At 69.7% G+C, this 85,798-nt stretch carries 80 protein-coding genes (1 of these 80 running past the window's edge); 42 read left to right on the top strand and 38 right to left on the bottom strand.

Annotated features, from left to right (window positions below; all coding sequences use genetic code 11):
* Window positions 1-228 precede the first annotated feature (228 nt).
* From C8263_RS03660 to lepA, 3 genes are all read right to left on the bottom strand, one after another.
* On the bottom strand, window positions 229-1,365 hold the full coding sequence (locus C8263_RS03660; RefSeq protein ID WP_107136731.1) for a coiled-coil domain-containing protein: 1,137 nt from the start codon (window positions 1,363-1,365) through the stop codon (window positions 229-231).
* Complete coding sequence (locus tag C8263_RS19440; RefSeq protein WP_199188295.1) at window positions 1,362-2,327, bottom strand: coiled-coil domain-containing protein; 966 nt, start codon at window positions 2,325-2,327, stop codon at window positions 1,362-1,364. The genes C8263_RS03660 and C8263_RS19440 overlap by 4 nt, the downstream gene beginning before the upstream one ends.
* Window positions 2,328-2,598: 271 nt before the next feature.
* Window positions 2,599-4,404, bottom strand: coding sequence for a translation elongation factor 4 (gene lepA, locus C8263_RS03650; RefSeq protein WP_199188294.1), 1,806 nt, complete (start codon window positions 4,402-4,404; stop codon window positions 2,599-2,601).
* A gap of 123 nt (window positions 4,405-4,527) precedes the next feature.
* Between lepA and C8263_RS03645 the strand changes: the two genes are divergently transcribed.
* The 3 genes from C8263_RS03645 to C8263_RS19210 all read left to right on the top strand — a co-directional run bounded on the left by C8263_RS03645 (window position 4,528) and on the right by C8263_RS19210 (window position 8,015).
* A complete protein-coding gene (locus tag C8263_RS03645) occupies window positions 4,528-5,862 on the top strand; it encodes a M28 family metallopeptidase (RefSeq protein ID WP_158263737.1) in 1,335 nt (444 codons plus the stop codon).
* A gap of 609 nt (window positions 5,863-6,471) precedes the next feature.
* The gene (locus C8263_RS19215; RefSeq protein ID WP_158263736.1) at window positions 6,472-7,152 is read left to right on the top strand and encodes a hypothetical protein; all 681 of its coding nucleotides are present in this window, start codon (window positions 6,472-6,474) and stop codon (window positions 7,150-7,152) included.
* A gap of 56 nt (window positions 7,153-7,208) precedes the next feature.
* Complete coding sequence (locus tag C8263_RS19210; protein WP_158263735.1) at window positions 7,209-8,015, top strand: GNAT family N-acetyltransferase; 807 nt, start codon at window positions 7,209-7,211, stop codon at window positions 8,013-8,015.
* Between the two features lie 142 nt (window positions 8,016-8,157).
* Here C8263_RS19210 and C8263_RS03635 read toward each other — a convergent pair whose 3' ends face one another.
* The 4 genes from C8263_RS03635 to C8263_RS03620 all read right to left on the bottom strand — a co-directional run bounded on the left by C8263_RS03635 (window position 8,158) and on the right by C8263_RS03620 (window position 12,408).
* Window positions 8,158-8,700 (bottom strand): MOSC domain-containing protein, encoded by a 543-nt coding sequence (locus tag C8263_RS03635; RefSeq protein WP_107136730.1) that lies wholly within the window; start codon window positions 8,698-8,700, stop codon window positions 8,158-8,160.
* A gap of 4 nt (window positions 8,701-8,704) precedes the next feature.
* A complete protein-coding gene (gene rnhB / locus C8263_RS03630; protein WP_107136729.1) occupies window positions 8,705-9,349 on the bottom strand; it encodes a ribonuclease HII in 645 nt (214 codons plus the stop codon).
* Window positions 9,350-9,465: 116 nt separating this feature from the next.
* Window positions 9,466-10,539, bottom strand: coding sequence for a hypothetical protein (locus C8263_RS03625; RefSeq protein ID WP_107136728.1), 1,074 nt, complete (start codon window positions 10,537-10,539; stop codon window positions 9,466-9,468).
* Window positions 10,540-10,602: 63 nt separating this feature from the next.
* Window positions 10,603-12,408: an HSP90 family protein gene (locus C8263_RS03620; RefSeq protein ID WP_158263734.1), complete on the bottom strand. Its 1,806-nt coding sequence runs from the start codon at window positions 12,406-12,408 to the stop codon at window positions 10,603-10,605.
* A 204-nt stretch (window positions 12,409-12,612) separates the two neighbouring features.
* Here C8263_RS03620 and C8263_RS03615 point away from each other — a divergent pair, with 204 nt between their 5' ends.
* Both C8263_RS03615 and C8263_RS03610 read left to right on the top strand, forming a co-directional pair.
* Complete coding sequence (locus C8263_RS03615; RefSeq protein ID WP_233218624.1) at window positions 12,613-13,722, top strand: methyltransferase; 1,110 nt, start codon at window positions 12,613-12,615, stop codon at window positions 13,720-13,722.
* 77 nt (window positions 13,723-13,799) lie between these two features.
* Entirely contained in the window at window positions 13,800-15,140 is a 1,341-nt protein-coding gene (locus tag C8263_RS03610) for an MATE family efflux transporter (protein ID WP_233218623.1), read from the top strand.
* Window positions 15,141-15,182: 42 nt separating this feature from the next.
* Here the strand turns inward: C8263_RS03610 and xth are convergent, their stop codons facing one another.
* Genes xth through C8263_RS03585 form a run of 5 tightly spaced genes read right to left on the bottom strand, consistent with a single transcriptional unit; the run spans window position 15,183 to window position 20,536 of the window.
* Window positions 15,183-15,956: an exodeoxyribonuclease III gene (xth, locus tag C8263_RS03605; RefSeq protein WP_107136726.1), complete on the bottom strand. Its 774-nt coding sequence runs from the start codon at window positions 15,954-15,956 to the stop codon at window positions 15,183-15,185.
* 3 nt (window positions 15,957-15,959) lie between these two features.
* Entirely contained in the window at window positions 15,960-17,456 is a 1,497-nt protein-coding gene (locus C8263_RS03600) for a hypothetical protein (RefSeq protein WP_233218622.1), read from the bottom strand.
* Window positions 17,453-18,139: a VWA domain-containing protein gene (locus C8263_RS03595; RefSeq protein WP_107136725.1), complete on the bottom strand. Its 687-nt coding sequence runs from the start codon at window positions 18,137-18,139 to the stop codon at window positions 17,453-17,455. Before C8263_RS03595 ends, C8263_RS03600 begins: the two co-directional genes overlap by 4 nt.
* A 12-nt stretch (window positions 18,140-18,151) precedes the next feature.
* Window positions 18,152-20,260, bottom strand: a complete 2,109-nt coding sequence (locus C8263_RS03590; RefSeq protein ID WP_233218621.1) for a transglycosylase domain-containing protein — start codon at window positions 20,258-20,260, stop codon at window positions 18,152-18,154.
* Window positions 20,261-20,536, bottom strand: coding sequence for a hypothetical protein (locus C8263_RS03585; RefSeq protein WP_107136724.1), 276 nt, complete (start codon window positions 20,534-20,536; stop codon window positions 20,261-20,263).
* A gap of 150 nt (window positions 20,537-20,686) precedes the next feature.
* Between C8263_RS03585 and C8263_RS03580 the strand changes: the two genes are divergently transcribed.
* The 5 genes from C8263_RS03580 (at window position 20,687) to C8263_RS03560 (ending at window position 25,401) form a co-directional block, all read left to right on the top strand.
* Window positions 20,687-21,232 carry a YdeI/OmpD-associated family protein gene (locus C8263_RS03580; RefSeq protein WP_107136723.1) on the top strand — a complete coding sequence of 182 codons (546 nt, stop codon included), beginning with the start codon at window positions 20,687-20,689 and terminating at the stop codon, window positions 21,230-21,232.
* A gap of 54 nt (window positions 21,233-21,286) precedes the next feature.
* Entirely contained in the window at window positions 21,287-22,498 is a 1,212-nt protein-coding gene (locus tag C8263_RS03575; protein ID WP_107136722.1) for a cysteine desulfurase-like protein, read from the top strand.
* Between the two features lie 730 nt (window positions 22,499-23,228).
* Complete coding sequence (locus C8263_RS03570) at window positions 23,229-23,630, top strand: DUF6463 family protein (RefSeq protein WP_146160572.1); 402 nt, start codon at window positions 23,229-23,231, stop codon at window positions 23,628-23,630.
* Window positions 23,627-24,271, top strand: a complete 645-nt coding sequence (locus C8263_RS03565; protein WP_107136720.1) for a TetR/AcrR family transcriptional regulator — start codon at window positions 23,627-23,629, stop codon at window positions 24,269-24,271. The genes C8263_RS03570 and C8263_RS03565 overlap by 4 nt, the downstream gene beginning before the upstream one ends.
* The gene (locus tag C8263_RS03560; protein ID WP_107136719.1) at window positions 24,268-25,401 is read left to right on the top strand and encodes an FAD-dependent monooxygenase; all 1,134 of its coding nucleotides are present in this window, start codon (window positions 24,268-24,270) and stop codon (window positions 25,399-25,401) included. The genes C8263_RS03565 and C8263_RS03560 overlap by 4 nt, the downstream gene beginning before the upstream one ends.
* Window positions 25,402-25,754: 353 nt before the next feature.
* Here C8263_RS03560 and pyrF read toward each other — a convergent pair whose 3' ends face one another.
* Window positions 25,755-26,555: an orotidine-5'-phosphate decarboxylase gene (gene pyrF, locus C8263_RS03555; protein WP_107136718.1), complete on the bottom strand. Its 801-nt coding sequence runs from the start codon at window positions 26,553-26,555 to the stop codon at window positions 25,755-25,757.
* Window positions 26,556-26,702: 147 nt separating this feature from the next.
* Here pyrF and C8263_RS03550 point away from each other — a divergent pair, with 147 nt between their 5' ends.
* The 7 genes from C8263_RS03550 (at window position 26,703) to C8263_RS03520 (ending at window position 33,920) form a co-directional block, all read left to right on the top strand.
* Window positions 26,703-28,883 carry a putative bifunctional diguanylate cyclase/phosphodiesterase gene (locus tag C8263_RS03550; protein ID WP_158263733.1) on the top strand — a complete coding sequence of 727 codons (2,181 nt, stop codon included), beginning with the start codon at window positions 26,703-26,705 and terminating at the stop codon, window positions 28,881-28,883.
* Between the two features lie 88 nt (window positions 28,884-28,971).
* Complete coding sequence (locus C8263_RS03545; protein WP_107136716.1) at window positions 28,972-29,826, top strand: DUF1028 domain-containing protein; 855 nt, start codon at window positions 28,972-28,974, stop codon at window positions 29,824-29,826.
* A gap of 10 nt (window positions 29,827-29,836) precedes the next feature.
* On the top strand, window positions 29,837-30,304 hold the full coding sequence (locus tag C8263_RS03540; RefSeq protein WP_107136715.1) for an Rrf2 family transcriptional regulator: 468 nt from the start codon (window positions 29,837-29,839) through the stop codon (window positions 30,302-30,304).
* A 52-nt stretch (window positions 30,305-30,356) separates the two neighbouring features.
* Complete coding sequence (locus C8263_RS03535; protein ID WP_107136714.1) at window positions 30,357-30,833, top strand: hypothetical protein; 477 nt, start codon at window positions 30,357-30,359, stop codon at window positions 30,831-30,833.
* A 189-nt stretch (window positions 30,834-31,022) separates the two neighbouring features.
* Complete coding sequence (locus tag C8263_RS03530) at window positions 31,023-32,204, top strand: alanine--tRNA ligase-related protein (protein ID WP_107136713.1); 1,182 nt, start codon at window positions 31,023-31,025, stop codon at window positions 32,202-32,204.
* A gap of 102 nt (window positions 32,205-32,306) precedes the next feature.
* Complete coding sequence (gene deoD, locus C8263_RS03525; RefSeq protein ID WP_107136712.1) at window positions 32,307-33,014, top strand: purine-nucleoside phosphorylase; 708 nt, start codon at window positions 32,307-32,309, stop codon at window positions 33,012-33,014.
* Window positions 33,015-33,077: 63 nt separating this feature from the next.
* Entirely contained in the window at window positions 33,078-33,920 is an 843-nt protein-coding gene (locus tag C8263_RS03520; protein ID WP_107136711.1) for a hypothetical protein, read from the top strand.
* Window positions 33,921-33,997: 77 nt separating this feature from the next.
* Here the strand turns inward: C8263_RS03520 and C8263_RS03515 are convergent, their stop codons facing one another.
* The gene (locus C8263_RS03515; protein ID WP_107136710.1) at window positions 33,998-35,275 is read right to left on the bottom strand and encodes an RsmB/NOP family class I SAM-dependent RNA methyltransferase; all 1,278 of its coding nucleotides are present in this window, start codon (window positions 35,273-35,275) and stop codon (window positions 33,998-34,000) included.
* Window positions 35,276-35,708: 433 nt separating this feature from the next.
* Here C8263_RS03515 and C8263_RS03510 point away from each other — a divergent pair, with 433 nt between their 5' ends.
* From C8263_RS03510 to C8263_RS03500, 3 genes are all read left to right on the top strand, one after another.
* Window positions 35,709-36,890, top strand: coding sequence for a sugar ABC transporter substrate-binding protein (locus C8263_RS03510; protein ID WP_107136709.1), 1,182 nt, complete (start codon window positions 35,709-35,711; stop codon window positions 36,888-36,890).
* Between the two features lie 355 nt (window positions 36,891-37,245).
* The gene (locus C8263_RS03505) at window positions 37,246-38,652 is read left to right on the top strand and encodes an ABC transporter permease subunit (protein WP_107136708.1); all 1,407 of its coding nucleotides are present in this window, start codon (window positions 37,246-37,248) and stop codon (window positions 38,650-38,652) included.
* On the top strand, window positions 38,649-40,025 hold the full coding sequence (locus C8263_RS03500; RefSeq protein WP_107136707.1) for a sugar ABC transporter permease: 1,377 nt from the start codon (window positions 38,649-38,651) through the stop codon (window positions 40,023-40,025). The genes C8263_RS03505 and C8263_RS03500 overlap by 4 nt, the downstream gene beginning before the upstream one ends.
* Before the next feature lie 330 nt (window positions 40,026-40,355).
* On the opposite strand, the gene pckA is transcribed toward C8263_RS03500, so the two are convergent.
* Together pckA and C8263_RS03490 are read right to left on the bottom strand one after the other, a co-directional pair.
* Complete coding sequence (pckA, locus tag C8263_RS03495; protein ID WP_107136706.1) at window positions 40,356-41,939, bottom strand: phosphoenolpyruvate carboxykinase (ATP); 1,584 nt, start codon at window positions 41,937-41,939, stop codon at window positions 40,356-40,358.
* Window positions 41,940-42,370: 431 nt separating this feature from the next.
* On the bottom strand, window positions 42,371-43,534 hold the full coding sequence (locus C8263_RS03490; RefSeq protein ID WP_107136705.1) for an alginate biosynthesis protein AlgP: 1,164 nt from the start codon (window positions 43,532-43,534) through the stop codon (window positions 42,371-42,373).
* 216 nt (window positions 43,535-43,750) lie between these two features.
* Between C8263_RS03490 and C8263_RS03485 the strand changes: the two genes are divergently transcribed.
* Complete coding sequence (locus C8263_RS03485) at window positions 43,751-45,403, top strand: DNA repair protein RecN (protein ID WP_233218620.1); 1,653 nt, start codon at window positions 43,751-43,753, stop codon at window positions 45,401-45,403.
* Between the two features lie 84 nt (window positions 45,404-45,487).
* Entirely contained in the window at window positions 45,488-46,555 is a 1,068-nt protein-coding gene (locus C8263_RS03480; protein WP_107136703.1) for a protease complex subunit PrcB family protein, read from the top strand.
* 356 nt (window positions 46,556-46,911) lie between these two features.
* Here the strand turns inward: C8263_RS03480 and C8263_RS03475 are convergent, their stop codons facing one another.
* A complete protein-coding gene (locus C8263_RS03475) occupies window positions 46,912-48,012 on the bottom strand; it encodes a BMP family lipoprotein (RefSeq protein WP_107136702.1) in 1,101 nt (366 codons plus the stop codon).
* Between the two features lie 309 nt (window positions 48,013-48,321).
* Between C8263_RS03475 and ligA the strand changes: the two genes are divergently transcribed.
* The 5 genes from ligA to C8263_RS03450 all read left to right on the top strand — a co-directional run bounded on the left by ligA (window position 48,322) and on the right by C8263_RS03450 (window position 52,699).
* Window positions 48,322-50,361 (top strand): NAD-dependent DNA ligase LigA, encoded by a 2,040-nt coding sequence (ligA, locus tag C8263_RS03470; protein ID WP_107136701.1) that lies wholly within the window; start codon window positions 48,322-48,324, stop codon window positions 50,359-50,361.
* A gap of 137 nt (window positions 50,362-50,498) precedes the next feature.
* Window positions 50,499-50,849: an Asp23/Gls24 family envelope stress response protein gene (locus C8263_RS03465; RefSeq protein WP_107136700.1), complete on the top strand. Its 351-nt coding sequence runs from the start codon at window positions 50,499-50,501 to the stop codon at window positions 50,847-50,849.
* Window positions 50,846-51,367, top strand: coding sequence for a transcription antitermination factor NusB (gene nusB / locus C8263_RS03460; protein WP_107136699.1), 522 nt, complete (start codon window positions 50,846-50,848; stop codon window positions 51,365-51,367). Before C8263_RS03465 ends, nusB begins: the two co-directional genes overlap by 4 nt.
* Window positions 51,364-52,257 (top strand): bifunctional methylenetetrahydrofolate dehydrogenase/methenyltetrahydrofolate cyclohydrolase FolD, encoded by an 894-nt coding sequence (gene folD, locus C8263_RS03455; RefSeq protein WP_233218619.1) that lies wholly within the window; start codon window positions 51,364-51,366, stop codon window positions 52,255-52,257. The genes nusB and folD overlap by 4 nt, the downstream gene beginning before the upstream one ends.
* A complete protein-coding gene (locus C8263_RS03450) occupies window positions 52,241-52,699 on the top strand; it encodes a divergent PAP2 family protein (protein ID WP_107136762.1) in 459 nt (152 codons plus the stop codon). The genes folD and C8263_RS03450 overlap by 17 nt, the downstream gene beginning before the upstream one ends.
* Before the next feature lie 262 nt (window positions 52,700-52,961).
* On the opposite strand, the gene C8263_RS03445 is transcribed toward C8263_RS03450, so the two are convergent.
* The 4 genes from C8263_RS03445 to C8263_RS03430 all read right to left on the bottom strand — a co-directional run bounded on the left by C8263_RS03445 (window position 52,962) and on the right by C8263_RS03430 (window position 58,716).
* Complete coding sequence (locus C8263_RS03445) at window positions 52,962-53,345, bottom strand: NADH-quinone oxidoreductase subunit 15 (RefSeq protein ID WP_107136698.1); 384 nt, start codon at window positions 53,343-53,345, stop codon at window positions 52,962-52,964.
* A 95-nt stretch (window positions 53,346-53,440) separates the two neighbouring features.
* Window positions 53,441-54,508: an aldose epimerase family protein gene (locus C8263_RS03440; protein ID WP_107136697.1), complete on the bottom strand. Its 1,068-nt coding sequence runs from the start codon at window positions 54,506-54,508 to the stop codon at window positions 53,441-53,443.
* A gap of 103 nt (window positions 54,509-54,611) precedes the next feature.
* A complete protein-coding gene (locus tag C8263_RS03435) occupies window positions 54,612-56,423 on the bottom strand; it encodes a glycoside hydrolase family 2 protein (RefSeq protein WP_107136696.1) in 1,812 nt (603 codons plus the stop codon).
* 448 nt (window positions 56,424-56,871) lie between these two features.
* Window positions 56,872-58,716, bottom strand: a complete 1,845-nt coding sequence (locus C8263_RS03430; RefSeq protein ID WP_107136695.1) for an alpha-amylase family glycosyl hydrolase — start codon at window positions 58,714-58,716, stop codon at window positions 56,872-56,874.
* 273 nt (window positions 58,717-58,989) lie between these two features.
* On the opposite strand from C8263_RS03430, the gene ispG reads away from it, so the two are divergent.
* From ispG to C8263_RS03415, 3 genes are read left to right on the top strand one after another with little or no spacing between them, the layout of a single operon-like run.
* Window positions 58,990-60,210, top strand: a complete 1,221-nt coding sequence (gene ispG / locus C8263_RS03425; RefSeq protein WP_107136694.1) for a flavodoxin-dependent (E)-4-hydroxy-3-methylbut-2-enyl-diphosphate synthase — start codon at window positions 58,990-58,992, stop codon at window positions 60,208-60,210.
* Window positions 60,207-60,608, top strand: coding sequence for a DUF4259 domain-containing protein (locus C8263_RS03420; RefSeq protein ID WP_107136693.1), 402 nt, complete (start codon window positions 60,207-60,209; stop codon window positions 60,606-60,608). Before ispG ends, C8263_RS03420 begins: the two co-directional genes overlap by 4 nt.
* Before the next feature lie 3 nt (window positions 60,609-60,611).
* Window positions 60,612-61,088 carry a hypothetical protein gene (locus C8263_RS03415; RefSeq protein ID WP_107136692.1) on the top strand — a complete coding sequence of 159 codons (477 nt, stop codon included), beginning with the start codon at window positions 60,612-60,614 and terminating at the stop codon, window positions 61,086-61,088.
* Here C8263_RS03415 and C8263_RS03410 read toward each other — a convergent pair.
* The 3 genes from C8263_RS03410 to C8263_RS03400 all read right to left on the bottom strand — a co-directional run bounded on the left by C8263_RS03410 (window position 60,978) and on the right by C8263_RS03400 (window position 62,993).
* Window positions 60,978-61,526, bottom strand: coding sequence for a GNAT family N-acetyltransferase (locus C8263_RS03410; RefSeq protein WP_233218618.1), 549 nt, complete (start codon window positions 61,524-61,526; stop codon window positions 60,978-60,980). The two genes, C8263_RS03415 and C8263_RS03410, sit on opposite strands and share 111 nt — an antisense overlap.
* Before the next feature lie 85 nt (window positions 61,527-61,611).
* A complete protein-coding gene (locus C8263_RS03405) occupies window positions 61,612-62,067 on the bottom strand; it encodes a hypothetical protein (protein WP_107136691.1) in 456 nt (151 codons plus the stop codon).
* Window positions 62,068-62,132: 65 nt separating this feature from the next.
* Window positions 62,133-62,993 (bottom strand): M55 family metallopeptidase, encoded by an 861-nt coding sequence (locus C8263_RS03400; protein WP_107136690.1) that lies wholly within the window; start codon window positions 62,991-62,993, stop codon window positions 62,133-62,135.
* Window positions 62,994-63,134: 141 nt separating this feature from the next.
* Here C8263_RS03400 and map point away from each other — a divergent pair, with 141 nt between their 5' ends.
* Both map and C8263_RS03390 read left to right on the top strand, forming a co-directional pair.
* The gene (map, locus tag C8263_RS03395) at window positions 63,135-63,896 is read left to right on the top strand and encodes a type I methionyl aminopeptidase (protein WP_199188292.1); all 762 of its coding nucleotides are present in this window, start codon (window positions 63,135-63,137) and stop codon (window positions 63,894-63,896) included.
* Window positions 63,897-64,033: 137 nt separating this feature from the next.
* Window positions 64,034-64,222, top strand: coding sequence for a pentapeptide repeat-containing protein (locus C8263_RS03390; RefSeq protein WP_107136688.1), 189 nt, complete (start codon window positions 64,034-64,036; stop codon window positions 64,220-64,222).
* Between the two features lie 42 nt (window positions 64,223-64,264).
* On the opposite strand, the gene C8263_RS03385 is transcribed toward C8263_RS03390, so the two are convergent.
* Together C8263_RS03385 and C8263_RS03380 are read right to left on the bottom strand one after the other, a co-directional pair.
* Window positions 64,265-65,182, bottom strand: a complete 918-nt coding sequence (locus C8263_RS03385) for a manganese catalase family protein (protein ID WP_107136687.1) — start codon at window positions 65,180-65,182, stop codon at window positions 64,265-64,267.
* A 92-nt stretch (window positions 65,183-65,274) separates the two neighbouring features.
* Window positions 65,275-65,799, bottom strand: a complete 525-nt coding sequence (locus C8263_RS03380) for a hypothetical protein (protein ID WP_107136686.1) — start codon at window positions 65,797-65,799, stop codon at window positions 65,275-65,277.
* Between the two features lie 88 nt (window positions 65,800-65,887).
* On the opposite strand from C8263_RS03380, the gene C8263_RS03375 reads away from it, so the two are divergent.
* From C8263_RS03375 to C8263_RS03360, 4 genes are all read left to right on the top strand, one after another.
* Window positions 65,888-67,114 (top strand): ABC transporter ATP-binding protein, encoded by a 1,227-nt coding sequence (locus C8263_RS03375; protein ID WP_233218617.1) that lies wholly within the window; start codon window positions 65,888-65,890, stop codon window positions 67,112-67,114.
* A gap of 100 nt (window positions 67,115-67,214) precedes the next feature.
* A complete protein-coding gene (locus C8263_RS03370) occupies window positions 67,215-68,039 on the top strand; it encodes an ABC transporter permease (RefSeq protein ID WP_107136685.1) in 825 nt (274 codons plus the stop codon).
* Between the two features lie 256 nt (window positions 68,040-68,295).
* Window positions 68,296-69,102: an ABC transporter permease gene (locus tag C8263_RS03365; RefSeq protein WP_107136684.1), complete on the top strand. Its 807-nt coding sequence runs from the start codon at window positions 68,296-68,298 to the stop codon at window positions 69,100-69,102.
* A gap of 83 nt (window positions 69,103-69,185) precedes the next feature.
* Window positions 69,186-70,283 carry a polyamine ABC transporter substrate-binding protein gene (locus tag C8263_RS03360; protein WP_233218616.1) on the top strand — a complete coding sequence of 366 codons (1,098 nt, stop codon included), beginning with the start codon at window positions 69,186-69,188 and terminating at the stop codon, window positions 70,281-70,283.
* Window positions 70,284-70,465: 182 nt separating this feature from the next.
* Here C8263_RS03360 and C8263_RS03355 read toward each other — a convergent pair whose 3' ends face one another.
* Both C8263_RS03355 and C8263_RS03350 read right to left on the bottom strand, forming a co-directional pair.
* Window positions 70,466-70,795, bottom strand: coding sequence for a hypothetical protein (locus C8263_RS03355; RefSeq protein ID WP_233218615.1), 330 nt, complete (start codon window positions 70,793-70,795; stop codon window positions 70,466-70,468).
* Window positions 70,792-72,492, bottom strand: coding sequence for a PhoX family protein (locus C8263_RS03350; RefSeq protein ID WP_107136682.1), 1,701 nt, complete (start codon window positions 72,490-72,492; stop codon window positions 70,792-70,794). Before C8263_RS03350 ends, C8263_RS03355 begins: the two co-directional genes overlap by 4 nt.
* 185 nt (window positions 72,493-72,677) lie before the next feature.
* Between C8263_RS03350 and C8263_RS03345 the strand changes: the two genes are divergently transcribed.
* Complete coding sequence (locus C8263_RS03345) at window positions 72,678-72,959, top strand: stage V sporulation protein S (RefSeq protein ID WP_107136681.1); 282 nt, start codon at window positions 72,678-72,680, stop codon at window positions 72,957-72,959.
* 350 nt (window positions 72,960-73,309) lie between these two features.
* Here the strand turns inward: C8263_RS03345 and bshC are convergent, their stop codons facing one another.
* Both bshC and C8263_RS03335 read right to left on the bottom strand, forming a co-directional pair.
* Complete coding sequence (gene bshC / locus C8263_RS03340; protein WP_107136680.1) at window positions 73,310-74,866, bottom strand: bacillithiol biosynthesis cysteine-adding enzyme BshC; 1,557 nt, start codon at window positions 74,864-74,866, stop codon at window positions 73,310-73,312.
* Between the two features lie 156 nt (window positions 74,867-75,022).
* Window positions 75,023-75,697 (bottom strand): Crp/Fnr family transcriptional regulator, encoded by a 675-nt coding sequence (locus C8263_RS03335; protein WP_107136679.1) that lies wholly within the window; start codon window positions 75,695-75,697, stop codon window positions 75,023-75,025.
* Window positions 75,698-75,770: 73 nt separating this feature from the next.
* Between C8263_RS03335 and C8263_RS03330 the strand changes: the two genes are divergently transcribed.
* Window positions 75,771-76,517 carry a WecB/TagA/CpsF family glycosyltransferase gene (locus C8263_RS03330; protein WP_107136678.1) on the top strand — a complete coding sequence of 249 codons (747 nt, stop codon included), beginning with the start codon at window positions 75,771-75,773 and terminating at the stop codon, window positions 76,515-76,517.
* Window positions 76,518-76,773: 256 nt separating this feature from the next.
* Here C8263_RS03330 and C8263_RS03325 read toward each other — a convergent pair whose 3' ends face one another.
* Genes C8263_RS03325 through C8263_RS03315 form a run of 3 tightly spaced genes read right to left on the bottom strand, consistent with a single transcriptional unit; the run spans window position 76,774 to window position 79,453 of the window.
* Window positions 76,774-78,078, bottom strand: coding sequence for an aminotransferase family protein (locus C8263_RS03325; RefSeq protein WP_107136677.1), 1,305 nt, complete (start codon window positions 78,076-78,078; stop codon window positions 76,774-76,776).
* Window positions 78,079-78,101: 23 nt separating this feature from the next.
* A complete protein-coding gene (locus tag C8263_RS03320) occupies window positions 78,102-78,959 on the bottom strand; it encodes a protein kinase family protein (protein WP_107136676.1) in 858 nt (285 codons plus the stop codon).
* Entirely contained in the window at window positions 78,953-79,453 is a 501-nt protein-coding gene (locus C8263_RS03315; protein ID WP_107136675.1) for a DinB family protein, read from the bottom strand. Before C8263_RS03315 ends, C8263_RS03320 begins: the two co-directional genes overlap by 7 nt.
* Window positions 79,454-79,513: 60 nt before the next feature.
* Here C8263_RS03315 and C8263_RS03310 point away from each other — a divergent pair, with 60 nt between their 5' ends.
* Window positions 79,514-79,858 (top strand): DUF4180 domain-containing protein, encoded by a 345-nt coding sequence (locus tag C8263_RS03310; protein WP_107136674.1) that lies wholly within the window; start codon window positions 79,514-79,516, stop codon window positions 79,856-79,858.
* 40 nt (window positions 79,859-79,898) lie between these two features.
* Here C8263_RS03310 and C8263_RS03305 read toward each other — a convergent pair whose 3' ends face one another.
* On the bottom strand, window positions 79,899-81,473 hold the full coding sequence (locus C8263_RS03305; protein ID WP_107136673.1) for an L-glutamate gamma-semialdehyde dehydrogenase: 1,575 nt from the start codon (window positions 81,471-81,473) through the stop codon (window positions 79,899-79,901).
* Window positions 81,474-81,899: 426 nt separating this feature from the next.
* Between C8263_RS03305 and C8263_RS19205 the strand changes: the two genes are divergently transcribed.
* Window positions 81,900-82,127, top strand: a complete 228-nt coding sequence (locus C8263_RS19205) for a hypothetical protein (protein WP_158263732.1) — start codon at window positions 81,900-81,902, stop codon at window positions 82,125-82,127.
* Between the two features lie 427 nt (window positions 82,128-82,554).
* Here the strand turns inward: C8263_RS19205 and C8263_RS03295 are convergent, their stop codons facing one another.
* Together C8263_RS03295 and C8263_RS03290 are read right to left on the bottom strand one after the other, a co-directional pair.
* Entirely contained in the window at window positions 82,555-82,905 is a 351-nt protein-coding gene (locus C8263_RS03295; RefSeq protein WP_107136672.1) for a metal-sulfur cluster assembly factor, read from the bottom strand.
* Window positions 82,905-83,228, bottom strand: coding sequence for a rhodanese-like domain-containing protein (locus C8263_RS03290; protein WP_233218614.1), 324 nt, complete (start codon window positions 83,226-83,228; stop codon window positions 82,905-82,907). The genes C8263_RS03295 and C8263_RS03290 overlap by 1 nt, the downstream gene beginning before the upstream one ends.
* A 57-nt stretch (window positions 83,229-83,285) precedes the next feature.
* On the opposite strand from C8263_RS03290, the gene C8263_RS03285 reads away from it, so the two are divergent.
* Both C8263_RS03285 and C8263_RS03280 read left to right on the top strand, forming a co-directional pair.
* Window positions 83,286-83,564, top strand: a complete 279-nt coding sequence (locus C8263_RS03285; protein WP_107136670.1) for a rhodanese-like domain-containing protein — start codon at window positions 83,286-83,288, stop codon at window positions 83,562-83,564.
* Window positions 83,565-83,599: 35 nt separating this feature from the next.
* The gene (locus tag C8263_RS03280) at window positions 83,600-85,060 is read left to right on the top strand and encodes a class-III pyridoxal-phosphate-dependent aminotransferase (protein ID WP_107136669.1); all 1,461 of its coding nucleotides are present in this window, start codon (window positions 83,600-83,602) and stop codon (window positions 85,058-85,060) included.
* A 69-nt stretch (window positions 85,061-85,129) separates the two neighbouring features.
* On the opposite strand, the gene C8263_RS03275 is transcribed toward C8263_RS03280, so the two are convergent.
* The gene (locus C8263_RS03275) at window positions 85,130-85,648 is read right to left on the bottom strand and encodes a hypothetical protein (RefSeq protein WP_107136668.1); all 519 of its coding nucleotides are present in this window, start codon (window positions 85,646-85,648) and stop codon (window positions 85,130-85,132) included.
* A gap of 91 nt (window positions 85,649-85,739) precedes the next feature.
* Window positions 85,740-85,798 carry the end of a hypothetical protein gene (locus tag C8263_RS03270; protein ID WP_107136667.1) on the bottom strand. 388 nt of this gene lie beyond the right edge of the window, so the window shows 59 of its 447 coding nt (coding positions 389-447); its start codon lies beyond the right edge, outside the window; the stop codon is at window positions 85,740-85,742.

Raw genomic sequence — 85,798 nt, 5'->3', positions numbered from 1 at the left:
CGGGCGCCCGCTGCCGGGCCCCCCCCCCCCCCCCACCCGCCCCCCCCCCCCCCCCCCCCCCCCACGCCCGGGACCCGTGTTTTTCCTACTCGCGCTGCTCGTGTTCGGTCACTCGCTGCCGAGCCCCCGATCAACCGAGCGAAGCGAGTCTCGAAAAAAGGACGTTGCACCGGGCGTAGAGACTTTGCGGTGCTCTTCTGAACAGTCGCAACGTGAGGTGCAACGTCCTTAGTTCTTGCCCTTGCCCTGGGCCTTGGCCTGTTCCATCGCCAGCTCCTTGAAGGCACTCAGGCTGCTGGCATTGGCCTGCCCCTCAATGGCCTTGACCGCGAGGTCCTGCATCTGACGGCTGGCGACGCCCAGTTGCTCAGCCAGCCCCGCCGCGCGGGTGTCCAGCAGGTCCAGCCGGGTCTGCAGGTTCTGGAGGCGCTGCTCGTAGATGCGGCGCTGGCCCTCGATTTCCTTCTCCTGCAGGTCAGTGCGCACGCGCGCCTGTCGGCTGCCAATGCCGGTGCCCTCGGCCTCGGCGCGCTTCAGGGCAGCCTCGCGCTCGGCACCCAGGGCGGCGGCGCGGGCGGTGATCTCGCGGGCACGCTGCTCGCGCTGGGCCAGTTCGGCCTCGTGGGTGTTCCACTCGCGCTCCTGGGTATCCAGACGCTCGGCGCGCGCACGGGTCAGTTCGGCCTGCTCGGCGCGGTAGGTTTCATCGTCCAGGCGGCGGGCAAGGTCGCGGCCATAGCGGTAGTCGGCCTCTTCGCGCTCGCGGGTGGTTGCGGCCGTCAGGTCGCGCTCCTGCACGGCGCGTTCGCGGGCGTCCTGTTCCGCCAGCCACTCGCGCTGCCGGGCGTCCCAGTCCTCGGCCGTCTCGGCCTGACGGGTTTCGTACTCGGTGCGGGCCCCCTCGGCCGCTGCGTCGTACTGCGCCAGCAGCTCGCGCAGCGAGTCCTCGGTCACCTCCAGGCCATAAAGGTCTTTCAGGGCTTCACGCTCGGTCTGGGCCAGCTTCAGCACGCCCTGCAGCCCGGCCGCCTGGGCACTGAGCTGTTCAGACAGTTCCGCCAGCGTGCCCGAGGCCCCGGCCTGCAACTGGGCCAGCAGGCCCAGCGCCACTTCCATCCGCCCCGGCCTGTCCCCGGGCGTGGTGGGCAGTTCGCGGCTGGCCGCGGCCATAGGCCCCTGGGCGGCCGGCTGCGCTTCTTTCTGGGCTTCCTTCTGAGCCTCGCGGACCTCTTTGTCCTTCTGGTTCAGCTGGGCCCTCAGGGCGCTCAGCTGGCCTTCAAGCTGGCCGTACTCGGTGCTCAGGTCATCGAAGGCTTCGAGAATCTTGGCCTTGGTGGCGGTTTCGGCGGGCCGTTTGGGGGTCATGCTTCACCTCGGAAGGCGCGGGCGGCGAGGCCCTGGGTCTGCTCGCTCACGCGCTGCTGCTGGGCCTGCAACTCGGCCACCTGGGCTTCGGCCGCCATGACGGAGGCCTGCAGGGCTTCCAGATGCAGTTCGTAGCTCTGTTTGCTGGCCTCCCACTCTCGCTCCAGCAGGTCCGAGCGCACCTTGGCGTCGGCGGTGGCCTGCCGGATGCCGTCTTCGCGGGCCTTGCGGACGTCCTCTTCCAGCTCCTTCGGAAAGGCGTCAACCCGGGCAAGGTCTGTCGCAAACTGCTCGGCGCCTTTCTCCAGGGCAGCCTCACGCTCGCGCCAGTCGCGTTCCAGGGTCAGGCGGCGCTCGGCCAGCTCGCGCTCCTGGGCGCGGTCAGCGGCGTGCTGGGCGTCGGCGTCGTGCTGGCGCTCGCGCTGGCGGGCGTAGGCATGGTCGGCTTCTTCCTGCTGGCGCTCGCGGGCGGTGTCCTCGCGCTCGCGGCGCTCCTCGGCGGCAAATCCGGCGTCCTCGCGGTCCCAGGCGCGGCGGGCAGCGGCCTGCTCGCGGGCCAGGGTGTCCAGCCGCGCCTGGTGCTCGCCCTGCAGGGCGGCCAGCCGGTCGCGGCTCTCCTGCTGCAGGGCGGCCAGCGCGTCGGCTGCAATGCGCACGCGGCGCAGTTCGGCCAGTTCCTTCTGGGCGACCTCCGTGGCGGTCACCAGTTCACTCAGCTTGGTCGCCTCGCCCGACAGCCGCTCTTCCAGCTGCGCCATCAGTGCGCCTACCGCCAGCTGCACATCCGCCGACTCGCGCACGATCCGGTCCACGGTGTAGTCGGCCGCCTGGGTCAGGATCTCGCGGTTGCGGCGCTGCTGCTGCACCTCGGCCCGGCTCTGAAACCGGCCCTGCGCGGCGGTCTGTTCCTGGCGAAGCTGTCTGAAGGCCCGTTGAAGGCCCTGTGAGTCGTGTTCCGTCATCTTTCCTCCTCAGAAAATGATCTTGTTTTACGTTTAGAGCGTAACATGCCCTGCCCGTTTTGTGCAAGAGATCACACTGGAAGAGGGTAGAGGGCGGCGGCGCCCTGCGCTGCCCAGATTGACCAGCCAGAGCTGGACAGGGCCGCGTGCCCAGGCCACACCCGGCTGAACAGAAGCGGCCAGGGTGCATCGTCCCTGGCCGCTGGCCCCCCCGCTTTGCCCGTTCGCTCGGATTGCATCGCTGTTGGAGGCGCTTCAATCGGCGTTCGTCTTACTCCTCGGTGCTGAGCACCGCCAGGAACGCTTCCTGGGGCACCTCCACGGTGCCGAACTGCTTCATGCGGGCGCGGCCCTTCTTCTGCTTTTCCAGCAACTTCTTCTTGCGGGAAATATCGCCGCCGTAACACTTGGCCAGCACGTCCTTGCGGAACGCCTTGACGGTGGCGCGCGCAATGATCTTTGCGCCAATCACCGCCTGCACGGGCACCGGGAACATCTGGCGCGGAATCACCTCGGCCATCTTGTCCACGATCTTGCGGCCCAGGCTGTAGGTCTTGGTTTCGTGAACAATGACGGCCAGCGCGTCAATGACCTCGTTGTTCACCATGATGTCCACCTTGCGCAGGTCGCCCTCGCGGTAGCCGATCTGCTCGTAGTCCATGCTGGCGTAGCCGCGCGAGATGGATTTGAGGCGGTCGTGGAAGTCATACAGGATTTCCCCGAACGGCACCTCGTACAGCAGCTCCACGCGCTTGCCTACGTAGTTCATGGTGATCATGGAGCCCCGGCGCTCCTGCAGCAGCTGCATTACGGTGCCCACGTAGTCCTCGGGCAGCATGATGGACAGCTTGATGTACGGCTCTTCCACGCTCGTGATGCGGTCGCGGGTGGGAAATTCGGCCGGGTTCTGGGTCTCGAAGATCTCGCCGTTGGTCAGCGTGACGCGGTACACCACGGCGGGGGCGGTGGCGATCAGGTCCAGGTCGTATTCGCGCTCCAATCTCTCCTGAATGATCTCGGCGTGCAGCAGGCCCAGAAAGCCGCAGCGAAAACCAAAGCCCAGCGCCTCGGAGGTTTCGGGCTCAAAGGAAAAGGCCGCGTCGTTGAGCTTGAGTTTGTCCAGGGCGTCGCGCAGCTTGCGGTAGTCCTCGGTGTCGGTGGGGTACAGGCCCGAGAACACCACCGGCTGCGCGGGCTTGAAGCCGGGAAACGGCTCGGCGGTCTGCACGTCCTTGCCGGTCAGGGTGTCGCCCACCTGCGCGTCGTGAATGTCCTTGATGCCGGCGGCCACCCAGCCCACGGCCCCGGCCGCCAGTTCCTGGCCCACGACCAGCCCGGGGCTGAAGGTGCCCACCTTGTCCACCTCAAAGGTCTTGCCCGCGTTCATCAGCAGAATCTGGTCTTTGGGCTTCAGGGTGCCTTCCAGCACCCGCACGAACAGAATCACGCCCTGGTAGGCGTCGTAGAAGGAATCGAAAATCAGGGCCTTCAGCGGGGCCTGGGGGTCGCCACTGGGCGCGGGAATGCGCGCCACGATGGCTTCCAGAATCTCGGGAATGCCAATCCCGGCCTTGCCCGAGGCAAACACGGCGTCCTCGGCGGGAATGCCGATCACGTCTTCAAGTTCCTGCGCGGCGCCCTCGGGGTCGGCGGCGGGCAGGTCAATCTTGTTCACCACCGGCACGATTTCCAGGTTGTTGTCAATGGCCAGGTAGGCGTTCACGATGGTCTGCGCTTCCACGCCCTGCGAGGCGTCCACCAGCAGCAGCACGCCCTCGCAGGCGGCCAGGCTGCGTGAAACCTCGTAGTTGAAATCCACGTGCCCCGGCGTGTCAATGAGGTTGAAGGTGTAGGTCTCGCCGCCCGTGCCGTCCTCCTGCAGGGGGCGGGTGTAGGTCAGGCGCACCGGGGTGGACTTGATGGTGATGCCACGCTCGCGTTCCAGTTCCAGCGTGTCGAGGGTCTGGTCGCGCTTGTCCCGCTCGGACATGGCGCCCAGCCGCTCCAGAATGCGGTCCGCAAGGGTGGATTTCCCGTGGTCCACATGGGCGATAATCGAAAAGTTCCTGACGTTCACACAGGCCAGTCTAGCGGGCGCCGGGCCAGGGCGCAGTGTGCGGGGTCGCGGGGCGGTGTACCCGGGCCGCGACAGCCGCATCTTCGCTCGCCGCAGGCCCAGGCGCACGCCTATGCTGCCCGCATGTACCCCCGCACCCGCGCGCTGCCCACCCGCCCGGCCATTGCGCTCTGGAAACTCCTGCTGCCCGCGCTGCTGGTGCTGGGCCTGGGCGGGTGGGCCTACCGCTGGGTGACCCGGCCGGTCAATCCGCCGCTGCAGCCGGCCGCCCGGCAGGGCACGGTGGCCGGGGACTGGACGACGCTGCAGGTGTTCGGCCCCCGCGCCCCCGGCCAGAGCGGCCACAGGCGCACCCTGGACTGGGCCCAGGCGCACCTGACCGCCCTGGGCTACCGCGTGACCCGCCAGTCCTTTGCGGCCACCGTGCGCGAGGACCTGGGTGCCGAGGTGCGCGCCCCGGGCCTGACCCTGCGGGGCCAGACCCTCGACGGGGCCCAGGGCGGCGAGCAGGAGGGCGAACTGGTGCGCATTGCACCCGGCGCTGGCGCCGAGCAACTGCAAGCCCAGAACCTGCTGGGCCGGCTGGCGGTGACCACCTGTCCTCCCGGCCCCTGGGCCCGGCTGGCCGACGCGGTGGTGGAGGCCGGAGGCCTGGGGCTGGCCATCGTGAACGACTGCGCGCGCCCGCCTCCCCTGAGCCGCATAGACGGCACGGCCCTGCCACTGCTGACGGTGCCCGCCCGGGACGGCGCAGCGCTGCTGGCCCGCGCAGGGCAGCGCGTGACCTTCCGGGCCACCACCCGGGAGCGCCCGGCCACCGCCGCCAACCTGATTGCCGCGCGGGTCGGCAGCACCCCCGACGTACTGTTCGGGGCTCACCTGGACAGCGTGCCGCTCAGCCCCGGGGCCAACGACAACGCCAGTGGCGTGCTAGCGGTGCTGGAACTGGCCCGGCGCGCCGCCGGCACCCCACTGGCCGAGCGCGCGTGGTTCGTGCTGTTCGACGACGAGGAAGCGGGCTTAAACGGCAGCCGCCTGTTTGTGCGTGCGTACAGCTATCCGCTGCGCCACACCCGCGCCATGCTCAACCTAGACATGGTGGGGGTGGCCGCCGAGCCCCTGGGGGTGGCAGCCCACGAGGAACTGCGCGCCCTGGTGCGCCGCGTGAGCCCGGCCACGCGCCTGTTTGAAGAGGCGCCGAGCACCCGGGAAACGTTTGGCCGCACCCTGAACGTGACGGGCCGCAGTGACCACGCCGCCTTCAAGCCGCTGGGGGTGCGCACCCTGTTTCTGCACCGGGGCCTGGACCCGAACTATCACCGCGCCGGCGATACGGTGCTGGACCCCCGGCTGGTGAGTGGCGCCGCCGACCTGGCCGAGGGACTGGCGCGGGCAGTGCTGGCCGCCCCCTGGACCCCCCGTGAACCCTGCGGTATCACCGGGCGCGACTGCCGCTGAGGGCGAGCAGGTGTTTCTGAGAGAGGAGGGCGCCCCTCATCAAGAGTGTGGACAGTTTTCAGGTTTGTAGAGCAGGCGATGACCGCAACGTCGCCTGGGGTGCCGGCCCCGCCCACCCCCTCGGCGCCGCTCTGCGAGTCCCTGCGAGATGAAGGCGCAGAAATGCCGTGCCCATCGCCCCTTGTCATTCCGGACTCTGAAACGGTCTGCACTGTTAAGTAGCTCGCTGTTGATCTTTAGATCAACCGAGCGGGCTGGAACAGCTGCGCCGCAGAGCGAGTATCGAAAAAAGTACGTTGCACCGGGAGTGGAGACTTTGCGGTGCTCTCCTGCAAAGTCGTAACGTGAGGTGCAACGTACTTAAGTCGTTCGCTGTTGATCTTTAGATCAACCGAGCGGGCGGGGACAGCGGCGCCGCAGCGCGAGTAGCGAAGCAAAGTGCCTCGCACCGGGAATGGACACGTTGCTGCGCCCTTCTGAACCGTTGGCCTGGGGGAGGGGCGAGGGACTTAATCAACCTCAGTGCTGGCGCCAGTCTGCATGGGTCACGGCCCCTGGGCGCCCAGGGCCGGGCTGGAAGTGTTAACTTTCTGGCATATGCCATGTGCCGTGTCGCTGCTCTGGGGCCTGCGGGCGGCCCTGCTGGTGGGGCTGGTGGGCTGCGCGGCGCCCCCACCGCTTCCCCCGGCCGAGGCCGACGGCACCGTGATTTACCCCCCAGCGGCGGGTGTGGCCGTCCTGACAGCCGAAGTGGGCAGCACCGACCAGGAGATTGCGCGCGCCACCGTGGCCGACAGCGGCCTCTACCGCCTGACGCTGCCCAGCCCACCGCCGCACCTGGGCACGCCGGCCGCGCGGCTGGCCCAGCAGTACCCGGCCAGCGTGGGGGGCGTGCAGTGCGAGGGGCCCCTGACCCTGAGTCCCGCAGGGACGCGGCTGCTGCTGGTGCGCAGCGGCCGGTTTCTGCTGGGCCAGCAGGTCACGGGCCGCCTGAGCCCGGCCACGTCCGCCGTGACCCTGCAGGCCCGGCCGCTGAACGTGGTGCTGACCGTGCGCCTGTTCGTGTATGCCGACCGGGCAGCCAGCTTCAGTGCGGCGCAGGGCTGCACCTTCACACTGGCAGGCGGGCAGGTGCAGCCGGGCACCGTGCGCGGCACCCTGACCCTGGCGCGCGGCTGGAACACCCTGGTGACCCGCACCGAACAGACCGACGCGGGCACCGCTGTGACCCTCAGCGCCAGCGCGGCCCTGCGCGGCGTGGACTGGCAGTACCTGCCGCTGCCCCGGTAAGGCCCCAGGCCATGCGGCGGATGTGGGCGGGCTTGGGCGGCCCATACTCTGCTTCCATGTCCCGTTCACTGGCGTATTTCACCGATCTGGCCCTGCGCCGCCAGGAAGGCAGCCGAATTGACCGCGGTCCCGAGGCCGTGGTGGTGCGCTCGCCGCACAATCCCACCTTCTGGTGGGGCAATTTTCTGCTGATGGCGGCCCCGCCGCGCCCGGGTGACCGCGTGCGCTGGGAGGCGGCATTTGGCGCGGCTCACCCGCAGGCCGCGCACCGCACCTTTGGCGTGGACAGCCCCGGTGACGATGAGGGCGCTGCGGACGAATTCCGCGCGGCCGGGTACGAGGTGCTGCTGGACACCGTGCTGACCACCAGCCACACCGTAGCCCCGGCGCGCCTGAACCGCGACACGCAGGTGCGCCCCCTACGGGACGAGGCCGACTGGGCCGCGGCCCTGGCCCTGCGCCTGGCGGTGAATGCCGCCGAGCCGCACCCCCATGAGCCTGGGGGCTACCGCACCTTCGCGGCGCGCAAGCTGGCCTCGGCGCGGGCCATGCAGGCGGCCGGGCAGGGCGCCGTGTTCGGGGCCTTTGATGACCAGGGGCAGATGCTGAGCGGCCTGGGTCTTTTCGATGCTGGCGAGGGTGTGGCCCGCTACCAGACAGTCGAAACGCACCCGCAGGCCCGGTCGCGCGGGCTGGCCGGCACCCTGGTCCATACCGCCGGCGCGTGGGCCCGCCAGACGCTGGGCACCCGCACCCTGGTGATTGTGGCCGACCCCGGCTATCACGCCCAGGCCCTGTACGAGCGCGTGGGGTTCCGGGCCACCGAACGGCAGCTGGCGATTCAGCGGTCGCCGGGGGCATAGGGACTGGGCCATAAGCTATGGGCTCTGAGCCATGGACCATGAGGAGAAGGTGGGGTGGGGGAGCGGGGGCCGTGCTTTGCGCCGGGGCTCTGGTTCGCCCTGGGGCCACCCCTGGTGCCGGACGCTGCGCCGGGAATGCCCCCTACACCCGCACCAGCCGTTCATGCGGTTCCGGGGGCAGGGTCACCACCACCCTGTCGCCGGGGCGCACCTCACCGCTCTGCAGGACCACGGCCATGATGCCTGCACGGAACACCGAGTGCCCCGCCTCGTCCTGGCCCACCAGTTCCTTCAGCAGGCCGGACTGAAAGGCTTCGATCTGCGCGCATGGGTTGCGCAGCCCCGTGACCTGCACCACCGCCTGGGGCCCCAGGCTCAGCCGGGCGCCGCGCGGCAGCGCCAGCAGGTCCACCCCCCGCGTGGTGATGTTCTCGCCCAGCTCGGCCGGCCGGAGCACAAAGCCCCGCGCTGCTATGTCCTCCAGCAGTTCGGCGTGAATGAGGTGCACCTGACGCAGGTTGGGCTGCGTGGGGTCGGCCCGCACCCGCGAGCGGTGCCGCACCGTTTTGCCGGCGTGGGCGTCGCCCTGTACCCCCAGCCCGGCCAGCAGGGTCACCGCTGCCTGGGGCACCTTGCTGAAGCGGTGCGTGTCGTCCCGGGCCACACAGACCACTGAGCCTGTCATGGGTTCATTCTGCTTCAAACAGAGATGTGGCCGGCGCCAGCAGCGCCCGGATCGGTGCGAACGAGCGGCGGTGAACTGGGCTGACACCCAGTTCGCGCAGCGCCGCGCGGTGGGCAGGGGCGCCGTAGCCCTTGTGGGCAGCAAAACCGTAGCCAGGGAACTGGTCGTCCAGCTCGGTCATCAGGCGGTCGCGCCCGGTCTTGGCCAGCAGGCTGGCGGCGGCCACCGAATAGCTCAGGGCGTCGGCGCGGGGTGGCGCGCTCAGCGGCAGCGCCGTGCGCAGTTTCAGGTAATCGGTCACCAGGGCCTGCGGCGCCGGGTCCAGGCGGGCCAGCGCGCGCAGGGCGGCGGCGTGGGTGGCGCCCAGGATATTCAGCCGGTCAATTTCCTCGGGCCAGGCGTGTTCCACAGCCCAGCTCAGCGCCACCTCGCGCACCTGCGCGGCCAGGGTTTCGCGCTGCGCGGCGCTCAGCTGCTTGCTGTCGCGGAAGGGGTACTCGGTGGCCAGCCCGGGCAGCAGCACGGCCGCCACCGTCACCGGGCCCGCCCAGGCGCCGCGCCCGGCCTCATCCACGCCCGCCACCCGGAAATAGCCGCGCCGCCAGTGCTCGCGCTCGAAGGTCCAGTCGGGGGTGACGGAAGGGGGCATGGGCGTAGGGTAGCGGTTGGGCGGGGGAGGATTGGAGCGCCGGGCATCGTGGGGCGGCGCCCAGAGGGGCTTGCGCCGCCGACAGAAAGGGGGCCACTGGGGCCCCTCCCTGTTCCTTACCCCACCAGCCGCATCTGTTCCTCCAGCCGCCGCGCAAAGCGGTCTGTTCCGTTTCTCGTGTCGAAACGGGCCGCCAGCGCGCCGGCCTCGCGGGTGAAGTGGCTGGCCAGCACCCCGGGGCCGTAGGTCTGATCCTGGCGGAAGAGGGCGAAGGTGCGCGGCAGCCGGAGGGTCTGGTGGCCGTGGCCTTCCAGCGCCCGCCACAGCGCCGCGCTTGCGCCCAGAAAGCCCAGGAGGTCCAGCGGCGAGCGGATGCCCAGCGCCAGGTCGAGGTGTTCGGCCCAGACCGTCAGGGCGCGGTCCAGTTCGCCCACGGCGACGAGGTAGGTGATGTGATTGGCAATGGTCTGGATGAAGTTGCGGTCCAGGCGGGCCAGCCGCAGGCCCTCCTCATGGGCGGCCCGGGCGTCCTCCTGCTGACCAAGCTGCAGCAGGGGCCGCAGGAGGTTGGCGTGCGTCACGGTGGGCACGTCGTGGCAGCTCATACCCTGCTCGGTGATCTCGCGCCCCAGCTTCACGGCGGCAGCGGGGTTGCCGCGCTCTGTGTAGTAGTCCATCAGCTTGTTCTGCTCGCAGGCGGGGCAGTCGCTCAGGGGGTCGCGGGGCAGGGCCCGCCACGCCAGAAAGGCCCGCTGCGCCCCTGCCCGGTCGCCCACATGGGTTGCCACGTTCAGGCGGTGATAGGCGGCGTAGTGCGCCCCCGAACCGAAGGCCTGCGCGCGGCGCTCGAAGTCGGCCTGCAGCTTGGCCAGCCGCGACAGCGCAAACTCCGGGTTCTCCAGGCTGCCGTTCAGAATCCACTTGTACATCCACATCATCTGGTAGCCGTGGTGGCCGAATTCGGCGGGGTGACGATCAAAGGTGCCCAGCAGCCACGCGAAATGAATCAGGGCCCGGTCGGGAAAGCCGCTGAAGGTCGCGGCGCGCACCAGCGCCGTCCGGGCACGAAACCCCGCCTCGCGGTCCCGCTGGCTGTCGGCCAGCCGCGCGGCCTGCGTCAGAAAGCCCAGCGCGCCTTCCTGCGAATCCTGCGCTCCGGCCAGTGCCATCAGTTCGTCTACGGTGTTCATGGTGTTCCTCCGGCCGGCAGCGGGCTTTCAGGCCGTCGGCCTCGCTGCTCTGTGCCCTCTGCCTCAGTTCAGGGTGTCCAGCCGCGTCGCCCGCAGGCCCCAGCGCATCATGTCCGACAGGCCACCGGTCAGCAGCGCGAGTTCCTCGGCGCGCAGGGGGTGGTGGCCCAGCAGGTGGGCCTGGACATACATCATCTGGACGAGCCGGGCGAAGACGGCTCCGTCTTCCACATGCAGCAGGTCCTGAACAAGGCCGTGGCCCAGGTTGAGGTGCAGCCGCGAGACACGCACCTCCTCGTACTCGGCGGCGTAGTCGTCCAGAAACTCGGAGAACAGGTCGTCCGAGACGTCCTTGGCGGCCTCGATGTCGTCCAGCAGTCGGCGCTCGCTCGTCACGATAAGCAGGGCCGGCAGCTCGGCAGGCTCGAAGCGCTTCACGCTGACTTCACAGCCCAGGCCCTCCAGGGCCGCGTTTGCCCGCGCCAGAACGCCCTCCAGGCCGCCCGTGGCCACGTCTTCCAGCGACAGGGCGTAGGTCTGGGCGTCCACCTCCTCCAGCTCGTGCCCGAACAGGCGGGCGTACGCGCGCAGCAGCGGCACGTCGTAGGTGTACACCGCGTTCACAACGCTGTGCCCGTAGGCACTGGCCACCTGCGCGATCTGGCGGAACTGGTCAAGGTCGGTGACCATCCGCAGGGTGGGGGAGCGGCGCGCGTATTCGCCCAGTTTCATCCGCCCGGTGGAGGTCTCCAGGCTGAACTGGGGGGCCAGCAGCCGGAAAAAGTCGTCGTCCTCGGTGGCCAGGGCCTTGAGGGGCAGGTGGTGCAGCGAGATCAGGGCGTCCAGCCGCTTCGGATCGTGGGCCGCCAGTTCCTCAATGTATCCGCGCAGGCCGGCGTTCAGGGCCTCGCGGGCGGCCTTCAGGGCGTCGTCCTCGTAAAACGATTCGCGCGAGGCGGTGGGGTGCAGCCCGTCCACATTCAGCAGGCAGCGCACGAAAAAGGCCCACTCGGGCAGCAGATTGCTCAGGTCGTGGCCCAGCAGCATCCGCTTGAGGTACACCGAATGCCACTGCCGCGCGGAGCGCTGGGTGGCGTGGGGCAGCACCAGGGCCACCCCCAGCAGCCCGCCCGCCTCGCTGCGCAGGGGCACGGCGTCCAGCGCCTGCACCCCCAGTTCCTCGCGGGCGTAGGCCAGCACCTCGTCGCGCTTGCCTGTATCTCCCGCAGCGTAGGCCAGCCACGGGGGCATAGCCGCGTTGACGTGGGCGTACTGTTCGCCGCCGAACACGTGAACCGGGTAGGGCAGGATGCGCCCGTAATTTTCCAGCGCCCCGCGCAGTTCGTCGTACTCGAAATAAAAGTCGGTGTCCTCGCGGGCCCGCAGGCGAACAGTGGTGCCAATCTCGACCGGGCTGCTTTCTTCCAGCACTTCCAGGGTGTACGTTCCGTCGGCCTGGGCCAGCCAGCGCACGGCGGGGCCGCCCGACGCGCTCCGGGTGACAAGTTCAATCTCGCCGCTCACCATGAAGCACGACAGCAGGCCGATGCCGAACTGCCCCAGGAAGGTGTCGCGCGCCTCGTCAAGGCGCTTGGACGAGCGCCCGATGGTGGCGAGAAACTCGTGGACCTCGCCCTCCGTCAGCCCCACCCCGTTGTCGCGGAACTCCAGCACGGGCAGCTCGCCCTCCCCGCGCAGGAGCCGGGCCTCAATGAGCGGCGCAAACTCGCCGGAGCGGGCCCGCCGCGCCGTGATGGCGTCCACCCCGTTTTGCAGCAGTTCGCGCACGAACACGCTGGGGTCCGAATACAGGTGGTTGGACAGCAGGTCAATGATGCCCCGCAGATCAACTTTGAAGGCGTGTTCCATGCGGGGCATTCTAAAGACGTGCCTCCGGGGGTGGCATACCGGTTTTGGCGCACTCCGGGTAAGGTCAAACGGCGCACCCCCGCCCCCGTGTGCCACTCTGGGGGCGTGACTGGCAAGGGCAAGACAGGCAGGGGCAGGCAGAAGATTCGACTGAGCAGACCACCGGCGGAGCGCCCGGGTGGGCAGCGGCCCGCGCCGGAAGAGGTGCCCTACTCCGGGGTACGGCCGGCGGTGCTGGGCCCCCGGTTGGACCGGCTGCACGTGCTGACCAAGCCCGGGGTGCGCGGCTTTCCGGGGGTGGACGCGGCCCAGGCCCTCCTGATGGAGACGATGCGCAAGGACCGCGTGCGGGGCGAGGTGCTGGACCTCTCGGCCATGGGTGGGCTGCTGGGCGCCCTGACCGGCGTGACGCTCCGGGCCGTGGAAGGCAGCGCGGCGGCCCTGCGCGTGCTGCGCGAGGCGGGGCTGGACCCGGAACCCGCCGCGCCCGGCGACGTGCTGACCCGCTGGCCGGAGCGCGCCCGCACCGTGGCCCTGGTGCTGGCCGGGGACCGGGGCAACGCCTACGCCGCCGCCCAGGTGGCCTGGGCCCACGCCTGCACGCCCCCCGGCGGCACGCTGTATCTGGCCGGGGACCGCGACAAGGGCTTTGACCGCTACGTGCGCATGGCGGGCGCCGCTTTTGGCAGTGGCGAAACCGTGGCGCGCGACGGCGGCATGCGTGTGGCGAGGCTGGTGCGCCGCCCCGGCCCCACGCCCCCCCTGCCTGAACCCGAGGGCTACGAGGCTTACGGCGTGACTGTGGTGGGCCTGCCCGGCGTGTTCAGCGCCGCCAAGCCGGACAAGGCCACCGCGCTGCTGCTGGACAGTCTGGAGGGCCTGGACCCCCGGGGCCAGGACGTGCTGGACCTGGGCTGCGGCGCGGGCCTGATAGGCGCCTGGGCCGCCCGGCGCGGCGCCCGGGCCGTGCTGGTCGACGGCGACCTGCAGAGCGTGCGCAGCGCCCAGGCCACCCTGCAGGCCAGCGGCCTGAGCGGCGAGGCGCTGCACTCTGACGTGGACGCCGAACTGGGTGAGCGCACCTTTGACCTGCTGCTGACCAACCCGCCCTTTCACGTGGGGCGCGGGGTGGTGCTGGACGTGGCCCGCGAATTCATCGCGGCGGCTGGGCGCCGGGTGCGGCCCGGGGGCCGGGTTGTTCTGGTGGCCAACGACCCGCTGCCCTATGAAGAGGAACTGGCGCGCCTGGGCCCGGTGCAGCAGCTGCGGCGTGAAGGCGGCTTCAAGGTGCTGGCGGTGACCCGCCCGGCCTGAAGCGGGGCGCGGCCAGGCCACGGAGGAGCGCGCCGCAGCGCCCCCTGAGGCGCCCCGGATGCACTACCGTGCCGGGCGTGTCTGTTCCTGCTGTTCCCGAACGGTCTGCGGCGCCCCAGGGCCGCACCCGCGAACTGCTGCGCCTCGCGTGGCCACTGATGCTCTCGAACCTCGCCTACACGGCCGTAGGCTTTACCGACACCCTGCTGATGGGCCGCCTGGGTGTGACCGAGGTGGGGGCGGTGGGCTTTGCCAGCCTGTGCCTGCTGACGCTGGTGCTGCTGCTGCGCGGCAGCCTGAACACCGCCGCCACCTTTGTGGCCCGCGCGCTGGGGGCCGGGGACCCGGCCGGGGTGCGCCGCTGGGGCAGCGTGTTTCTGTCGTGCGGGTTGCTGGGGGTGCCGCTGGCGCTGCTGGCGCCGTGGCTGCTGGACGCCCTGTTCGCCCTGCTGCGCCCGGATGCGGACATCGGAGCGGTGGCGCGCACCTACGCGCACATCCGCGCCTGGGAGATTCCGCTGGTCATGCTGGGCAGCGCCGCCCTGTCGGTCATGGTGGGGCTGGGCAACACCCGCACGCCCATGCTGCTGGCGTGGCTGGTGGTGGCGGTGAACGGGGCACTGGCCGCGCTGTTTGTGTTCGGCTTTGGCTGGGGCGCGGCGGGGGCCGCCTGGGCAGCCGTGCTGGCGGTGGGCCTGCAAAATGCCCTGGCCCTGGTGCTGCTGCGGCGCCTGCATGGCCCGGCCCACGGCCCCTTCCGGCTGGTGCGCCCCACACGCACAGAGCTGGCGCGCCTGGGCCGCGTTAGCCTGCCGGTGGGCGTGACTGAACTGGCCGAGGTAAGTGCCTTTACCGTCTTTCAGGGCGTGATCTCGCGCCTGGGGCCCACCGAACTGGCGGCCTCGCAGATTGCCAACCAGCTGGCCAGCCTGGGCTTTCTGCCAGCCTTTGCGTTGGCCTCGGCCACGGGCAGCCTGCTGTCGCGGGCGCTGGGGGCTGGCCGACCCGACATCGCTGCCCGCATCGGCTGGCGGGGGGCAGGGGTGGCGGCGGCCCTGATGGGCGTGCTGGCGGCCCTGTTTCTGCTGGTGCCCGGGCTCCTCATCGGACTGTTCAACCAGAGCCCGCAGGTGCTGGCCCTGGGCACCACCGTGCTGGCGGTTATGGCGGCCTATCAGGTGCTGGACGGCGTGGCGATTGTGCTAGGCGGGGCGCTGGGCGGCGCGGGCGACACCCGCTTTCGCCTGCTGGTCACCCTGACTGGCGCGTGGCTGGTCATGGTGCTGGGCGCCTTTGTGCTGGCCCCACGCTACGGCGTGGCGGGCGCGTGGGGCTCGGCGCTGCTGTTTATCACCTTTGCGGCGGTGGCCTATGCCTGGCGGTTTGCCTCGGGCCGCTGGCAGCGGCTGAAACTGTAGGGGAGGGGGTGGCTGCGCCTTTTCCTGGCCACCGGGCTCAGCTCAGGCCGGGGCCGCGAAGGTGGCGAGCACCGGCGCGTGATCCGAGGGCCGCTCGTGGTGGCGGGGGCCGGTGTCCACCGTGCACCCCTGGCATTCGCCGGCCAGCGTGGCCGACACCAGAATGTGGTCAATACGCAGGCCCCAGTTCCGCGCCAGGGCAAGGCGGCCGTAGTTCCACCAGCTGAACACCCGCTCCGGCTGGTCGTGCAGGCGCAAGGCGTCGTGCAGGCCGATGTCCAGCAGGGCCCGGAAGGCCGCGCGCTCGGGGTCGCTCACCAGCACCTGCCCGGCCCAGCGCGCCGGGCTGTACACGTCGCGGTCTTCAGGGGCCACATTGAAGTCGCCCATCACCGCCACGCGCCCGTGGACCGTCACTTCCGCCTGCAGCCAGTTCCGCACGGCGGCCAGCCAGTTCAGCTTGTAGGCGTATTTGGGTGAATCCAGGGCCTGCCCGTTGGGCACGTACAGACACACCACCCGCACCCCGCCTGTGGTGGCGGCCAGCACCCGGCGCTGGTCATCGGCCAGGCCCGGCACGCCCAGTTGCACGTCCTGCAGCGGCTGGCGCGAGAGCAGCGCCACCCCGTTGTACGTTTTCTGCCCGGAAAAAGCGGCGTGGTAGCCCAGCGCCGCCAGCTCGGCCACCGGAAACAGGTGGTCTTCGAGCTTCGTCTCCTGCAGGGCCAGGACATCGGGCTGCTGGGTCTGCAGCCACGCCAGCACCTGCGGCAGCCGCACCCTCAGCGAATTGACATTCCAGGTCGCCAGTTTCATCGCTTAGCCCAGCAGCCGGCGCAGGCCCCGCCGGGGCGCGGGAAAACGGGCCGCCTGCACCTGGGCGGCGAACTCTTCCAGGGTGTCCTGCAGCGCGCGGGCCTCGCGCAGCAGGGCGGCGGCCACGCCCTGCACCTGGCCGTCGCGCTCCTGTTCCCAGTGGCCCAGCACGCGCTCGTTCAGCCGGGCGTGGTCGGGACTGGTCACGTCACGCGGGGGGCCCAGGCGGTCGCGCGCCGCTTCCAGGTACGCCACGCGGTCGGCGGCGCGGGCGGCCTCGTGCCAGCCACCCTGGGCCTTCAGGGCCGCCACACGGGCGGCCAGCCGTTCGCGTTCCAGCACCGTTCGGGCCCGTTCGCGCCCCTGAATCAGGGCCGCGCCGGCAGCCATGCCCACCAGCGCCAGGGTGAACACCAGCAGCGACCAGTGCTGCGGGGTCTGGGGGCCCTCGGGCGCTGCACTCAGGTCAGTCAGCTGGCCCTGCTGCGCGGCGTTGGCGGCAATTTCCTGGGTGGTGCGCAGAATGCCGTCCCAGTTCAGGTACCCCTCCACGCCCAGGTACAGCGCGGTGACCAGCGCAATCCCGCCGATATACGCCCCGGGCCGCGCCATGCCGGGCGTGGTGGCGGCCAGCTTGGCGCGGTAGGCCAGTTCGTCCACCAGCCACAGCAGCAGCACGCTGAACATCACGCCCGCCGTCAACGCAATCAGGGTCAGGTACAGCCGCGACTCGGGGTTGAACAGCAGGTTGATCGACACCCCGCTGATCACGCCCACAAAGAACTTGCTGAACACCGCAAAGCCGTTGAACACGCGCTTGGAGGCACTTTTCTGTTCCGGGGGCCGCACGGCGTGGCCCTCGGCGGCCAGTCCACTCACCGCCTGCTGGGTATAGAAGTCCTCGGCGGTGGCGGTGTCGGGGCGCACCCCGGCGCGGCTGAGGGCCTCGAAGCGTTCGGCGCGGGCCTGTTCAATGGCGGCGGTGGCCTGCTCGTAGGCGCGCTCCACGCCGCTGCTGGCGGCATTCATAAAGGCGAGGTGTTCCTGCTGCCGCGCCCAGCTGGTGCGCACGCCCACGCCCGTTTCGGCCAGTACCCGGTTGAGGGTGGTGCGGGCCAGCTCGAAGTTCACCCGGTACTGTTCCACGTTCAGGGCCAGCAGCCGCGCCCGGGAATGCAGCGCGGCGCGCGGGGCCTCATCGGGAATCAGCTGCAGTTCGCCGCGCAAGTCCTGCAGCAGGTCGTGAAAGTGGGCTGGGGTCAGCACCGGCATGAAGCCCTCGGCGGCCAGGGGTTCGGGCCGGGGCAGGGCGGGTTCGTAGGTGCGCGGGTCGAAGTCGCCGGGGTCGGTGGGGGCCGGGGGCGGGGGCGCCGACTCCGTCAGGGGCGCCGGGTCCTCCTCGGCAAATTCCAGGTTCACGTCGCCCAGATCGGGACCGCTGAGGGTCACGCGCGACAGGGGCCGCAGGTCCGGGGCGTGGTCGTCCGGGCGCCCGCTCACCGCCGCGCCCCCTTCACCACGCTGGCAAAGGTGGGGTACACGTTGGTCAGGTCATAGGCGCCGGCCAGCAGCACCCGCCTGTCCCGCGCCGCGTTGCCCAGCGCCTTTACAAAGGTGTCGCGGATGGAAGCGCCGCCCGTGCCCGGCTCGGGGCTCAGGCCCGCCACGAACAGGGCGCGGGTGTCTGGGCGTTGCAGCAGACCGCTGACTGTGCTGCCCACAGCGGCGCGCTTCGGGTCGTCCAGCAGGGCGCCGTCGGTGAACAGCACCACCACGTCGCCCACACCGGCCGTCTGGGCGCTGCGCCGCGCGGCCTGGGCCAGCCCCGCCGTGATGGCGCTGCCCTTGCCGGTGCAGGGTTTGGTGAGCGCCGCTGTATAGCGCAGGATGTCCGCGCGGGCCATGCGGGCGCCGTTTCTGGAGCTGAACTGAAAATCTGCCACCGTCTGCACGCCTTCGCAGATGCGCAGCAGCGTCAGGGTGTCGCCGGAGCGCAGCTGGTTGAGCAGCACGCTCTGCGAGAGCAGCCGCGCCTGTTCGGCGTACTTGTAGGCGGGATTCTTGGAACTGCCCGTCATGTCCACCGCCACCGTCAGGTGCAGCGGCGGCGTGGAGAGGCCCAGCAGGCTGGAGGCGCTGGCAGGCGCAGGAAGCAGCAGTGGAAGAAAGGCAAGTGAAAACATGACAGGAGAACCTCAGGGTGCGCCGGGGGGCGCGGGGTTGCGGGGCCTAAGGCCGGAGAGCGGCACGGCGGCGCCGCCCACCCGGGTGATGCCGGGCGGCGGGCTCAGCGAGAGGCGGTCGTGGGGCAACTCGCGCAGCAGGGCCACCTCGCGGCAGGCGGTCTGCTCGCGGTACAGGGTGACGGGCACGCTGCGCACCCCCGCCGGGTCCCCGATCCACACGGCCATGGCGTACTGCGGGGTCACGGCGGCGCACCACGTGTCGTTCACGTCGTCCGTGGTGCCGCTCTTGGCGCCCAGCGGTATGGCCCGGCCACTCAGGCGCTGAGCCAGCGTGGGGCGCAGAAACGGCACGTGAGACGCGCGGTCGTTCACGGCGCCCGTCAGCAGGTCGAAGGTCTGGTAGGCCACCACCTCGTCCCACAGCGGGGCGCACCCGGCGCGCGGCAGCGGCAGCGGGCGCCCGGCGCGGTCATAGACCTCGGCCAACAGGTGCGGCGCACACCGCTGCCCGCCGCCGGCAAAGCTGGCGTAGGCGGCGGCCACGGCCAGCGGCGCGGCCCGGAAGGTGCCCAGGGCCGGGCTGGAGCGGTTTTCGGGGTCCGGGCGGTAATCCAGGCCCAGCAGCACGCGGCGCAGCCCTTCCTCACGCGGGGTGCCCACCTGCACGGCCACCGTGTTCAGCGAGCGGGCATTGGCCTCGCGCACCGTGACCGCGCGCCCCAGAAAAGCCCCGCTGCTGTTGCGCACCGCCTGCCCGGCGTAGCGGGTGGGCGCGTCCGGGAAGGTGCTCAGCTGGGTCAGGCCGTCGCCAAAGGCGTGGGCGTACAGCAGCGGCTTGACGGTGCTGGCCACCGGGCGCCGCGCCGAGACCGCCCACTGCCGCCCGGGGTCACTGCTTTGCAGGCCGCCCGTGCTGCTGGCCAGCGCCACAATGCCGCCGCCGCGCACATCCACCACGGCCGCGCCCTCGGCCACGCCGCCCTGGCGCCCCTCCGCGGTCAGGCGCGAGACCAGCGCGGCCTGGGCCCGGGCGTCCAGGGTCAGCACCACGCGGCCCACCCGGCGCGGGTCCAGCCCGCCCGCGCGCAGTTCGCGCCGCACGAGTTCCTGCAGCGCCCACACCGGCTCGGGGGTCTGGTCGTACCCGGGGTTGCGCCGCGCCGAGACCACCCGCAGGTCCGGGCCACTGCCGGCGTAAACCACCTGCCATAGCCGGGGCGCCAGCGGTGTGCCCACGGCGGCGCGGTGGGCGTCCTCGCCAATCAGGCCGCGCGCGCGCAGCAGGTTCAGGGTCAGCAGTTGCTGGCGGCGCATCCAGCGGAAGCGGGCCGTGGCCGTCTCGGGCGGGGTGTCCCCGGCCACCAGATAGCGGCCCGGGGCAGGCAGCAGCCCCACCAGAAAGGCGCTCTGGGCCAGGGTCAGGTCTGCCGGGTCCACCCCGAACACCGCCTGCGCCGCGTCGTAGATGCCCTTGCGCTGCCCAATGCCAATCCAGGGCAGGCTGTTCACGCTCATGGCCAGCACCTCGCGCCGCCCGTAACGCCACGTGACCAGCGGGGCCAGCACGAACTCGGTGGCCTTGCGCCGCAGGGTCAGCCAGGGCCCGCGCCGCCCGGTGTCGTAATCGAAGTGCCCGGCCAGCACGCTGTTTTTCAGCAGCTGCATGGGAATGGTGCTGCCACCCGCGCCGGTCAGCACGGCGCGCGGCAGCCGCCCCAGGTCCACCCCCGCGTGCGAAAAGAAGCGCACGTCCTCCTTGGCCACGTAGGCCAGCAAAAAGGCGGGCGAGACACCGCTCAGGGGCACGCTCAGCGATTCGCGGCAGGGCACGGCGTTGGTCAGGTTGCCTTCCTGGCAGTGGTCAATTACGCCCAGCGGAGCGCCCCGGCGGTCTTGCACCTCAATGGGCTGCAACTCGGCGCGCAGGTTCCACACCCGCGCCAGGGCGCCGGTACCCACCGCGCCCGCCACCCCCAGGGCCAGGGTGCCCAGGGTCAGCACGCCCACCCCGGCCAGCCCGGCGCGCGCCGCCCGGGCCAGGGTCCAGGGTTCGGGGCGCCGCACAAATGGGGTGCGCGGCCAGGGATTGCGCCAGCGGCGCCACAGTGTGCCAGTCACTCAGCGCACCACGTCCAGCACGCCCGCCGCCGCCGAGCGAAACTGCCAGTCGCGCGCCACCTGATTCCACAGCCCCGAGAGGCCCACCAGCAGCACCAGCAGCGCTCCCAGCCCTGCCAGGGCCGACACCGCCCCCGCCCACGAGGACCGCCCCAGCTGGGGCCGGCCCACACGTGGTCGCCGGGGGGCGCGTTCGGGGCGGGGCCGGGGCATGGGCGGCAGCGGGGCCGGGGGCAGACCCGACGAGTAGGGCCGGGGTTTGCGCACGAAGCTCATGGGGGCAGCATAGAGGGACGCCATGAGGGCTGCATCCCACCTTGGGAGGATGAAACGGGCGTGAAAAGGCAAGGCGGCCCCCTCCGGTGTGCGCCAGCTGACGGCCCGACCCCCGGGCCGCGCCTACCCTGGGGCGCAGGAGGTGCCACTGTGGAGATTGGAGAGCAGGTACGCCCGGCAGACCGGGCCGCGTGGCGGCGCTGGCTGCAGGTCCAGCACGCCAGCGCTGCGGAGATCTGGCTGGTGACGGCCCGCCAGGGCAGGGCGCGCGCGGTGCCCTACCTGGACGCGGTGGAAGAGGCGCTGTGTTTTGGCTGGATAGACGGCCTGGCCAAACGCCTGGACGAGGAGTGGCTGGCCCAGCGTTTTACCCCGCGCCGCCCGGGCAGCCACTGGACCGAACTGAACAAGGCCCGCGCCCGCCGCCTGATTGAGGAGGGCCGCATGACCGACGCCGGGCGGGCCGCGTTGCCCGACCTGACCCTGCGCCCGGTCGAACTGGCCCCGGATCTCCGGGCCGCGCTGGAAGCCGACCCGGTGGTGTGGCGCCACTACCAGGCGTTGCCTGAGGCCTACCGCCGCATTCGCATTGGCTATATCGAGGAGATGCGGGGCCGCCCCGCCGAGTTCGAGAAACGCCTGGGCCATTTCGTGGCCAGGACCCGGCAGAACAAGCAGTTCGGCGTGATGCGCTGAGGGGGCCTGCTGGGGGCGCGCTGGTCAGGGCCCGCACCCCCTAGACTCGGGGCCATGACTGCCTCCACTGCGCCGCTGCCCACCCGTGACGACCTGCGTGCCCAGTTTCCGCCGCTGGAGCAGGGCCGCGCCTACCTGGACAACGCGGCGGGCGGCCTGATTCCCACCCGTGCCATCGCCGCTGTCACCGCGCACCTCACCCGGTACGGGGCCACCAACGCCATGCCCGGCCACCGCCCGGGGCGCGAGATTCTGGCCCTCAAGCACCGCGCCCGCGAGGCCACCGCCCTGTTCCTGAACGCCGCGCCCGAGGACGTGGCCCTGGCCCAGAGCGCCACGGCGCTGACCTTCCGGCTGGCCGCCGCCTTTGCCCGCCTGTGGGGCCCCGGCGACGAGGTGATCCTGAGCGGCCTGGAGCACGAAGCCAACGCCAGCCCCTGGCGCGAACTGGCGCGGGTGGGCGTGACCGTGCGCGTGTGGCACGCCCGTCAGCCAGACATGACCCTGCAGGTCGACGACCTCGCGGCGCTGCTCTCGCCGCGCACCCGGCTGGTGGCGGTCACGGCGGCCAGCAACGCCCTGGGCGTGACCCCGGACCTGAGCGCCATTACGGCCCTGGCCCGCGCCGCCGGGGCCTGGACGGTGGTGGACGCGGTTCACGCCGCGCCCCACGCCTTTCCCGACGTGCAGACCCTGGGGGCTGACTTCCTGACCTTCAGTCCCTACAAGGTGTGGGCGCCGCACCTGGGCGCGCTGTGGCTTCGCCCGGACCTGCGCGCCGGACTGCCCTGGTCCCGTCTGGACTTTGTGCCGGCCGGCGACGTCACGGGCCTGGAACACGGCACGCCGCAGTTTGAACTGCTGGCCGGCTGGCTGGGCACCCTGGATTACCTGCGCGAACTGGGTGGCCACCCCGAGCTGACCCGCGCCGCCCTGGACGCGGCGTCGGCCCGCATTCAGGCCCTGGAAGCCCCGGTCATGGCCCGGCTGGTGCAGGGCCTGCTGGCCCAGGAGCGCGTGACGGTATATGGGCCTCAGGGCACGGCGGGCCGCGTGGGCACCGTAGCCTTCCGGGTGCGCGGCGAGGTACCCGAACAGACCGCGTGGCGCCTGAGTGAACGCGGCGTGGACGTGGCCGCCGGGCACTTCTATGCCGCGCAGCCCCTGAAAGACCTGGGCCTGTACCCCGAGGGCGTGGTGCGCGCGAGCATCGCGCACTACACGACCGAGGCCGAGATCGAGCGCCTGCTGGCCGCGCTGGATTGAGCCTGGCGCTGATGAGACATGTCGCGTTGCGGTTGGCAGACTGGCGCTGAAGCAACCACACGGCGTCTGTGTCAAGAACAGGAGCGCTGGCGACGTCGAAGGGCCGCTTTCGGGCCCTTTGGCCCAGTCATACGGACTGCCGTCCATTTCCGTCACATCCGGGACAGCGCCGGATGTTCCTCCAATTCCCGGAAATCCGTCTCTTTTCCCTCTCCCTCTGGTCGAAAAAATTCCGGAACACGTTACGGAATTTTTCGGAACCCGTATCACTCGCTGCCAAGCCCCCGATCAACCGAGCGAGCTGGGACAGCGGCGCCGCAGCGCGAGTGGCGAACACAGTGCCTCACACCGGGAATGGACACGTTGCTGCGCGGTTCTGAACCGTTAGCCCGGGGAAGGGGCGAGGCCCTTAAGTCGCTCGCTGCCAAGCCCCCGATCAACCGAGTGGGCCGGAACAGCGGCGCAGCAGAGCGAGTCTCGAAAAAAGGACGTTGCACCGGGAGTGGAGACTGTTCGGTGCTCTCCTGAAAATTCGCAACGTAAGGGGCGACGTCCTTAACAGCGCGGGGGGTTCTTCCTGGCCCTGTCTCTCAGCCGCGACCTTGCTGAAGGGCGGGGCTCTCGCATCTGCCGTCAACCGGCAGAGGGGACATTCTTCCTGGCTCTGGATCAGCCCTCTCTTCAAAAATGAACATGTTCAGTTTTGATCATGTTCACCAAAGGAGAGACTATGCAACGCTGGGCCGGACGACTGTTGATTGGGGTGGCGCTGGGCCACATGGCGCTGGCACTGGGCAGCGTGCTGCCCGGGTTGGAGACGCTGGCGCCAGGCGGCCTGCCGGGCATGATCGGTGCGCCGTGGGGCCCGCCACAACCAGAGCGGCACGCCGCGTTCTGGAGTTCGCTGGGCAGCTTTGCGGGCGCACAGGCGCTCTGGGGCCTGTGGGTGCTGGCCGCCGCCCGCGAGGGCAGACGGCCGCCGCGGGGCACTGGCCTGGGCCTGCTGGCGCTGACGGTCCTGCAACTCACCCTGGCGCCCGTGAGTGGCTTCTGGCTGAATCTGGTGCCGGCGCTGCTCCTGATGGCCGCCGAGGCCCAGGCCCCCGTGACGCCCCCAGAGGCCGTGTCATGACGCGCCCGCTGCCAGGCGCCCCCAGCCGCCGCGAGCGCCACAAGCAGGACAAGCGGGCGCGCATCCAGGCCGCCGCCCTTTCCCTGTTCACCCAGCAGGGCTACGAGGCCACCACCATCCGGCAGATTGCCGCCGAGGCCGATGTGGCCCCCGGCACCGTCTTTCGCTACGCCACCGACAAGGCCGATCTGCTGCTGATGGTGTTTCACGACGTGATCGCCCAGGCCATAGAGGAGGCCCTGGCCCCGGAGCGGCTGTCGGGGCCGCTCTTTCAGGTGCTGCCGGGCCTGTTTGACCCCTTCTTCGCCTTTTACGAGGCGAGGCCGGCGCTGGCCAGCGATTTTCTGCGGCTGGTGCTGTTTCACGACAGTCCGCAGCGCACGCGTGAACTGGAGCAGGGCCACGCTTTTGTGGAGCAATTGGCCGGCCTGTTGCGGGCCCGCCAGCAGGCCGGCGAGGTGGCCACCGATCTCGACCCCGCCACTGCCGCCTTCGCCATCTTCTCGCTGTATCAGGCGTGCTTGGTGGGGTGGCTGTCGGGGGGCGGCACGCTGGCGCACGCACGCGAGCAGCTGGCGGCCCTGCTGGGGCTGCAGTCGCGGGCCCTGCAGGCCAGCGCGGCGGCCAGGGGCCCGGCATGACCGCTTCAGTGCTGATCGTGGGGGCGGGCATTGGCGGGCTGGCGCTGGCCCAGGTGCTGACCGCCCATGGTGTGCCCGTGCGGGTCATCGAGAAGGCGGCGGCCCTGCGACCCGTAGGCGCAGGCCTGATTCTGGGCGGCAACGCCCTGCAGGTGCTGGAGCGGCTGGGGCTGGCCCAGGCGGCGCGCGCCGCTGGGTACCCCCTGAGCGCCGCGCAGCTGACCACCGCTGCGGGGCAGCCGCTGCACACCCTGTCTTACGCGGCCTGGGGCGGGGCAGTGGGTGTGCACCGCGCCGCGCTGCAGGGCATTCTCAGCCAGGGGCTGGCCGGGCAGATCCTGTTTGGGACCACCCTGCGCGCCCTGCAGCCGCAGCCGGCGGGCGTGGACGCTGTGCTCAGCGACGGTACGGTGCATAGGTGCCGCGCGGTCATTGGGGCCGACGGCCTGCACTCCTCGGTGCGGCGGCTGCTGTTCGGGGGAACCGCGCCGCGTTACGCGGGCTACACCAGCTGGCGCTTCGTGGTGCCGCTGCCGGGTCCGGCCCAGGCCACCGAACTGTGGGGCCGGGGCTGCCGCCTGGGCCTGGTGCCGATTGGGCCACAGCAGACCTACGGCTACCTGACTGCCAACGCCCCCGAACAGCCCCCGGGACAGGCCAAGCGGCCCGGCGACGTGGCCGAGGTGCTGGCCCACGGCGCCCCCTTCGGCGGTCCTGCCCCGGCCCTGCTGGCGGGGCTGGACGCGGGGACCCCCGTGATCCGCACCGACATTCACGAGGTGCAGCTGCGCCGCTGGGGACAGGGCCACGTGACGCTGCTGGGCGACGCGGCCCACGCCCTGACCCCCAATCTGGGCCAGGGGGCGGCCCTGGCACTGGAAGACGCCTGGGTGCTGGGCCAGCACCTCCTGGCTGCCCCTGACGTGCCGGCGGCCCTGGACCGGTACGAGGCCCAGCGGCGGCCCCGGGTGAGAGCGGTGCAGCGCCAGTCGTGGCTGCTGGGGCAGGCCGGGCAACTGGAATCTGGCACGCTGCGCGCCCTGCGGGACCTGGCCATGCGCCTCACGCCACCCGCCGCCGCGCAGCGCTCCAGCCAGGGGCTGTTCACCGTCAATCTGGACGTGGGCTGAGACGGCTTCCGAAAAATTCCGTCATGTGTTACGGAATTTTTTCGACCAGAGGGACTCGAAGAGCTGCGCAGCAGAGAAGGAAAAATACGGATCTCCGGAAATGGACGGCAGTCCGTATGAGACGGCCGGCCGTCCAGTTCCGGACCATCCAGGAAGAAGGAGGGTGTTTCCCGCCTTCAGCGCTGGTCCAGCCCATTGCCCGGCCATTCGCCCGCTTGCCTGCGCTGCGCCGCCGCTCTGCGGGTCCCTCCGGTCGGAAAACTTCCGTTATGCGTCACGGCCCGGTTCGGAAGCTGGCTGAGCCCACCTCCGCTCCTGCTGGCCCGGATGCAGGCAGGGGAGGGGCCAGTCACTCAGGCCAGGGCGCGGTTGAGTTCGTCCCGGAAGCCCCGCGCTGCCGCCACACTCGCCCCGACATCCAGCCCCCGGGCATATTGCACGCCCCGGCTGGCACTGGCCAGCGCCCCGGTGCCCCCGGCATCAAACGCCGGCGCCAATTGCGCGGCCCCCGCGCCCTGCGCCCCCAGCCCCGGCAGCAGCAGCAGCGCCCGGGGCAGCCGCGCCCGGAAGGCCGCGAGGTCCTGTGGGTGCGTGGCCCCCACCACCGCGCCCACGCTGGCGTACTCGCCTTCCTCCTGCGTGTTCAGGCGCGTCACCTCACCGGCCACGCGCTCGCTGATCCCGTGGCCCTGCAAGTCGGCCTGGCCGGGGTTGCTGGTCTTGACCAGCACGAACACGGCGCCGCCGTTGGCCCGGGCGGTCTGCACAAAGGGGGTCAGGGTCTCGAAGCCCAGAAAGGGGTTGACCGTCAGCGCCGAGCCGGCGTGGTCGCCCGCCAGCCAGCCCTGGGCGTATGCCTGCGCCGTAGAACCGATATCGCCCCGCTTGCCGTCCAGCAGCACCGGCAGCCCCAGCGTGCGGGCAGCGGCGCAGACCTCGTGCAGCACCGTCAGCCCGGCCAGCCCGGCAGCCTCGTAAAAGGCCAACTGCGGTTTGAGACACGCGGCGTAGGGCGCGGTGGCCTCCAGCACGTCCAGCGTGTGGGCGCGCAGGTGGTCCAGGTCGCGGTAGGTCTCCAGGCGGGGGTCCAGGCCCACGCACAGGCGGGTGTCGAGGCGGCGGGTGCGGTCGGTCACAGCCTGCGCAAAGGTCATCGGGCCCGAGGCTAACACGGGCCCAGGCCGCTGCGCCGCTAGAAGCCCGGCGGCGCAGCGGCCCCCGCCTCACTACAATGACCCCAGGGTCAGGGCCCGCCGGGGAGAATGGGGCTCGCAGCGTGCCCAGTCCACAGGAGGTTCCAGATGCCGCCGCGCCGTTCTGCTCTGCTGTCCGCTGCGCTGCCTGCGGCGCTGTTTGCCGCGCTGTACCTGGGGTTGCAGGCCACGGCGCTGCGCTTTCAGGGCGCGCCCGGCCTGTCTGCGTGGTATCTGCCCGCCGGCCTGATTCTGGCGTTTCTGACCGCCTATGGACTGCGGTTTGCGCCGTGGGCGCTGCTGACGGTGGCGCTGGGGGGCGCCCTGCTCTCGCCGCACGCACCAGACCTGCTGGCGTCTTTGGTGAACGTAACCGCCTACACGCTGGGGGCCGCCCTGCTGCGGCGCAGCGCGGGCTGGCGTTCGGGGGCGGTGGGCCTGCGCGACGTGCCCCGCTTTGCCACGGCGGCGGTGCTGACCTCGGGGCTGGCGGCCCTGGGCACAGTGTCGGTTCTGAAGCTGGCGGGCGGACTGCCCGGCCTGCCGTGGTCCACCGCCATCCTGAACTGGTGGGTGGGCGATCTGGTGGGCATCGTGGCGCTGACCCCACCGCTGCTGCTGTTGCGGCGCCGTGAGCGGCCTGGGGCCACAGGGCCCGGGGAGGCAGACCGCCGCTCGCGGCGCCGGTTCGGGCTGCTGGCGCTGCAGCTGCTGGCCATTCCCGCCACCCTGCTGCTGGTGTTTGGCCTGGGTGCGGCGCACGGACTGCAGGTGCTGTACCTGTGTTTTCTGCCGCTGCTGTGGCTGGCCCTGCAGCAGGGGCTGCCGCTGGCCACCCTGGGCAGCCTTCTGATGAGTGCGGGCATCACCCTGCTGGCCTGGGCCACGGGCGCCTCCGCGCCGCAGCGGCTGGACATGCAGCTGCTCATGACCACCCTGGCCCTGACCACAATGGTGCTGGCCACCCTGAGCACCGAGCGGCGGCGCCAGCGCCAGCGGCTGGCGCACCTCGCGCTGCACGACGCCCTGACCGGGCTGCCCAACCGCCGCGCCTTTCTGGAAGGGCTGGGCCACATGCTACGCCGCCGGGGCGCGGGCGGCGGGTCCGTGCTGGTGCTGTTTGTGGACATTGACCGCCTGAAATGGGTGAACGACACGCTGGGTCACGCCGCTGGCGACGCCTACCTGCGGGCCATGGCCGGGCGCCTGGCGCGCGCCCTGCCGCCCCAGGGGCTGGCGGCCCGGCTGGGCGGCGACGAGTTTGCCCTGGCCCTGCCGGTGCAGACCCAGGCCGAGGAGGTGCAGTGGGCCCAGGGGGTGCTGGCTGGTGTGCAGGGGCCCCTGCAGGTGGCGGGCTACGAGATTGCGCCGGCCGTGAGTGTGGGGGCCAGCAGCGCCCCGCGCGACGGCGCCGATGTGGAGGCGGTGCTGCAACGCGCCGATGAAGCGATGTACCACGCCAAGCGCACCGGACAGGGGCTGCACCACTTCGTGCCGGCCATCCCTGATGGCCACTACACCGCGCTGCAGTACGAACACGATCTGCGTCAGGCGCTGGCGCAGGGCGGGCAGCTGGAACTGCACTATCAGCCGCAGGTTGACCTGGGGTCCATGGAGGTGATCGGCTTCGAGGCGCTGGTGCGCTGGCGCCACCCCGAACAGGGCCTGATTCCGCCCGGCGCCTTCCTGCCGGTGGCGGAGCGCACGGGCCTGATTGTGCCGCTGGGCAGCTGGGTGCTGCGGGCGGCCTGCACGCAGTTGCAGCGCTGGAGCCTGCAGACCGGGCGGCCCCTGCGCATGGCAGTGAATGTCTCGGCCGCGCAGCTGCACCCGCCGCTGGTGGCCGAGGTGCGCGCGGCGCTGGAGGCCAGCGGGGCCGCCCCGGGCCAGCTGGAACTGGAACTCACCGAAAGCGCGCTGCTCACGGATCCGGCCCGGGCGGCCGGGGTACTGGCCGACATCGGGGCGCTGGGCGTGCGCATGGCGCTGGACGACTTTGGCACCGGCTATTCCAGCCTCAGCCACCTGAACGTGTTTCCGGTGAACACCCTGAAAATCGACCGTTCCTTTGTGCAGGCCCTGCAGGGTTGCCCGCCTGAACGCAGCGTCGTGCGCGGCGTGGTGGCCCTAGGGCACGCCCTGGGCATCTCGGTGCTGGCTGAGGGCGCCGAGACCCCGCAGCAGGTGGCGTGGGTGCGCGACCTGGGCTGCGACGCCGTGCAGGGCTACGCCCTGGGCCGCCCGGTGCCGCCGGAGCAGGCAGCAGCCTTTCTGCAGGTCCGGGCCTGAACGCCGGGGAAGGGAAGTGCGGCGGCCCAGTCCCGGGCCAGCCCCGGCGACATCCACCGCGCCGCCCACGCCGCCTTAGACTGCGCCCATGACCTTTTCCATCGTGGGGCGCGACCCGCGCACGGGTGACCTGGGGGTGGCAGTGGCCAGCAAATTCCTGGCGGTGGGCGCGCTGGTGCCGTTCGTGCAGGGCGGTGTGGGCGCGGTGGCCACGCAGAGTTACGTGAACCCCACCTTTGGCCCCCTGGGGCTGCAGCGCCTCGCGGCGGGCCAGCGCCCCCAGGAGATCGCCGCGCAGTTTCAGGCCGAAGATCCGGGCATCGCGCAGCGCCAGTTCGGGCTGGTGTCGGCCTCCGGGCACAGCGCCACCTTCACCGGGCCCGGGTGCCATGCCTGGGCGGGGGGCCACGCCGCGCCGGACGTGGCCATTCAGGGCAACATCCTGACCGGGCCCGGGGTGGTGGCGGCCATGCGCGAAGCCTGGGAGGCGGGCGCCGGGCTGCCCCTGCCCCGGCGGCTGCTCTCGGCGCTGGTGGCCGGGGACCGTGCCGGGGGCGACCGGCGCGGGCGGCAGTCGGCGGCCCTGCTGTGCGCGGGCCCCGGGCGCGGTTACGGCGGCCTGACCGACGACTGGGTGAACCTGCGCGCCGACGACCACGAATCGCCCTGCGCCGAGTTGAGCCGCCTGCTGGACCTGCACGACCTGCTGTTTACCCGCCCCGAAAGCACCCGGCCCCTCACGCCCGCCGAGCTGGGCTGGCTGCGCGCCCTGCTGGTGCGCGGGGGCTACGCGCCGGCGCTGCCAGAGGGCAACTGGGACGAGCAGACCGAGGCGGCGGCCTGGGCGATGTACGGCACCGAGAACCTGGAAGAGCGCTGGGTGCCGGGCGGCGAGGTGGACCCGGTGGCGCTGGCGTACCTGCAGGCGCGCCACCCGGGGTAGACTGCGCCGCATGCGGCTGTCCGCCACCGATGTCTACGCCTTTCAGGCGCTGGGGTTCCTGGGCGCCCAGCCCTCCGAGCGCTGGGTGTCCAGCGAGGAGATCAGCGAGGCCACGGGCGTGCACCGGCCCTATCTGGTGCGCATTCTGGCGGCCCTGAGCGCCAAGGGCGTGGTGAGAAGCAAAAAGGGCATTGGCGGCGGCTACGCCCTGGCGCGCAGGCCCCAGCTCATCAGCCTGTGTGAGGTGGTGCGCGCCATTGACGGGCCGGTGGCGCCGCTGTCGTGCATCAGCCTCAACTGGCATGAACCCTGCGTGGAAGAGGCGCGCTGCCACGCCCGCAACACGGTGTACACCCGCATGCGTGACGCCATGCTGGGTGTGCTGCAGGAGTTCAGCGTGGCTGACCTGGTCACTGACGCCCGCCAGGGCGTGAGTTACGGTCACTGCCTGACCCATCTGCTCAAGCCCAACGCCTAGGTCACCTGCTGCTCTGGCCGCTGCTGGCGCGGCAGGCTCTAGGCTGGGGGCCATGCCCCTTTCTGCTTCTGACCGCGCGGCCCTGTGGCCGGCCCTGCCCACCCTGCCCGTTCACTGGGCTGCCCTGCCTGGGGGGGGTGTTCCGTTGCCCGGGGGCCTTCGGCTGGTGGCCGGGGACGCGCCGGACGGCACGCCCTACCTGCGGGCCACCTTGCACGCCTCCGAGGACTTCGCGGAGCTGCTGGACGGTCGCGGCGATTACACCGAAGAGGAGCTGGACGATCCCGACGCGGTCATGGAGGAGCGCTGGGTCACGGCGCAGGCGGCGCTGGCCACGGCGTTGGCCCAGGCCGCGCCGGTGCTGGGCGAGCCGGCCCGCACGGCGTCTGCCCCGGGCGGGCGGGTGCACTGGCTGCTGGCCGACCGCACGGTTTCGCTGGGCCTGCAGCAGGCCGACCGGGACTGCCCCATAGAACTGTGCCTGTGGCTGTTGCCCCCGGGCCACACCCCCGAGAGCCTGGAGCTTTGAGACGAACGGGGGGCGCAGGCCACTCACGGCTTCTCTGCACCACTGAGCTGAGGGACGGTTCAGCCTGGAACAGGGGCGCTGGTCTGCTCCAGCCCACTCCTCGAATCCTCTGGCCAGCGGCCACCGCGCTGCCCGGTACCGAGAAAAGCCCGGCGCCGGCCCGTTCCCCGGGGCGCTACCCTGGCGCCCATGACCCGCCCGCTCTATCACGACAGCACCCGCCTGACCTTCGCTGCCCAGGTGGCGCAGGTGCAGGGCTCAGAGGTGGCCCTGGACGCCACCGCCCTCTACCCCGAAGCTGGGGGACAGGCTGCCGACACCGGCACCCTGCGCTGGGCCGGGGGAAAGGCCCGGGTGCTGGGGGGCCGTAAGGAAAAGGACACAGGCCTGATCTGGCACCCGCTGGAAGGGGACGTGCCGCCCGTGAGTGCGGCGGTGCAGGGCGAGGTGGACCCGGCGCGGCGCTGGCGGCACATGCAGCGCCACAGCGGCGAGCACCTGCTGGCCCAGGCGTTCGTGCGCGTGAACCCGGCCTTCACGGTGGCCGCCGTGAACATGGCGGGCCCCGAATGCACCCTGGACCTGCACGGCGACCCCACTGAGGCCGACCTGCGCGCCGCCGAAACCCTGCTGCGCGAAACCCTGGGCCGCACAGAGCTGACCCTGGATACGCCCGTGGTGCCCCAGCACGAGCTGAGCCGCTACCCCCTGCGCCGCGAGACGGCGGTGCGCGGCGACGTGCGGCTGGTGATCTTCCGTGACGCCCAGGGCCAGCCGTTCGATGTGAGTGCCTGCGGCGGCACCCATGTGCCCCGCGCCAGCATGGCCGCGCCCGTGGCCGTGCTGCGCCACGAGCGCATCAAGGGGGGCGTGACCCGGGTCACCTTCACGGCGGGCGAGGAAGCGGGCGCGCACCTGGGGGGCGTGTACGCCCAGGCCCGCGCGCTGGCGCAGGGGTTCAGTGTGCCTGTGGAGCGGCTGCCAGAGCGCGTGCAGGCCCTGCGCGAACAGGCCGGCGCGCTGCAGGCCGAGCTGGACGCCCTGCACGCGGCCCACGCCCGCACCCTGCGCGACCACGCCCCGGCCCAGGCATGCGGCGCCCTGAGCTTGAAGGCGCTCACGCTGCCCAGCCCGGCCGGTCTGCCCGCCGCTCTGGGCGATCTGCCCCCTGGCCATGTGGTCCTGGCGACCACCCCGGAAGGCCGCTGCGGTGTGGGCAGCGCGGCGCCGGCTGTGGACGCCTCGGCGCTGCTGCGGGCGGCGCTGGCGGTGGCCGGGGGCAAGGGGGGTGGCCGCGCTGATCTGGCCCAGGGCAGCACGCCTGACCCGGCGGCCTTTCTGGAGGCGGCGCGTACGCTGCTGCCGGGCTGATCTGGCAGCGGGCCGCCGCGTTCTGGCTCTGTGCCCGGTGGGCCACCCCAACCCCGCCGCCGGGGGACCATGGGCCGCGCAGCCCCTGCTAGCCTGGGGGCCATGAGTCTTCACCTGAACGCCGAACCCGGTCAGATTGCCGAAACCGTCCTGCTGCCGGGCGACCCCCTGCGCGCCAAGCACATTGCCGAAACCTTCTTTGAGAACCCTGTGCTGCACAACACCGTGCGCGGTATGCACGGCTACACCGGCACGTACAAGGGGCAGCGCGTTTCTGTGCAGGGCACCGGCATGGGCATTGCGTCCAGCATGATCTACGTGCACGAGCTCATCACCGGCTACGGCTGCAAGCAGCTGATCCGCGTGGGCACGGCGGGCAGCTACCAGGCGCATGTGCATGTGCGCGACATCGTGCTGGCGCAGGCGGCCTGCACCGACAGCAACATCAACAATGTCCGCTTCGGGCACAAGAACTTTGCGCCCATTGCCGATTTCGAGTTGCTGCTGCGCGCCTATCAGATTGCCCGCGAACGTGGCCACACCACCCACGTGGGCAACATCATGAGCAGTGACACCTTCTACCAGGACCAGTTCGAGCAGTTCCAGCAGTGGGCGCAGTTTGGCGTGCTGGCCGTGGAGATGGAAGCGGCAGGCCTGTACACCCTGGCCGCCAAGCACGGCGTCAAGGCCCTGACGGTGCTGACCATCAGCGACCACCTCGTGACCCACGAGGAAACCACCGCCGAGGAACGCCAGCTTACCTTCAACGCCATGATTGAAGTCGCGCTGGACGCCGCGCTGGGCGGATAAGCCACACAGCGCGCTGCCGCCGGGCCCCACGTGCAGCTGGGGCCCGGTTTTATGCTGGGGCGTATGGGCCAGAAGGGAGAGTGGACGTTCGTGTATCCCGGCGACCCGGCGCGGAGCACGCTGGGCGAGGTCGTTGTGGGTCGGCCCCTGCACTGGTCGTGGCTGGGCCGTCTGCGCTTTGCCCTGTCGGTGCTGCGGCGTCCGGCCAGTTTTCCCCCCAATCCTCAGCGGATGAAACGGGTGGGGGATGTGCCGGCGGGGCTGTCGGGCGTGGCGTGGCCGCCCAGCGTGAACCCACTGGGGCTGTACCGCGCCGGGTGGGGTGGGGAAGAGGCGGTGCTGCTGGAGCTGCCAGCCGACGAAACCGCGCGCGGGTTGGCCCACCGCGCGACGATGGCAGCCCTGGCGGCTGCCCTGCCCCCGCTGCGCCTGGGCGGGGTGGGCTTTGCGCCCTGGGCCCAGGCGTTCCGGGCAGAAGCAGACCGCGCGCTGCTCCCTGACGCGCTGTGGCCACACGGCCCCCATCCCCTGCGCTGGGTGCCCTACCCGGACCCCGAGGTCCCCGGCACCCTGTGGCTCTCGCCTCCGCCGGGGCAGCGCTGGTCGGGCGATCCAGGTTCTGTCCTGCTGCTGCTGGCCCCGGGCAGCGATCTGCGGGCCGCCTTCGCCCACTGGCTGGCCCAGGCGGCTGAGCAGGGCTGGAGCGCGCAGCCGCCCCTGTTCGGCGCGCGGCAGGCCCTGACCACCCTGGACCAGCCCGGGCGCCGCGCCACCCTGAGCGCCAGCCTGTTCACCCTGCCCTGGGGCGAGTGCTGGGCGGTGACCCTGGACCGGGGCTGGCTGGACACCCTGGCCGGGCAGGCGCACGAGCCAGGCGCCCCGGAACCGCGCTGGCAGGAGGGGTAGCCGAGCCCTTTGCCCCTGGGCGTGCAGGGCCGCGCCGAATGGGCCCACCACTCCACAAGGCCGCCCGGCCGTCGTGCTTACGCCTGCCGCTGCAGCCGGGCAATAAAGAAGCCGTCTATGCCGCCTTCGGGCACCGTCAGCACGCCGGGGCCGGCAGGCACGCTGGGCACCTCCAGGCCGGGCACCGCCTCGGCCACAAAGTCCGGCTGGGCCTCCAGAAAGCGTGCCACCACCTCTGGCCCCTCGTGCGGGGTCACGCTACACACCGAATAGACCAGGGTGCCGCCGGGCGCCACCAGCGCGGCAGCGTGCGGCAGCATCTGGCCCTGCAACTGCGCCATAGCTTCCACCGCCTCCGGGGTCAGGCGCAGCTTGATTTCCGGGTGGCTGCGCAGGGTGCCGCTGCCGGTGCAGGGAGCGTCCAGCAGCACAAAGGGCGCGGGCTCTGCGGCCAGCGGCCCGGTCAGGTCGTGGGTCAGAAAGTCGGCCTTCAGGCCCAGCCGGCGCAGGTTGGCGCGTGCGGCCTCGTGCTTGGCGCCCACGAGGTCCACGCTGGTCACCTTCGCGCCGCGTGTCGCCAGCATGGCGGCCTTCACGCCCGCACCCCCGGCCAGGTCCAGCACCCGCGCGCCGGCAACGTCGCCCAGGGCGTCCACACACGCCATGCTGGCCGGGTTGATGGGCTGGGCCTGCCCGCGCGCATAGGCCGCTGTCTGGCGCAGTGGGCGCTCCAGGCCCACCCGGTCCACGCCCTGGGGGCCAGCCTCCACCACGCTGCCTTCCTGCTCCAGGGCCCGCACGCCCTCATCCGACAGACTCAGCCACAGGGGCTGCGGCGTCAGCAGGTCGGCCATCACCCGCTCGGCGGCCTCGCCGTAGGCGCGGCGGTACAGTTCGGCCAGCCACGCGGGCAGCTCGGCCGGGGGAGTCACGTCCACGCCCTCCAGGGTCACGCGGCGCAGCACGGCGTTCACCAGCCCCGGGGGGGCCAGCCGGGCCGCGCGCGCCAGATTCACGTAGTCGCTGACCACCGCGTGCACCGGGGTGCCCAGATACAGCTTTTCAAAGGCGCCGGCCAGCAGCAGGGCGCGCGTTTTGGGGTGGGTGGGGCCGCGCAGCAGGGGTGAGAGGGCGGCTTGCAGGCTCAGCACGCGCCGCAGGCTGCCGTACACGATGTGGGTGGCCAGCCCGGCGTCCCGCCCCGGCAGCCGGGCCTGGTTAAGCGCGGCGTCCAGCGCAGGCGCCGCGAAAGTCTCGCCGCCCAGCACCCGCACCAGCACGCGCACCGCCAGTTCGCGGGCCGGGTTGTGGGGGCCGGGGCGATCACGAAGGGAACGGGGAGGCGTCTGGGTCATCCGGGCAGTGTACGCGGGCCCCGTGGGCAGGTGTCCTGCGCCCCCCAGCGGCGGCCCTGTGGCCCCACCACCGGGCGGCCAGAAGGTGCCTAGAGCGGCAGGTGGCGGGCGCCCGCGTTCATCGGCTACAGTAGGCTGAACCGCTTCCATCCTGCCAGTGCAGCGCTGGCCCCTATCTGCCCCACCCGGGCAGCCGTTCCACATTGAGTGAAGGTGACTGCAGACTGACTGACACGTGAAAAATAGGAGAGTTCAGGTCATTGTCAAGTGGGGGCGCGCGGCCTATACTGTTCATGAGCAACCGGAATTCAAGCTTGCCGAGGTGCTCGCCTTGGCCTTCGGCCGGGCACCCCCGCCCGCTGCAGAACGCCAGTGGACCCACAACCCCGAGTGGAAGCGGTTCATACGAATCGCCCACCATCCAAGGAGCCTTATGAAAAAAGCCCTGACTCTTCTGTCTCTTGCCCTGCTGGGCCAAGCCGGCGCCGCCACCATCACGGTGTGGACGCACTTTGGCGAGGGCGAACTGACCTGGCTGCGTGCCCAGGCCGCGCAGTTCAAGGCCAAGACGGGCCACACCGTCAACCTGGTGTCGGTGCCCTTTGATCAGATTCCCGACAAGCTGATTCAGAGTGCGCCCAAGGGCCAGGGTCCGGACCTTGTGACCACCCTGCCCCAGGACCGTCTGGGCCAGCTGGCGGCGGCGGGCGTGATTGAGCCCATGGACAAGTACGTGACCAGCCGCACGGACTATGACCGCACCGCCATCAACGCCATGACTTACCAGGGCAAGCTGTTCGGCATTCCCATGTTCGCCGAGGCCGTGGCCGTCATTTACAACAAGAAGCTGGTGCCCAACGCTCCCACCACCTGGGCGCAGTTCCTGGCCACCGCCCAGAAGAACACCGGCAGCGGCCGCTTCGGCTACCTCGCGGACCTGAGCAACGCCTACATGCAGTACGGCATCATCAGTGCGTACGGCGGCTACGTGTTCAAGAACAACGGCGGCACCCTGAACGTCAAGGACGTGGGCCTGGGCAACGCGGGCGCCGACAAGGCCAGCGCTTTCCTGAACGATCTGCGCTACAAGTACAACCTCGTGCCCGAGGGTGTGGACGGCGGCGCCGCCAAGAGCGCGTTCGTGGATGGCCGCCTGGCGATGCTGCTGACCGGGCCCTGGGACATGGGCGACATCAAGAAGGCCGGCATTGACTACGGCATCATGAACTTCCCCACCCCTCCTGGCGCCAGCGGCAAGTGGAGCCCCTTCGTGGGCGTGCAGGGCACCCTGATGAACGCTTACAGCAAGCAGAAGTCGGTGGCCGCGCAGTTTGCCAAGCAGATTTCGTCCAGCGACGCGCAGGTGGCCTTTAACAAGGCCGGCGGCCGTATCCCCGTGAGCCTCTCGGCCCGCACCAAGCTCAAGAGCGACCCCGTGGTGGTGGGCTTTGGCCGCGCCATCAGCGCCGGCACCCCTATGCCCAACGTGCCCCAGATGGGCGCGGTGTGGAGCCCCTGGAGCAGCGCCATTGCCCAGAGCGTGCAGAAGGCCAACCAGAACTACGCGCAGATCCTGGACAAGGCTGTGCAGGAAATCAACGGCGCCATCAAGTAAGGGCTTCGGGGAACGTGCGCAGGTTCAGGCGCGTTCCCCTGTTCGTCCAGAAGCGGCAGCAGTTCCGCCGGTTCTGGACGTTTTGCTGTGGGCCCAGGCCGCTGCCGCCCACTGCTGAGGGTGCCGGCCTGGACGGCTTGAGGGTGCTGCTCCGCCCCTGCAGGGGCCTGATTGGCCCTGCTCCTTCATGCCCCAGAGCCGCGCCGGCGCCTCCTCAGCAGCGGGCATCTGGATAAGTCCGCCGCCCCCACAGCCATTGGGGTAGGGTAGAGCACACTTCTCTCTCAGCGTCCGCTGCCTTTGTGTTCACTGCGCCTTTTCTGCCGGCCATGTGCCAGGGAGGTCTCCACCGTTCATGACAACTCCGCTGCCTGTTCGCGCCCCCCGGCGCCCCGCCCCGGCCCCGCAAGGCACACGCGGTTTTCTGCTGGCTGTGCTGGTGCTGGCTGCCCTGCTGGGCGCCAGCGTGCTGCTCGGCTGGCTGCTCTCGCTGGTCACCGCCCAGGTGGTGCCCGGCGCTCCCGCGTATCTGATTCTGGTGTGGTCGCTGCTGGCCCTGGCGGTGCTGGCCCCACTGACCTATAACACCTTTCCCTGGATTGGCTCGTGGTTTTACCTGCTGCCAGCGCTGGTGTTTGTGCTGGCCTTTACGGTGGTGCCGGTCATTCTGACCATCAACTACGCCTTTACCAACTACAGCGGGCAGAACAGCGGCAGCCCCGACAGCGCGGCGCGCACAGCGGCCACCCTCAGTGGCGACCGCCGGGTGCTGACCCTGCCAGAGCTGGGCGAAGAAACCGCAGCGCAGTTCCTGAAATGTAAGGCCCCCACCTGCGCCGGGGACACCATCGTGCTGTATGACGAGGAAGCCTCCACTCCCGTGCGGCAGAAGGTTGCCAGTGTAGACGGCAGCCGCGTGACCCTCAGCGCCCCGGTCACGGAAACCCTGGCGGTGGTTCAGGCCACCCGCATCAACCGCTACGGCTACGTGGGGCTGGCCAATTTCCAGGAAATTTTCAGCAAGGCCAGCCGCGCCCTGTGGCCGGTGTTTCTGTGGACGGTCGTGTTTGCCTTCAGCACGGTGGTCATCAACGCGCTGGCGGGCCTGATTCTGGGCATCCTGCTGTACAACAAGAACCTCAAGGGCCGCAACATCTACCGCACGCTGCTGTTCCTGCCCTGGGCCATTCCGGCCGTCATCAGCGTGCAGATGTGGGTGGCGCTGTTCAACCAGCAGTTTGGCATCGTGAACAAGTCGCTGGGACTCTTGGGCATTGTGGCGATTCCCTGGCTGAACGATCCGCTGTGGGCCAAGATCAGCATTCTGCTGGTGAACCTGTGGCTGGGCTTTCCATACATGATGACCGCCACCATCAGCGCCCTGAGCACCATCAACGACGACCTGTACGAGGCCGCCGAGATTGACGGTGCCAGCCGCTGGCAGCAGATCACCGGCATTACCCTGCCGCTGCTGCGCACGTCGTTCACCCCGATTCTGCTTTCGGGCTTCGCCTTTAACTTCAACAACTTCGGCATTATTTATCTGCTCACGGCGGGCGGCCCCGCCCAGGAAGGCCGCGAGAGCACCGCGCAGAGCACCGACATCCTGCTGTCGTGGGGCTACAACACGGCGTTCGTGTCCAGCGGCGGCCAGAACTTCGCCCTGGCCAGCGCCATCGCCCTGATCATCTTTTTCCTGACCCTGGCCATCAGCGTCGTGAACTTCAAGGCGGCCGGGGTGTTTGAGGAGGCCCGCAAATGACCTCTGTGCCTGGTCCGTCCTCGCTGCCCCCGGGCGGCTATGTTCACCGCGAACCCGGGCCGCTGCGCCGCGCGCTGCCGTGGCTGGTGCTGGCCGCCATTGTGCTGGGCCTGGGCTACCTGGGTTCTGTGCTGGTGGACAGCCTGCAGGGCAAGCAGAAAAGCTTTTCTATTTATTTCGTGGAACACGGCTGGGTGCGTTTCCTGGCCTTCCTGCTGGGCGCAGCTGGTCTGCTGGCCCTGACCAGCTTCCTGGGGCAGCGCCTGGGGATGGTGCGTACCGGGCGGCGCATCAGTTACTGGGCGGTGCTGGGCACGCAGCTGACCCACCTGTTTCTGATTCTGGTGGTGCTGGTGGCCATCTACCCGCTGCTGTACGTGCTGATCGCGGCGTTCGATCCGCGCAACAGCCTGTTTGCCTTCCCGGACTTCAGCAACCCCAACATCCTGTACCGCTCCGGCCTGCTGCCCAACCTGCAGGTGCTGAGCTACGAAAACTTCGCCAAGCTGTTTGAAGGCTTCACCGTGCCGCTGTGGCAACTGGTGCTGGCGGTCCTGGGCGGCGCTGCTGGGGCCGCGCTGCTGCTTATGAAAGGTGTGGGCAAGCTGTCGGGCCGCCCCGAGGGCCTGCGCACGCCCATGCGCTGGGCCGGCTGGCTGCTGCTGGGCGCCCTGGCCCTGATCGTGGTGTTCATGACCCCGGCGCAGTTCACGGGCGAGACCAACGAGAGCAAATTCGTGCTCTCGGTGCGTAACACGCTGCTGGTGTCGGGGATTACCGGCCTTCTGGCCATCATCCTGTCCACCACTGCCGGTTACGCCATGGCCCGGCTGCGCTTCGCCGGCCGCTTCCAGACGCTGCTGTTTTTCATCTTTATCCAGATGTTCCCCGTGTTCCTGGCGCTGGTGGCGGTGTACAAGATGCTCACCGACCTGGGGCTGGCCAACACCTTCACCGGCCTGATCCTGGCGTACTCGGGCGGCGCCATCGCCTTTAACACCTGGATTTTCAAGGGCTACGTGGAAAGCCTGCCCGAATCGCTGGAAGAAGCCGCGATGGTGGACGGCGCCACCCGCTGGCAGACCTTCCTGCGCGTGGTCCTGCCCCTCTCGGGCGGGATGATGGTGTTCATCTTCCTGAACCAGTTCATCGGCACCTATGCCGAGTTCATTCTGGCCAATGTGCTGCTCACCGGCGTGGAGCAGTGGACGGTGGGCGTGATGCTGCGCTCCTTTACCACCGGGCAGTTCAGCACCAAATGGGGCGTGTTCGCGGCGGCGGCCACCCTGGGCGCCCTGCCGATCATCGCGCTGTTCTACGCCTTCCAGAATTTCTTCGTGGGCGGCGCTGTGGCCGGCGGTGTGAAAGAGTAAAGAAGCATACGGGACGGCGCGCGCTGGCCACCGCCAGCGCGCGCCATGTCTTCTGGCTGAAACAGGAGGCGAGCAAGGGGGCGGAATTGGCCTGCTGTGGCTTGCTCAGGGAATCCACCGCTTGTATCCACGACGAACGCCGGGCAAATCGAGGAAGAGCCGGGCTTCCGGGCGTGAAGAGACGCAACCCGGAACAGGACAAGGCGCCAAAGGAACGGACGGCCGCCCACAGCAGGCCAAACGGCGCGCCCAGGCTGCATGTGCTCCTTGGTGTGCGCCCGGCAAAAGAAGCGCCCGCAGCAGCTCTGCGGGCGCCTCCTTCTCTCGTCCTTACGCGTCGGGGTTGGGCATGCTGGCGGTGACGGCCAGTTCCACGCCATCTTCAAAGCGTCCAAAGTTCTCGCGGAACATCCGGGCCAGCTTGCGGGCGGTTTCGTCGTAGGCGGCCTGATCGCTCCAGGCGTCGCGGGGATTGAGCACAGCGGCGGGCACGCCCGGCACCTCAGTGGGAATCTCCAGGCCAAAGAAAGGCTCGGTTTCAAAGGCCACCCCGTCCAGTGCCCCGGACAGGGCGGCGCTGAGCATGGCGCGGGTGTGGGCAATACTCATGCGCTTGCCGGTGCCGTACTTGCCGCCGGTCCAGCCGGTGTTCACCAGCCATACGCGGGCGCCGCTCTCCTGCACCTTCTGGGCCAGCAGGCGGGCGTACTCGCCGGGGTGGCGGGGCATAAAGGGCGCGCCGAAGCAGGTGCTGAAGGTGGGGCTGGGCTCGGTCACGCCGTCTTCGGTGCCGGGAATCTTGGCGGTAAAGCCGCTGATGAACTGGTACATCGTCTGTTCGGGGCTCAGACGCGAGATGGGCGGCAGCACCCCATAGGCGTCGGCGGTCAGGAACACGATGTTTTTCGGGTGGCCGGCAAGGCTACCGGGCTGCACGTTGGCAATCTGGTCAATGGGGTAGGCGCTGCGGGTGTTTTCGGTCAGGCTGCCGTCGTTCAGGTCCGGTGTGCCGTCACCGTTCAGCACCACGTTTTCCAGCACCGTGCCGTAGGTGCGGGTGGTCTGATAGATGGCGGGCTCAGCTTCGGGGTTCAGGTTGATCACCTTGGCGTAGCAGCCGCCCTCGAAGTTGAAGATGCCGGTATCGGTCCATCCGTGCTCGTCGTCACCGATCAGCTTGCGGCTGGGGTCCGCCGACAGAGTGGTCTTGCCGGTGCCGCTGAGGCCAAAGAACAGCGCCACGTCGCCGTCCGCGCCCACGTTGGCCGAGCAGTGCATGGGCATCACGCCCTGGGCGGGCAGCAGGTAGTTCAGCACCCCGAAAATGCCCTTCTTGTTTTCGCCCGCGTACTGCGTGCCGCCCGCAATAATCATCTTGCGCGTGAAGTTCACGATGATGAAGGTGTCGCTGCGGGTGCCGTCGGTGGCCGGGTCGGCCCGGAACGACGGCATGTTCAGCACCGTCCAGTCCTCGTGAAAGCCGGCCAGTTCGGCCTCGGTGGGGCGCACGAACATGTTGCGGATAAACAGCGAGTGGTACGCCATCTCGGTGACCATGCGGCAGCCAATGCGGTAGCGGGGGTCCGTGCCCGCGTACACCTGCTGCACAAACAGCTCTGTGCCTTCGGCAAAGCGGGTCATCTTCTCCAGCAGGCGGTCAAAGACCCCAGCGCCAATCGGGGTGTTAAAGCCGCCCCACCACACGGTGTCCCGGGTCAGGTCGTCTTCCACGATAAAGCGGTCCTTGGGGCTGCGGCCGGTCTTGTTGGTGCGCACCGTCAGCGGGCCAGTGGCGGCCTGCACGCCCTCGCCCAGACGAATGGCGTGGGCATACAGCTCGTCCACGCCAGGGTTCAGATGCACGGTGGTTTTAATGCCGAGATCGGCCAGGGGATTGGGGGCGGTCAGGCTCATGGAAACCTCCGGAGGTGGGAACACTGCCAGGGTAGCAGCGGGAAGAACGAACAGGGTTCGTGTACGGAATGACCCCAGAATTGTCGCCCAGGAAACGGTTCCACGCCAACTTTAGTGGTGTCACGCCTCCGGAAACAACAGCCCCTCCCGTCTGGGGTCCGCAGACAACCTGCCATGTGAATGGGCTGTGGCCTCTATCTTGCCTGTTCGCCACGCCAAACAAGCGTTCGTTCGACAGATGACAGGTCGCCGGCCAGGGATACGGGACGGTGAACGGGGTGCGGGCGACGGATTTGGTCGTCCTGATGCCTCAGAGAGGAAAGATGACGAACCGAGCAGGGATGGCGCTGCCTCCCTGAGCAAGCCTGAGGGCTACAGCCAGCCACAAAAAAGCCTCCCGACGAATCAGGAGGCTAGGGGGCGCTGTGGCCTCAGTGGGCCGGAGTGGCGGGCTTGCCACCCTTGGCATCCGCTTTGGGGGTGTCACTCTTGGCTTTGGCGGCCTCGGCGTTGGCGTCAGTGGCTTTGGCTTCGCTGGCTTTGGCCTCGGCCTTGTCCGTCTCGGCGGTGGTCCTGGCAGCAGCGGGCGAATCCGGGGCCACGGCGCCGCCCCAGGTGCCGCCCGTGGTGGCCGCCTGGGTGGGGCGCGCCGCACCGGGGGCCGGGGTGGCCTTGTCTTCCTCAATGCGCTCCAGCCACATCGTGCCGATCAGGTTGCGGGCGTTGCGGCCTGCCTGCCGCAGTGACTGCGCCGCCTCGGGGCTGTGGCCCTCCACGGCGTTCAGAATGCCCTGACGGGCGGCAGGCACACGGGCCAGCACCACCGCGCCGGTGCCCAGCAACAGCAGGGCCGTCACGCCGCCGCCCACCCCACCGCCGCGTCTGTCATCGCGGCGGGCACGCTGGCGCTGCTTGTCCAGCAGGCGCAGCTCGCGCGTCAGCTGTTTTTCCAGTGGGGCCACGCGCTTGGCGACCGCCTTTTCCAGCTGGTGAGCCCCCAGCACCTTCTTGCCGCTCTGCAGTTCGCGCGTCGCTTCGCGGCGGGCCTGGCGCAGGGTGCGCTCAGCACGGCGCTTGCGGGCCTCATGGCCGTCGGCGGCCTCATGCAGGACGTGGCCCACGCGGTCATGTACGCTGGCCAGCAGTTCACGGCCGGCGCCCTGGGCATCGGCCACGGTATGGCCCACGCCCACCTGCGCCACCTGCAGCGCCTGCTTGGCGCGCTCGCCACCCCGCGCGGCCACATGGGCGGTCGCCTGTCCGGCCTCGCCCGCCAGGTGCAGGGCGCGTTCCTGGGCCTGGCCCACGATCTCCCCGGCCACATGCGCGACCTGACTCAGCAGGGCGCCGGCCCTGGGGACACCCTCTTCACGCAGGGAGGAGGCGGTGTGCACCGCCACTTCCCTGGCCGAGTGCGCGGCGCCCAGCAGGGCCGGGGTCAAGGTGCCTGTCACCGTCTCCTGGGTGCCGCTCCAGGCTGAGCGGCTGCCGTGCACCAGGGCGCGGCGGGTGTCTTTGTTCAGGGCCAGGGCAGCCAGGCCCCCCAGCAGCAGCAGGCTGCGCTTGCTCACGCCGCCCGTGGATTCATTGGTCATGGCTCTCTCCTTATGGACGGTGGCGTCTGCGGCCCACCGCACCCCAGATGGGCCGGGGGCACGCCACCCACGGCCGTTATTGTGGCCAACCGGAGCACCCCAGAACGTGGGGAGACTGTAACGGCAATTTCATGTTTGGCCGCGCCCCGCCTGGGCCGGTCCAGGTGGAAACCGCGTCGCATTCGGGGCAGCGGTCCCCGGGGTAGACTCGGGGGCGTGACCCGTAAGGCCCGCCGCGCAGCAGATTCACCCGCCGTGGCCCCCGCGCCCCCGGCCGGCCCACCCCTGACCCGACTGGAGGTCCGGCGCCTGGCAACCATCGAGGCGCTGAGCCTGGACTTCGGCGCAGGCCTGAGTGTCTTTACCGGCGAAACCGGCGCGGGCAAGAGCATCATCGTGGACGCCCTGGGCCTGCTGCTGGGCTCGCGCGCCAACACCGACCTGATTCGCAGCGGCGAGACCGACCTGCTGGTGACCGGCTTCTGGGCCGACGATGTGGCCAGCCGCCGCGTGACCACCCAGGGCCGCAGCACCGCCCGGCTGGACGGCGAGGTGGTCAGCCTGCGCGAGTTGCAGGACTGGGCCGCCCGGCGCCTGACCATCCACTGGCAGCACAGCGCGGTGAGCCTGCTGACCCCGGCCAATCAGCGCGCCCTGCTGGACCGGCAGCTGCCCGGGGAAACGGCCGCCTACGCCGGAGCGTGGCGTGCCTGGACCGAGGCCCGCGCGCGCCTGGACGCCCTGCGCGCCAGCGAGCGAGAGCGGGCTCGGCAGCTGGACCTGCTGGGCTTTCAGGCCCGGGAAATTGCCGAGGTGGCCCCGCAGCCCGGCGAGGAAGAGCCCCTGCAGGCCGACCTGACCCGGCTGGCGAACCTGGACACCATTGCCCAGAGTGCTGCCGCCGCCCTGAACCTGCTCAGCGACGGTGAAGAGAACGCCCTGGGCTTTTTGAATGAGGCCGCCCGCGCCCTGAACACCAGCGCGCGCTACGACGACACCAGCGCGCAGCTGCAGCGTGAACTGAAAGAAGCCCTGGACAGCATTCAGGCCGTGGTGGGCGAACTGCGCGGCGTGGCCGAGGATCAGGCCCCCGATCCCGAGGAGCTGGCCCGCGTGGAAACGCGCCTGGGCGTGCTGGGCAAGCTGCGCGCCAAGTACGGCCCCACCCTGGACGATGTGGTGGCCTTTCAGGCGCAGGTGGAAGGGGAACTGGCCGCCCTGCAGCGCGACGAGCAGGACGCCGGCACCCTGGACGACGAGGTGGCGCGCCTGCACGCCGCTCTGGACCGGGCCGGGGAAGCCCTGGACCACGCCCGCCGGGCGCACGCCCCCCCGCTGGCCCAGGCGCTGCTGGCGGTGATCCGGCAACTGGGCATGCCGCACGCCCGGCTGGAATTTCAGTGTTCGGCGCTGGCCGAGCCGGCGGCCTACGGCCTGAGCGACGTGGCGCTGCACTTCACCGCCAACCCCGGCGAGGCGCTGGCGCCGCTGGCAGACGTGGCCTCGGGGGGCGAGCTGTCACGCGTGATGCTGGCCATCAGCACGGTGCTGGGGGCCGATACCCCCGCCGTGGTGTTCGACGAGGTGGACGCCGGGATTGGTGGCAGCGCCGCACACGCCGTGGCCGCACAGTTGCGCACCCTGGCAGGGTCGCGGCAGGTGCTGGTGGTCACCCACCTCGCGCAGATTGCCGCCCAGGCCCATCACCACTACAAGGTGGAAAAGAGTGTGGAGGCCGGGCGCACTGTCAGCCGCGTGCGCCTGCTGGACGTTCAAGAACGCCTCGAAGAAATTGCGCGGATGCTCAGCGGCAACACCAGTGAAGCGGCGCTCGAGCACGCCCGCGAACTGCTGGGCGCCCCCGCCTGAAGGCGGCGCGGCGGGGCTGTTCCTCTGGGTTGGGTCAAGGCACCCTTCAGTCCCCGGTCAGACCGGCTCCCTAAGCTGGGCGGCATGAAGCGATTCCCATGGCTGGTCCTGCCCCTGACGGCCGGACTTCTGAGTGCGTGCACCATGACGGGGCCCGGCAACCTGCGCGTGCATGAGGCGCTGCTGTACGGCGGCACCCAGGAGCGGGTGGTGTGGGTGTACGGCACCGCCCAGGGCGGCCAGAGCAGCGTCAAGCTGGGCAACACGCCGGTAGAGTTGCGTGCCCAGGGGAGCGGTAATCTGGCCCTGAGCGGCACCCTGAGCGTCAACGGCAACGCCACCTACCGCCTGCCCACCACGCCCATGGCCCAGAAGCTGTCTGTGACGCGCAGTACCAGTGGCCTGTTCACCGTGACTCCGCAGCCCGGCACCAGCCTGAGCGCCGTGTACTACACAGACGGCCGCACCTGGACCAGGCTGGGTGGCGTGCAGGGCACCGTTTCCGGCACCCCGGTGGACGGCCTGCAGGGCGCCGGTCGCCTGAGCGCCGACGAGGGCCGCGCCCTGGGCCGCGAACTGCTGGGGCAGGGCCCGCTGGCGGTGGCCGTGCTGGACGAGCGCACCCTGCCCGACGCGCCCCTGACCATTGAACCGGCCCCCAGTGAATACCTGCGCACCGGGCTGTACATCCTGCCGAACGTGCCCCAGGCTAGTACCCCCACCCCGCCCACCCCGGGCACCCCCACAGGAGGCGCGCGCGTGACCTTTACCGAAGTGGCCAGCGGCACCAACGCGACTGCCACCGCCTTTAGTGCCCAGCTGGCCACCACCAGCGCGGCGGCCCTGAACCTCTACGCCCAGGCCTATGGCCGCCAGACCGGCGCACCCACGCCGCCCAGCATCACCGGCAGCACCCTGGTGGGGGTGTTCCTGGGCCAGCGGCCCACCGGCGGCTATACCGTGAAGGTCACGAACGTGGCGGCCAGCGGGAGCACCCTGACCCTGACGGTACGGGTCACGGCCCCCAGCGGCTTTGCCACCCAGGCCATCACCAGTCCCTGGACCCTGGTGCGCGTGCCCGGCACCTACACCCGGGTGAATGTGGTGGACGAGCAGGGCCAGCCCATTCAGGGCGGAAGCGAGAGCCGCTAAAAAAGACAGGCCATTTAGAGAAGAAGCCGGGCCCTGGGGGCCCGGCTTCTTTGTTGTGTGATACGGCTTCCGAAAAATTCCGTAATGTGTTACGGAATTTTTTCGACCGGAGGGAGCAGGAACAAATGCGGATTTCCGGGAATTGGACCTGAAAGGCTCCGTAGGAGCGGAACATCGCCCTTCTTTCCGGATGTTACGGAAATGGACGGAATCCGTATGACCTGTCTGTGGGGCCCGCCGCAGAGGGGACACGCTGGAGAGCATGGGACTGCGAGAGGATGGGGCGGCGCCGCCCATCCACTCCCGCCATGCAAACAGCGCGCCCACAGGGAGCGCGCTGCACAGAGAGGCGAGATTTAGCGGGTGGTGGGGACCTTGATGGCGCCGCTGATGATCTTGGCCTTCACGGCCTCCACGCGGGCCACCTGGGCGCTGGTGATCAGAACGCGGTTGTACTGGTCCACGGCGTAGCCCACGCCGCCTTCACGCAGGCCGAAGCGGCGCTCGCCACCCTTGAACTTGCCGTCCTTGACGTCACGGATCAGCGCGTACACGGCGTTGTCCACACGCTTGAGCATACTGGTCAGGCCGTGGTTCATGGTGGCGGGGTTCTTGTCGTAGTCACCTTCTACGTTCTGGTTCTTGTCCACGCCGATGAAGAACATGGGGCGGGTGTTGCCGGCGCAGGCGCGGGTGTAGCTGGCGCTCTTGCGGATGCTGGCGAAGTTATTGGTGTTGAACTTCACGCCAGCGGGCAGCTGGCTGGCCTTGAGGCACTGGTTCTGACCAATGTAGTCAATCACACCCTTACCGCTACCGCCGGCCGCCGCGAAGATGATGTCCACTCCCCGAGCGCGCATGCTGCCCGCGATTTCCTTGGCCTTGGCGGGGTTGTTCCAGGCTTCAGGGGTGGTGCCCACGTACTGCGCGATCACGCGCGCCTTGGGGTTGGCGGCCCGCACGCCCGCTTTGAAGCCCGCTTCGAACTTGTGGATCAGGGGGATGTCCATGCCGCCCACGAAGCCCACCACGCCCGTCGAGGAGTTCATGCCAGCGATGTAGCCCACGAGGTAGCTGCCCTGCTCTTCAGCGAAAATCAGGCTGGCCACGTTCTTCTGCTGCGAAACGTCGTCCACCAGACCGAAGTACAGGTCGGGGTTTTCCTTGGCCACCTGCGAAATGCTGGCGTTGTTGGCAAAGCCCACGCCGATGGTCAGGTCAAAGCCCTGGTTGGCGAACTCGCGGATGCCCTGCACCGTCTGGCTGGGGTCACTGGGCTCGAAGTCCTTGGTCTGAACGCCGAAGGCCTTGACGGCGCGCTGGCTGCCTTCATAGGCGCTCTGGTTAAAGCTCTTGTCGAACTTCCCGCCGGCGTCGTAGGCCAGACCCACGCGCACGGTCTGGGCAGAGGCGACCGAGACGGTCAGGGCAAGGGCGATGGTCAGCATTTTTTTCATTGAGCTTCCTCCGAAGAGTGGAATGGGAGATGTGGATGCTTGAACAGAGTATACGGAAATCCCCAGGTGTCTAGACCCTGTGGGGGGTCACATTGGCCTGACTGACATGAGGGGTTGGGTATGAACACTGTTCAGAGCATCTTCACGCTTGAATTCTCACCAGAGTCTGACAGCGCGGGGCGTTCAGGCCTTTCTCAAACCAGGGCCCCTGCCGCCCGGACAGCCTGAGCCCCGCACCTGACCCGCTCCTTAGCTTGTGCAGCCCCGGATTCTCCCGCGCTCACCCACACGCACCGTATCCTGACCCCCATGAACCCGGCCGCGTTCGACCACTACCTCGCCCTGAGCGCCGAGGTTGCCCGTCATAACCGCGCGTACCACGAACTGGACGCCCCCCTGATTCCCGACGCCGAGTACGACGCGTTGGTGCGTGAGCTGCGCGCCCTGGAAGCCCAGCATCCGGACTGGGCGGCGCAGGCAGCGGCCCTGGCCGGTGGGGTCAGCCCGGCGCAGGCGGTGGGTGGGGCGCCCAGCAGCGCCTTTGTGCCGGTGAACCACCCCACGCCCATGACCAGCCTGGACAACGTGTTCAGTGACGAGGAACTCAGCGAGTGGCGAGAGAAGCTGGCCCGCGCCCTGAACCTGCCCCCCGAGCACGACGACTTCAGCTTTACCGGCGAGCTGAAAATTGACGGCCTGAGCGTGAACCTCTACTACGTGGACGGTGAACTGCAGTGGGCCGCCACGCGCGGCAACGGCGTGACCGGCGAGATCGTGACCGCGCAGGTGCAGACCGTGCCGGGCATTCCCGCGAGCCTGCCGGGCCTGCGCGGCGAACTGGAGGTGCGCGGCGAGGTGTATATGAGCCGCGTGGACTTTGCCGCGTACAATGCCCAGGCCGAAGAACTGGGCACGCCGATGCTGAAAAATCCTCGCAACGGAGCCGCCGGGGCGCTGCGGCAGAAGGACCCGGAGGTCACGCGTACCCGCAACCTCAAGGCCATCTTCTATGCGCTGGGCAAGCGCGACGGGGTGCCAGCGACCACCCAGAGCGAGGTGCTGGACTGGCTGGCCGCGCGGGGCTTTCCCGTCAGCCGCCACGCGGAGCGCCTGCAGGGCCTTGGCGCGGCGGCCGACTACCACGCCCGCATGATCGCCGGGCGCCAGGACTTTGAATTTGACGCCGACGGCACCGTGATCAAACTTGATCCCCTGCGGCTGCAGGAGGAAGCGGGCTTTACCAGCCGCGCGCCGCGCTGGGCCATTGCCTACAAGTTCCCAGTGGAAGAGGTGGAGACGGTGCTGGAGGCGATCACGGTGAACGTGGGCCGCACCGGCAAGCTGGCGCCGCTGGCCCACCTGCAGCCCCGGCTGATTGAAGGCAGCACCGTCAGCAAGGCCACGCTGCACAACGAGGATTACATCAAAGGGCTGGACCTGCGCCTTGGCGACACCGTGGTGGTGCGCAAATCCGGCGGGGTGATTCCGCAGATCATGCGCGTGGTGCTGGACAAGCGCCCCCAGGGGGCGGCGGCCTTTGCATTTCCCACCCACTGCCCCGAGTGCGGCCACCCCGCCGTGCGCCACGAGGACGACGCGAACACCTACTGCGAGAACCCCGCCTGCCCGGCCCAGCAGTACCGCATGATTCAGTATTTCGTTTCGCGCGGGGCGATGGATATTCAGGGCATTGGCGAGAAGCTGATTGCCCAGTTGCTGGACACCGGGCTGGTGAAAGACGCCGCCGACCTGTACAGCCTGACCAGTGAACAGCTGGCCGGTCTGGAGCGCGGCGGCGAGAAAAAAGCGCAGAACATCCTTTCGCAGCTCTCGGCCAGCAAGACGCAGCCGCTGTGGCGGGTGGTCAACGCGCTGGGCCTGCCCCACGTGGGCGAGCGCAACGCGCAGGTGCTGGCGCGGCACTTCGGCAGCCTGGACGCCCTGATGAACGCCACCCCGGAAGAGATTGAGGCGGTGCCGGGTCTGGGCAAGGTGATTGGCGCGGCCGTGGCCGTGACCCTGAAAGAAGAGGGCACGGTGCGCCTGCTGAACAAGCTGCGCGCGGCGGGCCTGAATCCCCAGGGCGAAACCCAGGCGCGCGGCGAGCAGCTGCGGGGCCTGAACTTTGTCATCACCGGCACGCTGGGCCGCCCCCGCGACGCCATCAAGGCGCAGCTGGAAGCCGCCGGGGGCCGCGTGACGGGTTCGGTGACGGGCAAGACCAGTTACCTGATTGCGGGTGAGGAGGCCGGCAGCAAGCTCACCCGGGCCCAGGAACTGGGGGTGAGCGTGCTGGACGAGGCCGGGCTGGCCGCGCTGCTGGCCGAGAAAGGCGTGACGGCCGGCTGAGCGTGGCCCCGGCAGGCAGCGGGGGCCCGCTCAGAGGTCATCCGGCCCTGCCCGTCCCCGGAGACGGGATACACTGAAGCCTATTGGCGCGCCCAGGCGGGTGTCGAGACGGGCGCGCGTGTGGAGGCAAGAGCAGCATGGCAACACCAGAAATTGAGATCAGCAAGCATGTCCTGATGGACATTGCCGTGACCACCCTGGACGGCATTGACGGCACCGAGGTGGCGTCGGCGCCCCTGAAGATGAACGAGGTGCTGCGCAATCAGACGCCGGGCCGCCGTCCCCGCGCTCTGCGCGTGACCCGTGAAGGACAGGACGTGACGGTGGATGTGGGCCTGAACATCGAGTTTGGCCGCAACCTCGTGGCCCTCTCGGAGCAGGTGCAGCAGGCCGTGCGCGAGAACATTGAACTGATGACCGGCCTGAAGGTGCGCGCCGTGAACGTGAGCGTGCACAATGTCTGCCTGCCCAAAGGCAGCCCGGCGTGACCCGCCGCCGTGAGAAAGCCGCCGCCCCGGTGGGCACCCGCCGCGCCGCCCGCGAATTTGCCTTCCGGGTGCTGTTTGAAGCTGACCGGGGTGATCTGCCCCTGCAGAGCGTGTTCACCCGCACCGAGGGCGCCATGCGCGCGGGCGACGACACCTTCGCGCCCCTGAACGAGGAGGCCCTGGCCTTTGCGGGTGAACTGGTCACCGGTCTGGGCACCCACCGCCCGGACATTGACGCCACGCTGCGGCGCACCATTCGCGGCTGGAGCTTTGACCAGATGGCCCAGACGGACCTGAATGTGCTGCGGCTGGCCACCTTTGAGCTGCTGTACACCGGCGAGCCGCACCCGCCCATCATTGAAAGTGCCGTGCGCATTGCCCGCAAGTTCGGCGGCGACGACTCCGGGCGCTTTGTGAACGGGGTGCTGGGCGGCCTGAGCCGCAGCCTGCAGGAGCCGCAGGGCCCCGGGCCCCGCCCGGACTCTGCCCCGCGCCCGGAGCAGGAGCCGCAGGAGTGACCCCCGGCGCGGCCCTGGCCCGGCCCCTGCCCGGCGCACCGGCAGCCCAGGCGCTGCTGGCCGAGGCCGCCCGGCGTGCCGGCCGCCTGGCGGCGCCCCCGGGGCTGGCGCTGGTGCGCGTGGGCGACGACCCCGCCAGCGTGGCCTACGTGCGTGGCAAGGCCAGAAAGGCGGCCGAGGTGGGCCTGCGCAGCGCAGTGCACGCCCTGCCCGAAGCTGCCCCGCAGGCCGAGCTGCTGGCCCTGCTGGGCACGCTGAACGCGGACCCGGCGGTGCATGGAATCCTCGTGCAACTGCCGCTGCCCCCCCACCTGGACCCCGAGCCGGTGCTGGGGGCCATCCTGCCAGAGAAGGACGTGGACGGCCTGCACCCGGTCAACATTGGGCGGCTGTGGGCCGGGCAGCCCGGCCTGCGCCCCTGCACGCCCGCCGGGGTGATGGCCCTGCTGGCGTTTTATGGCCTGCCAGTGGCCGGGCAGCGTGCGGTGATCGTGGGCCGCAGCGCACTGGTGGGGCGCCCGCTGGCGGCGCTGCTGCTGAACGCGAACGCCACCGTGACCGTGGCCCACAGCCGCACCCCCGATCTGGGCGCCGTGACCCGCGAGGCCGAGCTGCTGATCGTGGCCGCTGGGCGTGCACACCTGATCACCCCGGACATGGTGCGCCCCGGCGCCACTGTGATTGACGTGGGCATCAACCGCGTGGCAGACGCCCCTGGCCAGGGGCGCCTGACGGGCGACGTGCACCCGGACGTGGCGGCGGTGGCCGGCGCGCTGACCCCGGTGCCGGGCGGCGTGGGCCCCATGACGGTGGCGCAACTGCTGATGAATACCGTTCTGGCGGCCGAGGCGCCCGCGGGTCAAGAGGGTCGTGGTGGACGCTTTCGCTGAGCTGCTGAGTAACCGCTGGCTGTGGGTGGCGGTGCTGTCCAGCACGGGCGCCCAGGTGCTGAAGGTGCTGCTGATTGGGCTGATTGAGCGGCGCTGGCGTCCCGGCGCGTTCATGGAAACCGGGGGCATGCCCAGCAGCCACAGCGCCATGGTGGCCGCCCTGACCACCGGCGTGGGCCTCACCGAGGGCATGGCCAGCCCGTTATTTGCCGCCTGCGCGGTCTTTGCCCTGATTGTCATGTACGACGCCACGGGTGTGCGCCACAGCAGCGGCCAGCAGGCCCGGCTGCTGAACGACTTAGTGGAAGAACTGCGCGCCGTGGTGCGCGAAGGCTTTGCTCCCCTGCCCCTGCGGGTGCTGCTGGGCCACACCTATCTGGAAGTGCTCGTGGGCACCCTGATCGGGGTGGCGGCGGGCTTCCTTGCGTTTTCCGGGGCCTAGCGAACGCTTCAAGGCAGGCGCTCATACGGCTTCCAAAACATTCCGGAACACATTCCGGAATGTTTTTGACCGGATGGACTCGAAGAGCTGCGCAGTAGAGAAGGAACAAATGCGGATTTCCGGGAATTGGGCTGGAACAGCGCCGAAGGCGGGGAACATCCCCCTTCTTCCCGGATTTGACGGAAATGGACGGCAGTCCGTATCAGAGCGGCGGCGATCCGGAAGGTGGATCGCCGCCCCTGTCTGGTTCAACCTCTCGCTGCTAAACCGCCCGCACGCCCTGCACGGCGCCGTCCAGCAGCAGGGCCAGCCGCGCCTGGGTAAATGGACGCTTGCCTTCCAGCAGCCCCGCCGCGCCCGCGTGCAGATGCCAGTGCTTGCTGCCGCCCATCAGGCGCAGCGACACCGCTTTCAGGTCGGCGTGACGGGGGCTGACAGCGGCGATCATCAGCGGCTGGCCGCCCGAGGTCACGCGCACACTCATGACAGTGGTGGGCAGGTCGTAGGGGCGCTCCATGCGGTAGATGTAATCCGGAAAATCCGCGACCTTTTCAAAGCCCAGGCCGCGTGAAGCCGCCTCGGCCTCCAGCCATCCGAGCAACTCCACCCACTGCGCGTACAACGCCGAGTCGTGTGCATGTGCCATGTGGCACAAGTGTAGCGCAGCGGGATGGGCCGGGGGTGGAAAGGGGTGCCGGGGCCCGGTGGGTGGGCAGGCCGGGCACAGCCTGGGGGCGTGGGTTAGCCGCCCTGCACCGAGAAGCGGTAGATCGTCTGACTCTCGAACGTTTCCCCGGGGTCCAGGCGGGTGCGGGGAAAGTGGGGCTGGTTGGGGCTGTCAGGGAAATGCTGGGTTTCCAGACACACGGCCCAGCGGGGGCCGTAGCGCTGGCCGCCGCGCCCGGTGATGCGGCCGTCCAGGAAGTTGCCGCTGTACACCTGCAGGCCCGGCTGGGTGGTCAGCACGTCCAGGCGGCGGCCACTGGCCGGGTCGTGAAGGGTGGCGGCGGCCTGGTCCAGGCCGGGCTGATCCAGCACGAAGTTGTGGTCCAGCCCGCCCGCAAAGGTCAGTTGGTCGTGGGACAGCGCCAGTACGTCACCCAGGCGCCGGGGCCTGCGCAGGTCGAAGGGGGTGCCCGTCACGTCCTGAAGCTCGCCAGTGGGAATGGCCTGCTTGTCCGTGGGCGTGAAGCGTCCGGCCTGCACCTGCAGCTGGTGGTCGAGAATGTCGCGCCTGCCCCCCAGGTTCCAGTAGGTGTGGTTGGTGAGGTTCAGGACGGTGGGCCGGTTAGTCTGGGCGCGGTAGCGCAGCTGAAGCTCGGTGGCCGTGAGCGTGTAGGTCACCTCGACCTGCAGTGTGCCGGGATAGCCTTCCTCGCCATCCGGGCTGGTGCGGCGCAGGTGCAGGCGCGCGTGGTCCGGGCCCGTATCCGGCGTGGCCTGCCAGGGCTGGCCGTCAAAGCCGCCCGGGCCACCGTGCAGGGCATTGGGGCCGTTGTTGCGCGCCAGCGTGATCGGCTGCCCGTCCAGCACGAAGCGGCCCCCGGCGATTCGGTTGGCGAAGCGGCCAATGAGCGCGCCAAAGTACGGCGAGGTCTCGCGGCTCAGGTAGGGCGCCAGGTGGTCGTGGCCCAGGGTCACCTCGGCGGGCGTGCCGCAGCGGTCCGGGGCCTGCAGCCCCACGAGCACTCCGCCGGAATTCATGATCTGCGCGCGCAGGGGCCCAGCGTGCAGGGTGTAGAGCGTCACGGCCTCGCCCGCCGGGGTCACGCCCCAGGGCTGGGCTTCTATGGAGGGGGTCAGCGTCATGGGGCCATCCTTCAGCACACAGAAATAAAGACGCAGGCCCTGGGGGTCTGCGCCTTGGCGGACGAAGCGGGCAGGGGGCGTGGTGGCTGCCCCGGCCCCCAGCTTACGAGCCGAAGCTGTGCATGAGCTGCTTGGCCTGCCACTCCGGGCTGTACCCGAAGGGATCAGGCACCTCGGCGGCGCCGACCGTGCGGGGGTCGCGCTGCCCTGCTGTGGCGCGCAGCATTCGCAGCGGATCGCCCTTGAAGCGGCGGTGCTCGTCCAGCAGTCCGTTTTTCTCCTGGAAGGTGTCGGTGAGCTGGGTGTAGCAGAAGCCCGCCAGCCCCCGGCTGTCATGAACGGCGTTCAGCAGCGCCTCGTAGTGGGCCGTGAAGCTCTCGCTGTCCTGGGCGTGGCTGTAGCCCCAGCCACCCTGGTGATCGGGCATGTAGGCAATGCCGCCAAACTCGGTCAGCATCACTGGCAGGCCCCGGTCAGCCAGCGCCGGGTCCAGCAGGAGATTGCGGCCCCCGGGGCGGGCGTGCAGCAGCGTCTCGCGGGTCTGTTCGCGGGTGCCGTAGCGCTCACGCAGCACCTCGGCGGCCGGGGTGTAGTCGTGAATGGTCAGGATGTCGGTGGTGTCGTTTTCCCAGCCGTCGTTGCCAATCACGGGCCGGGTGGGATCCAGCGAGCGGGTCAGTTCGTACAGGGCGCGCACCAGTGAGCGCGAGCGCCCGCGCCGGGTCAGGTCCGGCGCGCCCCAGGACTCGTTGAAGGGCACCCAGGCCACCACGCAGGGGTGCCCCCGGTCGCGCATAACCGCCTCCATCCACTCGGCCGTGACCGACTGAATGCTGCGGTCGCTCAGGCGGTAGGCGCTGGGCATCTCGGCCCACACCAGCAGGCCCAGGCGGTCGGCCCAGTACAGATACTGCGGGTCTTCCAGCTTCTGGTGCTTGCGCACCCCGTTGAAACCCAGGCGCTTGGTGAGTTCCACATCGGCGCGGAACTGGTCGCTGGTGGCGGTCATCAGGGATTCGGGCCAGTAGCCCTGGTCCAGCACCAGCCGCAGCGGATAGGGCGAGCCGTTGAGCAGGAAGCGGCCCTGTTCCAGCGTCACGGAGCGCAGCGCGGTGTAGCCCACCACCCGGTCCAGGACCTCGCCGCCGCCGTCCAGCACCTCCACCAGGGCGTCAATCAGCTGGGGGTGTTCGGGGCTCCAGAGCAGGTGGCTGCGGTGGCTGTCAATGCCGCCGTCCAGCAGCGGCACCACGCGGTGCAGCTCACTGGCGCTCAGGCTGTAGACATCGTCGGCCAGGGTTTCGCCGGGCACGCTCAGGCGCACGCGCACCTTCAGCCCCGGGCGGTAGCCCTGCACACTGGCGCGCACATGCACGCCCCAGGTGTCCAGGTCCGGCTGCAGTTCCAGGCGCTCCACGGCGGTGTGGGGCAGGCGCTCCACCCACACAGTCTGCCAGATGCCGGTGGTGCGCGGATACCAGATGGAATGGGGCTGCGGCAGCCAGTCCTGCTTGCCGCGCGGCTGGTCCAGGGCCAGGGGATCGTCCTCGGCGCGCACGACCACCTCAAAGGGTGCGTCTGCAAAGCGGGTCACGTCCACGGCGAAGGGGGTGTGGCCGCCCCGGTGCTCGCCCGCCTTCTGGCCGTTCACCCAGACGGTCGCGTGGTAATCCACCGCGCCGAAGTGCAGCAGGGTGCGCCCGGGCGTCCACTCGCGCGGGCAGCCCACGGTGCGGCGGTACCACACCGCGCGGCCATGAACGTGCTGGTGCAGGCCGCTGGCCCGGCTTTCGGGCGGATACGGCACTTCAATCTGCTGCTCAAAGGCCACGTCAGCGGGGTGGCCGTGTGCGGCTTGCGGGTCAAAGGCGAAGTCCCAGGCGCCGTCCAGAGACGACCACAAAGGACGCTGCATGAGCGGACGGGGATGCACAGTTCGCATAACTCTCCTGCAGGAGCCAGACCCCCTTCAGAGTCGCCCCAGGTTCGAGATGGGTCGTGTGGGTGGGTCACGCGGGTGGACAGACCGCAGGCCAGGATGCCGGTGGTCGGGCCACGGCCCCCAGAAGAGCGGTGGGTCGCACGGTAGCAGCGTGCGTCTTCCGAAATCCTGTCAGTCCCAGGCGCCTCTGAGGGTAAACCCATGAAACGCCCGGCGGCTTATTCGGTGCTGATGTTGAGAGGCCCAGAACCCTGCCTGCTGGGGCCGGGCTGCGGGCAGGAACAACCCGGGCAACAGCAGGACAGCCGCAAGCCACGTCAGCAAGCACACTGACCTGGCCGGGACGAGGAGAGGACAAGGAGAGAAAGGAAGGAGGGGTGGGGACGTCAGGCCAGCCAGCCACGGGGAGCGGGGTCGTGTCTCACCCGACCGGGGTGGCTGGGGCCTCCTGCAGCAGAATCCGGCCGCCCGCCGCCTGCACGCTCACCTGCCCGCCGCTGAGGGTCTCGCCCGTCAGGGCGTCGCGCCACTCGCCGCCCGGCAGGGTCAGGGCCACCTCATGGCGCTCAGGGTGACGGCTGACCAGCACGGCGGCGCGCTGCACGCGGCCGTCCTCATGGGTGTATTCGCGCATGAAGGCCACGGCGTCGGCCTCGGCGTGCAGGAAGCGCAGGTTGCCGCGCTGCAGGGCCAGTTCGCGGCGGCGCACGGCAATGAGGGCCCTGACCTGCGCGCGCAGCTCCCGGTCCCACGCGGCCTCGTCCCAGGGCATGGGCTCGCGGCACCAGGGCATGGCCCCGTCGCGCGACTGGCTCAGGCCCACCTCTGAGCCGTAGTAGGTGCAGGGCACGCCCGCGTAACCCATCAGAAAGGTCAGGGCCGCCCGGAAGAGGGTGCGGTCGTTGCCCAGGCGGTACAGGGCGCGCGGCACATCGTGCGATTCCAGCACGTTGAACATGCTCAGCGCCACCTGCGCGGGCAGAGCGTGGTAGGCGTCCCATAGCCCCTCGGCCAGTTCCTCGCCGCCCAGGTTGGAGGGCTCGAAGGTCAGGTTGCCGCGCGCGAGCCACTGCATCACCGGCAGCCCGAAGCCGTGGTAGTTCATGGAGCCGTCCTCGCCCTGGCCATCCAGCGCGTGTTCGGGGTCGTAAAAGCGCTCACCGAACACGTAGGCGTCGGCCCGTTCCTCGCGCGCGGCCCGTTTCAGGGTGCGGTGCAGGGGCAGGTTGTCCTCGTCGGTGCCGCCCGTGCCGATCATGTGGGCCACGTCCAGCCGCCAGCCCGCCGCTCCCCGGCGCAGCCAGTGGCGCACCACGGACGCCTCGCCGCTGAAGAATTCGTCAACGGCCGCCGGAGTGCGGTAGTCAATCTTGGGCAGCGTGGGCACGTCAAAAAAGGCGTGGTAGGGCAGTTTGCCGGGCTCGTCGCGCCAGGTGAACAGCTCGCGTTCGGGGGCCGCGTCGTCTTCCAGCGCCGCCTGAAACAGGGCGTGCTCGTTGCCCACATGGTTAAACACCCCGTCCAGCACCAGCCGGATGCCCACGCCGCTGGCGGCCTGCACCAGTTCGTCCCAGGCCGCGTCGCCGCCCAGGTGCGGGTCAATGTGGCGGTAATCGGTGATGTCGTAGCGGTGGTTGCTGGGTGACACGAAGATGGGGGTCAGCCACAGCCCCGTGATGCCCAGCTCCTGCAGGTAGGGCAGCGCCTGGGTGATGCCGTTCAGGTCGCCGCCATAGTGCCCGTGAATGTCGCCCCAGGCGTCAATGGGCGTGGTCCAGGGCACGTGCTCCACTGTGCGCCCGCTGTACACGTATTCGCCGGTCTGCACGTCGTTGCTGGCGTCGCCGTTGCGAAAGCGGTCGGGGAAGATCTGGTAAAACACGCTCTCCCAGGCCCATTCCGGGGCCGTGTGCCCGGCCAGATAGGTAAACCACGAGCGAAAGCCCCGCCGGGTGCGGTGCAGGCCCAGCGCGGTCAGGTGCAGGTGGTCGTGACCGAAGTTCAGCTGCCACGCGTAGCGCACGCGGCCCTCGTGCACCGGCAGCTCGGCCTCGAACCAGCGGCCCGGCCCTGGGCCCACGGGGTCAATCTCGCGCGCGGGGTGGGCTTCAATCTCGCCCACGCGCACCAGCTTGAACTTGACTTCTGTAACAGGCAGCGTGGTGCGCAGGCGCACGCGAACAGTGTCGCCCAGGGGCGCGCCCAGCCGCCCGGTGTAGGCGGGCGTGTGGTCGTGTTGGGTGGACAGCAGGGGAAAAATGGACATGGGGGCATCCTCCGGCAAGGCAACGCAGCGGGCACGACCTCTTGCGCCAAGCGCAAAAAAAAGGTCGTGCCCGCTGCGGACAAGCGTTGCCTGTGAACTGTTTGTTCCAGTGTGCCGGGGCCGGCGCGTGTGGTCAAGGGGCGCGGTGGGGGAGGGCTGAACAGGGCAAAGTGTCCCCCTGCCAGCTTCAGCGCGCGTGGCAGCTGCCCCACACGGTCTCTTCCACCTTCTGGGCGGTGACAGAGCCTGACAGGGTCCGCGTACACTGGATCCATGATCCGCCGCCAGACCGTCAGCGTGAACGTGGGGGGCGTGCTTGTGGGCAGCGCGCACCCCATCGTCGTGCAGAGCATGACGAACACCGACACCGCCAACGCCGAGGCCACGGCCATTCAGATTGCCCAGCTGGCCCGCGCCGGCAGCGAGATCGTGCGCGTCACTGTGAACACGCGGGAAGCCGCCGCTGCCCTTCCCGAGGTCGTGGCCCGGTTGCATGAAGTGGGCCTGAACGTGCCCATCGTGGGTGACTTTCATTACAACGGCCACATTCTGCTGCGCGAGTTCCCGGAAACCGCCCGCCTGCTGGCCAAGTACCGCATCAACCCCGGCAACGTGGGCGCCGGGCAGCACCACGACGCCAACTTCGCCACCATGATCGAGGTGGCCAAGGAGTTCGATAAGCCGGTGCGCGTGGGCGTGAACTGGGGCAGCCTGGACCAGCAGGTGCTGGCCCGGCTGATGGACGAGAACACCCGTGCCGGCAGCCCCAAGACCGGCACCGACGTGATGATTGACGCGATGGTGGTGTCGGCCCTGGACAGCGCCCGTTACGCCGAGGCACTGGGCTTGCCCCATGACAAGATTCTGATTTCCGTGAAGGTGAGCAGCGCGCCGGAGCTGTGGAAGGTTTACCGTCAGCTGGCCCCACTGTGCGACTACCCCCTGCACCTGGGTCTGACCGAGGCGGGCATGGGCATGAAGGGAATCGTGGCCAGCAGCGCGGCCCTGGCGCCCCTCCTGATTGACGGAATTGGCGACACCATCCGCGTCTCCTTGACCCCCGAACCCGGGGCCAGTCGCAAGCTGGAAGTCGAGGTGGCCCAGCAGATTCTGCAGAGCCTGGGGCTGCGCCAGTTTCTGCCGCAGGTCACCTCCTGCCCCGGGTGCGGGCGCACCACCAGCACCTTTTTTCAGGAACTGGCCCAGAAGATTCAGGATTACATCCGCGACACCATGCCCGAGTGGAAGGCGAAATACCCCGGGGTTGAAGAGATGCAGGTGGCGGTCATGGGCTGCATCGTGAACGGCCCCGGCGAGAGCAAGCACGCCAACATCGGGATTTCGCTGCCCGGCACCGGCGAGGACCCGCGCGCGCCCGTGTACCAGGACGGCAAGCTGCTCACCACCTTGAGGGGCCCCCGCATTGCCGAGGACTTTCAGCAACTGCTGGAGCAGTACGTGGAGCGCCGCTACGGGCAGGAGGTGGGCGTGTGACCGTCTGGGGCACCGGCAGCTTTGAGAACGAGCACGCCGCCGCTTTTGCGGCCGAGGTGGTGCAGGACGGCGCGTTTGCCCTGGCCGAAGCCTTTGACGTGGCACTGGACCCCGACAACGACCTGCTGGACGCTGAAGAAGGTCACCGAGCCCTGGCCGCCGCCGAGATTCTGGCTGCGGTGCTGACGGCTGACACGGCCAGCCTGACCGATGCCGGGCTGCGCGCGTGGGTGCAGAGCGCCAGCGCTGCCGAGCTGGCCCACCTGCGCCCCACGGCCCTGGAAGCCCTGGACCGGGTGCTGGGCCCGGGCAGCGAACTGCCGGACCTGTGGGAAGAAAGCGAGGCCGCCGACGCGTGGCGCGAGGACGTGCAGCGCCTGCGCGCCGAACTGGGGTAAGGGATGGCCGCGCCGCTGGACTGGCTGCGGGCCGAGCTGGACGCCGCTGACCCGGCAGCAGCGCAGCGCTGGACGGCCGACCTGCACGCCTGCGCCCAGGCCACGGGCTGGTCACTTTCAGCGTGGGGGGCCGCCTCCTCCATGACCGAGCTGCGGGTGCGTGAACTGGTGGCGCCGTACGGGGCACGCCGCGTGGAACTGCGCGCCCACGGCTGGCTGCCCCTGCTGGCCTTTGTGGCCGCGCCTGAACACCGGCCGGCCGTCATCCCAAGCGAGCCCTGGGAACCCGCCCACCAGCCCTACATCAACCCGCCGGAGCTGGCGGCATGGTGGCAGGCCCGGGGCTGGGTGGTGCCGGACGCCGCGTGGTTAAACGGCCGGCCCACGCCGGAGGAACTGGCCCAGCTCAGCCCCCGGGAGGGCGGGTTCCTGAAGCGGCTGGGCTGGAACCGGGGCGACGCCCTGCTGCTGTACTGGTAGGCGTTGGGGCGTCGCTGGCCGCCCATTCTGGCGGTCATAGCGGCGCCGGAACATCAGGTTGGCCCGCCGCAAGCCCAGGCCCTCGTAAAAGGGCACCAGCTCGTCGTCGCAGGCGAGGTCCACGGCGTAGAAGTCGGCCAGTTCCGCCAGCAGCTGCTCGACCAGCGCGCGGCCAATGCCCTGGCCCTGATGCTCGGGCAACACCTCCAGTAGCGGCACAAAAGCCGTCAGCACGCCGTCGCTGATCGCCTGCACGAACCCGATCACCTGCTCGCCCTGCACCGCCAGCACGAAGCGGTACGACCCGGCCAGCAGGCGGTAAAGGGTCTCGGGGCTGGGCGGATTGGGCCACCCCACGAAAAAACCTGTGAGCTGCGCGGGTGTGATGCCCTTAAGCGTGGTCTGCAGGGTGTAGCTGGAAGTACCTTGATCGGTCACGGCGTCAGGCTAAAGACTCGCCTCCCCAGCGTGCATCCGCTACCTGACCCACTGCACCCCGCTCCCCGCCACCCGCACACCTCCTTCAGAACCTCAGTTCCAGCCCCACGCCCGCCCCAATCTGCCCGGCGCTGCTGGCCCGCACGAAGGCCCGCCAGCCCGCAGGGCCCAGCACCGGGCCGCGCAGCCCGGCCTCGCCGTACAGGGCCAACTGGCTCTGCGCGGTGCTGCCCGGCGCGGGGGTCGGCACGGTCAGCTGTCCGCCCATGGTGGCAAAGGCGTCCACGCGGCTGAGCGGCAGGTTCAGGTCGCGCAGGGTCAGCCCGGCGGCGTAGCGGCTGAAGGTGCTGGCACTGGCCTGCCAGGGGCGTTCGGCGCTCCCTTCCAGCCCCAGCGTGCCCAGCAGCGGCACCGGCAGCAGCGCGGTGCCCGCATGGACGCCGTAGCCAGCGGTGGTGGCATTCACCCCCGCCCACACCGCAGCGGCAGAGGCGGAAGACCAGAATGTCAGGGCAGCGATAGCAGGTAGCAGGGCGCGCATAGCGCCGAGCTTAGCCCTTCACCATGAGCGCCTGTGTCCCCACACCCCACGTCCCACAGTTCCATCTACCCGTTCAGCCGCACCTCGGCCACCTTGGCCAGCATGCGGAAGGTCTGGAACAGGTGATAGGCGTTCTCGCTCTCCCAGCCCACGGTCACGGCGTCCATCCGGGTCACACCGGGCACCCGCTCGGCGGCGTCGGCCCGGGCCTGATGGTCAAAGCTCAGGGCCACGTGGGCGGGCCAGCGGGTGGTGTAGGGCTGGGCCTGCGCGGCGTCCTGTACCGCTCGGCGGGCGCCCTGGTAAATACGGCGCGTGGCCTCCTGCGGGTGCAGGTGAACGGCGGCGAAGGCACTTAAGCCCTCCTTGACGGCCACGGTCACCACCCCCTCGCCCAGTTCCGCCGTGATCTCGGCCATGGCCACGTCGTCGCCGCTGGCAAACAACACCGGCACGCCGTAGTGCCCGGCCAGCAGGGCATTCAGGCCGTATTCGCCGGTGGGCACCCCATTGACCCGCACATCCCGGAGAAAGCCGTTCCAGGTGTGGGCCAACGGCCCGCGCACGCTGCCCGCGCGGGCGTGGTAGCCCACGAACAGCAGACCCAGCACGCCGCCCTCCTGCACGCCCTGCACCATGCTCAGGGGTTTGTCGTTGCCGGTGGTAAAGCGCACGCCCTCGGGCAGCAGGTCGGGCAGCAGGTTGCGCATGGTGTCGTGGCTGTCGTTCACCAGCACATCGGTGGCCCCGGCGTCCAGGGCGCCCTGCGCGGCGGCGGCCGCTTCCAGGGTCATCTGGTGGCGGGCGCGTTCGTATTCGGCGCTGCTGACCAGTCCCCCAAATTCCGGTGGGCTCACCTGCACCCAGCTGGACACCCCACAGATGCCTTCCATATCCACGCTGACCACGACCCGGCGCTCGTTCATAGGGGCGAGGGTAGCGCGTGCGGATCAGCCCGAGGCCAGGGGGCCAGGAAGAGGGGCGGTTTCTCGCCCCCTGGGCCCTCTGCCCCCTTCGTGGTCGGGGGCATTCCGGGGGCAGGGCGCTCCGTGTTAGCCTGCTCTGTTATGAGCCGCATTGCCCTGAAATCCGCCCGCGAAATCGAGATCATGCGCCGTGCGGGGGCGCTGGTGGCGGAAACCTTCCGGGTGCTGGAACCGCACGTAAAGCCCGGCGTGACCCTCAAGGAACTCGACCGGCTGGCCGAGGAACACATTCGCAAGGCTGGCGCCACGCCCGCCTACCTGGGCTACGGCCCGCGCACCAACCCCTTTCCCGGCACCATCTGCGCCAGCGTGAACGAGGTGATCTGCCACGGCATTCCCGACAGCCGCCAGCTGCAGGAGGGCGACATTATTGGTGTGGACATTGGCGTGCTCCTGAACGGTTACTACGGCGACGCCTGCTCCACCTTCGCCGTGGGCAAGGTGCGCCCGGAGGTGCAGGGACTGGTGGACGCCACCCGCGCCAGCCTGAACGCCGCGCTGGAACTGGTCAAACCCGGTGCCCGCCTGGGCGACATTGGCCACGCCATTCAGTCGCTGGCCGAGGGCCGGGGCTACAGCGTGGTGCGTGAATACACCGGCCACGGCATTGGCAAGCGGCTGCACGAGGAACCCACCGTGCTGCACCACGGCGCGCGCTACACCGGGTTGAAGCTGCAGCCCGGCATGGTGTTTACCATCGAGCCCATGATCAACCTGGGCCGCCCCGAAACGCGCCTGCTGGGCGACGGCTGGACCGTGATTACCGCCGACAAGAGCCCCAGCGCGCAGTTTGAGCACACGGTGGCGGTGACGCAAAAGGGCTGTGAGATTCTGACGCTGTGACGCGGCCCAGTCTCCCGGCAGCCCCCAGACCCCCAAAGCTGGCGCGGGGCGGCCTGCGCTCCCTGCTGCACCTGTGGCTGATAGGCTGTGACCTGAGCGGGGCTGTCTGGATGGGGGCCAGGTGACCCGGTACCGTGATGCGCGGCGGCCAGCTGTCCCGCACAGCCCTGCGTGGGGCGCTGCTGGACGGCGCCGATCTGCGCGGCTGTGATCTGCGGGCTGTGCGCCTGGGCGCCGCCGAGTTGCAGGGGGTGACCGTCGAGCCCATTCGGCTGCTGGACCTTGCCCACCTGCTTGGTGTGCGGGTGGCCGCAGTGGAGGGGTAAACAGGGCGGGGAGGTGTTCACCTCCCCGCCCCGCTTGTTTTCTTAGCGCAACCGGGCCTTGTCGTGCAGCTTCTTGGCGATTTCCATGATCTCGCCCATGTCCCACTCGGGCGAGAAGGCTGCCGAGTCGTGGCCGCCGTCCACCGTGGGGCCTCCCTGAATCTCGGTGTACTCGCCCACGCGCACCTCGCTGCCGTCCTCGGGGTGGGTGCCGTTCCAGATGGCGCTCAGCTGGGTAAAGTCCGTGTCGCTGAAGCGGTACAGAATCTGGTGCACGCCCTGGTCCATCACGCGCTTGGCCTCGGGAATCAGCGAGGTGGGAATGTTGGGCATGGGCAGCAGTTTTTCCATGTTCACGCCGCTCAGGGTTTCCAGCGCCTTGGCGTAGGCGATCTGGTGAACCCCGCCGCGCACCAGCAGGTAGCCCACCAGGGCCTTGGCGGTGGGGTCGTCCACCATCTCGTACACGCGCAGCTTGTTGTGGCGCGCCGCTCCTTCCAGGAAGAAGTTGTGCGTCAGGTCCAGCATGAGGTTGCCGCTGGAATACACGTAGTCGCCAGACCACGCCTTGCCGTGCGAATCCGCAATCATGGTGCCGGGGCCCGCAGCAATGAAGTGCTTGGCGTAGCGCACGTCCTGGGCAAAGGAAAAGGGGTGCGTGGAGGGGTCCACGGGCTCTTCCTGCACCTTGGGGTCGGGCCCGGCCAGCAGCGCATTGATGGTCGCCGACACGAGTTCAATGTGTCCCAGTTCCTCGGCGGCAATGTTGGCAATCAGTTCGTAGTAGGGCCGCAGCGTGTCCTTGCCCCGGAAGTTGAACGACTGGGTCATGTAGTTCATCAGGGTGGACATCTCGCCGAAACGGCCGCCCATGAGTTCCTGGACGGCCGCCGCCCCGTTGGGATTGGCTTCTTTGGGGAGGGGGAGGTCGAACTGCAGTTTGTCGATGCGTAGGAACATGCTGGGCCTCCTTGTGCGCGCGCGGCGCGGACCTTGCGCAGCACACCCCAGGGGCCGCCCTCACAAGGTGGCGGGGCCGACCTTGTGAGGACTCAGGCAAGGTCCGCTGAAACCGGCGTGAGCACGCGGCCCTGGTCCAGCAGAAAGCGGCCCTGGGTGAGCAGGCGGTTGGCGGCGGCGTGGTCGTGGCCCAGGGCCTCGGTGGCGGCCTGGTTGATCAGGGCCAGTTGCTGCTGCAGGAGGGCTTCGGGACTGTGCCCCTGCAGGGCCAGCTGCTGGCGCCCGGCCGGCGTCAGGTGCAGGTAGGCGCGCAGTGTTTCGGGCAGGTAGGTGTCGCGCGCCTGGCACAACACAAACAGGGTGCGCGGCTCGGTGCTGGCGGGGGCGTCCTGCAGGCGGCACAGCAGGGCCAGTGCGTACAGGCGGTGCGGTTCGGGCAGCTGCAGGGCCAGATCGGCTGCGCTGGCGGGCCCGCCCGTGGGCGCACTGGACGGCGTGGGGCGCCCGGCGTCCAGGGTCAGCCGCTCCATCTGGTGGCGGTGAATCATCTGGCGGCGCAGCAGGGGAAAGCCAAACACGCTGGCAAAGAAGAACAGGGGCACAAGAATCTCGTCCACAGCAGAACCTCGGGGGAGCGGGGGGCGAAGGGCCGGGGGCTGCACCTACCGTAGGCCGTGGGCCCGGGGGGCCGCGTCCGCCTTAAGGGTGAACGCCGAGGTGAACGCGGGGCCGCGCGCCCCTTACAATTCCCGTCATGACGAGCAGGGAAGGGCGGGGGGCCGGGCCATCAGCGGCGTAGCGTTGGGGGGCCGGGGCCGGCGCGAGCGCGCGCTGGGCACCGAAACGGCGGTGGCGGCGCGCGAACTGCGCAAGAGTTTCCGGGGCGCGGGTGGCGCGGCCCAGCCGGTGCTGGACGGCGTGACGCTGGAGATCCGCCAGGGCGAGTTCTTCAGCCTGCTGGGGCCGTCGGGCTGCGGCAAGACCACGCTGCTGCGGCTGCTCGCGGGTTTTGAACAGCCGGACGGAGGCAGCGTGATGATCGGCGGCCGGGACATGACCGGCGTGCCGGTCCACCGCCGCCCGGTGAACACGGTGTTTCAGAATTACGCGCTGTTTCCGCATCTGAACGTGCGCGAGAACGTGGAATTCGGCCTGCGCATGGCGGGCGTGCCGGCAGGCGCGCGCCGTGAGCGGGCCGGGCGCGCCCTGGACCTGGTGCGGATTGGCGACCTCGCGGCCCGGCGCCCCGATCAGCTGTCGGGGGGGCAGCGGCAGCGGGTGGCGCTGGCGCGCGCCATCGTCAACGAGCCGCAGGTGCTGCTGCTGGACGAACCGCTCAGCGCCCTGGACCTGAAGCTGCGCAAGGAGCTGCAACTGGAACTGGCGCACCTGCAGCAGACCCTGGGCATGACATTCGTGTTCGTGACCCACGACCAGGAAGAGGCGCTGGTCATGAGTGACCGGATTGCTGTGATGAACCGGGGCCGCATTGAGCAGCTGGGGCAGGCCGAGACCCTGTATGAGCGCCCGCGCACGGCGTTCGTGGCCACCTTTCTGGGCAGCAGCAACCTGATTGAGGGCACGGTGCAGGCGGTGGACGGCCCACAGGCGACGGTGCAGACCGCGCACGGCCCCCTGCGCACGGCCCTGGGCACTGGCCTGCGCCCGGGCCAGCGCGTGACCCTCTCGGTGCGTCCGGAAAAACTGCGCATGGAACGTGACGACGAAACCGAAGGCAACGAGATTCGCGCCCGCGTGGACGACATCGTGTACACCGGCGCCGAGAACCAGTATGTGCTGGAGGCGGGCGGCCAGCGCCTGCACGTCTTTCAGCTGAACGCCGACATCGGTGCCGACGAGGATTTCGATTACGGCGAACAGGTGGCGCTGTACCTGCCTCCCGAGAACCTTGTGGTGCTGGAGGAAGGGTGAGGCGCGGGGCGCCGCAAATGGCCCATGGCAGATCGCAGATGGCCCTCCGCCTTTTGCCATCTGCGATCTGCCATCAGCCATCAGCTTGCTGGAGGCGCCCGTGACCCCCCGCCGCTTCCTCGCCACCCTGGGGCCCGGCGTGCTGTGGCTGGTGGTCTTTCTGGTGCTGCCGGCGCTGATCATGCTGGGGTACTCGCTGCTCACGCGCACCGATCTGGCACAGGTGGGGCCGCCGTGGACGCTGGAAAGCTGGGGCCGGGTCATCGGGTACGACGCGCTGTTTCAGGAATGGACCGGGGACAACCTGCGGGTGCTGTGGCGCAGCGTGTGGGTGGCGGGCATCAGCACGGCCCTGTGCGTGCTGATGGGCTATCCGCTGGCCTTTTACATCGCCCGGCAGGACGCGCGGCGCCGGCAACTGCTGCTGCTGCTGCTCATCATTCCCTTCTGGACCAACTTCCTGATCCGGGTCTACGCCTGGATCATCCTGCTGCGGCCCTTTGAGCTGGTGCCCAGCCCCATGGCCACCCTGCTGGGCATGGTGTACGCCTTTCTGCCTTTTTTCGTGCTGCCGGTGTACGCCAGCGTGGAAAAGGTGAACTGGTCGCTGTCCGAAGCCGCCCAGGACCTGGGGGCCACCCCTGCGCGGGCCTTCTGGAGTGCGGTGGTGCCCCAGACCCTCCCGGGACTGGTGGCGGGCGTCCTGCTGACCTTCATTCCGGCGCTGGGCACCTTCGTGGTCAGCGACCTGCTGGGCGGCGCCAAGACGGCGCTGGTGGGCAACCTCGTGCAGAACCAGTTCGGGCAGGCGGGCGACTGGCCGTATGGCAGTGCGCTCAGCTTCCTGCTGATGGGGCTGGTGCTGCTGGGCCTGTGGGTGTACGCCCGGGTGGCCGGGCGCCGGGGCCTGGAGGAACTGGTATGATACGTGTTCCGAAAAATTCCGTCACACGTTACGGAATTTTTTCGACCAGAGGGAGAGGGAAAAGAGACGGATTTCCGAGAATTGGGCTGGAACAGCGCCGAAGGCGGGGAACATCCGGCGCTGTCCCGGATGTTACGGACATGGACGGAATCCGTATGAGGGCGCTGCGCGCCGCAAATGGCCGATGGCGGATGGTGGATGGAAAAAGACCATCAACGTTTAACCCTCACCCATCACCCGGCCCCAAGGGGGCCGCATGACCCGCACCCATCCCCTCCTGGCCGCCTGGGCGTGGCTGGTGTACGCCTTCCTGTATCTGCCGATTGTGGTGCTGGTGGTATTTTCTTTCAACGAATCGCGCTTTGGGGCCGAATGGACGGGCTTTACCACCAAGTGGTACGGGGTGCTGCTGGGCCGGGCCGATGTGCGCGGCGCCCTGGGGCACACCCTGGAAGTGGCGCTGCTAAGCACCCTGGTCAGCACCGTGCTGGGCACGCTGACCGGCCTGGGGCTGTGGCGCTATACCAGCCGGGCCCGCGCAGCCGTGTCCACGCTGCTGGTGCTGCCCATCGTGATTCCCGACGTGGTGATGGGCGTGATGCTGCTCATGTTCTACGCGGCTGTGCGCGCCGGGCTGGAGCGGGCCGGCTGGACCTTCGACAACGGCTTCTGGACGGTGCTGCTGGCGCATGTCACCTTCCAGATCAGCTATGTGGCCCTCACTGTGCGCTCGCGCCTGTCGGGCTACGGCCCGGAACTGGAAGAAGCCGCGCGTGATCTGGGCGCCAGCGCGTGGCAGTCCTTCTGGCGCGTGGTGCTGCCGCTGGCGTGGCCGGGCGTGCTGGCGGGCGCCCTGCTGGCCTTTACCCTGTCGCTGGACGACTTTGTGGTGACCTACTTCACCAGCGGCTCGGGCTTTCAGACCCTGCCGGTGCTGATCTACACGAACGTCAAACGCGGCGTCACACCCGACATCAATGCCCTGAGCACCCTGCTGATTCTCGTGACAGTGGTGGCCATTCTGGTGGCGAACGCCCTGCTGCGGCCCCGGGGGAAGGGATGACACGCGGCGTGCGGGGGCGAAGGGTCGAAAGGCTTGAGAGGCTAAGGGCATCGGCCGCTCAGCTTCTTAGACCCTTCGACCCTTTGACCCTTCGACGTGGCCAAAGGCCGCTCCTGGCCCTGTGTGCCCTGCTGAGCAGCTGCTACCGCGTGGACAAACCGGCGGGCCCCGCTGCGGCTGCGGCCGTGCCGGCCGGCGATGGGCGCACCCTGCGGGTGTTCATCTGGTCGGAATACATGGACCCGGACATCGTGGGGGCGTTCGAGAAGCAGAGCGGCGCGCGGGTCATTCTGGACACCTTCGAGAGCAACGAGGCCATGCTGGCCAAGCTCCAGGGGGGCGGGGCCACCTATGACCTCGTGGTGCCCAGTTCCTACGTGGTGCAGACCATGGTCCGCGCGGGCCTGCTGCAACCGCTGAACCGGGCGCAGCTGCCCAACCTGAAGAACGTGGCCCCCGAATTCCTGAACCCCCCCTACGACCCGGGCAACCGCTATTCCGTGCCGTACCAGTACGCGGCCACCGGACTGGCCTACAACAAGAGCCGCTATGTCCCCCGAAGCAGCTGGGCCGAGATCTTCGGCCCCGAGGACCGCCGCTCTTTCGTGCTGCTGGACGACCCGCGCGAGGTGATTGGCGCCGCGCTGAAATACCTGGGGCACAGCGCCAACACGGCGGACGTGGCGGAGCTGCGCGCGGCCCGCGATCTGCTGCGCCGGACTGTGGCCAAAAAGGGTTTCCAGGGTTTTGACGGCGGCCCCGGTACCCGCAACAAGCTGCTGGCCCGGCAGGTGGACCTGGGCCAGATCTACGTGGGCGATCTGCTGATCGCCACCGAGGAAAACCCCCAGGTGCAGGTGCTGCTGCCCCGTGAAGGCACGACCATCAGCATGGACACCCTGGTGGTCCTGAAGCGCAGCCCCAACCCTGCCCTGGCCCACCGCTTCATTAACACCCTGCTGGACGCCGAGGTGGGCGCCCGCTTAAGCAACTACACCTACTACGCCACGCCCAACGCCGCCGCGCGGCCTCTGCTGGACGACTTCCTGAAGGAGATTCCGGCCCTGAATCCCCCGCCACAGTGGCTGCAGAACGGCAAGCTCGACTTCATTGATGAGTTGCCCGGCCGCCGGGCGCAGCGGCTGTATGACCGGATCTGGACGGAGTTGAAAAGCCGGTAGCGGGAGGCGGGGCGCGGTGGGCAGGAGGTGGGGAAGGGGCGCAGGGTCATGCGGGTGCTGGGCAAGCGGAGGGGCATTCGCCCCCATACTGGCCCCCCCCGCACCCCACCCATCCCCCCACCACAAGCGGCGGGACGCGGGCGGCGCTCTTTTTCCGCGCCCCGCGTCCCGCACCCCTTTCTTCAATCCGGCTGATTCACCGGGCGGGCGCTGTCCAGCCAGCCCCAGTCGCGCAGGTAGGCGCGGAACTCGGTCAGCAGGTCGCGGGCGTCCTCGCGTTCAGAGTCGTGCAGGGCGCGCAGCCACGCCTCGCCCGTGGCGCGGGTGTAGGCCAGCAGCGGCGCGCTGCCGCCCAGAAACGTATCCAGGGCGTCCAGCAGGTCCTCGGAGCGGGCGCGGCGCCAGGGGGTCTGGCGGGTCACCTCGTTCAGAAAGTCATCGGCGGCGTGCTCCAGCAGCGGGGTGCGGCCCACGATCCAGGGGGCCTTCTGCGGGGGCAGACCCACCGTCACGCCCGCCACCCGGGGAAGCCTTCAATGGCCACCAGCGTGGGCCGGGGAACGTTGCTGCCGGCCCTGGCGCCGAAGTTCGAGCGCAGCTTGTCCAGGCTCTCGCTGTCCTCGCCGGGGTGCTGAATGGCCAGAAAGAGCGTCTTGCCGTCGGGCGACCACACCGGGCCGGTCATCTCGGCGTCCACCGGGCCCACGGCGAAGCGGTAGGCCTTGCCCGCGTTGGGCCCCTCGGTGGGCATGAAGAACATGGCGTTGTTGCCGTGGAAGGCCTTGATGGGGTTGGTGCTCAGGTCCGAGTTATCGGTGACCATCCACAGGTTGCCGTAGGGGTCGAACACGAGGTTGTCCGGGCTGGCAAAGCCGCTCTGGGGCCCGCCCACTGCAAACACTTCCCACAGGAACTTCGTGGCGGTCCAGTCGTCGCCGTTCTCGCGGAACTTCACGATCTGTCCGAAGAAGTTGCCGTGCTTGCTGTTGTTGGTCAGCGCCACGTACACCTCGCCAGTACGCGGGTGAATCTCGATGTCCTCGGGGCGGTCCACCGGGGTGCCGCCCACCGCCAGGGCGCTGGCGCGGGCGTCGGCCAGCACGTCGGCCTGGCTGGCGAACAGGGGCTTGCCGTCGGCGCCCTTGGCGTCTTGCAGCTTCTTGTTCTTGTCGTAGTCCAGCAGCACCCAGCTGCCGTTGCCAAAGTTCGCCACGTACAGGTCGCCTTCGGCCAGCAGGTTCAGGTTGGCCGCGCGGTTGGCGGGGTCGTACTTCCCACGCGAGACGAACTTGTACACGCAAGCGTCCTGCATGTCGTCGCCCATGTAGCCCACCACACGCCCGTCCCTGGCCACGGTCACGGCCACGTTCTCATGGCGGAAGCGGCCCATGGCGGTGCGCTTTTTCGGGGTCCAGCCGGGGGTAAAGGGGTCAATCTCGGTCACCCAGCCCTGGTGCATGGGGTCGTAGCCGCTGCCTTCCCAGGCCTTGGCGTAGCCGTCCACGTTTTCCTCGCAGGTCAGCAGCGTGCCCCAGGGGGTCTGCCCGCCCGAGCAGTTGCCCACAGTCCCCTTCACCATGGTGGCGCCCCTGACCGCGGCGCTGCCGCGCGCAGGGCCGGTCAGCTCAATCTCGGTCAGCGCGTCAATGCGGCGGTTACGGGCGTCGGGCACAATGCGCCACTCGCGGCCCTCTTTCTTCACGCGCACCACGCTCACGCCCACCGCTTCCATCTCGGCGCGGATCTGCGCGGGGGTGCGGTTCTTGGTGTCGCCGCCCACGAACATGGGATTCACGTACTCGTGGTTGATGGTCAGCAGGGCCTCGGTGCTGCTGGTGCCGCCCTGCAGCAGGTCAATGGGAAAGAAGCCCACGTAGTCGTGGTTAAAGCCAATCTCGCGCCCGCCCTCTGTAAACACCTCGCCCCAGGGTGCGAGCACCTGCGCGCGGTAGCCGGCCGGCAGCGTCACGGCGTCGGCGGTGGTGACGCCAATGGCCCGGAAGGGCGGCGTGGCCCGGGGCGTGACCTTCTGCGGGTCCACCGTGCTGGGCCCGCCGTTGTTGCTCACCGCCTCGGCAGAGCTGATGGTCAGGGGCAGGCTGACCGCAGCGGCGGCAGCGGCCGCGCCCCCCAGCGCGCTGCGGCGGGTCAGGCGCGTTTCAAGCAGACGGTGCCAGAGGCTGGCTTCTGTCTTTCGGTCTGTGGTCATGGCGGGTAGTCTGGGGGCACAACGTCACCAGACCTTCAGGTGTGCGTCAGCGGCAGGTCAGCGCTCCTGCGTCCAGCCCCCGGCGGGGGCCCCCATCGCTGCGCGGTTCAGGGAATTGTCGTCTGCGAGGTGGCCGTTTAAGATAGAGGGGTTTAAGTCTTTGTTTTTGGAAGGAGAGCATCACCTTGGAAACCCTGCGCGTCTCCGGCACGTCACGCCCCAACGCCATCGCCGGTGCCATCGCTGCGCTGCTGCGCACCCAGGGCGAGGTGGAAATCCAGTCCATCGGTCCGGCCGCCGTGAATCAGGCGGTTAAGGCCCTGGCCATCGCCCGTGGGTACCTGACCGGCGACCGACTTGATCTGTACACCCAGCCTGAATTCGTGAAGCTGGACGTGCAGTCCGAGGAGCGCACCGCCGTGCGCTTTCTGGTCAAGGCCATTCCGGTCCCCCCGCCCCCCTCCTGAAGCTGTGCCGTGCAGAGCCCCCCTGGCGGGGGCTTTTGCCGTTTTGGGGGCCGGTGATGGGCTGACGAGGGGCTGATCCGAGTTCCGAACAATTCCGGAACACATGACGGAATGGTTCCGACTGGAGGAACTCGCAGCGCGGCGGAGCAGGAACAGAGACGGCTGTCCGGGCATTGGACCGCCCCCAGCCGAAGACGGGGAACATCCCCCTTCTTCCCGGATGTGACGGATATAGACGGCCGTCCGTATGACCCAGCGCCGCCATCACCGCCGCCTGTCTCATGTGCCTGCCGGAAAGCGCGGCGTCCGCCCTCACCTGACCCGGCCCAGACGGGGCAGCGGGCCGCCCTTCAGGGAATCTCCAGCTCGCCCTGCCAGCCGGGGGGCAGGCTCAGCAGCTGCTGCCGCGGCATATCCCCGTGCTTGAGCAGGAAAGTCAGAAAATTCAGCTCGCGTTCCTGGGGCACGCCATTGGGAAGCAGGTGGCGCTTCAGGCGGGTCAGCTGCCCGCTGCGTTCGTCCTCGGCGCGGGCCAGGGCGCGGGCGGCGAGGCGCTGCAGGTGCGCCACCCGGGCCACGGTGCGCGTGCGGGTGCGTTCGGCCGCGCCAGCCAGGGTGGGGTCCAGGGCGCCCAGTTCAGCGCTCAGGGTGTGCAGCTCGGCGTTCAGGGCGTCCAGGCGCCCCTGGGCGGCGGCGGCCGCGCCCCGCTCGCGGGCCAGGGCGCGCCCCAGCACGCCTTCGGGGTCAGCCTGCACCTGCGCGGCGCCCGCTTCCAGGCGGCGCAGCAGCCGCGCCACCGGAGGTTCCAGCCACGTCACGCTCAGGCGTGGCCACAGCAGGGGCTGCTGCAGGCCGTGCAGCGGGTACACATCCCGCAGCTGCGCGCCATACGCGATCTCGCCGGGGCCCACCACAAAGGCCAGGGTGGGCAGCAGCGCGTCCTGCACAGCCGGGCGCAGACCCGCCGCCGGGGTCAGGCGACTGGGGTCGGCCTCCAGCAGGGCCAGCAGTTCCGCGCGGGTGTAGCGGCGGGTTTCGGTGGCCAGTGCGGTCCCCTCCGCGCGCAGCAGGCGGCGCTGGCCGTCGTCCTCTTCCACAAACAGGTTGGTGGCGCCGGGCGGGCGGCGCAGCTGCGGCACAAAGCCGTCGCGCTCCAGCCGGGCCGCCGCCGCTTCAATGGCGGCCGACGACGCCAGGGGGTCGTGCAGTTCGCGCGCCAGGGCCGGGGCCATCAGGCGGGCCAGGGCCGGGTGCAGGGGGTCCAGCACCAGCAGCCCGGCCGGGGCCAGCAGGCCATGCAGCAGCCGGGCAAATACATCGGCGTAGCTGCCACCCCCCGCCAGCGCCGCGTCAATGCGCCGCCGCACGGCCGCTACATGTTCGGCGGGGCCATCAAAGGCGTCCAGCAGGGCGCGGACCTGCACGGTCCACTCGGAGCGCCAGGACACGCGGCCCACCGGCACGCCCGCTGGCACATCCAGGCTCAGGCGGTGCAGGGTCTCTGAACGGTCCAGCAGGGTGGTGCTGGCCACCTCAGCGGCGTCGTGGTCCTGACTGGCCACCCAGTACACGGCCACCACGGGCCTCTGGTCGGTGTGCAGCTGCCGGGCCAGCAGCGCGGCGTCCGCGCCCTTGTGTACGGCGTAGGCCGGGCCAGTCAGGGCGCCCGCCTGCTGGCCCGTGACCACCACGCGCGAGGCCGGGTGCGCCAGGTGGGCCAGGCCCGCTTCCACCTGTGCGTCCAGGGTGCCCAGGTCGCGGTGGTACGCGCGCAGGGCCTGCGCCAGGGCCGCGCGGTCCAGGTCTGGCCGCGTCTCGCCCAGCGCCTGCGCGGTGGCCCCATGTGCCAGCCGGAAATACCCGGTCATGCCCCCCTGTCTGAACTCTGCCGCTGCGCTGTTTGCCATGCTGCTGTGTTTCCTTCCGGCCTCTGGAGTGGGTGCGCTGCGGGGGTGTAGCCACGCGCGCGCGTGCTGAGCCTCGCGTGAACCGGGGCGCCGCATTGCAACACCCCTTACACTGCTTTGCTTTCTATTCCTCTGCCTTCTTCCCCAGAGGCCCCGTTATCTCAGGGGCTCGCGGGTGACCCGCTGCAGGCCCTCGCGGTCCGTGAGGATAATGCGGCGGTACCCCAGGTCCAGCAGGCCCCGGGCGCGGAAATCGCCCAGCAGTTTGGTGATGGTCTCGCGGGTGCTGCCCACCACGTGGGCGAGGTCCTGGTGCGAGACCCGGTCGCGCAGGGCCAGCGGGCCGCCTTCGGGCCAGGGCCCTTCCCGGTCGGCCAGGTGCAGCAGCGCCACAGCCAGCCGCTGCGAGACTTCCAGAAACACCAGCCCCGACAGCCGCTCCTGCACGCCCCGGGTCTGGCGGGTGATCTGCTCGGTCAGCGCCACCCCCACGGCGGGCTGCGTGGCGCTCAGGCGGGTCAGCGCCTCCTTGCCCAGCAGCAGCGCCTCGGTGTCGTCCATGGCCTCGGCGTACATGCCGTAGCCTGCGCCGCCCACCAGGGCCAGCACGCCCAGCAGGGACCCGGGCCCGTGGACATCCAGCGTGACTTCACGGGCGCCGGTGCCCAGGCGGTACAGCCGGGCCGCGCCGCGCAGCAGCAGGTACAGGGTTTCGGCCGGGTCTTCCGGGTGATACAGGAGTTCCGCGCGGCTCCAGCGGCCCACGCGGCCCGCCGCCATTACCTGCGCCTGAGCATCTGCGGGCAGGGCACCGAATGCACCGGGCAACATGCACAGCAGTATGCCACTGCGCCGCCCCGGAAGACCGCCGGGCCCCGGCGGGTGGTCTACAATCGGCCCCAGCATGACCATTCCGCAAGCCCCCGGGCGCCTGAGCCTGTTTGATCTGCCGCTGGACCCCGTTTCTCTGGAGGCCACCCTGGACCGCCTGGAGGGCTGGCTGGACGCGCCGCGCGCCCCGCACACCGTGGTGACCCTGAACCCCGAATTCATCGTGCAGTCGCGCACCCAGCCGGATTTCGTGAACGCCATTCAGGTGGCCGATCTGGTGACCGCTGACGGCGTGGGCATTGTCTGGGCCGCGCGCCAGCTGGCCGGGGTGGAGGTGCCGCGTGCGCCGGGCTTTGACATTGTGCAGGGCCTGATGAAGCGCCGGGGCGCGGGGCTGCGGGTGTTCTTCCTGGGGGCCAAACCCGGCGTGGCCGAGGTGGCGGCCCAGAACGCCGCGCGCGACTACGGGATTGTGGTGGCGGGCATTCACCACGGCTATTTCGACCTGCCCGAGGACCAGCGCGTGGCCGAACTGGTGCAGAGCAGCCGTGCGGACCTGCTGCTGACCGCCATGGGCGGCGGGCGGCAGGAAACCTTCAATCAGTACTGGCGGCAGGTGATGAACACCCCGGTCATGATCGGCTGCGGCGGCGTGATTGACGTGCTGGCCGGCACCGCCGATCTGGCGCCGGCCTGGACCCGCCGCCTGGGCGTGGAATGGATCTGGCGCGTGGGCCTGGACCGCAAGCGCTGGAACCGGGCCCCCCGCCTGGCCCAGTTTGTGCGCCTCGTGCGCGCCGAGAAAAAGCGGCTGGGCTAGAAGGGGTAGGGGAGAGGTAGGGCTGGTGAGGGCGCAGGTTGAGAAGAGTCCGGCCTGAACGGGCGCCGGGCCTCTCTAACGTCACCGGACCGTGGTCCGTGCCATCCCGAGGCCAACCGGCCGTCGTTCCTGGTCCTGGGCGCCTCCCGCTCACTGCTGTCAAACCAGCGCGGTTGAAGACAGGCCACACGGCGCCGCTGGGTGCAGAACGGAGCAAGGCGACGGCTGCTGATTGGCCGTCGCCCTGCTTCTTCCCTTAGCTAGGGGTGTGCTGACCCACCCGGTCCAGGGCGCGCCCCAGAGCCTCCAACATCAGGTTCACCTCGTCGGGCGAGATGTTCAGGGGCGGGCCCAGCAGCAGGTGGTCGCCCCGGGTGCCGTCCACCGCCCCCGAGCCGGGGTAGGTCAGCAGCCCTTCCTCGCGCGCGGCGGCGGCCACGCGCTCGGCCACGCCCGGCTGGGCGAACGCCTCGCCCGTGTCGGGGTCCCCCAGTACCACGCCCAGCAGCAGCCCCTGGCCGCGCACCGCCAGCACCTGAGGATGCTGGGCCCGCAACCCTTCCAGCCCGGCCAGCACCTGTGCCCCCCGCGCCCGCGCGGCCTGGGTCAGCCCTTCGCGCTGCACGATGTCCAGCACGCTCAGGCCAGCGGCCACGCTGACCGGGTGCCCGGCGTAGGTAAAGCCGTGCTTGAAGGCGCCGCTGCCCTCCATGACGGTGCCGTACACGGCGGGGCTGGCCAGCAGGCCCGCCAGCGGGGCGTAGCCGGCCGCCAGCCCCTTGCCCAGCACCACCACGTCTGGGGTCACGTCGCCCCCCAGCCGCACGGCCAGCGGCGCGCCGCAGCGGCCCATGCCGCTCATGACCTCGTCAGCGATAAACAGCACGCCGTACTCGCGGCAGATCTGGGCAATGCGGGCGTGGTAGCCCGCCTCTGGCGCCAGCGCCGCGTCCGAGGCCCCCACCACGGGCTCGCACAGGAAAGCTGCCACTGTTTCCGGGCCCGCCGCTTCCAGCACTGCGCGCAGGCGCTCGGCGTCGGCCTCGCCCGACAGGCTGGGGTCGGGCTTGGGCATCTTGGGCCACGCCTCTTCGCGCATCAGGGGCGCGTAGACCTCGCGCCGGGCGCCCATGCCCGAGGCCGCCAGCGCCCCCAGGGACGCGCCGTGGTAGCTGGGCACCCGGGTCACGATCTTGTAGCGCCCGGCCTCGCCCCGCTCCACGTGGTACTGCCGCGCCAGTTTGATGGCGCTCTCGTTGGCCTCCGAGCCACCTGAGACGGCCCAGAAGCGGAAGTCGGGCAGCCCCAGGAAGTCGGCCAGGCGCGCGGCGTAGGTCTCCAGCACGTCACTGGAAAACTGCGAGCCGTGCACAAAGGCCAGCCGGGCCGCCTGCGCCGCCATGGCCTGCGCCACCTCGGCGCGGCCGTGCCCAATGTTGGCCACCAGCGCCCCCGAGGCGCCGTCCAGATACCGCCGGCCCTGGGCGTCTTCAATAAACACCCCCTGGGCACGCACGGCGACGGGGTAGGACTTGCGGGAACGGTAGAACACGTTGGACATGGGCTGGGGCATCCTTTTGGGGGCTAGGGCTGCGGGGCAAAGGGGGCGGGGCGCGCCAGCCACTCACGCAGCGGCGGCGCGCCTTCCACTTCCAGGGCCAGCAGCAGGATTCGGCAGGCGGCGCGGTGGGCACTCAGGTCGGGAAAGGGGCGGACCTCGCGGTAGCCCGCCAGAAAGGCTGGTGCCTGCGGGGGGAAGAGCAGCACTTCCCACAGGCACAGGTCCAGCTCGGGCGGGGCCAGGACCGACGCTTCCACGTCCACCAGGCTGTCAGGCTGCCCGCCGCGCCACACGAACTGGCTGCCGTGCCAGTCCAGCAGCATGGGCACAGCCTGGGTGGGGGCGGGCGCAGCCCCGAACACGCGCGAGACCTCGGCCTCGTGGGCGGCCCAGGCCTGAAAGCGGAAACGCGGGGCCACCGCCCGCACGGTGGCCAGCGCGCGGGGGTAGAACTCGGCCACAGGCCAGCGGACGCGGCCCGTCACGTCCCCAAACCGCTGGGCCTGCCCCTGCTCATGCACCGCCGCCACCTGCCGCCCCAGGGTGTGGGCATCGGCCGCTGCCAAGTCGCCGGTGTCGCCGGGCAGGAACTCCACGCGCAGCGCGGGCCCCCCCCGGAACTCGGTCAGGCCGTAGACCTCGGGCACCGCCCAGACGTTCAGGCTCTGCCAGAAGCGGTAAGCCTGGGCGGTGGCCTGCAGGTCGCGCGGGTCGGTGCCAAACAGCTGCCCCAGACCCAGCATGAAGGCGCTGACCTCGGGCACTGTCCACCACGCGCGGCGCCAGATCTCGGGGCCGGTGGCCGTTTCGGCCAGCCACACGTGCGAGGCGCGGCTGGAATCCCCGGCGTTCAGTTCCGTGACGGTCCCGGCGGCTACCATGTGTCGCCGCCGCCGGGCGGGGGCCACGCCCCCAGCGCCTGGCGCACCGTCACGATCTGCCCGAAGTGGTGCGCGGTGTGCAGAGCCATATCGGCCAGCAGCTCGCCAATGGTTTCTTCGTGGTTCACCGGATTGGCCAGGTCCGGGCGCGCGGCGTGCGGGTCAATGCGGGCCAGCAGCTCGTAGAACTCGTTTTTCACCCGTGGCCATTCGGCGGCGTCCACAGTTGGCCAGGTGTCGGCCGCCGCCTTGGGGTAGGGCTGGCTCTGGCCCATCTCGATGATGTCCAGCATCCAGCGGTTCCACCAGTTCACGTGCGCCACCAGTTCCGCCACCGAATGCGGCAGTCCAGGGGGCCGGGTGGTGGCCCGCTCGTCCGACAGGCCACTGAGCGAGGCTTCCACGCCCACGAACGCCTGCCCCCCACGAAACAGCTTGGGAAGAAGGCGGGCAAAGGCCAGCTGCGCCCTGGAGATGCGGTCAGGATCAGTCATGGGGGTAGTGTTGCAGAAGGTCAGGGGTGGATGGTTGATGGTGAATGGAGGCCAGAGAGAATGACAGCGGAACCACAGATCAGGACAGCGGCCGAACTGGGACTCCGGTTGCGGGAGGCAGGAGACGCGGCGCAGATGCTGGGCGCCATTTACGGGCTTGACGGCCTCATTCTGTCGGCCGACGACCTCTCACCCAACTTTCTTGACCTGCGGTCCGGGCTGCTGGGCAACCTCTTTCAGACCTTCGCGAACTGGCGCCTGCCGGTGGCCTTTGTGGTGCCCGACCCCGCCGCTTACGGCGAGCGCTTTGCCGAACTGGCCTCTGAACATGCCCGCCACCCGGGCATCCGCTTTGTGCGCACCGAGCCCGACGCGTGGGCGTGGCTTCAGGCGAGTTTGGCCTGACGCCCCTCTCCATCAGCCATCACCCTTCGCCCATCAACCCTCAGTACCGCTGGGCAATCGTCTTGGTTTGCAGGAACCAGAACAGGTAATCCGGCCCGCCCACCTTGGCGTTCGTGCCGCTCATGCCGTAGCCGCCAAACGCGTGCGTGCCCGAAAGCGCCCCGGTGCACTTGCGGTTGATGTACAGGTTGCCCACGTGAATGCGGCGGCGGGCTTCCTCGATCTTGCGGGGGTCGCGGCTGTAAAAGGCGGCGGTCAGGCCATATTCGCTGTCATTGGCCAGTTCGATGGCGTGCTGCCAGTCGCGCGCTTTCGTGAATGCCAGCACGGGCCCGAAGATTTCCTCCTGAAACAGGGGATCGCTGGGGGGCACGTCGGCAAAGATGGTGGGGGCAACGTAGCCGCCCTGGCGCTCGCCCATGTCCGGCACCTCGCCGCCCAGCACGAGGCGGGCGCTCTGCTGGCCCCGCTCCACAAAGCCCATGATGCGCTGGGCGCTGCCCGTATGAATCACCGGGCCCAGGTCGGCGTTGTCTTCGGGCAGGCCCACCTTCAGCTGCCGGGCCAGCGCCGTGACCTTCTCCAGCAGCGCGTCATGCACGCTCTCTTCCACAATCACCCGTGAACAGGCCGAGCACTTCTGCCCCGCGTACCCGAAGGCCGCCTGCACGATGCCCTGGGCCGCCGCGTCCAGGTCGCCGTCGGCGCAGACCACAGTGGGGTCCTTGCCGCCCATCTCGGCCATCACGCGCTTGAGCCAGCGCTGGCCCGGCTGCACCTTCGCCGCGCGCTCGTAGATGCGGCAGCCGATTTCCTTGCTGCCGGTAAAGGCGATCATGCGCACGCCCGGGTGGTCCACCAGGGGATCGCCCAGCACGTCGTCGGTGCCGGTCAGGAACTGAATCACGCCCCGGGGCAGCCCGGCCTCGAACAGCAGTTCCACCATCAGGTACGACGAGAGCGGCGTTTCCCGGGCCGGCTTCCAGATCACGGTGTTGCCCGCCGCAATCGCGCCCAGGGCCATGCCCAGTGGAATGGCACTGGGAAAGTTCCAGGGGCTGATACAGGCCACCACGCCCAGCGGCTCGTACACCGTGGTCACGTGCTCGTCGGGCATGGGGTAGACCGGCTTGCCCTGGGCCCAGCGCAGCGCCTCGCGCGCAAAGACCTCGAAGTGGTCCACGGATTCGGCCACCTCGCCGTCGGCTTCCGGCCAGTTCTTGCCGTTTTCCAGCGTCATGACCGCGTTCAGCTCCAGGCGGCGGGCGCGCAGCAGCTCGGCAGCGCGCTTGAAGATGCTGGCGCGCTGAAAGGGGTCTGAAAAGCGCCAGTCCTCGAAGGCGCGCTGGGCGGCCTGCACAGCCTGCTGCAGCTGTTCCGGCGTGGCGTTCTGGAACTGCCAGACGACCTCGCGGGTATCGGCGGGGTTACGCACCTCGAACGTGCCGCTGCCCTGGGCAGGCTGACCGTTCACGATCAGGGGAAAGGTGCGGCCCACGTACTGTTCGCGGACCTGCTGGAACGCCGCGCGCTGCGCCTGCACCGTCGCCTCGTCGCGGAAGTTGAAATATGGTTCGTGCTCGAAGGGAAGAAACCCCTCCATCATGGTGGTCATGGCTGCCGCCTCCTCTGAATGTCCCCGGAGGCTAACACGCCGCGCTGGGAGGCGTACATACGCTGTCAGACGGCAAAATTCGGCGCCCCGTGCCCGGTGGGCGGGCAGCAGGCCCCTGTCAAAAGCTGGCATTTGAAAGGCGTGCCGCCCACCCGGCCCGGGGCCACGGCGCCCGCTGGTCATGGCCCAGTCATGGCCCAGGCGCCATGCTGCCCCCAGCGGCGCCTGAAGGAGGAGACCGCCGGCCCGCTTCACGGGCGCCCAGGCCGGAAGCGGCAGAGCCCGTTAAGCAGGGCCCGTGAAAAGGTGGTGCCCCGGAAGAGAGCACGTCCCTGAAACGCCCGTGTTCCTGAACTGCCCATGTTCCTGAACTGACAGGGCTGCCTGAACCGACAGGAACTTCGCACCGGCCCCCAGGAGGCCCCCATGCATGTGCCCACGCTGCCCAGCGGGATTCACCCCATCGGCAATTACCGCGTTCAGCCGGATCCCCGGTCGGGGGTCTACGCCATTCAGGTGCAGTGTGCGGGCCAGTGGCACCCGGTCTGCGCCGCCCGCCCCAACGAGGAAGGGTTGCTGCTGGCCCTGCTGCAGTCGCCCTTTCCCACGGTGCAACACGGCTGGCTGGTGGCGGCGCGCTCACCGCTGCCCTAGGCCGCTCCCCCACTTCTGGGCCGCCCAGCGCGCCGCGCACCTGGGCCAGATACCCGGGCCGCAGCCCCACGCTGCCCAGCACCACCCGGGTCATGCCCAGCAGCGCCGCCACGTCCGCGCACTTGGTCACCTGCTTTCCCTGGACCAGGACTGCTCGCAGGCTGGTGCCGCCAATGTTCAGGGCCAGCAGGGGCGAAGGGTGGGGCAGGGTTACAGGGGCACTGCAGAGAGCAGCTGGCTGAGGTTCTCGCGGTGAATCTGAAGCTCAGCCCAGCCGAGCGAGGAGCAGAAAACGTACGTTGCACCGGGAATGGCACCGGTTCGGCGCTCTGCTGAACCGGTGAACTGCGAGGGACGAGGCACTGAAAAAAGCAGAGGGCTGATGGCACAACCGCCTCAGCCCTCTGCCATAGACCATCCGCCTGTATTACACGTTGAAGCCGAACATCCGCATCTGGCGCTTGCCGTCCTCGCTCATCTTGTCGGGGCCCCAGGGTGGAGTCCAGACGAATTCCACGTTCACGCCGCTCACGCCGTCCAGTCGGCCCACGGCCATCTCGGCGTCGGCGCGGATCAGGTCCTGCACGGGGCAGCCCACGCTGGTGAGCGTCATGGTGATGTCCACCTGGCCGCCTTCCTGCACGTCCACGCCATAGATCAGGCCCAGGTCCACCACATTGACGGGAATTTCCGGGTCCTTAACGATCTTCAGGGCTTCGAGCACCTGGGTTTCGGTGGGCAGCTCGCTCGCCACAGCTGGGGTCTGTTCGGCGTCCATCAGCCCTGCTCCGTCTGGCCCTGCGTGTGGGGCAGACCATCGTTCACCCAGGCCATGGTGCCGCCCGCCAGGTTGACCACCTGCGTGTAGCCCTGCGCTTTCAGGAATTCCCCGGCGCGGGCGCTGCGGGCGCCGCTGCGGCAGATCATGACCAGTTCACGGTCGCGCGGCAGTTCGCTGTGGCGGGCTTCAAATTCGCTCAGGGGCAGCAGTTGCGCGCCGTGGGCACGCACCTCGTCGTATTCGTTCTGCTCTCGCACATCCACAAGCAGCGCCCCCGCCTGCACGCGGCGCTGCCCTTCCTGGGGGGTGACATCTTCCATGCGGCCCAGCATACCCGAGCGGTGAAATCCGAATGTGGATGGGCCTATCCTGCTTCCATGTCCCTGCCTGACGGCGTGACCCTCATTGACCTGCGCCCGGCGGCCCTGCGCGCAGCCGAGCCGCTGGCCGCCCTGACCCCGGCGCCGGTGCGGGTGCTGAGCCTGGACGAGATCGAGGCGGGCACGCACGGCCTGAGCCCGGCGCACGGCCCGCTGCTGGTGCTCTGCGAACGCGGCGTGCGCTCCGGGCTGGCAGCCCAGTACCTGCGCGCCGATGGCTTGGACGCTCAGGCGTACCCGGGGGGGGTGCCGGCGCTGCAGGCGGGACAGGGCTAGGGCCAGCCCGCGCCCCCTGTTCTACACTGGCCGCCATGTGTGCCCTGCCCCCCGGTTTTATTTCCACACGCGACGTGCTGGACGAGCGCTTGACCGGCCCCGACGTGCGCCGCCTGGAACTGGCGCACGGCAACGAGGAACTGCTGTATGGCCTGGACGTGCTGGGGCTGGCCGGGCCGTTTTCGCGTGTGACTCCCTGGGAGTTAGAAGACGAGCGCGGCGTGCGGCGCATCAACGCCAGCGGGTACGCGGCCATGCCCTTTGGCGAAATGCCCCCGGCCATCACCGCCTTTATGCAGGAGTTCCTGCAGAAGAACCGCGCCATGAGTCTGCCGCAGCAGTCCAGCGGGCCCTGGCGCGCGGCGCTGCAGGCCAATCTGGTGCGGCTGCTGGCCCGCGAATTGCCCAGCCACGCGCAGAGTCAGGTGTTTTTCTGCTCCAGCGGCACCGAGGCCATTGAGGGCGCCCTGAAGTTCGCCAAGGCGTGGCGCCCGCGCGCCAAGTTCCAGATTTCCTTTGCCAGCGGCTACCACGGCAAGACCCTGGGCAGCCTGAGCCTGACCCCCAACCCCGAATACCAGGACATCTTCCGGCCCCTGATTCCCGGCGCCCTGACCAGCCCCTACGGTGACCTGGACGCGCTGGCGGCCCTGATTCGCCGCGTGGGCCCGGACAACGTGACCTGCGTGGTGGTGGAACCCATTCAGGGCGAGGGGGGCGTGAATATTCCCCCGCCCGGCTTTCTGCGCGGCCTGGGCGAGCTGTGCCGCCGCCACGGCATTCCTGTCATTGCCGATGAAATCCAGACGGGCCTGGGCCGCACCGGCCACTGGTTCGAGTCGGCGGCGCAGGGGCTGGACCCGGACATCATCACGCTGGCCAAGCCGCTGGGCGGCGGCATGACGGCGGTGGGCGCCACCATTGTGCGCGCGCCCATCTACAAGAAGATGCTGGGCGGCCTGAGCAGCAAGCGCCACAGCAACACCTTTGGCGGCGGCGCGCTGGCCATGGCGGTGGGCCTGAAGAGCCTGGAATACCTGCTGGAGCACAACCTGCCGGAGCGCAGCCGCACCCTGGGCGCCCAGGGGCTGGCCCGGCTGCAGGCGGTGCAGCGCCGCTTTCCGGGCCTGCTGGAAGACGTGCGCGGGCAGGGGCTGCTGCTGGCCATGCAGTTTCGCCCCATGCTGGGGGTGCCGCTGCCCGGCGCCCTGAAAGAAATCCTGTTTGAAGCCACCGCCATCCTGGCCCTGCGCGAGCTGCACGGCGCGGGCGTGATGGCCAACCTGTCCCTGAGCAGCAAGCGCACCGTGCGCCTGACCCCCGCCCTGGACATGCCCCAGGACGTGTTTGTCACCCTGATGGACCGCGTGGAAGCGTTTGCCCAGACGCACCCCCATGCCCGCGACCTGCTGCTCAAGACCCCGCCTCAGGTCACGGCGCGCCTCGCCAGTTTTGCGGCCAGAAGCCCGAAGAAGCGCACGCCGAGTGATGGATAAAAGGAGGTGAGCTGTGGGCTGTAGGAAAACCGCTGTTCCTGCAGCCCACCACCCACGCCCCACAACCCCCTACGCCACGCCGCACGCCCGCTGCACCAGCAGGTGCAACTCGTCGCGGCCCAGGCGGCGCACTTCCAGGGGCAGGTCGGGCGGCAGGTCGCTCAGGCCCGGCACGATAGGTGCAAAGCGCAGTTCGGGGCGGGCGATCAGGTCGCGCCGGGCGGTCAGGGCCAGGGTGAAATCCACCCGCAGCTCAAAGTGGGCGTTCAGTTCGGCACGCAGCGGCGCCGGGTCCCCCGAGAGCAGGGCCACCAGCGCCGGGTGCGGCGCGAAGCTGTCTTCCAGGTGGGTGGCCGTGCGGGCGGTGTCCAGAAAGATCCCTGCGCCCGGCAGCACGTACCCGCTGATGCGCCGCCGGCAGACCTCGGGGGCGTCGCCGCGCACCGCCGTGACGTGGCGACCGGCCCGCGCCGCGCCCCCCAGCAGGCTCCAGAACCGGCCCAGACTAGAATAGCGCGCCAGCTCCACATGCCCCGCCGGTTTGGTGGGCAGGGGCCGCGTGGGCCGGTCTGCAGAGGGGAGGGTCACGCCGCCATGCTAGCCCGCGCCCGGGCCGCACAACGGGCCCCGCGTTACGGAAGAAAGGGGGGCCGGGGAGCGGTGCCCTGTCCTGCTCGGTTCAGGTGGGCGCCGGGGGGCCCCACCCCTGGCTGGGCCAGTACACGGCCCAGGTGTGCT

It is taken from the genome of Deinococcus arcticus (genome assembly GCF_003028415.1).
Classification (GTDB): Bacteria; Deinococcota; Deinococci; order Deinococcales; family Deinococcaceae; genus Deinococcus; species Deinococcus arcticus.
Note: the sequence above shows the minus strand (reverse complement) of the source record. Positions and strands in the feature narration are given on the sequence as shown.

What these genes read in the sequence shown, in the direction of transcription:
- C8263_RS03660 (WP_107136731.1), bottom strand. Translation starts at nt 1,365, where the DNA reads ATGACCCCCAAACGGCCCGCCGAAACCGCCACCAAGGCCAAGATTCTC.
- C8263_RS19440 (WP_199188295.1), bottom strand. Translation starts at nt 2,327, where the DNA reads ATGACGGAACACGACTCACAGGGCCTTCAACGGGCCTTCAGACAGCTT.
- C8263_RS03645 (WP_158263737.1), top strand. Translation starts at nt 4,528, where the DNA reads ATGTACCCCCGCACCCGCGCGCTGCCCACCCGCCCGGCCATTGCGCTC.
- C8263_RS19210 (WP_158263735.1), top strand. Translation starts at nt 7,209, where the DNA reads ATGTCCCGTTCACTGGCGTATTTCACCGATCTGGCCCTGCGCCGCCAG.
- C8263_RS03635 (WP_107136730.1), bottom strand. Translation starts at nt 8,700, where the DNA reads ATGACAGGCTCAGTGGTCTGTGTGGCCCGGGACGACACGCACCGCTTC.
- rnhB (WP_107136729.1), bottom strand. Translation starts at nt 9,349, where the DNA reads ATGCCCCCTTCCGTCACCCCCGACTGGACCTTCGAGCGCGAGCACTGG.
- C8263_RS03625 (WP_107136728.1), bottom strand. Translation starts at nt 10,539, where the DNA reads ATGAACACCGTAGACGAACTGATGGCACTGGCCGGAGCGCAGGATTCG.
- C8263_RS03620 (WP_158263734.1), bottom strand. Translation starts at nt 12,408, where the DNA reads ATGGAACACGCCTTCAAAGTTGATCTGCGGGGCATCATTGACCTGCTG.
- xth (WP_107136726.1), bottom strand. Translation starts at nt 15,956, where the DNA reads ATGAAACTGGCGACCTGGAATGTCAATTCGCTGAGGGTGCGGCTGCCG.
- C8263_RS03595 (WP_107136725.1), bottom strand. Translation starts at nt 18,139, where the DNA reads ATGTTTTCACTTGCCTTTCTTCCACTGCTGCTTCCTGCGCCTGCCAGC.
- C8263_RS03585 (WP_107136724.1), bottom strand. Translation starts at nt 20,536, where the DNA reads ATGAGCTTCGTGCGCAAACCCCGGCCCTACTCGTCGGGTCTGCCCCCG.
- C8263_RS03575 (WP_107136722.1), top strand. Translation starts at nt 21,287, where the DNA reads ATGACTGCCTCCACTGCGCCGCTGCCCACCCGTGACGACCTGCGTGCC.
- C8263_RS03570 (WP_146160572.1), top strand. Translation starts at nt 23,229, where the DNA reads ATGCAACGCTGGGCCGGACGACTGTTGATTGGGGTGGCGCTGGGCCAC.
- C8263_RS03565 (WP_107136720.1), top strand. Translation starts at nt 23,627, where the DNA reads ATGACGCGCCCGCTGCCAGGCGCCCCCAGCCGCCGCGAGCGCCACAAG.
- C8263_RS03560 (WP_107136719.1), top strand. Translation starts at nt 24,268, where the DNA reads ATGACCGCTTCAGTGCTGATCGTGGGGGCGGGCATTGGCGGGCTGGCG.
- pyrF (WP_107136718.1), bottom strand. Translation starts at nt 26,555, where the DNA reads ATGACCTTTGCGCAGGCTGTGACCGACCGCACCCGCCGCCTCGACACC.
- C8263_RS03550 (WP_158263733.1), top strand. Translation starts at nt 26,703, where the DNA reads ATGCCGCCGCGCCGTTCTGCTCTGCTGTCCGCTGCGCTGCCTGCGGCG.
- C8263_RS03545 (WP_107136716.1), top strand. Translation starts at nt 28,972, where the DNA reads ATGACCTTTTCCATCGTGGGGCGCGACCCGCGCACGGGTGACCTGGGG.
- C8263_RS03540 (WP_107136715.1), top strand. Translation starts at nt 29,837, where the DNA reads ATGCGGCTGTCCGCCACCGATGTCTACGCCTTTCAGGCGCTGGGGTTC.
- C8263_RS03535 (WP_107136714.1), top strand. Translation starts at nt 30,357, where the DNA reads ATGCCCCTTTCTGCTTCTGACCGCGCGGCCCTGTGGCCGGCCCTGCCC.
- C8263_RS03530 (WP_107136713.1), top strand. Translation starts at nt 31,023, where the DNA reads ATGACCCGCCCGCTCTATCACGACAGCACCCGCCTGACCTTCGCTGCC.
- deoD (WP_107136712.1), top strand. Translation starts at nt 32,307, where the DNA reads ATGAGTCTTCACCTGAACGCCGAACCCGGTCAGATTGCCGAAACCGTC.
- C8263_RS03520 (WP_107136711.1), top strand. Translation starts at nt 33,078, where the DNA reads ATGGGCCAGAAGGGAGAGTGGACGTTCGTGTATCCCGGCGACCCGGCG.
- C8263_RS03515 (WP_107136710.1), bottom strand. Translation starts at nt 35,275, where the DNA reads ATGACCCAGACGCCTCCCCGTTCCCTTCGTGATCGCCCCGGCCCCCAC.
- C8263_RS03510 (WP_107136709.1), top strand. Translation starts at nt 35,709, where the DNA reads ATGAAAAAAGCCCTGACTCTTCTGTCTCTTGCCCTGCTGGGCCAAGCC.
- C8263_RS03505 (WP_107136708.1), top strand. Translation starts at nt 37,246, where the DNA reads ATGACAACTCCGCTGCCTGTTCGCGCCCCCCGGCGCCCCGCCCCGGCC.
- C8263_RS03500 (WP_107136707.1), top strand. Translation starts at nt 38,649, where the DNA reads ATGACCTCTGTGCCTGGTCCGTCCTCGCTGCCCCCGGGCGGCTATGTT.
- pckA (WP_107136706.1), bottom strand. Translation starts at nt 41,939, where the DNA reads ATGAGCCTGACCGCCCCCAATCCCCTGGCCGATCTCGGCATTAAAACC.
- C8263_RS03490 (WP_107136705.1), bottom strand. Translation starts at nt 43,534, where the DNA reads ATGACCAATGAATCCACGGGCGGCGTGAGCAAGCGCAGCCTGCTGCTG.
- C8263_RS03480 (WP_107136703.1), top strand. Translation starts at nt 45,488, where the DNA reads ATGAAGCGATTCCCATGGCTGGTCCTGCCCCTGACGGCCGGACTTCTG.
- C8263_RS03475 (WP_107136702.1), bottom strand. Translation starts at nt 48,012, where the DNA reads ATGAAAAAAATGCTGACCATCGCCCTTGCCCTGACCGTCTCGGTCGCC.
- ligA (WP_107136701.1), top strand. Translation starts at nt 48,322, where the DNA reads ATGAACCCGGCCGCGTTCGACCACTACCTCGCCCTGAGCGCCGAGGTT.
- C8263_RS03465 (WP_107136700.1), top strand. Translation starts at nt 50,499, where the DNA reads ATGGCAACACCAGAAATTGAGATCAGCAAGCATGTCCTGATGGACATT.
- C8263_RS03445 (WP_107136698.1), bottom strand. Translation starts at nt 53,345, where the DNA reads ATGGCACATGCACACGACTCGGCGTTGTACGCGCAGTGGGTGGAGTTG.
- C8263_RS03440 (WP_107136697.1), bottom strand. Translation starts at nt 54,508, where the DNA reads ATGACGCTGACCCCCTCCATAGAAGCCCAGCCCTGGGGCGTGACCCCG.
- C8263_RS03435 (WP_107136696.1), bottom strand. Translation starts at nt 56,423, where the DNA reads ATGCAGCGTCCTTTGTGGTCGTCTCTGGACGGCGCCTGGGACTTCGCC.
- C8263_RS03430 (WP_107136695.1), bottom strand. Translation starts at nt 58,716, where the DNA reads ATGTCCATTTTTCCCCTGCTGTCCACCCAACACGACCACACGCCCGCC.
- ispG (WP_107136694.1), top strand. Translation starts at nt 58,990, where the DNA reads ATGATCCGCCGCCAGACCGTCAGCGTGAACGTGGGGGGCGTGCTTGTG.
- C8263_RS03415 (WP_107136692.1), top strand. Translation starts at nt 60,612, where the DNA reads ATGGCCGCGCCGCTGGACTGGCTGCGGGCCGAGCTGGACGCCGCTGAC.
- C8263_RS03405 (WP_107136691.1), bottom strand. Translation starts at nt 62,067, where the DNA reads ATGCGCGCCCTGCTACCTGCTATCGCTGCCCTGACATTCTGGTCTTCC.
- C8263_RS03400 (WP_107136690.1), bottom strand. Translation starts at nt 62,993, where the DNA reads ATGAACGAGCGCCGGGTCGTGGTCAGCGTGGATATGGAAGGCATCTGT.
- map (WP_199188292.1), top strand. Translation starts at nt 63,135, where the DNA reads ATGAGCCGCATTGCCCTGAAATCCGCCCGCGAAATCGAGATCATGCGC.
- C8263_RS03390 (WP_107136688.1), top strand. Translation starts at nt 64,034, where the DNA reads ATGCGCGGCGGCCAGCTGTCCCGCACAGCCCTGCGTGGGGCGCTGCTG.
- C8263_RS03385 (WP_107136687.1), bottom strand. Translation starts at nt 65,182, where the DNA reads ATGTTCCTACGCATCGACAAACTGCAGTTCGACCTCCCCCTCCCCAAA.
- C8263_RS03365 (WP_107136684.1), top strand. Translation starts at nt 68,296, where the DNA reads ATGACCCGCACCCATCCCCTCCTGGCCGCCTGGGCGTGGCTGGTGTAC.
- C8263_RS03350 (WP_107136682.1), bottom strand. Translation starts at nt 72,492, where the DNA reads ATGACCACAGACCGAAAGACAGAAGCCAGCCTCTGGCACCGTCTGCTT.
- bshC (WP_107136680.1), bottom strand. Translation starts at nt 74,866, where the DNA reads ATGGCAAACAGCGCAGCGGCAGAGTTCAGACAGGGGGGCATGACCGGG.
- C8263_RS03335 (WP_107136679.1), bottom strand. Translation starts at nt 75,697, where the DNA reads ATGTTGCCCGGTGCATTCGGTGCCCTGCCCGCAGATGCTCAGGCGCAG.
- C8263_RS03330 (WP_107136678.1), top strand. Translation starts at nt 75,771, where the DNA reads ATGACCATTCCGCAAGCCCCCGGGCGCCTGAGCCTGTTTGATCTGCCG.
- C8263_RS03325 (WP_107136677.1), bottom strand. Translation starts at nt 78,078, where the DNA reads ATGTCCAACGTGTTCTACCGTTCCCGCAAGTCCTACCCCGTCGCCGTG.
- C8263_RS03320 (WP_107136676.1), bottom strand. Translation starts at nt 78,959, where the DNA reads ATGGTAGCCGCCGGGACCGTCACGGAACTGAACGCCGGGGATTCCAGC.
- C8263_RS03315 (WP_107136675.1), bottom strand. Translation starts at nt 79,453, where the DNA reads ATGACTGATCCTGACCGCATCTCCAGGGCGCAGCTGGCCTTTGCCCGC.
- C8263_RS03310 (WP_107136674.1), top strand. Translation starts at nt 79,514, where the DNA reads ATGACAGCGGAACCACAGATCAGGACAGCGGCCGAACTGGGACTCCGG.
- C8263_RS03305 (WP_107136673.1), bottom strand. Translation starts at nt 81,473, where the DNA reads ATGACCACCATGATGGAGGGGTTTCTTCCCTTCGAGCACGAACCATAT.
- C8263_RS19205 (WP_158263732.1), top strand. Translation starts at nt 81,900, where the DNA reads ATGCATGTGCCCACGCTGCCCAGCGGGATTCACCCCATCGGCAATTAC.
- C8263_RS03295 (WP_107136672.1), bottom strand. Translation starts at nt 82,905, where the DNA reads ATGGACGCCGAACAGACCCCAGCTGTGGCGAGCGAGCTGCCCACCGAA.
- C8263_RS03290 (WP_233218614.1), bottom strand. Translation starts at nt 83,228, where the DNA reads ATGGAAGATGTCACCCCCCAGGAAGGGCAGCGCCGCGTGCAGGCGGGG.
- C8263_RS03285 (WP_107136670.1), top strand. Translation starts at nt 83,286, where the DNA reads ATGTCCCTGCCTGACGGCGTGACCCTCATTGACCTGCGCCCGGCGGCC.
- C8263_RS03280 (WP_107136669.1), top strand. Translation starts at nt 83,600, where the DNA reads ATGTGTGCCCTGCCCCCCGGTTTTATTTCCACACGCGACGTGCTGGAC.